Raw genomic sequence first — 115,343 nt, forward strand, 5'->3', positions numbered from 1 at the left:
CCGGATAAATTAGGGTAGGAATACCATAGGACTTAATTTGAAATCGGATGAAAAGTCATGTATGTAAGTTTACCGTTGTTTTATTTCTTCTCAGTTATACGGCCTGCCTGTCGGCACAGATAAACGGGAAGATACTGGATGCAAAGACCGGGCAACCTCTGTCCGGAGCGAATATTTATTCGGATAAGGGGGTGGGCATTACCATGTCTGATGAAAAAGGTGAGTTCATCATTAAAGACGGAGAACCTCTGCAGGGGATTGATACAATCTGTATTTCTTTTGTGGGCTATCTGACCAAACGCTTTCCTGTAAGGGATTTATTGAAAAAGAAAAACTCTATCTCATTGGAAGAGGCGCCGATTGAATTGGGGGAAGTAACTGCTTATGGAGTCAGGAAGTTCTATTTGCGTGTGCCGTATACGCAAATATCTTCAATGCCGGTACCTTTATATTCGTTTGCAATGGTCTCATGCAGAAATAAATTATACGTTACGGGTGGAGACCGGTCGCAGGTGAAGCCTCCTACCGACTATGATCTGACGGGTTCCGGTGGATTGCCAACTGGATTTGTGTACGAAAAATATAGTGGTAAAATCTATGTTTATGATATTCCTTCAAATACCTGGACTGTTACCAATCAAAGGCTGAGAGAGCGTGCTTATCATTCGGCGCTTTATGATAATGGAAGAATTTATGTGATGGGCGGAAAACGTTTCTCGACCAACCGAAAAATGGAATTCCTCGACGAGACAGTGGAGATTTATGATCTGGCCAGCGACACTTTGTTGACAGATCCGGTGAATCCGCATCAGGCGGCTTCTGCTGCCGCATTTGCCTATGATGGGAAGTTGATAGTCATGGGAGGGTCTATATATCGGGCTGAGAGCGGATGGCAGAGGTACTCTGATAAAATACACATGCTTGATCTCAGGAATGGTGCCTGGTATGAAGTGGGGAAGATGCCTTTAGGAATGGAAACAGATGGTATATTGGTGGGGCATACTATACTTTTGTTTGGTGGATACCGGGGAAAGGCATTATCGACAATACAGACTTATGATTTAGCCACGGGTGCCTGGAAAAGTAAAGGGAATTTATGGTTTCCGATATGTAAGGCAGGGATAGCTCGTGGTGGGGATAAGGTTTATATTCTGGAGAACGGTGTGATGCAGGTTTATAATCTTCGTACCAATGAGGTAAAAGCTTATCAGATTGATTTGAATTTAAGGGCAAGCGGGCTGTATTGTACGGAGAACAAGTTGATTATTGTAGGAGGATGCACTGAGGATATGGATGGCAAGCTGGGAGATGCAGGTGTTTACGAGGTGCAATTGTCTGATTTTGAACGTACGGAGTTACATCTGATAAACCGGGAAAAATAGAGGGGAAAGTTTACAAAAGTCCCGCCCACTCCTGGTTGGTTAGTGTGGGGAGCTGATCTGTTTCTGTGATGAAAGTTTCCGCCAGTTTTCGTTTTTCCTCTTGTAGCTGTATGATTTTCTCTTCTATGCTTCCTTGCGTGATGAAACGGTAAGCAATTACTTGTTTGTCTTGTCCGATACGGTGCGCGCGGGCAATGGCCTGTGCTTCGGCTGCCGGGTTCCACCAGGGATCGATGATGAACACATAGTCTGCTTGTGTCAGGTTGAGGCCCACTCCTCCGGCTTTTAGTGAGATAAGGAAAGCTTGTATCCTGGGGTCACGGCTAAAGCGTGCAATCTCTTCCGGGCGATTGGTAGAAGAGCCTGTTAGAAGAGCATAATCCCATTGACGTTTACGAAACTCATCGGCCACCAACTCCAGATGTTTGACGAAAGAAGAAAAGATCAGTACCTTATGGCCTTCGCTCCGGAGTGTTTCGAAGGTCTCTATAATTAGGTTTAGTTTACCGGATTCACCGATGAAACCGGGTAAAATCATCTGCGGATGGCAGGCGAGTTGCCTTAAACGGAGAATCCCGTTGAGTATTATGAGCGGTTGCTGACCCTTCTCTACGGTCTGTTCCAGCAGAATGTTCCGGAGACTGTTCTTTTCATGTTGGTAGAGCTCGTTCTGTTTCTTTGCCATGTCGCAATAAATCACTTCTTCGGTTAATGACGGTAGTTCCGGAGCTACTTCCTGCTTGCTTCTGCGTAGTATAAATGGGGAAATGAGTTGTCGTAGACGAAACTTCATCCGTTCGTCACCTTGACGGATGGCGTTGATGAACTGTTTGCTGAACGCTGTCTCGTTTCCTAAAAGTTCAGGCTGTAGAAAATGAAACTGTGCCCAAAGATCCTTCAGGGAATTCTCAATAGGAGTTCCTGTCAGAATTAGCCTGTGTTTACTTTGTAATTGTATCGCTGAACGGAATGTAAGTGATTCGCTGTTTTTTATGTTTTGACTTTCATCGAGAACTATGTACTCAAACTTATATTGGGATAAAGTCGCAATATTATTGCGCATCGTGCCATAAGTGGTAAAGACCAGATGATATTGGTCGAAGTGCTTTGACAAGCGATTGATTTCATTGGTGGAGTTTCCGTTATATTCCGTCATTGACAGGCTGGTAAAACGGGATGCTTCCCGTTTCCAGTTATGCAAAAGCGAGGTAGGCACAACAATAAGGGTGGCATGCAGGCGTGGTGTCTGGCTTTTCTTTTGATTTAGTACAGCACATTGCAAGTCGTTTTGTCCGCTTCGGGAGGCGTTGGGGGCTTCGGTTTTTACCGGAAAAAGTGATAACTGCCCCTTTTCATCGAAGAAAGCTTCCTTTTGCACAGGAGAGCCTTGAGTGTTTTCTTTCTCTTCCAGGCTGTTTGTTTCCTGATTTGTTGAGGCGGCTGTTCCCGGTTTGTAGATGTATTGTAAAAGTGTAAGGGTTTGCAAGGTCTTTCCAAGGCCCATATCATCGGCCAGACATCCTCCGAATTTTTCGAGGTATAGGTTTGCCATCCATGAGAAACCTTTCTGCTGATAGGGGCGAAGATTGGCCTTGAGCCCTGCAGGTACAGGGATTGGTTTCTCCAATCGGACGCCGGTTGCTATACCTGGACCTTTTTCCAGGATCGATTTTATTACACCCACAAAAGGACGCTTCAGTCGGATGTTCTTACCTGATTCTTTACCTATCTCAAGCAGATTGGCGTATTTGGTGAACCATTCTTCGGGGAGGAGGATAATGCGTCCGTCAGAGAGGGGATATTCCCTGTTGTTGTCCAGTATATTTTTGCGGAATCGGCTGAAGGGAATTTTCTGATTGTCTATGACGACATTGATATGTAATTCGAACCAGTCGGGGCCATCTTCGTAATCCTGTTCTATCCGGATATCCGGAAGATAGTATGGCTTCTTGTGCGTATCACTTGATAAGATAAACTTTTCCAGTAGCATTTCCCGGTGACGGCTGACCCACTCGGTAATGTTTTTTTCGGGAGCGATAGGCGATAGTTTGAAATGGGAATCACTGACACATTGTAATCCGGCTTTTTGAAGCAGACGGATTGCCTGTTTCTCGGCAGCTGAGTTACGTTGGAAATAGTGGATGACAGTTTGTCCATTCTCTTGCCCCCGGAAGATGATTTTCTTGATTCCATCGGAACCATGAGGTGAAAAAGTCCGGTCTCCATAACGAAAATCAAGCCGTAACAAAGTATCATTATAGATTGTATCTTCAAGGTAGAGATAAGCATCACACGGACGTCTTTCTCTGATCACTTTGACTCCTTGAATATTGATTTCATGGTAATACGCAAGGGGAATCATGATATTGTCTATGTATTTTTCAGTCAATGAAGCGTCCACGCTGATACGTTCTTTCTTGGTGAAAGGCAGTAAGCGTGAAGCTTCAATATGGGGGACAGTAAATAAATCCATACCCAGCAATAAGGTGGCAGGATTGGAGGTGAGGACAGTGACAGGTTTTTGTTCCATCAGTGAAACCGGCAGGTCGTCATAGTAGCATTGCAGTTGATAGCTGAAATATTCCTCGGTTACTTTAAAAGAGAAATGGGCTTCTAAATCGTGGGGATGGACACGGTATGCATGGTGTTCATAGAGTTGCTTGCTTCCACTTGGTTTCTGATAAAACGGAAGTTGCCTGGTGCGTATCAGTTCTAACATCTCCAACAGTTTCTTCTCTATGAAAGGACGGATTTGTTCTTTAAGTTTGTTATTGTCCTCGGCCAGTTTGCGGAGGAATTTAGGGACTGTTTTTTCACGGGAATAGACTCCCATCAGATATTTTTCAGTATAATGAGAAGCAATGTCAATGGCTTTTTGTTCTGCTTCATTCATTTTTTTGATCGCATCGGGAGAGGCATGGAAAGCTTGTTCGATCACTTCCAACGTGTTGTCAGGGGTTCGGCTGACAGTGTAGGGGATGAGTAATATCCCCAGAACAGGGTGCTCTACGAGTACAATGACAACTTGGTTGGTGGAAAGTGCTTTTTTCATTCTGTCCGGTTTGGAAGGTCAAAGATACGGGATTTTATGTAATTTTGCGGTATGATGGAGGAAAACAAACGAGTCTTATTGGGAATGAGCGGTGGTACGGATAGCTCTGTGGCTGCCATGCTATTACTTGAAGCCGGTTATGAAGTAACGGGAGTTACCTTTCGTTTCTATGAGTTTAATGATTCTACGGAATACTTGGAAGATGCCCGTGCATTAGCAACTCGCTTAGGTATCGAACATATCACTTATGATGCGCGCGAGATTTTCCGGAAGAAAATTGTTGATTACTTTATCGATGAATATATGGCCGGACATACTCCGGTCCCCTGTACTCTTTGCAACAACTGGTTAAAATGGCCTTTGTTGGCCAAGATTGCCGATGAAATGGGTATTTTCTATTTAGCTACCGGTCATTATGTGAGAAAGAAATGGATGGACGGAAGCTATTATATTACGCTTGCCGCAGATCCGGATAAAGACCAGTCATTTTTTCTGTGGGGATTAAAACAGGATATTTTGCAACGTATGTTGCTTCCGATGGGTGAGATGACTAAACCTGAAGCACGTGCTTATGCTGCCGGAAGAGGTTTTGAGAAAGTTTCAAAAAAGAAAGATAGCATCGGGGTTTGTTTCTGTCCACTTGATTACCGTAGTTTTCTGAAAAAGCATCTTTGCGATGCGGGAGGCGACAGGAGCAATAAAATAATCCGGGAAGTGGGCAAAGGCAGATTCCTCGATGAAAGCGGCAATTTTATTGCCTGGCATGAGGGATATCCTTTTTATACCATAGGGCAACGCAGGGGGTTAGGCATCCAACTGAACCGTGCTGTTTTTGTAAAGGAGATCCATCCTGAAACCAATGAAGTGATATTGGCTCCTTTAAAGTCCCTTGAAAAGTCAGAGATGTGGTTGAAAGACTGGAATATAATCAACGAATCCCGTCTGCTGGGCTATGATGATATTATTGTGAGAATACGTTATAGGAAACAGGAAAACCATTGTTCTGTCACAATCACTCCGGAGGGATTATTACATATACAACTACACGAACCTTTGTCCGCCATTGCAGAAGGACAAGCAGCCGCTTTTTATAAGGATGGTTTGCTGTTGGGAGGAGGGATTATAACGATGAATGATGAACGATGAATAGTATGCGGATAGCACACAGCCCATTCATCGTTCATCGTTTATCGATTATCGTTCATTGTTTATTCAAAGCAATCATTTCTTCAATGTAGTCTCTTGTATTGCTGAGTCTCGGTACTTTATGCTGACCACCTAATTTCCCTTTTTGAGCTAACCAGTCATGGAAAAGTCCTTTGCGTGCGACAATCACTTCCAATGGTTGGAGAGCGATATCTTTCCATCGTTTTGCTTCGTAGTCGGAGTTTACTTCTTTCAGTGTAGTATCCAGTACCGCCGCAAATCTTTCGATGGAATCGGGCATTTTGGCAAACTCAATAAGCCATTGATGACGGCATTTGGCATTTTCATCCATAAATACGGGGGCAGCGGAATATTCGCTGACTTGAGCACCAGTTTCAGCACATGCTTTGGCAAGCCCTTTTTCTGCATTATCTACGATCAGTTCTTCACCAAAAGCATTGATGAAGTGCTTGGTACGTCCTGTAATGACGAACTTATACGGATTCTTTCTGGTGAATTTCACAGTATCCCCGATCATGTACCGCCATAATCCGCAGGAAGTGGAGATCACCATAGCATAATTTTTATTTAGCTCTACTTCTTCAAGGCAATAGGTGCGGGGATTCTCTTTTTCCACATCCTCCAAAGGAATAAATTCGTAGAAAATACCATAGTCAATCATCAATAACATAGATGGGTCGGAGAAATCGTTTTGTGTCCCGAAATAGCCTTCCGATGCATTGTAGGTTTCGACATAATGCATTTTAGAAGAATGAATGACTTGCTTATATTGTTCACGGTAAGGGGTAAAAGCGACACCTCCGTGGAAGAATACTTCCAGATTGGGCCATACTTCTTCCAAGGTCTGCTTGCCTGTTTTTTCAAGAATACGTTTGATTAAGACCAACATCCAGGAAGGAACACCCGAAAGATTGGTTACATCTACCGGTATGGTGCTGTTGGCAATAGCTTCAATTTTGGTTTCCCATTCGTCCATTAATGCTATTTGCTTGCTTGGCACACGTATCAGGTTGATCAGCGGACTTACATTCTGGATCAATATGGCTGAAAGGTCACCTACCAAACTATGGTTGGAGTTCAGGTTCGGACTATGGCTGCCTCCCAGAATCAGTCCTTTACCGGAAAAAAAACGGCTGTCGGGATTCATGCGGAAGTAGATTGCGGCCGCGTCTTTTCCTCCCCGGTAATGAATATCCTGCAAGGCCTCTTTGCTAACCGGAAGAAACTTGCTTTTATCGTTTGTGGTGCCCGAGGATTTTGCAAACCAGCGTATTTCTGAAGGCCACAATAGGTTTTGTTCGCCTGCACGGAGACGTTCCACATAGGGCTTTACTTCTTCGTAGGTTTGTATGGGGAGTCGGTTTTTAAAGTCTTCGTAATTGCGGATAGATTTATAATCATACTTCTTTCCCCATTCAGTATTTTCTGCCTGTTTTACGAGACGGGTCAATACCCGGTGCTGTATATCTCCGGCTTGTGTATCATAAAGATCTATGGCTTTTAAACGGGAATCAAATACTTTGCTTATAATCTTTGTAATATTCATTGCTCTTTAACATATAATGTTTAGTCGTGCAAAAATAGCCTTAATTATCTTTTTTTTCTATCTTTACGACGGAAATAATAGTTAAAAGTGAAGATATGTCATGCTTTTGCAGACAGATGAGTAACTTTTTTCTTTTAAATACGTAATATTCAATAAAAAAAGAGCAGCAATGAAGATCGGAATTCTTACATCCGGAGGAGATTGCCCCGGCATAAACGCTACGATTCGCGGGGTGTGTAAAACGGCCATTAATCATTATGGAATGGAAGTTGTGGGGATTCACAGTGGTTTTCAGGGATTGCTGACGAAAGAGGTAGAATCGTTTACTGAAAAATCCTTGTCCGGATTGCTAAACCTGGGTGGTACTATGTTGGGAACTTCACGCGAGAAGCCGTTCCGTAAGCAAGGTATTATTTCGGATGTGGATAAACCGGCGCTGATACAACGTAATATTGCTGAATTGGGACTTGATTGCGTGGTGTGTATCGGTGGAAATGGTACGCAAAAGACTGCCGCAAAATTTGCAGCGATGGGAATTAATATCGTTTCTGTTCCTAAGACGATCGATAATGATATCTGGGGTACGGATATCTCTTTCGGATTCGATTCGGCAGTGAGCATTGCTACAGATGCTATCGACCGGCTTCACTCTACGGCAAGCTCTCACAAGCGGGTGATGGTAATCGAAGTGATGGGGCATAAAGCAGGATGGATTGCTCTATACTCGGGTATGGCAGGAGGAGGAGATGTAATCCTGGTTCCGGAGATACCTTATAATATAAAAAATATAGGGGATACAATTTTAAATCGTTTAAAAAAGGGGAAACCTTATTCGATTGTGGTCGTTGCCGAAGGTATCCAAACTGATGGGCGTAAGCGTGCTGCCGAATACATCGCCCAGGAAATTGAATATGAGACAGGTATTGAGACGCGTGAAACGGTGCTTGGCTATATTCAGCGCGGTGGCTCACCTACACCTTTCGACCGTAACTTATCTACCCGAATGGGAGGGCATGCAACGGAGCTGATTGCTAATGGGCAGTTTGGACGTATGATTGCATTGAAAGGTGATGAAATATCTTCCGTTGCATTAGAAGAAGTGGCCGGAAAGTTGAAATTAGTGACTGAAGAACATGACCTTGTTGTACAAGGGCGCAGGATGGGAATATGCTTCGGATAATAATCGGAGGTGTTTAGATTATATACTGATATTTTCAGTTGATGTTATTTTATCAACTTGCGGAGATTCCTCTGTCTGGTTTATTTCAGGATCGTCGGGTGTATCTTCTGTGGAGATATTATTCTGTACTTTGGCTTCTTGTACACCTGCCATGAACTCAGGATCCCCTTTGATTTTTTTGAGGGCCATCTGTGCGGCATTCTGTTGTGATTCCTTTTTGGAGTATCCTGTACCGGATCCTCCGAGTATGCCTTCAATCCGGACTTCTGTCTGAAACACGGGATTATTCTCTTTGTCAAGGAACTGTTCTATTAATTCGAAAGAAACTTCCATCTTGTTTTTCTGGCTCCATTCAATCAGCTTAGACTTGAAGTTCACCTCTTTGCGTGAGAGTTTGTCCAGATCTATATAGGGCTCGATGATTTTCTTCTGCATAAACTGTTTGCAACATTCATATCCCCGGTCAAGATAAATGGCTCCAATAAAAGCTTCGAACGCATTCCCATACATATAGCTGTTGTGGGAAGAAGAACGTGTAGAATATTTGATAAGTTTGTCCAGGCCTATTTCGACAGCCAGTTTATTTAATGTTTCACGCTGAACTATTTTAGAACGGGTGTTTGTCAGGAATCCCTCTCTTTTACCTTCGAAATGTTGATAGACAATATCCCCTACGATGGCGTCAAGAATGGCGTCACCAAGGAATTCCAAGCGTTCGTTGTTCAACGGACGTCCTTTCTCCGAACGTACAGCTGTCGATTTATGCAGGAGAGCCTGCTCGTATAGCCGGATGTTGCGTGGATAGAATCCAAGTATGCGATAAAAACAAAAATAAGACTCTCTATCCTTACAGAACAGGAGCCTTATCTTATCTATTTTATTACGTAACACGACTTTATTCAGCGTATTTCTTGAAGATTACACAAGCATTGTGACCACCAAATCCGAATGTATTCGAAAGGGCAACGTTAACTTCACGTTTCTGTGCTTTGTTGAACGTGAAATTAAGGTTATAGTCGATGTTCTCGTCGTTATCACCTTCGGCATGATTGATAGTCGGAGGAACGATGCCGTTCTTGATGGCAAGGATACTTGCAATAGACTCTACCGCACCGGCAGCACCCAACAAGTGACCTGTCATTGATTTGGTTGAACTGATATTCAACTCAAAAGCATGTTCGCCAAATACTTCCTTGATTGCTTTGGCTTCCGATATATCACCCACCGGAGTGGATGTACCGTGAACGTTGATGTAATCCACTTCTTTAGGATCCATTTCTGCATCTTCCAGGGCATTCATCATCACCAGTTTTGCACCAAGTCCTTCCGGATGAGATGCTGTCAGGTGGTGAGCATCAGCAGACATACCTACACCGGCTACTTCTGCATATATTTTTGCGCCACGGGCTTTTGCATGTTCAAGTTCTTCAAGAATCAGGCATCCTCCACCTTCACCCATTACAAAACCGTCACGGCTCGCGCTGAACGGACGAGATGCTGATTGTGGTTCGTCGTTACGAGTTGACAATGCATGCATAGCGTTGAAACCTCCTACACCGGCTGCTGCGATAGCGGCTTCCGAACCACCGGATACAATCACGTTTGCCTTACCCAGACGGATCAGGTTGAATGCATCGGCGATGGCGTTAGTAGAAGTTGCACATGCAGAACAAGTTGCGTAGTTCGGGCCGTGGAAACCATACATAATAGAAATCTGTCCGGCAGCAATATCTGAAATCATCTTAGGGATGAAGAACGGATTATACTTAGGACCGTTTTCTTTGTGAAGGGCATAATTGCTTGTTTCCTCCTCAAATGTACGTATACCACCGATACCGGCACCAAAAATAACGCCGATTCTGTTTAAATCCTCATTTTCGATATCAAGACCCGAGTCTGCAACCGCTTCTTTGGCAACGGCAACGGCATACTGTGTGTACAAGTCCATTTTACGTGCCTCTTTGCGGTCGATATATTGAGTTACATCGAAGCCTTTCACTTCACATGCAAATTGAGTCTTGAATTGCGATGCATCGAAATGAGTAATAGGTCCTGCTCCACTAACCCCGTTCACGAGGTTTTCCCAAAATTCCGGGACAGTATTGCCAACAGGAGTAATGGCGCCCAGACCTGTTACTACAACTCTCTTTAATTCCATACTGATGAAATCGAATTACTTAGCGTGTTCTTCGATGTAAGCTACAGCATCCTGTACTGTGCCAATCTTTTCAGCTTGGTCATCAGGAATAGAGATACCGAATTCTTTTTCGAATTCCATGATAAGTTCTACAGTGTCAAGAGAATCAGCTCCCAGGTCGTTAGTGAAGCTTGCTGTTTCTGTAACTTCTGATTCTTCTACGCCCAATTTATCGACGATAATCGCTTTCACTCTTGATGCAATTTCAGACATAACTTTAAGTTTTTAATTAATAATTAGTTTTATTTCTTTAAATTTGCGGTGCAAAGGAATAAATATTTATCGTCCTGCGCAAATTTTTGATTAAATAAATGCAATCTTTTGCACATTTTTCACTGTTTTGTGCACTAAAAGGTCTGATTATGGAGAAAAACATCGCTATTTTTGCTTCCGGCTCTGGTACAAATGCTGAAAACATTATCCGGTATTTCGAGGGAAATGATTCAGTCAGGGTAAAATTAGTTCTTTCTAACAGGAAGGACGCGTATGTTTTGGAGCGTGCACATCGTTTAGGAGTGCCCTGTAGGGCTTTTCCGAAGTCTGATTGGGAAATAGCGGAATCCATCTTGGATTTGCTGCGTGAACATCAGATTGACCTGATAGTGTTAGCCGGCTTCTTGTTGCGTATACCGGATGCACTTTTGCATGCTTATCCTAATAAAATTATAAATATTCATCCGGCTCTTTTACCTAAGTTTGGGGGAAAGGGGATGTATGGCGATCGGGTGCATGAGGCGGTGGTAATGGCAGGAGAGTCCGAAAGTGGTATTACTATACATTATATAGACGAGCATTACGATGAGGGAAGTATCATTTTTCAAGCTAAATGTTCAGTACTTCCCGGAGATACCCCTGCGGAAGTGGCTAAAAAAGTTCATGCGTTGGAATATGAATGGTTTCCCAGGATCATAGAACAAACCGTAAATACCTTCTTGTAGAGCTGGTTTTCTGAGGAAATGTTTTATAGTATCGTATGAGGTTGTGTCGAAACTCTTTTCACCACAGCCTCATGCAATGTTTAATATCCTCTTATTGAGGATCGGCATTATCAGGGTTAAATAGTAAATCAACCGATATTAATCTTATATGCTCCTTCTTCTCTCCTTAATGGGTAATCTCCCCGGAGTTGTTCAAATAGCTTCGGATGGGTCTTTAGTGTATCGCTGTCCCGTCGGGGATCGTAAATTTGCAGGGAGGCCGCTTCATAAGTTGTTGCGGAAATTATTTTGTTTTCCGGTTCCGGAGGAACAATCTGATAGCCGGCTTCAATCCGGAAGAACCGGCATAAGGCTTCAAGTGACATTCGGGTTGCGTTTGCTTTTCCGTCTGCGGAATATCCGGCGATGTGAGGAGTGCCTATAATTACTTTCTCTAATAATTTAAGATTGATATCCGGTTCATGTTCCCATACATCAATGACAGCATCGGACAAGGTACCTGACTGAAGAGCATCGAGCAGTGCCTCTGTTTCGATAACTTCACCGCGTGAGGTGTTCATGACTATCGCCCCCTTTTTCAGTGAACGGAAGAAGTGCTTGTCTGCCAAATGATAAGTTTTATATTTTCCCTCCTTATATAAAGGTACATGAAATGTGATTATGTCACACTCTTTGGCTATATTCTCTAAAGTAGTGAACATTGTGCTTTCTTCTTTTTCTGCTCTGGGAAGATCGTTCAGCATTACTCGCATTCCTAATTTTCGGGCTACATCAGCTACTTTGCTTCCTACATTTCCTACGCCTACGATGCCAATGGTCATTTGATGCAACTTCATTGCATGGGTTTGTTGTAAAATGAACAGGGCAGATTGGATATATTGTGCAACGGATGCCGAATTACATCCCGGGGCATTGGTCCATGTGATACCTGCTTCCCGGCAATAGGCTGTGTCGATATGATCGAATCCTATTGTAGCGGTTGCGATAAATTTTACTTTGCTTCCGGTAAGCAGTGAACGGTTACAATGCGTACGTGTGCGGATAATTAATGCATCGGCATCATGTATCAGTTCCGGGGTGAAATCTTTTCCCGGAGCATATACTACTTCATCGGCTATTTGCTCAATAGCCTCTTTGATGTAAGGTATTTTGTTGTCTACAATAACTTTCATGATTGATCAGGGGTTTGCATGCAAAGGTAGGAAATAAAAAGCAGGAAAGATTGGCTATATGGAAAATATTGCATAGATTTGCCCGGTAATGCGCATTACGATAAGTTTGAACTTAGACAATTTATATCAATAATGAAGTGTATCCACATTATTACTCCGGTAAAAGATTCTATTGAGTTGACGTTGCAAACAGCTGAGGCTATTTTAAAATCAGATTTCACCGTTCCTTTTCATTATACTATTTATAATGATTTCAGCACCGATGAAAACACGAAACGACTGAAAGAAGCATCCCTGGCGATGGGATTTGAGTTAATTAATCTGTCCGAGATCACTTCTCATCCTTCTCCCAATTATTTGCTGGTGCTTCAGATGGCACAAGAAAAGGCTGTTGCCGCTGAAGCAGGCTTGCTGATCGTTGAATCTGATGTGATTGTGAAAAAACACACTTTGCAGGCTCTTTTTGATGGTGCGCAGTCCAGACAAAACTGTGGAATAGCTGCTGCTGTGACAGTAGATGAGAACGAGGTAATTAATTATCCCTATTTATATGCGAAAGGCAAAGAAAATCAGGTGTTTCCGGAAAAGAAACATCTTAGTTTCTGCTGTTCTTTGCTGACAACCGACTTTCTGCGTGCTTTTGATTTTCATTCTTTGAATCCGGAAAAGAACTGGTTTGATGTAACTATTTCCCATCAAGCACTTGAAAAAGGTTTTGTCAATTATCTGTTTACTACTTTGACTGTATGGCATCGCCCGCATAGTAGTCGTCCATGGAAACAGTTGAAATATACGAATCCGCTTAAATATTACTGGTTGAAGTTCACTAAAGGATTGGATAAAATTTGATGGTATGGCAAAGCCGTTAGTATCTGTAGTTATTCCTGTATATAATATGGAGGAGTTTCTGGAGGAGACACTGGATTCTGTCCTGTCTTCTGATTATCCGAACTTTGAGGTGATTGTGATGGATGATGGTTCGAAAGACCGTTCTCTTGAAATTGCCGAAAGCTATAAGTCCCGGTATGAAAATGTAAGGGTTTACACACAAGCAAATAGTGGCGTTGCTACGGCTCGTAATCATGCTATTTCTAAAGCAGGCGGAGTATATATCTTGCCGGTCGATGCTGATAATCGTATTAGTAAAGAATTGATTCATTCTGCTGTAGATATACTGGAGTCGGATCCGGAAGTAAAAGTGGTCTGTCCACGTGCCGAGTTTTTCGGAGACCGTTCGGGCGAATGGGTATTACCACCTTTCTCGCTATCATTGCTTGCTCGTAAAAATATGATGGATACTTGTGCTGTTTACCGTAAGTCCGAATGGGAAAGAATTGGAGGATACTGTGCGGAGATCGTGGCTCGTGAAGATTGGGAATTTTGGATCTCAATGTTAAAGGATGGAGGAAAGGTTGTAAAGTTGCCGGAAATAGGTTTGTTTTATCGGGTGCGCGAACAGTCTAAACGTGTTACTGACCGTTTGCTAAAAAAGCATGTGATTGACGTTCTAAATAGACGACATCCTGATTTCTTTGAGCGGGAATTGGGAGGGCCGTTACGTTATCAGCGTTCCTGGTCAAGGTTAATCAATCGGATTTCCCGAATAATCCACCCTCGGAGAGTCTTCGTTGGAGATGATTTTCAGGACTTATCTTCTTTTGTACGTGTATTACCTGTGCATTTTGAGAATGGAGGAACGTTGATATATGAAGGAAGAAATAAATTGAAAGAGTTTGAAATACATGGTAGAAAGTTGATAGTGAAGTCATATCAGCTTCCTCACCTGATTAATCGAATTGTTTATAATTCTTTTCGTGCCTCTAAAGCCCGCCGTTCTTATCAATACGCACAGATGCTGCGTAAAGCAGGTATTGGTTCTCCTGCTCCTGTTGGATTTTATTCTACGGGAACATGGTTGTTGTTTGGCCGTAGCTACTTTGTGAGCCTAAAGTCCGAATGTCCTTATACGTATCGTAATCTGTTAGAGGAGACTTTTACCGGTGACAAAGAAAAGGTGTTACGTGCTATAGCCCGTACCACAGCAGCTTTACACGAAAACGGTTTTCTACATAAAGATTACTCGGGAGGGAATATTCTTTTTAGGGAAACGGATAAAGGCATTGAAGTGGAAATCATTGATTTAAACCGCATGCGTTTTGGTAAAGTCGACATAGAAACCGGTTGTAAGAACTTTGAGCGCTTGCCCGGAACACACGAGATGTTTGTTATCTTGGCAGATGAATATGCCAAAGTGAGGGGATTCGATGCCGATAGATGTCTGGAACTGATTGAGAAGAGTCATTTATGACGCATTGATTGAGACAACCCTTTGCCTAAGATTATGGTGGGCAGTATATACCAACGTCTGAAGTGGAAACATAATTTGATTATAATGATCCATTTATATATGATATAGAATAAAAAATTGGAATGCTTTTTATATACATATAATTTTGAAATAAACCTTTCTTTGTAAGCCAACGTATAAACTTTTGTAGATTCACCTTGGAGGTGTAAAAATCTATAGGTTGGCAGAACCGTTGACTGATAGTTGTGATAAGATAATCTTGTACAGATATCATACTCTTCATAATAGAGGAATATATTAGTATCAAAGCCTTTGATTTTGAAGAAGACTTCTGAAGGAAACATCATAAATGCTCCGTTGATCCATGAAGCATGTATAGGAAACTGGTATACTTTCTTTTTTCGTTTGGGGTAGCGGGCGGGACATAATCTTTCCGGGATGTCGTTTCCTAAAATCTCATATAGAATACCGATTGGATGATTGAATGAGGGTACTGCCTTCAGGTGTTTGTTGTATTGCTGTGGTGTAATGCATCCTGTTTGAGGATTTTCTTTCAAGTAACTGCATAATGGGCTAATGCAGTCCTCTAATAGCTCAGTGTCATTGTTTAGAAAGCAGAGGTATTTCCCTTGGGCTATGTTTGCGCCAACCATATTCCCTGCCCCGAAACCACTGTTTATTTTGTTGCGTATAATAGTAATTTCCTGACCGGAAAGATTTTCAGTAAGGTGTTGATAGTCTGTTTCCTGGCTGGCATTGTCGACAACTATTATTTCGTAAGTGCCATTAGGCAGGTATTTGTGTATACTGTTAATGCAGTTTAGGGTTAATCGGGAGGTATTATAATTCAGGATGATAATTGATACTTTCATAGTGGTATGGGGTTTATTTAATTATTATTGGGGTTATATATCTATCGAAATCCAGCTTTCCGGAAGTATGTGGGGTGTCTTCTTGACGTTTGACCAGCGTGAAGGTGCGATAACAGTTTTATCCTTATAGGCATTTAGCCATGCTCCCCACCAACTGAAACTGCTGTTGGCTATTATATTATGACGACAGAGGCTCATCAACATCATGTCCTGCCAACTGTCAGGGCCCTTATTCCAAGATATATATTGATGGGGTAAATGATGTACCTTCAAATGTGCTTTCGTCCATTCCACATCATCAGAAAAGATATGGAAGAATGCTTTCGGTTCTTTTTGTAGTATGATTGAGATTGCCTTTTGATAGTATTCTTCTGTGCATATATTTCCATATTTTATTTTGTTTTTAGCTGATGTATAATCTCCTCTTCGGATATGAATTGATACGCTCGAACGTTGTTCTTTAATTATCTTTGCCCATTCTTTTGTTCTGAAATTGGCATTTTCTGTGTTGAAAGAAAAAATATCTCTTATGGTATCTGAAGATTCTTTGAAGAAGAGTTCAGATTGAAAGAATCCTTTGTAATATACTAATGGCCATCTCTTGTGTTGTGTGTATTTATGAATGGATAATTCTTCTTCGGATTTTTCTCGTATAATCGAAAAGAATGCATACACAATTACTCTTTTAAGCCATTTATGGGCAGATATTGTTTGGGGACGGATCGAAAATACATCTTCCAGTTCATATCCGTTATGTAATTTATATTTCTTCATTTCAGACATATCTATCCGAAGCTCCGGAAATATTGTTTTCATTTGTATATAGAAGGCGTAAATGAACATTTGATTCCCTAATCCGCCTGTCATTCGTACTAATTTCATCATTCTTTGATTTTGATATGTTTTTTTAAACGTACGTTTAAAAAACATCATATTTTAACCTGCCATTTATTTTTATATGTTGTGAAATATGGATTATATTGTATGAGGTGTAAAAGGCTTATTAAAGGTTTGTTTAATCTTTATCTCCGGTTTTCTTAATAAAAAACTGTAATTAGTTTTTTCAAGTAGAAAATAAGTCTTATTTTTGTTTCATTAAACGTACGTTTAATGAAACAAAAATGAAGCTGAAAGACGTTTAGCTTAACTGCTTAATGATATGAATGATAGTCTTTTATATAAACTTTCCAGTGGCAAGCCTCCTAAGTTTATTTATTTTATAAGTAATACTTTGAAGATGCTTATTCCGAATGCTTTTTATCGGTATAAGTTGAAAAGTACATTGGCTCAATTACAGTATCGTTCGGATAAAGACTATATCGAAGAGAGGGTGAATTATTATAATAAGCTGTCTTCTCCTTCTTCTTTGCCGGAAAAGTCTTTTATAAAGAATGAATTTCGGTATTTGATCTTTTTAGGAACTCTTGCGGACAATAAAAAATCTCTTTTTCATACCGCATATTTTTTTGATACCAGGGAATATACCCGTTGGTTTAAACAATCTCTTCGGTGGGGATATTGCCCGGGCGATGTATATTTCACTCCGGAATTCCCGTCTATTGTGAAAAGCCGTTTACTGACCGATTCCAATGATAACTCTGTTGTTATGAAACTGGATAAGTTCAGGCATTTTATGTTTGTAAATGATACAATGCCTTTTTCTTCTAAAAAGGATATGGTTATCTTCAGAGGGAAAATACGACGAAGCCGTACCCGTAAATTATTTTTAGAGATGTATATGGGCCATCCGATGTGTGACTGTGGAGTCGTTGGTAAGGATGAGGGAGTACCGGACGCATGGATGACTCCTAAAAAAACGATTCGTCAGCATTTGGATTATAAGTTCATAATGGCATTGGAGGGGAATGATGTTGCATCAAATCTGAAATGGGTAATGTCTTCTAACTCGATAGCAGTGATGCCGCGTCCCACTTGCGAAACTTGGTTTATGGAAGGGAAATTGATTCCTAACTATCATTATATTGAGATTAAACCCGATTTTACGGATTTGGAGGAACGGTTGAAGTATTACATCGAACATCCGGAAGAGGCTCAACAAATCATAGAGCATGCTCATGAATATGTGGCTCAGTTCAGAAATCCTCGTCGTGAAAAGTTAATATCGCTGTTGGTTCTGGATAAATATTTTCGGATGACAGGTCAAAATATTGAAGATTGATAAAACTCTATTCTCCTATGATACATATAGCATGTAATATTGACTCTAATTTTACGGTACACTGTGCAGTAACTTTGGTTTCACTGTTCGAAAATAACCGTGAATCTGAGTTTTGTATCCATATTGTGGCCTCTACACTGCCTTCTGAAGATAAGGAAGTACTAAAAACAATAGCAGGTCGTTATGGTAATGAAGTACGCTTTTACTTTCCTCCGGAAGACTTGTTGCATAATTTTTCTATCAAGAAGTTTGGTAAGCGCATTTCTATGGCCACTTATTACCGTTGTATGTTCTCGGCCATTTTACCGGAAGAGGTGGATAAAGTGCTTTATCTGGATTGTGATATTGTTATTCTTGGAGATATATCAGAGTATTGGAATACAGATATGAGTAATTATTCGGTTGCTTGTGTCGAAGATATCGGCAGTAATGAAGATGAACGTTATGATATCTTGAAATATGATAAATCATTCTCTTATTTTAATGCGGGAGTACTACTTATCAATTTGCGCTATTGGCGTGAGCATAAAATAGATGAACAATGTGAACAGTATTTTTTACGATATCCCGAGCGTATCCGCTTTAATGACCAGGATCTTTTGAATGCTGTTCTGCATGAATCTAAACTTTTTGTTCCCTTAAAATGGAATATGCAGGATGGTTTCTACCGTTATGGGGCGGATAAAGGAGTGAAAGATAAGAAGCAATTGCATCAACAATTGCTCCATCCTGTTATCCTGCATTATACTAATAAAAAACCCTGGAATTATGATAGCATGCATCCTTTGAAAGGGGAATACTTTAAGTATCTGGATATGACTCCCTGGAAAGGCAAACGACCTTTATCTACTTTTAAAGCTCGTTTGTCTTGGTGGTTGAAGTTGCTTCCTTATGCAATGCGGTTCCGTAAGCCCAAGTATATGAAGCTGTAAATACATTGATCAAAGCATTTGCTATCTGTTGCGTCTTTTTTGTACAATTTTCCGGTACATAATCATTCCAATTGTATATAGCTTGAAATGATTATATATGCAGTATCGTCTGATCGCTTTTGATAATCCGATGTCTTTCAGACTGAGATAGTCATAATGGTGACAAATCTCCATTGTAGCTGCAATTATTTGGTCATTAAGGGGGGAAGGCCTCATGATGATGATATGATTGATTAAGTGGAATGCTTTTTTTAGTAGTTTTAATGGCTTTTCCGATACAGCTTGTTGCTGTTTGACAAATTGGTATTGATCGTGCAGGGCCTGAACTAACTGAAACTCTTTTATTGGATTAAATGTTGTATTTGTGAGACTGCCTGAACGGATCCTATAATGATATTTAGGTGCTTGTATCAATACGGTTTTGTTAGCTCTATAAAATATCTTGTAACTGAGAGCAGCATCTTCAAAACTTTTTCCTACAGGAAAGCGGAGGTTATTGAATAGTTCCCGTTTATATAACTTTTCCCAAACATAGTTTCGTATAATCTTATCTTTGATGAGAGCCATCATGGCATCTTTGTGGTTAAATGTGATTATCTCTTTAGATTCAAAAACAGCTTTTGTCTTGGTTCCATATTCTATATAGTGTGCACAGGCAGATATGTCCGCCTGATACTTATTTAGAAGATTATAAAGCGTTTCGTACATATCATTTTCAATCCAATCATCACTATCCACGAAACCTATTAAATCACCGGATGCAATGTCAAGACCCGCATTACGAGCGTCACTTAATCCTCCGTTCTTTTTGTGTATGACTTTGATTCTTGTATCCAATTTAGCAAACTTATCACAAATAGCAGGGGACTCATCTGTCGAGCCGTCATCAACGATGATTACTTCTAAGTGAGTATATGTCTGGTCTAAGACCGATTGAATGCATTGGCTTAAAAAGGGGGCTACATTATATACCGGAATAATAATACTTATTAATGGAGACTCATCGATTTTTTTCATCATTAAGTAGTTTATTTAGTTAAGTCTAGGATCATTTTTACATATATGGATGCAAATATAGTATAATAGTAGTACATACGTGCTCTTTTAACCTAAAAAATGTAAATGTAATCCGTTTGTTGTCTTGCCTATACATACTTTTGTATATGATAAAGAGAAGAATTTTATTTTTTCATAGTGAGTTTCCTGCTGGAGGAGCTGAAAGAGTTACAATGGATATTGCCGATTTTGTAGCTCAATATGGCTATGAAACATATGTTATTACACATCAGATTAACAGTGGAAGTTATTCCAATATTAAGGTTATTGAGTTTCAAGGTGGAGGCGATGTTGACAGTCAGGAGAATGCTGACTTTATCATTCATACTCTCAACTCGTTGAAAATTGATATCTTTATTCTGCCTATTTGTCTTTTAAGCAGGTTGGATTTTATTAAAAGTAAAGTTGATAGTAAATTGATCTTTGCTTGTCACAGCACTCCTTTCTGGGAAATAACAGCCCGTCTACATAGGAGAAGGGGTAGAGCGCGTGGTTCTTTCTTTAAAATGTTGGAATGGGGGGTATTAACTTATCCAAAGATAGTATGGTTAAAGAAATATGACTCTTTTTTTATTAATCAATATAAGTTTGTTTATGATCAAGTTGATGCTTTTACTGTTTTGTGTGAGGAATATAAACAAATACTGCTTAATAAAATGGGAGTATCACTTGATGAGCAGAAAGTACATGTTATATATAATTCTGAGAGACAATGTCCGAATGTTAATTTGAATAAGAAAAAGCAGATTCTCTTTGTTGGGCGTATGAGTTATTATGATAAGCGGGTTGACCGTTTGTTGGATATTTGGGGAATGATATATAAAAAAGTACCGGATTGGGAATTGATTTTAGTAGGAGGTGGAAAAGAACTTCCTCTACTTCAAGCAAAAAGTCAAAAGATGAAACTTCAACGAATACGTTTTGCGGGACATAGCGATCATGTCGATGATTTCTATCGTGATGCTTCCGTATTATGTTTGACTTCAGCTTTTGAGGGATGGCCACTATGTTTGACGGAGGCTCAGGCGAATGGTGTCGTACCTGTAGCTTTTGATTGTGTAGCCGGGATACGCCAGATTTTGTCGCCTTCAGGCGTTAATGGGTGCCTTGTACCTTCTTTTAGTTTACATAAATATGCTGAGATGTTATTGTCTCTGTTGATGGATTCGGAAAAGTTACAAAAGATGCGGAATAACGTGATTTTGAAATCAAAAGAGTACTCTCCTGAAATTGTCGGACAAAAATGGCTCGGTTTGTTCGAATCATTGTTATAATCTCTTTTGTATGAATACCTTTTTAGGAGAATATAAGTTTAAACTTTTCTCTTCTTGGGAATCAGTTTGCGATAAAGTGTCATTCCTATTTTATATATTCTGAAATGATGATAAATGAAATATCGTTTGATGGTTCTTGACACTCCGATATCTTGTGGTTTTAGATAATCATATTGGTGCATAATCTCTAATGTTTTGTCAATGACCTCATTGTTGAGTGTTGAGGAGGGGAGTATAATCGTGTGATTGATTAAGTGGATGCTTTTTTTTATAATCATTACAGGTTTGTCATTGATTAGTTGACGTTTTTTCATGAATTGGTATTGTTCGTGTATGGCTTGCACATATTGTATTCCTTTGAGAGGGCTGAACGAAGAATTAGTAGTGCTTCCCAAACGAATTCTGTAGTGATATTTAGGTTTATATTTTAATACTGTTTTGTTGGATCTATCAAATATCTTATAACTTAGGGATATGTCCTCAAAAACTTGTCCAATAGGGAAATATAATCCGGTAAATAGGTCACGTTTATATAATTTTTCTACGACATAATTTTTTATAATCTTATCTTCGGACAATGTTTTCATAACATCTGCATGGTTGAAAGTCATTATTTCCTCTTTCGATCTGTAGACAGTTGGTCTGCCATCCTCATATTCCAGATAATGTGTGCAGGCAGATATATCTGCTCCGTATTGACTGATTAGATTATAAAGTGTCTCATACATATCGTTATCAATCCAATCATCACTATCCACAAAACCGATATATTCTCCGGATGCTGTGTCTAAACCGATATTGCGGGCAGCACTTTGTCCACCATTCTTTTTGTGTATCACTTTCACGCGAGCGTCTAAGGCTGCAAAATGGTCACAAATAGCAGGTGAATGGTCTGTGGAACCATCATCTACAACAATAATCTCCAGGTTAGTATATGTCTGATCCAAAATTGATTGCAGGCATTGATGTAAATATGCCTCTACATTGTATACAGGCACAATAATGCTAATAAGGGGGAGTGTTCCCGATTTTTCCATTTTTATTTAGGTTTAGTAATATGCTATTGTCTTTGTACGTTGCAAAGATAACATATTGTTTTTGTTTTTCTGAATATATATTTGATAGCTTTATGGGATGCGTGGTTGTTTTTGCAGTATAAAAAGAGAGCATCTGCTTAATTCGCCACTGACTTTCTACTCTCTGAATAGTAACTTGCTGAATATTTTCTGTTATCTTTGCAACTTAATCATTTAATAGTAAGTAATGAAGGAATTTTTTCAACTTATGCGGCGTTTTGTGCCGCCTTACAAGAAGTATGTAATATGGGCGTTGATACTAAATTTATTCTCGGCCATTCTGAATATATTTTCTTTTTCTTTGATAGCCCCCATTCTACAGATATTATTTAAGGTTGATAAAGATGTATATGAGTTTATCCCATGGGATACTGCTTCAATTAGTACAAAGGACCTTCTGATAAATAATTTCTATTATTATGTTTCAGATATGATCCAGATCAACGGCGCTTCTTTTACTCTGATGTTGTTAGGACTCTTTTTAGTGGTAATGACTTTCTTTAAAACATTCTGCTATTTCGCTTCGTCAGCCGTGATGATTCCTTTGCGTACCGGTGTGGTACGGGATATTCGAGTGATGGTCTATGATAAAGTGATTCGTTTGCCACTTGGATTCTTCTCGGAGGAGCGAAAAGGAGATATCATAGCCCGTATGAGCGGGGACGTGGGAGAAATAGAGAACTCGGTTACCAGTTCATTGGATATGTTGGTAAAGAATCCGATCTTGATAATCGCTTATTTTACTACGCTGCTTGTAATCAGTTGGCAACTAACCCTTTTCACTTTATTGGTTGTACCATTGATGGGGTGGGTGATGGGTACGGTAGGCAAAAAACTTAAACGTCAATCCCTTGAAGCTCAGGCAAAGTGGAGCGATACGATGTCGCAACTGGAAGAAACATTAGGAGGACTTCGTATCATTAAGGCTTTCATTGCTGAAAATAAGATGATGAATCGTTTCCTGAAATGCAGTAACGAGTTTCGGGAGGCAACCAATAAAGTGGCGACCCGTCAGGCATTAGCCCATCCGATGAGTGAGTTTTTAGGTACGACCATGATTGTAATTGTGCTTTGGTTTGGCGGTTCACTGATTTTGAGCAGTCATTCTTCTATTGATGCTTCTACTTTTATGGTATATCTGACTATCCTTTATAGCGTAATCAATCCTTTGAAGGAATTTTCAAAAGCCGGGTATAATATTCCTAAAGGTTTGGCTTCGATGGAGCGTGTGGATAAGATTCTGAAAGCGGAAAATAAGATTGTGGAGATTCCTGAACCGAAGCCGCTGAATGGGTTAAAAGAGAAAGTAGAATTTAGGGATATTTCTTTCAGCTATGATGGAAAGAAAGAAGTGCTTCAACATATTAACCTCACTGTACCTAAAGGTAAGACCGTTGCTTTGGTTGGACAGTCCGGTTCAGGGAAATCTACGTTGGTAGATTTGTTGCCCCGTTATCACGATGTACAGGAAGGAGCGATTACTATTGACGGAGTCAGCATTAAAGACGTTCGCATCTCCGACTTGCGCAGCCTGATCGGGAATGTCAATCAGGAAGCCATCTTGTTTAACGATACTTTCTTTAATAATATAGCTTTTGGTGTAGAAAATGCTACGATGGAGCAAGTGATTGAGGCTGCCAAGATTGCCAATGCTCACGATTTTATCATGGAGAAAGAAGACGGCTATCATACGAATATAGGTGACCGAGGCAGTAAACTTTCCGGAGGCCAGCGTCAGCGTATCAGTATAGCACGGGCTATCTTGAAGAATCCTCCGATTTTGATTCTTGACGAGGCTACTTCTGCTTTAGACACTGAGTCGGAACGGTTGGTACAGGAGGCATTGGAGCGTTTAATGAAAACACGTACCACCATTGCTATTGCCCACCGTCTCTCTACCATCAAGAACGCAGATGAAATATGTGTACTATATGAAGGAGAAATAGTAGAACGTGGAAAACACGAAGAATTATTGGCTAAGAACGGTTATTATAAACGACTGAATGACATGCAGTCGCTGTAGGCATGGCAGAGAGATAGTGAACTCCCTCACTTTTTAATAATAACTTTTTTGCTAAGGCGGGTAGGGCAAGGTGGATTTGCCCTACCGGGGTTATAGCTAATTCGATATCAGAAGAAAGAATCTTTGAGGCGGTTGAACGTTATCATGTTTGAAAGAAATTTTTTCGGTAGTATTCCTTTCGGGATTTATTTGTTATTGGGGGTGATACGATACAATCCTTATTTCCTTCCGAAGTCTGCCGGGATTTCTCCCCATTGCTTGGTTTCCCACTTCAATATTGGGGTGGAATATTTATTTTCTTTAAGCCATTTTTCTGCACGTTCTATCAATCCGAACAATTTTTCTGTTTCAGCGGTCCGGGGAAGTTTTGTCTTGCATTTTTTTTGTTTTACCCAGCTGATTGCATTTGCGCTATCGCTATAGATAGGCATGTCGAATCCTTTCTGTTTCAGTAAAGCGAGTCCATGTACCAATGCCAGAAATTCGCCAATATTGTTAGTCCCCTTCATCGGGCCGAAATGAAAAATCTCTTGTCGGCTTGCGACGTGAACGCCACGGTACTCCATAGGTCCAGGATTACCACTGCATGCTGCGTCTACTGCAAGGCTGTTTTCAATGACCGCTGCCGGGAGTGTGTCTGGGGGGGTAGGGGAATCAGCTGTTTTCTTCTTAGCATTCTTGCCGATATAAGCATAAGGTGATGAAGCAAAAGCACGTTCTGCTTCCTCCCGGTTATCGAAAGATTTATATTTGGCACTATCATATCCTTTCACCTGCAGCTGACATTCGGTCCAGGATGTATAAATGCCGGGAGTTACTCCATCCCATACAACGTAATATTTTTGTTTGGCCATACTTGGTGTTTTCAGCTTATTGGGCAGTAAAGGTACGAATATATTCTATTACCGAACAACTTTCGTTTATAGGTTGTTTTAATTTCAAAGAACCAATGTAAAAAAGAAAGGAGTATTTTTATGAAAAAATCCTTCGAAGAGGCCCTCAAGCATAGAAGGACCTATTATTCGATAACAAATCAGTCTCCGGTTTCTGATGAGGAGATAGAGCGGATTGTCAATCTTGCTGTAACCCATGTGCCCTCTGCATTTAACTCTCAGTCCACTCGTGTAATGCTGTTGTTGGGTGAGAATCACAAGAAACTATGGCATATTGTAAAAGAAACATTGCGAAAGATTGTTCCACCGGAAGTTTTTAAAACGACTGAAGCTAAAATTGATAATTCTTTTGCCAGTGGTTATGGAACTGTTTTATTCTTTGAAGACCAGTCGGTTGTGAAGGGGCTCCAGAATGCTTTCAGTAGTTATAAAGATAATTTTCCGGGGTGGTCGTTGCAAACGTCTGCGATGCATCAGTTGGCGGTTTGGACAATGTTGGAAGATGCCGGTTTTGGAGCTTCCCTGCAACATTATAATCCACTAATTGACGAAGAAGTGCGTCATACCTGGCACCTACCGGAAGAGTGGCACTTGATTGCCGAAATGCCGTTTGGACTTCCTGTGCAAGGACCGGGTGATAAGGATTTTAAAGATCTGGATTCCAGAGTGAAGGTCTTTAAATAAGGTATATTCATTTAACCTGAAGGATTAATATCGTTTTATCTTTGGTAAGAACTTACTGAGTAGCGTTACATGGCTTTGTCTGCAATGTGTTATGATTAAGTTTGTTATGAAGAAGAACAGTGCCCTTATTCCGGCCCGGGTAGCTGTGCCCATGGGCCCGCATACCCGGGCTCATGGGCACAGGTATACGGGCTCATGGGTCTGCGTACCCGGGCTGGGATAAAGAAAGAAGCATAAACAGAAAAGGTATTAAGGAAAATAAAATGGTATAATAGGCGAATATAGATAAGGAACTAATGGTATGCTATTGGGAATCAGTGGTGTATTTCGAGTTTTACTTAAAAAAAGAGGGTGGAAGATGGAAGATAGAGGTGGAAGATAAATGCCTTGAAAATGCGATCTTCCACCTCTTTAATTTATTGATAACCATCTGCTAATGTTCCGAAAGGTGGAAGATGGAAGATCGAAATGCATTTTTTGTATGAGGGGTACGTATAGGATTGTTTTTATTTTCATGCTTGCATGCGAAAAGTTACCATCCGGGTTATTGGTTGTTCTATTAATAAATATCTATCTTTGCACCAAAATGCCGTTTGCTTATGATTCGTATATTTCTGACCGGCTATATGGGGGCCGGGAAAACTACGTTAGGAAAAGCTCTCGCACGAGAACTACATGTCCCATTTATCGATCTGGATTGGTATATTGAAGAACGTTTTCACAAGGCGGTCGGAGAATTATTTACCGAGCGGGGAGAGTCCGGCTTTAGGGAACTTGAAAAGAGCATGTTACATGAGGTTGGTGAATTTGAAGATGTGGTAATCTCTACAGGGGGAGGAGCGCCTTGCTTTTTCGACAACATGGAGTATATGAACCGGGTTGGTACTACTGTTTTTTTGGATGTAGACCCCAAAGTGCTGTTTCGTCGGTTACGGGTTGCCAAGCAGCAGCGCCCCATACTGCAAGGAAAGGAAGATGACGAACTGTTTGATTTTATAATACAGGCGCTTGAAAAACGTTCATCTTTTTATCGTCAGGCTAAATATATTTTCTGTGCTGACGAATTGGAGGATCGCAAGCAGATTGAAACTTCCGTGGAACAATTGCGCAAACTTCTGGATTTGCACATAGTAAGCTAAACTCTAAGAAAACTTATTTTCTGATTCGGCAATCATTCTTTTTCTTCTCTATTTTTTGTTCAGTCGACCAATATTACTATCTTGCAGTCGCTGTGAGGTTTTGTGCCTTCCGGTATCTTACAACCCAAATAAAACGATCAGACAATTATGGAAACTTTAAAAGAGAAATTCGAAGCCTTATCCCGTCAAGTCCGGGCATCCGGGAAACCTGCCGCCGCATGGTTCCCTCAGTTTACACCTGCTACATTGCTGAATGCCGAAAACTGGTGGGAAGCACTTGCTGTATGTGAGTACGCATTGGATACACAGGAAGATGAAACGCTCACAGCTGACTTTTTTGAACAGATATTCAGTGCATACGATTGTAATGTAGAGGTGGATCTTAATGAAGAAGAGTATGCTTATTGGTGGGAGAAGGTGATAAGTATATGCGATCGTGTAGCTGTATTTAACGGTGCCGGTTGGTCGCAGAAAGGTGCGCAATATTCAGAAGCCCGTTATGGGACACGTGATCTCAGTCTCTTATTTCCTTATTATGAGAAGGCGGCAGCTATGGGAAGTCCGGAAGCTGAGGCAACCGTTGCCTATTGGCGTTATATGGGCTTCTATTGTGAACAGGATAAAGCGGAAGGAGAGCGCCGCTTTGAGGCTCTGTCTTCACCCGAGGCTGTGTTATGGGGAAAATACTACCGGGCCTATGCCGAACAACACACCGGTAGTAAAGAGAAAGCTTTGCTTATGCGGAAAGAACTGCTTGGTGAACTCCCTGAAGGACACCGTCTGCGTGCTCATGTTTATGCCGCTATGGGCGATGCACTGGACGTAGAAGAAGGAAATGTGGCCGAAGAGGCAGCATGCTATGAGAAGTCTCTTGAACTTGTTCCTAATTTATATTCTCTCAAGAATCTGGCTACGCTCTATTTCCGTTATCCGGAACTTGGTAAAAAGAAAGAGCTGGCGTTTGAGTTATGGGAGAAAGCCTGGCATGCCGGTGTATGGTCTGCAGCCAATTTCCTGGGGTATAATTATCAGGAAGAAGAGTGGCTTGACATGCCTAAAGCCATTGAATGGTTGGAGAAGGGAATGCTTTACTGCGAATCGTATTGCGCCTATGAATTAGCTTTGATTTACCTTTATAATGATGAGTATAAAAATGTAGAACGTGGTTTGATGTGCCTGCAGCGTTGCATTGACGATAATTATGTAGAGGCTTTTGAGACTCTTGCTAATATTTACTTTAACGGTGAATTGGTGGAAGAAGATATCCAACGTGCACGGCAGTTGCTGGAGAAAGCTATTGAATTGGGGTCCGGTAATGCGGCCTACCGTATCGGTTGGATGTATGAACGCGGATTACTTTCCGAAGATCCGGATTACCTGAAAGCCATGGAGTATTATGAGAAGGCGGCATCTATGAATAATGCTGACGGATACTCCCGGGCGGCTCTTTATCTGGCTAACGGATACGCCGGTGTTACGGATGCTGAGAAGTCAAAAGCCTATTATGAAAAGGCTGCGGGGTTAGGTTCATGCTTTGCATTGGTAGAGTTAGGATTCTTATATGAAAATGGAGATGTGGTAGAACAGAATTATGGGAAAGCTTTCGAATTGTTTCAGAAAGCCGCTGAGGAGGAGTACCCTTATGCGATGTATCGTGTAGGTCTTTATTTGGACAGAGGAATCATCGGTGAACCACAACCCGTAGAGGCATTCGCTTGGTATGAAAAGGCGGCCGGAAGGGGAGACGGAGATGCAATCTTTGCTCTCGGACGTTGCTATAAGAATGGGATTGGTACGGAAGAGAATCCGGATAAGGCTCTCGAATGGTTTGCTAAAGGGGCGGAGAACAACGAACCGCGTTGCCTTACGGAGTTAGGACTGGCTTATGAATATGGCAGTGGGGTAGAAGAGAACCCGCATCAGGCAGTTGAATATATGACCAAAGCGGCCGAACAAGATTATGGCTACGCTCAGTTTAAGATGGGAGATTACTATTTCTTTGGTTATGGCGCTTGTCCGGAAGATAATAAACAGGCTGTGGAGTGGTATGAGAAGGCGGTCGCCAATGATATTCCCTTAGCTATGCTGCGCATGGGTGAGTACTATCTCTATGACTATGACAAACTGAATGAATCGGAGAAGGCTTTCAACTACTTTAAAAAAGCTGCTGAGTCAGAATGTTATAACGAAGGGCTGGGAATCTGCTACGAGATGGGAATCGGGGTGGAGGACAATGAAACCGAGGCGTTTAAATATTACACGTTAGCTGCGGACAGTGGAAATGTCATGAGTATGTACCGCACCGGATTGTGTTATTACAATGGAGTCGGTGTAAAACAGAATTATGCAGAAGCCTACCGTTGGTTTAATGATGCTGCCGGAAATGAGAATGTGGCTTCTTACTATTATTTAGGCAAAATGCTGATGTACGGTGAAGGTTGTGTGCCCGATGCGGAAACAGGTATTCAATGGCTGATGAAGGCTGCAGAGCATAACAGTGATAAAGCACAGTTCGAATTGGGTAATGCTTATCTGATGGGAAACGGAGTAGAGGAAAATGATGAGATTGCCATGGAGTGGTTTGAGAAGGCTGCTGAGAATGGAAATGAGAAAGCCTTGAAGATTACAGGAAGAAGACAACGCTAAAGTAAAATGGAAAAAGAAGGTAATAATCTGTTTCAGGTCAATCTAAAAGGGATGATTGCCCTGTTATCAGAACATATTTATAGTAACCCGAATACCTTTGTCAGGGAGTTGTTGCAGAATTGTGTAGATGCTATTACCGCACTTCATAATATCGACGAAAGTTATGCCGGGCGTATTGATGTTTTTCTGAAAGAGGACGGTTCGGTGGTCTTTCAGGACAATGGGATCGGCTTGAAAGAAGAGGAAGTCCATCGTTTTCTTACGGTTATTGGTGAAAGCTCGAAGAGAGATACCCCCGATGCAGACGATTTTATCGGTCGGTTCGGCATAGGCTTGCTGTCTTGTTTCGTGGTGACCAATGAAATTAGGGTAGAGAGCCGGTCGGCAATGGGAGGAAGCCCCGTCTGCTGGTGTGGAAAGGTGGATGGCACTTATCAGACCACTTTTCCCGAAGAAGAGTGGGCGATAGGTTCAAGGGTCGTGTTGTGCCCCAAAAGTGAGTGGACTCATTTGTTTGAGTATGAAGTGTTCAAGAAAATACTGATCAGTTATGGAGAGGTGTTGCCTTACCCGATTTATCTGCATCGTGGAGAGGAAGAAGAACTGGTTAATACCCCGTCACCGGTCTGGCTCAATCCGAAAGCTACCCGAAAAGAGTTATTGGACTATGGGACGAAGGTTTTTCAGTCGTCTGCTCTTGATGTCTTTCGTATCCGTACAGAGAGCGGGCGGGTAGAAGGCGTACTCTACGTATTGCCTTATCGTACACAATTTTCTGTACGTAACTCGCATAAGGTGTATTTGAAGCGGATGTTGTTGAGTGAAGATGATTGTAACCTTTTGCCCTCATGGGCATTCTTCATTCGATGTTTGGTAAATGCCGACGGGCTTCTTTCTACTGCGTCGCGCGAGTCGTTTGTCAGCAATGATTTATTGAAAGATGCCCGCAAAGAGATCGGGGTTACTATTAAGGAGTATCTTCGAGGATTGGTGCAGAACAATCGATCGGTGTTTGACAAAATACTGGATGTCCATCATTTCCATATTAAAGCCATAGCTTCGGAAGATAATGAACTGCTACGTTTGTTTATGGATTACCTGCCCTTTGAAACGAACAGGGGAATACGAAGTTTCGGGAGCATCCGTTCGGCGGGGAATACCATTGGCTATACACGTAATCTGGAAGACTTCAGGCAAGTACGGAGAATAGCCGGTGCACAAGGCCGGTTGGTGATCAATGCTGCCTATACATTTGATGAAACGCTGTTAAAGAAGTATGCCCGTCTTAATCAGGAACTGACTTTGGAGGAGATCTCACCCGCTCGTCTGTTGGAGCAGTTTGCTGAAGTGGAAGGTAACAAAGAACACCGGGCCTTTGAGGCAAAAGCCAGTGAGCTGTTGAAACGTTTTGGCTGTATCTGCCGCTTGAAACATTTTACACCGGTGGATACTCCGGTTATATTTGTGGCCGAAGAGAAAGAAGAGAACAGCAAAGTCGCCAATAATCCGTTGGCAGCAGTACTGGGTTCGGTAAATGCTAAAAAACGCTTACCGCCTACATTGACTTTCAATGCCGATAACGAGATGGTACAGACATTACTGCAAATTCAAGGAGACAATAAACTGTTTCAGCATGTAGTGTGCATTCTTTATGTACAATCGCTGTTACAAGGCAAATATCCTGTAAACAGTGAGGAAATGGAACTTTTCAATCACTCTCTTTCTGAACTGATGACTACTAAAATGAATGATTTTATAAACTTCCTCAATTAAACAAAAGTATGAAATACACACTTGAGATACAAAAGCTACTGTTGCAGGCACAAAATGATAACCTGCATCCCCGTGAGAAAGCCAATCTACTGAAAGAGGCTGTTCGCATTGCAGATGAGAATGAAGATATACAATGGGCTGTAGAGATGAGGCTGGACCTTATCTATGAATTGAATCTCCTCTCGGCAGATGCTGAAGAGATCGCGGTGTTCTCTAAAATCCTGGACAACTATGAAAACCATAAGGATTTGATTAATGAGGATGATATCTTATGGAAATACAAATGGATATGGTCTTGTACCTTTGATCTTCCCAGTATACCGATGGAGCAGGTGGAAGCGGTAGGTGAAGATTATAAAACCCGTATTTTGCGCAATGGTTATTCATTGCGTACATATTATCACCGGTTGTCTGTGGAATACACTAAAATGAGGGAATATACGAAAGCCAAAGATTACATAGATAAGATGCTGGCGGAAAAGATGGATGACCTGACTTGTGAAGCTTGTGAGCTGAACTTCATGTTGGATTATTATCTTGAAACTGGACAGTTTGAAGAGGCCTATAATCGTGCGCAACCTTTAATTTCCAAGCAAATTTCTTGTTACGAAGCCAATCTGAGAGCTTATCTGAAATTGGCATATTATGCTTATAAAGCCGGGAAGCCGGAGATAGCGGCGGATATGCGTGCACGGGCCGAAGAAGCTTTGGCGGGAAGAGAAAAAGATGAATATCTGCTTCTTTATCTTGGGCTATTCATTGCTTATTATTTTATGACTGATCCGGACAGAGGCTGGGAGTATGTAGAACGTTGTATCCCATGGAGTCTGAATACTAATATGCAGAAAAGATACCGTTTCTCGTGTGATATGGTGGAGGCTCTAAACTACGAGCAGCGTGAAGAGGTCAGTCTGGCTTTACCGGAGGATTTTCCACTTTACCGGGTTGACGGAGTATATTCTGTGGCTGCGCTACGTAATTATTTTTATAGACAAGCGGATGAATTGGCAGGCTTGTATGATGCGCGTAACGGAAATAGCGGATATCAGGAACGATTATTTAATATCAATTTAATTGGCAACCTGTAGATTAATACGTATTTTTGCCGTCCAATTATTTATTAAAAACAACTGAATAACAGAAAAATGAGAAAGTGGCGTATTGAAGATTCTGAAGAACTTTACAACATCACAGGTTGGGGGACTTCATACTTTGGTATTAATGACAAAGGTCATGTTGTTGTTACACCGCGAAAAGATGGCGTAGCCGTCGATTTGAAAGAATTGGTCGACGAGTTGCAGTTGCGTGATGTGGCGGCTCCTATGCTGGTGCGTTTTCCGGATATTCTGGACAACCGTATTGAAAAGACTGCCTATTGTTTTAAACAGGCATCCGAAGAGTATGGATACAAAGCCCAGAATTTTATCATCTATCCGATTAAAGTGAATCAGATGCGCCCGGTTGTTGAAGAAATTATCAGCCATGGCAAGAAATTTAATTTGGGCCTTGAAGCCGGTTCCAAGCCCGAACTGCATGCAGTGATTGCTGTCAATACGGATTCTGACTCTCTTATTATCTGCAACGGCTATAAAGACGAAAGCTATATTGAGCTTGCTTTGCTGGCACAGAAGATGGGTAAACGTATCTTTCTGGTAGTTGAAAAGATGAATGAGTTGAAGCTGATTGCCCGCATGGCAAAGCAGCTGAATGTACAGCCTAATATTGGTATCCGTATCAAATTGGCTTCTTCAGGAAGCGGAAAGTGGGAAGAGTCAGGAGGAGATGCCAGTAAGTTCGGACTGACTTCCAGTGAGTTGCTTGAGGCACTTGACTTTCTGGAAAGTAAAGGCATGAAGGATTGTCTGAAACTGATACACTTCCATATCGGAAGTCAGGTGACAAAGATACGCCGTATCAAGACAGCATTGCGTGAAGCTTCTCAGTTCTATGTGCAGCTCCATGCGATGGGTTTCAAAGTGGAATTTGTTGATATTGGCGGTGGTCTTGGAGTTGATTATGACGGCACCCGTTCGTCAAGTAGTGAGAGTAGTGTCAATTACTCTATTCAGGAGTATGTCAACGACTCTATTTCCACGTTAGTGGATGCCAGTGACAAAAACGGTATTCCCCATCCCAATATTATCACTGAGAGTGGCAGGGCTCTGACTGCACACCACTCTGTCTTGATTTTTGAGGTACTTGAGACGGCTACTTTGCCGGAATGGGATGATGAAGAGGAGATTGCTCCGGATGCGCATGAACTGGTACAGGAACTTTATGGCATTTGGGATACATTGAATCAGAACAAGATGCTTGAAGCATGGCATGATGCCCAGCAGATACGTGAAGAGGCACTCGATCTGTTCAGCCATGGTATCGTAGACCTGAAGACACGTGCTCAGATAGAACGTCTTTACTGGTCTATTACTCGTGAAATCAATCAAATTGCCGGTGGACTGAAACATGCTCCCGATGAATTCCGCGGATTGTCTAAATTGTTGGCTGATAAATATTTCTGTAACTTCTCACTTTTTCAGTCGCTTCCGGATTCTTGGGCGATCGACCAGATATTTCCGATTATGCCCATTCAGCGTTTGGATGAAAAACCGGACCGCTCGGCTACCTTGCAGGACATTACCTGTGATTCCGATGGAAAGATAGCCAATTTTATCTCTACCCGGAATGTAGCACATTATATGCCGGTACATAGCCTGAAGCAGAAAGAGCCTTACTATGTAGCGGTCTTTTTGGTAGGGGCTTATCAGGAAATCCTGGGAGATATGCATAATCTGTTTGGAGACACGAATGCGGTGCATGTTTCTGTCAATGAGAAGGGGTATAATATCGAACAGATTATTGACGGGGAAACGGTCGCAGAAGTGCTCGATTACGTGCAATATAACCCGAAAAAGCTGGTTCGTACTCTTGAAACATGGGTAACAAAATCTGTAAAAGAAGGGAAGATTTCTGTAGAAGAAGGAAAAGAGTTCCTTTCCAATTATCGTTCGGGCTTGTACGGATACACATACCTTGAATAAATAAAAAGAACTATCATTTTATAAATGACGAGCTACAAGTTACGAATACTGCACATGATATCAGTCTCGTTTCTTGTAGCTCGTGGCTTGTAACCTGATGGAGTATAAATCGTAATTTGTAAATAGAAAGAATATGAAGGAAAAACTGACAGTCATTAAAGTTGGTGGCAAAATCGTAGAAGAAGAAGCTACATTGAAGCAGTTACTGGATGATTTTGCTGCCATTGAAGGGCATAAGGTACTTGTTCATGGAGGGGGACGTTCGGCTACAAAGATAGCTGCTTTACTGGGGATTGACAGTAAAATGGTCAATGGACGCCGTATAACCGATGCGGAGACACTGAAGGTTGTGACAATGGTCTATGGTGGGTTGGTAAACAAGAATATTGTAGCCGGATTGCAAGCCCGTGGGGTCAATGCCCTGGGGCTGACCGGAGCGGATATGAATGTAATCCGTTCGATGAAGCGCCCCGTAAAAGAGGTCGATTATGGATTTGTCGGGGATGTAGAGCAGGTAGATGCCACATTGCTTTCTGATTTGATTCATAAAGGAGTGGTTCCGGTGATGGCACCGTTGACGCATGACGGACAGGGGAATATGCTGAATACGAATGCAGATACCATTGCCGGAGAAACGGCGAAGGCTCTTTCTGCTATTTTTGATGTGACTTTGGTTTATTGTTTCGAAAAGAAAGGCGTGCTTCGTGATGAAAATGATGATGAGAGTGTCATCCCCCAAATTAATCATGCTGAGTTTCAACGCTACATTGCCGAGGGGGTTATTCAGGGAGGCATGATACCGAAACTTGAGAATTCTTTTGAAGCAATAAATGCAGGTGTGTCTGAGGTGATAATAACCTTAGCGTCAGCCATTCACAAAGGTGGAGGAACCCGGATAAAAAAATAATTCAAAAAAAAGAGGAATACATCTGTAACTTTTCACCAACTCACCCGTCAACTTAATAGAGATGCAAGAAATCAGCTTCCGAGACGACATATTGCCATTGAAAGATAAACTCTTTCGTTTGGCACTCCGAATCACCTTCGACAGGGCCGAAGCAGAGGATGTTGTTCAGGATACGATGATTAGAGTGTGGAATAAACGTGAAGAGTGGACACAGTTCGGATCTATTGAGGCTTATTGCCTGACTGTGGCGAAGAATCTGGCCATAGACCGAAGCCAAAAGAAAGAAGCTCAAAATGTGGAACTCACACCGGAAATGGAGGAAGAATCCGAAGCATCCGGTCCTTATGATCAGTTGATTAATAAGGAACGAATGTCAATCATCCATCGTCTGATTAACGAACTTCCTGAGAAGCAACGGCTTATTATGCAGTTGAGAGATATAGAAGGGGAAAGCTATAAAGAAATAGCGAAAATCTTGAATCTGACAGAGGAACAGGTAAAAGTGAATCTTTTCAGAGCAAGACAAAAGGTAAAACAAAGGTATTTAGAGATTGATGAATATGGATTATAAGTATATAGAACAGCTTTTAGAGCGATACTGGCAATGTGAGACTTCTTTGGAAGAGGAATCGGAATTGCGGTCTTTCTTTTCGGAGGAAGAGGTACCCGCTCATTTGCTCCGTTACAAGGACTTGTTTGTTTATCAGGCAGTTCAACAGGAAGCAGGGCTGGGAGAAGACTTTGATGAACGTATTCTGGCTCAGGTAGAGGCACCTGTAGTAAAAGCAAAACGTCTGACGATGGTTGGAAGGTTTATGCCTTTGTTTAAGGCTGCCGCCGTGATTGCGTTGATTTTGTCATTGGGCAATGTAGCGCAACATACATTCTTTGCCGATGAGGCTTTGGATTATAATTATGATGCTTATAAGGACACATACGATGATCCCGAAGTGGCTTACAAACAAGTTTCTTCTGCTTTGATGATGGTGTCTGAAGGTATAAATAAATCACAGGATCAAATCGCCGGAGATAGTGTGAAGGTTGAATCGATTCGAGTGATGAAGGAATAAAATAATGAAGAGCGTTCTTTTAATGTGCTGGATGGCATTGCTGTCTGTGGCTGTTTCGGCCCAGGACTTTGCTTCACGTTTTATGGCTGAACATAAGGCGGATTCTAATCTGACTTGTGTTACGATCAGTCCGAAAATGATGGAGGAGATAATGAAGAGCGATGCTGAGAAAGATAAAGAGGTGCTGGATATGATCTCTAATCTCAAGAGTATGCAGGTGCTTACTTCCGATGTGGAAGGAAAAAAGTATTTTGATGCAGCTTTGAAGGTGGTTGAGAAGAATACCGGAAGGTTTGAATCGTTTCTTTCTTTTAAGGATAAATCTGAGAATTGTCAGATTATGGTTCGTAAAAAGAAGGATACAATTGTTGAACTGGTGATGCTAATGCACGAAAAGAATCATTTTGCTGTAATAAACTTTACCGGAAATATGAGTCCGGAGTTTATTGCACAGATAAAGAGACATTTTCATTTGCTTTAAACATATAATATAGTTAGTGTGCTTAATTAAAACAACTTTTTGATTTGAGGCTGTGAAGTTTCAATTCTCTCAATTTCAATAAAAAACTAACTAAATAAATGGGCTACCGCGTGATGCAGTAGCCCTTTTATGTTTATGCTACGTCGTCTTCATAGAGCGAAGTTAAACTAAGAGAGAGTTTCTATATTTAAAGTTTTCGTAATCCTCTTTTTGAAAAGTTTATTTGCGGATTACCTTTGTATGCCACACTTCCACTTCCACTGACACCTCCTGTCAGGTTTTCAGTAGCATGACATTTTATGCTGCCCGAACCACTGATATGTGCATTGACATCTTCTGTCTTTAAATCTATGGCATTAATATCTCCCGAACCTGCAATACGATACTCGGCTTTGCCCGATTTGCCGTTCAGCAATACATTTCCCGAACCTGAAATATTTGCTTCTGTGCATGGTACATCGATTTTTTTCAAATTGATGTTTCCTGAACCGTAAATATGCGTTGACAATTTTGTACAAGAGAAATTGGTTCCATTGATGTTCCCCGATCCGTAAATGCATATTTCTAAATCGTCGTTGCTCTCCATTCCATTTGTAAAGGTCGTGTTTCCTGAGCCATATATGGATAAATGGTTTAATGATGGAGAAGATACTCTGATTTCCAGTTTTCCGCTATTGCGGATGGAGCTATTCTTTTTAAATTTAACCACCAGTGTTTTTCCTTCAACAGTGGTTTCCAATAACTGGACGATGTTGTCGGGACCATAAATCTGTACAGTGGGAGTTCCTTGCTTTTGTGTATAAACAATATCCGAACTGCTCATTGATTTAATTTTGCTGAAAGAACCGACTCTTATGTCTTTAGTGATATAGTTTGAACTTCCACTCACCTGCTTTGTCTGTGAACAGGCCCCAATGATTAATAACAGCATGGAAATTGTAAGGCATGATAATAATTGTTTTTTCATGGTCTTGTGATTATTGTATCAGATATTCTTAATAGTTCCCACTCCTTTTTTATTGAGTGATTTTATGGTAGGATTACCTTTATACTTAATGCTTCCCACTCCTCGTACAGCTGCATTGATAGATTCTACTGCGTTGCAGGTAATATCTCCTACACCCTGTGAACTGGCTTCTACTATATTGGCCTGCAGGTTTCCGGCTTCTATATTGCCTACCCCTTTAGAGTGAAGAGTAGCTGCCTGAACTGTTCCTTCAAGTTTTACATTTCCTACACCCATTGATTGCACATTTAAGCTACTGCAGATTAGTGATTTAATTTTTATATCACCTACTCCTTTGCTTTCCACATAGAGGTTGTCGGTAGTCAAACCGTTATCAATATGTACATCACCTACTCCTTTGAAGGAAATACTGTTTAAAGTTGGAGATGTAATTGTTATCTTCATCTTTTTGAAGTTGCGTACCTTTTTCGATTTATCGATGCTTAACAATAAGGTACTATCTTTTACAGCTACCTGTATTAACGCCACAATGTTATCCGGCCCATAGATTTGTACGTCTGTTTTTCCATCTGCGGATTGTGTGTAATAGATGTCACCTACGGTCCCCGCGTCAATTTTGTTGAACTCCTTCACTTTATAATCTCTCGTGATGAGTTTCTTACTGGGTTGAATACCTTCACCCATATATACGCAACTGCTCAATAACCCTGCTGTTAACAGTAATGTTGACAACATTTTAAAGATTGTTTTCATTTTATTTCGTTTTTAGAGGTTTCTATTAGTTTAGACGTAGGTTGAGTAGGAAAAGTTGCATCTATCTTTCTTTTTTCTGCAAAATAATCCGTTTATTTGTATTTATAATTAAGAACAACATTGGATAAGATTATTGAAGATAAGGAGTTAGGACGTCTGATCGTACGTGATAATGTGCGTGCCAAGAGACTCGTTTTTCGTACAAAAGCTGATGCGATCTATGTTAGTATACCTCCGGGAGTTACGATGAAGGAGGTAAAGGAGGCGATAGAGAAATTACGTTCCAGATTGTTGGATTCCAGGCAGAAGTTGATACGTCCTCTGATTGACCTGAACTATCGGATCGAGACAGAATACTTCAAGTTATCATTGGTTAGTGGTAAGAGGGAGAAATTCTTGGCTCATTCCGAATTGGGAGAAATGCGGATTATTTGTCCCCCGACGGCCGATTTTACAGATTCTAATTTACAGGACTGGCTTCGAAAAGTGATTGAAGAAGCTTTGCGACGGAATGCAAAGATTATCTTGCCTCCCCGGTTGTATATGCTTTCGGAGCGGTATGGGTTGCCTTACAAAAGTGTTCAGATAAATTCAAGTCGTGGACGATGGGGAAGCTGCTCTTCTCACAAAAAGATAAATCTCTCTTATTTTCTTGTATTATTGCCAAAGCATTTGATAGATTATGTTCTTTTGCACGAACTTTGCCATACTTGTGAGATGAATCATGGAGATCGCTTTTGGGACTTGCTAAATGGGCTTACCGATGGGAAAGCTTTAGAGCTGCGCGAAGAGTTGAAAAAATATAAGACTGAGATTTGACATTGCAATCACAAAACAGATGTTGTAAGAATCCTTTCCACCAAAGATTACACTGATTGTTACAGATTGATTGCCGGCATTGATAATCGGTTTTGGGCTTTTTCATCTGTGCGAATCGGAATAATTCTGTAGTGTCTTTTGATATCTCCCTTTACAGTCTTTTATACCCTATGCGGTCAGGAAAAAAACGTCTTTCTATTTTTGTGGTAGCTGTTTGATACCGTCAATATCCTTTTCAAAACGGTAAGTACCACCTTTTTCACTCAGATCAAATGCGGCTACTGTTTCAGTCTGATTATTTACAATCATCAGTGCACTTTGCTCTGCGAAGCGTCCGACTTCGATAGCAGTAGGCTCTTCTTTAATCTGTTTATTCATGATCAAGCTGTCATTGACAAACAGTGAGATCGAATCACCCACGAAGCCTTTTGTCAGCTGAATGGAGTACGTTTCACTAAAGTGACGGACAGCTTCTTTTTTCCGTTGCAATCTCAGACTCATATATACAAAGATGACTACGACAAATATGACGGCAAATGCTAAAATGCCGTTTCCTACCATAAATTGCTTGTTAGTGTTAAGACGATGTGCCATAATACTATATTCTTTAATATTCGGGGTAAAGATAGCAAATCTTTTTGTATCTCATTTGTTTTTGTGTAAGTATAAAAGTTACAAAAAAATAATGAGATCTCTGAATTCTAATGCTTTTGTGTTGTATAACATATCAGTTTACATTGTTCGAGCAGAATAAATTATCTTTCTTTGTATCGTGATAGTTCAGCATAGCTATCTATAATTAAAAACCTTTATTGATACGTATGAAAATAACTTTTGGACAACAAACGACCAAAGTAAAGCAATTGGCTGACAAGATTAGCTTTGATATCTCGATGGGAGTATATAAATCGGGAGATTCACTGCCATCGATCAATCAACTTAGCCATGCGTATGAGGTTTCCCGAGATACTGTATTTAAAGCTTTTCTTGATTTAAAAGAGAGAGGAATTATCGATTCTACTCCCGGGAAAGGGTATTATGTGGTTGGAAGATTGAAAAATGTACTTCTTCTACTTGATGAATATTCACCTTTTAAATATGCACTTTATAATAGTTTTGTAAAGCGTTTGTCTATCCGTTATAAAGTCGACCTATTGTTTCATCAGTACAATGAACGTTTGTTCAATACCATCATTCGTGAATCGTTGGGACGATACAATAAATATATTGTGATGAACTTCGATAACGAAAAGCTGTCTCCTAATCTTTATAAGATAAATCCATCCAAACTTCTTCTTCTTGATTTCGGTAAATTTGAGAAAGAGGAGTTCTCTTATGTTTGTCAGGACTTTGATCAAGGATTCTATAATGCGCTACTTCAACTGGCAGATCGATTGAAGAAATATCAAAAACTCGTTTTCGTGTTAGTGAATGATAGCATGCATCCCCGGAGTAGCCGTGACTTTTTTGAGAAATTCTGTGCCGATCAACATCTTGGTTGTGAGGTAGTGAGTGATATTGAAGGACTTCAGGTTCGCAAAGGAGAAGTATATATAGCGATTCGTCAAATAGACGTGGTGAGTATTATTAAGAAAAGTCGTATTGAGGGTTTACAATGTGGAGTTGATTTTGGCTTAATAGGGTATAATGACACACCTGCTTATGAAGTGATAGATCAGGGAATAACTGCATTAAGTGTAGATTGGGAGAAAATGGGTGATAAGGCTGCCGAATTTGTTCTGCAGGGAAAAGCCATACAAGATTACCTGCCTACGGAAGTCAGGCTGAGAGCTTCTTTATAAAAGAGTTTTTCAGAATTGTGTGTCAGCACAGGTCAGCATGGAAGAATTGTCTAATGAATTTAATAATATAGTATGAAAAAGTATCCGAAAATCGGGATTCGTCCCACCATCGATGGACGCCAGGGTGGTGTTCGCGAAAGCCTTGAAGAAAAAACAATGAATCTGGCAAAAGCTGTTGCCGAGTTGATTACTTCTAATCTCAGAAATGGCGATGGAACTCCTGTGGAGTGTGTGATTGCAGATGGAACTATCGGACGTGTTGCCGAAAGTGCTGCTTGTGCAGAAAAGTTTGAACGTGAAGGGGTAGGAGCTACTATTACTGTCACCTCATGCTGGTGTTATGGGGCTGAGACAATGGATATGAATCCATATTATCCGAAAGCTGTTTGGGGATTCAATGGGACGGAGCGTCCGGGAGCGGTGTATCTGGCTGCTGTGCTGGCAGGGCATGCACAGAAGGGATTGCCTGCATTTGGTATTTACGGTCGCGATGTACAAGACTTGAATGATAACTCTATTCCTGCGGATGTGGCAGAAAAAATTCTGCGTTTTGCCCGTGCTGCCCAGGCTGTAGCTACGATGCGTGGGAAGTCTTACCTTTCTATGGGTAGTGTTTCTATGGGTATTGCCGGTTCTATTGTAAATCCGGACTTCTTCCAGGAATATTTGGGTATGCGTAATGAGTCGGTCGATTTGACAGAGATAATTCGCCGCATGGCCGAAGGCATTTATGATAAGGAAGAATATGCCAAAGCGATGGCTTGGACTGAGAAATATTGCAAAAAGAATGAAGGGCATGATTTCAATGTGCCTGAAAAGACAAAGACACGTGCACAGAAAGATGAAGACTGGGAGTTCATTGTCAAGATGACTATCATCATGCGCGATTTGATGCAGGGTAATCCGAAGCTAAAAGAACTTGGATTTAAGGAAGAGGCTTTAGGACACAATGCCATTGCAGCGGGTTTCCAAGGACAGCGTCAATGGACGGATTTCTATCCGAATGGTGATTTCTCGGAAGCATTGCTCAATACTTCATTCGACTGGAATGGTATTCGTGAAGCATATGTAGTGGCCACTGAGAATGATGCTTGTAATGGTGTAGCTATGCTGTTCGGTCATCTGTTGACGAATCGTGCACAGATTTTCTCGGATGTACGTACTTATTGGAGTCCGGAGGCTGTGAAACGTGTTACGGGTAAGGAACTGACAGGTATGGCTGCTAATGGTATTATTCATTTGATTAATTCGGGAGCAACAACCCTTGACGGAACAGGGCAGCAAACGGATGTCAATGGAGAACCTACCATGAAACCTTGTTGGGAGGTTACGGAAGGAGAAGTTGAGAAATGTCTGGAAGCTACTACTTGGTATCCCGCCAATCGTGATTATTTCCGTGGAGGAGGTTTCTCTTCTAATTTCCTTTCGAAAGGAGGTATGCCCGTAACTATGATGCGACTGAACCTGATTAAAGGTCTTGGACCAGTGCTGCAGATAGCCGAAGGCTGGACAGTAGAGATTGATCCGGAAATTCATAAATTACTTGATGAACGTACGGACCGTACATGGCCTACTACTTGGTTTGTTCCTCGTTTATGTGATAAACCTGCCTTTAAAGATGTATACTCCGTGATGAATAACTGGGGAGCTAACCATGGTGCAATCAGTTACGGGCATATTGGTCAGGATGTGATTACACTGGCTTCCATGCTTCGTATTCCGGTTTGCATGCACAATGTGGAGGATGATCAGATTTTCCGTCCGGCGGCCTGGAATGCCTTCGGTATGGATAAAGAGGGAGCCGACTACAGAGCTTGTACTACTTATGGTCCTATTTATAAGTAACCTTTAGAAGAACGCAATATGATCAATCGATTTATATTAAACGAAGTTTCTTACTTCGGTCCGGGAGCACGTGAAGTGCTCCCTAAGGAAATCTCACGTTTGGGACTACACAAAGCATTTGTCGCAACCGATAAAGATTTGATAAAATTCGGAGTGGCGGACAAAGTGCTTAAGGTGCTGGATGCTGCTAAGATTCCTTATGTGATATTCAGTGAAATTAAGCCGAATCCTACAGTATCGAATGTAAAAGCCGGTGTGGAAGCATTTGCGGCATCCGGTGCGGACTTTATCCTGGCGATTGGCGGTGGCTCTTCTATGGATACGGCAAAGGCAATTGGGATTATTACTAATAATCCGGAATTCAGTGATGTCGTTTCATTGGAAGGCGTGGCGGATACCAAGAAGAAATCCGTACCTATTATTGCATTGCCTACTACTGCCGGAACGGCAGCAGAAGTAACTATCAACTATGTGATTACAGACGAACAGAACCAAAAAAAGATGGTTTGTGTGGATCCGAATGATATTCCGGCTATAGCGATAGTAGATGCCGAGCTGATGTATACACTTCCTAAAAGCCTGACTGCAGCTACGGGACTTGATGCACTGACACACGCTATTGAAGGGTTGATAACCAAAGGTGCATGGGAGATGAGCGATATGTTCGAAATTAAAGCTATTGAAATGATCAACCGTTATCTGGTGACTGCCGTTGAAGAACCGTCAAATGCGGAGGCACGTAATGGTATGGCAGTAGCCCAGTATATTGCCGGTATGGCTTTTTCGAATGTCGGTTTAGGAGTCGTTCATGGTATGGCACATCCGTTGGGGGCTATTTTTGATATTCCTCATGGCGTAGCCAATGCGTTGTTATTACCTATTGTTATGGAGTTCAATGCTCCGGCTGCTCTTGACAAATATGTAGAGATAGCTAAGGCTATGAACGTGTATTCTGCAGGTATGGCTAAAGAAGAGGCAGCTAAAGCAGCCGTAGATGCTGTAAAAGCATTATCTTTGAAGGTCAATATTCCACAACACTTGTCCGATTTGGGCATTCAGGAAAAGGATCTTGATCGTCTTGCTACAGCTGCGTTTGCTGATGTCTGTACGCCGGGTAATCCACGGGAAGTAACAAAAGAAATTATTCTTGATTTATATAAGAAAGCATTATGATAACTAATGAACATATCGAGCAGTATCTTGCTCAGGCACATCGCTATGGCGATGCTAAATTAATGTTGTGCAGCAGCGGTAACCTTTCATGGAGAATCGGTGAAGAAGCACTTGTTTCCGGAACGGGTTCTTGGGTACCGAACCTGCAGAAAGAAAAAGTATCTGTTTGCAATATTTCTACGGGTATACCCCAGAATGGAGTAAAACCTTCTATGGAAAGTACTTTTCATTTGGGAATCCTTCGTGAACGTCCGGATGTAAATGTAGTTCTGCATTTTCAATCGGAATATGCTACAGCTGTTTCCTGTATGAGAAACAAACCGTCAAATTTCAATGTAACTGCTGAGGTACCTTGCCATGTCGGTAAAGAGATTCCTATCATTCCTTACTATCGTCCGGGTTCGCCTGAACTGGCTGAAGCTGTTGTGGAAGCGATGAAAGAGCATAACTCTGTATTGCTGACCAATCATGGACAGGTGGTGTGTGGTAAAGATTTTGATCAGGTGTACGAACGGGCCACTTTCTTTGAAATGGCTTGCCGGATTATCGTTCAATCCGGAGGAGATTATTCGGTCCTGACTCCGGAAGAGATTGATGATCTGGAAATATATGTGTTAGGAAAGAAAACAAAATAGAAATAATGACGACCAGCTTATGAGTACTTACTTAGCAGCTGACTTTGGTGGAGGTAGCGGCCGTATTATGGCCGGTACCCTCACTGAAGGTAAGCTAAAACTGGAAGAGGTATATCGTTTTGGTAATCGGCAAATTAGACTCGGAAACCATGTCTATTGGGATTTTCTTTCTCTCTTCGAAGAAATGAAAAACGGACTTCGTGTCGCTGCCCGAAAAGGCTATCTGGTGAAAAGTATCGCTATAGATACTTGGGGAGTCGATTTTGGGCTGATTGACAAAGATGGTAATCTGTTGGGGAATCCGGTTTGTTACCGTGATTCTCGTACTAATGGTATGCCTGAGCGGGTGTTTAAGCAGATTGATCAAGCTGCCCATTATGCAGAAACAGGTATCCAAGTGATGCCTATCAATACTCTGTTTCAACTATATAGTATGAAGCAGAACAACGATGTACAACTCCGGGTAGCTGATAAACTATTATTTATGCCTGATTTGTTCAGCTATTTCCTTACAGGAACAGCGAATAATGAATATTGTATTGCTTCTACTTCTGAGTTACTTGATGCTTGTCAGCGCAACTGGTCGGATAACTTGATTAGTGAATTAGGATTACCCCGACATCTTTTTGGTGACATTGTGCTTCCTGGGACTATTTGCGGTAAACTGAAACAAGAAATTGCGGATGAAACCGGTTTAGGCTGTATTGATGTCGTTGCTGTCGGTTCACATGACACAGCCAGTGCTGTATTTGCTGTTCCTTCCAATGAACCGGATCGGGCTTATCTTAGTTCGGGAACCTGGTCCTTGCTCGGAACAGAGATTGACCAACCGATTTTGACGGAGGAAGCACGTTTGGGAGGATTCACGAATGAGGGTGGCATACAAGGCAAGATACGCTTCTTGCAGAATATAACCGGGCTTTGGATTTTACAACGTTTGATGGCTGAGTGGAAAGAACGGGGCGAAGAAACCAGTTATGATCGTGTGATAGCCGAAGCAACGTTATCAGATATCCGTTCGGTAATCGATGTAGATGATTCCTCTTTTTGCAATCCGGACTGTATGGAAGAGTCGATTGCTGAGTATTGTCATAAGCATCATTTGAGAGTGCCGGTTTCTCAAGGAGAGTTTGTTCGTTGTGTCATTGAATCATTGGCACACCGTTATAAATTAGGAGTTGAACAGATGAATCGCTGTCTGCCGGTACCGGTTAAACAGCTCCATATTATCGGAGGAGGCTGCCAGAATCGTTTGCTAAACCAACTTACTGCAAATGCTTTAGGCATTCCGGTATATGCAGGTCCGGTGGAAGCGACTGCTATCGGCAATATCTTAGTACAAGCGAAAGCTCAAGGTGAAATAGATACTTGGGAAGAGCTAAAAGAAATTATCATAAACAGTGTAAAACCTCAGGTATATTATCCTGAATAACCCGACAACCCATGAAAAACACCAACCGTTCCATTCTTCATAAAGATGGAGTTAGTTATATCCTGCCATTTATTTTAGTGACTTCTTGTTTTGCCTTATGGGGGTTCGCTAATGATATTACCAATCCAATGGTAAAGGCCTTCTCGAAAATATTTCGTATGAGTGTCACCGACGGGGCATTGGTACAGGTCGCTTTTTACGGAGGCTATTTTGCAATGGCCTTCCCTGCTGCAATGTTTATTCGTAAATACTCTTATAAAGCCGGTATCCTGCTGGGACTGGGGCTATATGCTTTGGGTGCCTTGCTGTTTTTCCCGGCAAAGATGACAGGCGATTATTACCCTTTCCTGCTCGCTTATTTTATTTTGACGTGTGGACTCTCGTTTCTGGAAACAAGTGCTAACCCTTATATATTATCGATGGGTACAGAAGAGACAGCGACGCGACGATTGAATCTGGCGCAGTCGTTTAATCCAATGGGATCATTATTGGGTATGTATGTAGCCATGAATTTCATTCAGGCGCGTCTGAATCCCATGGATACGGTAGAACGCAGCCAATTGTCTCCGTCTGAGTTTGAGGTATTGAAAGAGTCGGATTTGTCCGTGTTGATTGCCCCTTACCTGATTATAGGATTAGTGATTCTTGCCATGCTTTTTCTGATACGTGCCGTTAAAATGCCTAAGAATGGTGATAAGAATCATAATATTGATTTTATACCAACGCTAAAGCGTATTTTTAAAGTTCATCATTATAGAGAAGGAGTCATAGCGCAATTCTTTTATGTGGGTGCACAGATTATGTGTTGGACTTTTGTTATCCAATATGGAACACGCTTGTTTATGTCGCAGGGAATGGAGGAGAAGGCTGCTGAAGTGCTTTCTCAGGAATATAATATAATTGCTATGATTATTTTTTGCATAAGCCGTTTCGTGTGTACATTTATTCTTCGCTACCTGAATCCGGGGATGCTTCTCAAGATTCTTGCGATTGCGGGTGGTGCTTTTACGTTAGGTGTGATTTTTTTGCAAAACATATGGGGATTGTATTGTTTAGTAGCTGTTTCGGCTTGTATGTCACTAATGTTTCCCACGATTTATGGTATTGCTCTTCGTGGTTTGGGTGATGATGCCAAGTTTGGGGCTGCCGGTTTGATTATGGCAATTCTGGGAGGTTCTATCTTGCCACCATTACAGGCTTGTATTATTGACCAACATACATTGTTGGGTATGCCTGCTGTAAACTTGTCTTTTATACTTCCTTTTATCTGTTTCGTAGTGATTATCATTTATGGACATCGTACTTGTGCACGTGTGAAGAAGATAAAAGCAGCACGAAAGTAATATGGAGAATCGGATGCGGCGTTTGACGATTCTTCTGAGTAACTGTTTTCTTCTGCTTGTGTCATTAGTTTCTTGCGGGAAAGTGCCATTAGCGGAAGAAGCAGTGTTTTCTATACCGGTGGATACGGCATTTATGAGGCTTCGTCAATGGGAGTGGTATTGTCAGAAACGGGCTGACAGTTGCCTGACAGAGAATAATTATCAGGGAGCTTTATCTTGGCTGGATTCCGCTCGTATCCAAGTGGAACATTACGGACGTCCTTATTATATATTGGCACGCGGGGACGTATATTATTCCACCCATCAATATGATTCTGCCCGTCGTTATTTTAGTATGGCAGCCCATTCCATTCATCCGCATATTGCTATCGAAGCTTGGAGGAAACTTGCAGAACTGGAACTTATGGAAGGAAATGAGAAGCAAGTGTTCTATTCTACGCAGAAGGCAGATGCGCTTTTCCGGGTGGAGATAGGCCATGTGCAGAGTGATAACAGTGAAGCTCTATATCAGGAAGAGAGGTTGAAAAACGAGTTAAACCAATTGAAGATTGCCAAACAGAATCGGGAAATTGCTATGTTAACTTTGAGCCTTTGTCTGATTATACTGATTGCTTTGTTTATTTTCTACCGGCAAAATAAGATAAAGCGTGAAAAAGAGCGTCTGCTTCTTGAAGAGAAAGCCAAGTTGGAGCAAGAGAACCAAATACTGAAACAAACTGAAGAGTTAAGTGCTTTGAGAGAAAAAGAGGCGGTTTTGCGAGAGTCTTTGTTCCGTAAGGTCGATGTTTTGCGTAAAATACCCTCCCTCAATGAAGAAGAGCAGGAGAGTGGTGAACATCGCATAGCTTTGTCGGAAAGAGAGTGGGAGGAAATTCGTCAGACGGTGGATAATGCTTATGATGGGTTTTCACAACGGTTGCTTGCACGCTTTCCTTTGTTGACCTTAAAAGATATTTATTTCTGTTGTCTGGTGAAGATCAATGTCAGTATAAAGGACCTTTCCGATATTTATTGTATTAGTCGTACCTCGGTTAGTAAAAAGAAATTTCGCATCAAGCGAGAGAAGCTTGGAGCAGAGGATTCGGACTCTTTAGATGACTTTTTGCGTGGTTTTTAGTTCTCGGAAACTTGTTTGTCCATGCTATTTTAAGAGGTGGTTTATGTAATATCTTGATATGTAGTATGATAGCATATCCATTTTTGAAGTGCTTTGTCTATATCCCTTTTTGTTTTTCCTGTGCCCGATGGTTAATTTTGCAATATCAAAACTTTAAAAATGTACATGATATGTTGAATCGACTGAACTATTTCATTATGTCGGCAGGGCTACTTGTTTTAGTAGCATGTTCGTCTAATTCCGGAAAACAGGTAGAGGTGGCAAATACTCCTTTTGTTTACGATGGATTAAAAGAGTATCCGGTAAAAGAGTTGAAACTGTCCGATCTGGCAGTTAGTGATTATGTGGCATTAAAAGACAATGAAAATTCATTGTTGGGTAGGTTACCGACAAATCCTTGTATACAGGTCACTGAAGACCGGATTTATATTCAGGATGAAGAGCAGCAGGCTATATTTATTTTTGACCGTCAGGGAAATCCATTATTGCAAATGCGTCATAAAGGAGGCGGCCCTCAGGAATGGGCATCTCTGAACTCTTTCTATGTGGACAGTCCTAACAAAGAAATTATAGTGTTGGACCGCGCTAAAAAGTTTATAGTTTATGATTTGAATGGGAAATTTAAACGAAGCTTCCCGACACCCGGTTGCTCTTGGAAGTTTGCTAACTTGAATGATAAGGCTGTATTGGTATATTGTCCTTTTACAAAGCGTAATAACGGAGAGGCAGTTTGCATCCTTTCTAAAAAAGATGGCAAAAAGTTGCATGTGTGTCCTATTACGATAGATAATTTTGTGTGGGATAGCGAGGGGCGTATTGGCTATGAACCATTGAAGCCTGCTTATGGTGGGATTTTATTTTCAGATTTATCATTGAAAGGCGTGTATTTTATTGATGCTGAAACATATGAAGTAAAACAGGTTATTGATGAAGTGACAGAATATAAATTTGAAAATGCAGAGTTCGTTAAGCTACATCCGGCGATCGATGCTAAAGACTATACTTTGTATACTACGCTCGGTACGAAATGGTTGACTCCGGATATGCCAATGAACTATTATTATTTCGATAAGAAGGAGCAGAAAATGTATACTTTGAAAAATGAAACCGGATGGGCTGTTTTAAAAGATGTCTGCAATGTACAGAGAACCCGTACAACAAATACTCCAGGTATCGGCATTGGTTATTATTGGCCTTCTACTATGAAAGGAGAGTCGATGCAAGCTGAAAAAGAGCAGTTTGACCCTCGTTTCCGGGCAATAATGGACTCTATACCTGAAGAAGGTAACCCTGTATTACAAATTATGAACTTCAATAAATGATGAAGCTGTTCCGCAAGATATTGATTATTTGTCTTCTTGGGAAGTTAATGGCTTGTTCGCCATTAGCTTCCGGGGAGATAAATGATGTTTGGGGGCATAAGCAAGTGGCTACGGTTGAAATGGCAGGTTCTGATAGCGTTTGGGTCTGCCACTTGTCTATGTTGAAGGATACGGTTACTGTACCTCTTAGTCATTTTGTCGAGGAACTGGAAATGGTCATACTTGATAATCGGGATGCTGCATTGGTCTCTCCTTCCAAAACAATTATTGGCAAACAGTATATTTTAGTATATAAAATGGGGCATGTCCCTTTCAAACTTTTTACTAAAAGCGGGACCTATTTGAGGGATATCGGTTCCTTTGGTCAAGGTGCGGGTGAATATGGCTTAGTTTACGATGCACAGATGGATGAGGAGAATAACCGGCTTTATGTGTTATGTTGGCAGGCCGACCATATCTTGGTATTCGATTTACAGGGAAATATACTTCAACCGATTCGATTGGCGCATTGGTCACCTAAAGGGATATTTCATGTAGAAACGGAACGAGGACGAGTGCATGTTTGTGCTCTTTCTTTTAATCGTGACTTTGTAGGTGATAGGCATTCGCCTATGATTTGGACGCAAAGTTTGGATGGCAAGATTATAAAAGAACTTCCGGCAGGGTATTTGGCCGTGAATGATTATGGAAATGAAATCAAATCTCTGAATAATGGGACGGTGATGGACATCGGTTTCTGGTTTGGAGGGCAATATCGTAACGATTCATTATATCACTATAATAACCACGAGTTTAGGCTCGTTCCACGTTTTACGCTTGATTATGGAGGACATGAGTTGACCCCACACAGCTTCGGAGAGTTGCCGAATCACTTCTGGGGAGAAATATCATATCCTGTAAGGCTAAGTCCACATTCGTCAACTACCACTCCTCCGGAATATTATATGGTTGATAAACATACTTTACGAGGCGCTTTTGTTGAAATATACAATGATTTCTTAGGTGGCATTCCTGCTGACTGGTTCTTTTCATCTCATGACGGATATTATGTTTGGAATGTTGAACCTGCACGATTGAAGCAAATGGTTGAGGAGCGTTTGTCTTCAGGTGAGATTATCTCGGATTCGGATCGAAGAAAGCTGACCGAACTGCTTGGGAGTATTAAAGAAAACGATAACAATTATATTTTCTATGGTCGATTGAAATGTAGATAGTTCCTGTTTTTTTCTTATCATTTCTTTTTTTTCTCTAATATTTTGTAGTCGAACAGATTATTTATATCTTTGCACCCGAAACGGATGAAAGGTGGAGGGGCGATTAAGCTCCTTTTTTTGTTCTTAATAGTTAATCAATGATAGAAAAAAGAACTGTTTGTCAGATTGTTGAAGAGTGGCTGGAGGGAAAAGACTATTTTCTGGTAGAAGTGACCGTCAGCCCTGATGACAAAATTGTGGTCGAAATTGACCATGCAGAAGGGGTTTGGATTGAAGACTGTGTGGAGCTGAGTCGCTTCATTGAGTCGAAACTGAACCGTGAAGAGGAAGATTATGAGCTGGAAGTAGGTTCTGCCGGAATCGGACAGCCATTTAAAGTATTGCAACAGTACTATAACCACATCGGCCTGGAGGTGGAAGTACTGACTAAAGGCGGACGCAAACTGAGCGGGGTCTTGAAAGATGCCGATGAAGAAAAGTTTGTTGTGACCGTACAAAAGAAAGTAAAACCCGAAGGAGCCAAACGTCCTCAGTTGGTAGAAGAGGATGAAACCTTCACCTATGATGATATAAAATATACTAAATACTTAATTAGTTTTAAATAATTATGGCCAAGAAAGAAGAAACAATCAGCTTGATTGATACATTTTCGGAATTTAAGGAACTGAAGAATATTGATAGAACCACGATGGTAAGCGTGCTTGAAGAGTCGTTCCGTAGTGTGATCGCGAAAATGTTTGGCACTGATGAAAATTACGACGTAATTGTGAACCCGGATAAGGGTGACTTTGAAATATGGCGTAACCGTGAGGTAGTGGCAGACGAGGATTTGACTAACCCGAATATGCAAATTTCGTTGACTGAAGCACAAAAAATCGATGCTTCTTACGAAGTGGGTGAAGAAGTAACCGATGAAGTGATTTTCGCTAAGTTCGGTCGCCGTGCTATTTTGAATCTTCGTCAGACCCTGGCTTCTAAAATTCTTGAGCTTGAAAAGGACAGTATTTATAATAAATACATTGATAAAGTAGGTACTATCATCAACGCAGAAGTATACCAGATCTGGAAAAAAGAGATGTTGCTGCTTGACGATGAAGGAAACGAGTTATTGTTGCCGAAAACAGAGCAGATACCAAGCGATTTTTATCGTAAAGGAGAAACTGCCCGTGCAGTGGTGGCACGCGTGGACAACAAAAACAACAATCCGAAGATTATCCTCTCGCGTACTTCTCCGGTTTTCCTGCAGCGCTTGTTCGAGATGGAAGTACCTGAAATAAACGATGGCTTGATTACCATCAAAAAGATTGCCCGTATTCCCGGTGAACGTGCTAAGATTGCGGTAGAATCTTATGATGACAGAATTGATCCCGTAGGAGCCTGTGTAGGTGTAAAGGGAAGTCGTATTCATGGCATCGTACGTGAACTTCGCAATGAAAACATTGATGTGATTAATTATACATCAAATATTTCATTGTTTATCCAGCGTGCTTTAAGCCCGGCCAAAATCTCTTCTATTCGGTTGAATGAAGAAGAACGTAAAGCTGAGGTATTCCTGAAACCGGAAGAGGTATCGTTGGCTATTGGTAAAGGCGGTTTGAATATCAAACTGGCCAGTATGTTGACTGAGTACACTATCGACGTGTTCCGTGAGTTGGATGAAAACGCGCAGGATGAAGACATTTATCTGGATGAATTCAGAGATGAAATCGACGGATGGGTGATTGATGCTATTAAAGCAATTGGCATTGATACGGCTAAGTCCGTATTGACTGCACCTCGCGAAATGCTGATTGAAAAAACGGATCTGGAAGAAGAGACGGTGGACGAGGTATTACGCATTTTGAAATCGGAGTTTGAAGATAATGAATAATAGATCAATGCGATGATGTGCCGATATGCCAATAAACAGAAAGGGCGTATAGGAATTGGCACATTGGCATATTGAACGATTATCAAATTATTCTTTCTCCATTATTCTTTAAATTAAAGTATGACGATAAGGTTAAACAAAGTTACAAGAGATTTAAATGTAGGAATCGCGACGGTAGTTGAGTTCTTGCAAAAGAAGGGGTATACCGTTGAGGCAAACCCGAATACGAAAATTACCGAGGAGCAGTATGCAATGCTCGTGAAAGAGTTCAGCACAGATAAGAACCTTAGACTTGAATCGGAACGTTTCATTCAGGAACGTCAAAACAAAGATCGCAACAAGGCATCTGTTTCTATCGATGGTTATGATAAAAAAGAGCCGGAGAAAACTGTTGCTGATGATGTGATTAAGACGGTCATTCCGGAGGATGTACGTCCGAAGTTTAAACCTGTCGGAAAAATAGATTTAGATAAACTGAACCGGAGAACTGAAAAAGAGCCGGTGAAAGAAGAACCGAAACCACAACCTGTAGTAGCTACTGAAGAAAAGAAGGTGGCGGAAGAGGTTAAGCCTGTTGTCAACGAAGTGAAAAAAGAAGAAGTCGCTACGGCTCCTGTTGCTTCGGAATCGAAACCGGTGAAAGAAGAACCGAAACCGGTGGTGGTTGAAAAGCCTGCAGAAACAGAGAAGAAAGTGGTTGAGGAAGTCAAGAAAGAAGAACCCAAAGTCGTGGTATCTCCAGAAAAAACAGAGAAGAAAGAAGAGAAACCGGTAGCAGAAGCACCGGCTACTCCAGTAGAGAAGGAAGAGGAGGGCGTATTTAAGATTCGTCCGACTGAGTTTGTATCTAAGATTAATGTTATCGGACAGATTGACCTGGCTGCATTGAATCAGTCGACTCGTCCGAAGAAAAAATCGAAAGAAGAAAAACGGAAAGAGCGTGAAGAAAAGGAAAAACTTCGTCAGGATCAGAAGAAACAGATGAAGGAAGCCATCATCAAGGAAATCCGTAAAGAAGATAATAAACAAGCTAAAGTAGCCGGTAAAGAAAATCTTGATCCCAACGGTAAGAAGAAACGTAACCGCATCAACAACAATAAAGAAAAAGTAGATGTGAACAACGTTGCTTCTAACTTTGCGCACCCCACTCCAAACAGTGAGCGTACCAATAATAACCGTGGAGGAAATCAGCAAGGTGGCGGCGGACAAAACAGAAACCGTAACAACAATAATAAAGATCGCTTTAAGAAGCCTGTAGTGAAGCAGGAAGTGAGCGAAGAAGATGTAGCAAAGCAGGTAAAAGAAACTTTGGCTCGTCTGACAAGTAAAGGTAAGAACAAAGGAGCCAAATATCGCAAGGAGAAACGTGATTTGGTATCGAACCGTATGCAGGAACTGGAAGATCAGGAGATGGCAGAAAGCAAGGTACTGAAATTGACAGAATTCGTGACTGCCAATGAATTGGCCAGTATGATGAATGTATCTGTTAATCAGGTTATCGGAACTTGTATGAGTATAGGTATGATGGTTTCTATCAACCAGCGTCTGGATGCGGAAACAATCAATCTTGTTGCTGAAGAATTCGGATTTAAGACCGAATATGTCAGTGCGGAGGTAGCTCAGGCCATTGTTGAAGAGGAAGATGCTCCGGAAGATCTGGAACACCGTGCTCCGATTGTTACAGTAATGGGTCACGTAGACCACGGTAAAACTTCATTGCTTGACTATATCCGTAAGGCAAATGTAATTGCGGGTGAAGCCGGAGGTATCACACAGCATATCGGTGCATATCACGTTACATTGGAGGACGGGCGTAAGATTACATTCCTTGATACTCCGGGACACGAAGCGTTTACTGCAATGCGTGCCCGTGGTGCGAAGGTAACGGATATCGCGATTATTATCGTAGCTGCCGATGATGATGTAATGCCTCAAACTAAGGAAGCTATCAATCATGCTGCGGCTGCGGGTGTTCCTATAGTATTTGCTATTAATAAGATTGATAAACCCCATGCTAATCCGGAGAAAATTAAAGAGACACTGGCTCAGATGAATTATCTCGTAGAAGAGTGGGGGGGTAAATACCAGTCGCAGGATATTTCGGCCAAGAAAGGTCTTGGAGTACCCGAACTGATGGAGAAAGTCCTTTTGGAGGCAGAAATGCTCGATTTGAAGGCAAATCCGAACCGCAATGCTACGGGTTCAATTATTGAATCAACTCTGGACAAGGGACGTGGATATGTTGCTACTGTATTGGTTTCCAATGGTACGCTGAAGGTAGGTGATATTGTGCTTGCCGGAACAAGTTATGGCCGTGTAAAGGCTATGTTCAATGAACGTAATCAACGCGTAACACAAGCTGGACCTTCGGAACCGGTATTGATTCTCGGTTTAAATGGGGCTCCTGCCGCAGGTGATACATTCCATGTGATTGAGACTGATCAAGAGGCCCGTGAAATTGCCAATAAGCGTGAACAATTGCAGCGTGAACAGGGATTGCGTACTCAGAAGCTGTTGACTCTCGATGAAGTGGGACGTCGTATTGCTTTGGGTAACTTCCAGGAACTGAACGTAATTGTGAAAGGTGATGTGGACGGCTCTATCGAAGCATTGAGTGATTCGTTGATCAAGTTGTCTACCGAACAGATTCAGGTTAATGTGATCCACAAGGCTGTAGGTCAGATTTCAGAATCGGATGTGACATTGGCAGCTGCTTCAGATGCTATTATCATTGGATTCCAGGTGCGTCCGTCAGCTTCAGCGCGCAAGTTTGCCGAGCAGGAAGGAGTAGATATACGTTTGTATTCTGTAATTTACGCTGCTATCGAAGAGGTGAAGGCTGCTATGGAAGGTATGCTTGCTCCGGAAGTGAAAGAGGTGGTGACTGCTACTATCGAAGTGCGTGAGGTATTCCACATTACTAAGGTGGGTACTGTGGCCGGTGCCGTTGTGAAAGAAGGCAAGGTGAAACGTTCGGATAAGGCTCGTCTGATCCGTGATGGTATCGTAATCTTCTCAGGTTCTATTAATGCCTTGAAGCGCTTTAAAGATGATGTGAAGGAAGTAGGTACAAACTTTGAATGTGGTATCAGCCTTGTCAACTACAACGATTTGAAGGTAGGGGATATGATTGAAACTTACGAAGAAGTAGAAGTGAAGCAAACTTTATAATTCTCACGAAACTGAAAATATACGGAGGCACAGAGTGATTACAACTCCGTGTCTCCGTTTTCGTTTTACATAGAATGACTACCATAGATATTATCATACTGATTGCCCTTGGAGCCGGTGTTATTATCGGATTTATGAAAGGCTTTATCCGGCAGCTTGCCTCCATACTTGGATTGATTGTGGGGTTGCTGGCAGCAAAAGCTTTGTATACTTCACTGGCTGTAAAGCTATGTCCTACAGTGACAGATTCCATGACTGTGGCACAGATATTAGCATTTGTCATTATTTGGATAGCTGTACCATTAATCTTTACGTTAGTGGCTTCAGTGTTGACAAAGGCGATGGAGGCAGTTTCGCTTGGCTGGCTGAATCGTTTGCTTGGAGCCGGACTTGGAGCCTTGAAATATCTTTTACTGGTGAGTCTGGTTGTCTGTGTCATTCAATTCATAGATACAGATAGCCAGTTGATTAGTCAAACAAAGAAGGAGGAATCCTTGTTATATTATCCTATGGAAAGGTTTGCGGGAATGTTCTTTCCCGCAGCAAAAGAGGTTACACAACAATATATACTCAAATAAAAATGATGCAACAAGAAGAACCCAATAAATATGTAAAAGAACTCACGCAGGAGAAGTACAAATATGGCTTCACTACGGAGGTACATACAGATATCATAGAGAAGGGACTCAATGAAGACGTAGTGCGGCTTATCTCGTCTAAAAAGAACGAGCCGGACTGGTTGTTGGAATTCCGTCTGAAAGCCTATCGTCATTGGCTGACACTGGAGATGCCTACCTGGGCACACTTGCGTATACCTGAGATTGACTATCAGGCCATTTCGTATTATGCCGACCCTACAAAGAAGAAAGAAGGTCCGAAGAGTATGGATGAAGTTGATCCGGAACTAATAAAGACATTCAATAAACTGGGTATTCCTTTGGAAGAGCAAATGGCACTGAGCGGTATGGCTGTGGATGCAGTGATGGATTCAGTATCTGTGAAAACGACCTTTAAGGAAACACTGATGGAGAAAGGTATTATCTTTTGCTCGTTCAGTGAAGCAGTGCGTGAACATCCCGACCTGGTGAAGAAGTATCTTGGATCTGTAGTAGGTTATCGGGATAACTTTTTTGCAGCATTAAATTCCGCGGTATTTTCAGACGGTTCTTTCGTTTATATTCCTAAAGGGGTACGTTGTCCGATGGAACTTTCCACATACTTCCGTATCAACGCAGCCAATACCGGGCAGTTCGAACGTACATTAATCGTAGCAGATGACGATAGCTATGTTTCCTATCTGGAAGGTTGTACCGCACCAATGCGGGACGAGAATCAATTACATGCCGCTATTGTCGAGATTGTGGTACACGATCGTGCAGAAGTAAAATACAGTACCGTTCAGAATTGGTATCCGGGTGATGCCGAAGGTAAAGGTGGAGTATACAATTTTGTGACGAAACGTGGTAATTGTAAAGGAGTAGATAGCAAACTCTCGTGGACTCAGGTTGAGACGGGATCAGCCATTACCTGGAAATACCCTTCTTGCATTCTCTCAGGTGATAATTCTACCGCTGAATTTTATTCGGTAGCAGTGACAAACAATTACCAACAGGCAGATACAGGAACTAAAATGATTCATTTAGGTAAGAATACCCGTAGTACGATTGTCAGTAAAGGTATATCTGCCGGAAAAAGTGAGAACTCTTACCGTGGGCTGGTTCGTGTAGCCGAAAAGGCGGATAATGCCCGTAATTATAGCCAGTGTGATTCATTGTTGCTGGGTGATAAGTGTGGTGCACATACTTTCCCCTACATGGATATCCATAACGAAACAGCAGTTGTTGAACATGAAGCAACTACCAGTAAGATTAGTGAAGATCAGATATTCTATTGTAATCAGCGTGGCATTTCCACTGAAGATGCCATTGGGCTGATTGTAAACGGCTATGCAAAGGAGGTACTTAATAAACTTCCGATGGAATTTGCTGTAGAAGCTCAGAAGTTGCTTACGATCTCTCTTGAAGGTAGTGTAGGATAATGGGGTGCAAACGAATTGGTTGGTTATTAATATTCCTGCTTTATGTAGGTATAGCGTTTGCACAGAATCTGGATGATCAGGAGAGAAGATGGGCAATCAGTGGCTCTTGGGGAGGAGACTGGCCGATAGTAACAAAGAACACACTTTCGGGAAAAGCTGTTTCTACAGGCCATATACATACTTTATTGCTGGAGTATTATATCCCTTATACCCGTTTCTCTTTGAAGGGCGGTTATACAGGTGAAGAGATAAAACTGAATCCCGGTATTTCTGCCTCACTGAGCAATTTGGAAGTGGGAGGGCGATACTATTTCCTGCCACAACGTTTTGTGATTCAGCCTTACGGGGGACTCTCCACAGCATGGAATCTGTCTCCACGTCGACAATACGGCATAACCAGTGGCAGTTACTACGATCCTTCAAGGCAGGAATTTCGTAAAGACTACGATTGCCGATATCAGGTAAAAGAACCGCTATTCACTATCTCTCCGGTGATAGGGGCCGATATATATTTTCTTTCGTGTCTTGCTTTCACCCTGGAGTATAATTTCCGGATGGGCATTGCCGGAAGAATGAATGGAGAAGTAGAGAAGACTAATTCCCGGGGGACCGGGATAGTGCGTAGTAGCGGGATGCGGCAGACATTAAGCGTAGGAGTGAAAGTGAATTTTCCTTTTACTATTACGCAGACAGACGGCAACTCCATACTGCAATTGTTGGACGAAGTTATTTTTGGAGAAGAATAGATAATGAAATAATTGATAAGATCATGTTAGAGATAAAAGACCTGCATGCCAGCATTAACGGCAAAGAGATATTGAAAGGCATCAACTTGACGGTGAATCCGGGCGAAGTACATGCCATTATGGGACCCAATGGTTCAGGTAAGAGTACGCTTTCTTCTGTTTTGGTAGGTAATCCTGCTTTTGAAGTGACGAAAGGGAGTATTACATTCTACGGTAAGAACCTTTTGGAATTAAGTCCTGAAGACCGTAGCCACGAAGGTATCTTCCTTAGTTTTCAGTATCCGGTAGAGATTCCGGGTGTGAGCATGGTTAACTTTATGCGTGCTGCTGTCAATGAACAGCGTAAATACAAAGGTTTGCCTGCTCTGACAGCCAGTGAGTTCCTGAAGCTGATGCGTGAAAAGCGTGCAGTAGTTGAGTTGGATAACAAATTGGCAAACCGCTCGGTAAATGAAGGCTTCTCGGGTGGAGAGAAAAAACGTAACGAGATTTTTCAGATGGCTATGCTCGAACCCCGTCTTAGCATTCTGGACGAGACGGACTCCGGACTCGATATCGATGCGCTTCGTATTGTAGCCGAAGGAGTAAACAAATTGAAGACACCCGATACCAGTTGTATTGTCATCACTCACTACCAGCGTTTGTTGGATTACATAAAGCCGGATATCGTACATGTGCTCTATAAGGGACGTATTGTGAAGACAGCAGGTCCGGAGCTCGCCCTTGAGCTGGAAGAAAAAGGATACGATTGGATTAAGAAGGAATTAGGAGAATGAGTGTGATTATGAATGTAGAACAGCAATACATAGATCTTTTTGCTCAGTGTGAAGCGATGATCTGTCGTCATAGTGCCGAGCCCATGAATGCTCCCCGGGCGGCAGCTTTTGCTGATTTCGAGCGTCAGGGATTTCCTATGCGGAAGCAGGAAAAGTACAAATACACGGATGTCAGTAAATTCTTTGAGCCGGATTACGGCTTGAACCTGAATCGTCTACCCATTCCGGTGAATCCTTATGAGGTGTTTAAATGCGATGTTCCGAATATGAGTACCTCATTGTTTTTTGTGGTGAACGATGCATTCTACAATCAGGCACTTCCTAAGTCCGGATTACCTGAGGGAGTTATTTTCGGCGGTCTGAGAGAAATGGCTGAGCAACATCCGGAACTTGTAAAAAAGTATTATGGTAAGTTGGCAGATACTTCGAAGGATGCAGTAACGGCCTTTAATACAGCTTTTACTCAAGACGGAGTACTGATGTATGTCCCGAAGAATGTGGTTGTTGATAAACCCATCCAGTTGGTTAATATACTTCGTGCAGATGTCAATTTCATGGTAAACCGACGTGTGCTGATTATCCTTGAAGAGGGAGCTCAGGCCCGTTTGCTGGTTTGTGATCATGCCATGGATAATGTGAACTTTCTGGCAACGCAAGTCATTGAAGTGTTTGCGGAAGAAAATTCTGTTTTCGATCTTTACGAACTGGAAGAGACCCATACCAGCACAGTGCGTTTCAGCAATCTATATGTGAAGCAGGGAGCGAATAGCAATGTACTGCTCAATGGGATGACACTTCACAACGGGACAACCCGTAATACGACAGAGGTTACCCTTGCCGGTGAAGGTGCCGAGATTAATCTTTGTGGCATGGCCATTGCCGATAAGAACCAACATGTGGACAATAATACTTCGATAGATCATGCTGTGCCGAATTGTACCAGTAATGAGTTATTCAAGTATGTACTTGATGATCAGTCAGTGGGTGCCTTTGCCGGATTGGTACTTGTACGTCCGGATGCACAACATACCAGTTCTCAGCAGACAAACCGTAACCTCTGTGCCACTCGTGATGCCCGTATGTATACTCAGCCACAATTGGAGATATATGCCGACGATGTAAAATGCTCCCATGGAGCTACAGTAGGTCAATTGGACGAAAATGCTCTCTTCTACATGCGTGCTCGTGGTATTGCAGAGAAGGAAGCCCGTTTGCTGTTGATGTTTGCTTTTGTCAACGAGGTGATTGATACCATTCGTTTGGAGGCATTGAAAGATCGCCTGCATTTGTTGGTTGAAAAACGTTTCCGTGGTGAACTGAATAAGTGCCAGGGGTGTTCTATTTGCAAATAATCAGTGATAAAATGAATATTCAGAAGATACGTGAAGACTTTCCCATACTCGGCCGTACGGTATATGGCAAGCCTTTGGTTTATTTAGATAACGGAGCGACTACTCAGAAGCCGCGCTTGGTGATTGACTCGATTGTAGATGAATATTACTCGGTCAATGCGAATGTACACCGTGGGGTTCATTTCCTGTCTCAACAGGCAACAGAACTGCATGAGGCCTCACGCGAGACTGTGCGTCAGTTCATTAATGCACGTAGTACTCGTGAAGTCATTTTCACTCGCGGCACTACAGAGAGCATTAATTTAATTGTTTCCAGTTTTGGTGAAGAGTTCATGCAAGAGGGGGATGAAGTGATTATTTCAGTGATGGAACACCATAGTAACATCGTACCTTGGCAGTTGCTGGCAGCCCATAAAGGGATTGCGATTAAAGTCATTCCGATGAATGATAAAGGTGAGCTGTTACTTGATGAATATGAAAAGCTTTTTTCTGAGCGTACTAAGATCGTCAGTGTAACTCAAGTATCCAATGTATTGGGAACAATCAATCCGGTAAAAGAGATGATTGCCACAGCACATGCCCATGGAGTACCTGTTATGATAGACGGTGCTCAGTCCATTCCTCATATGAAGGTGGATGTACAGGAACTGGATGCTGATTTTTTTGTTTTTTCGGGTCATAAGGTATATGGACCGACCGGAATCGGTGTCCTGTATGGAAAGGAAGATTGGCTTGAGCGTCTTCCGCCTTATCAGGGTGGGGGAGAGATGATTCAGTCCGTTTCTTTTGAGAAAACCGTTTTTGGTGAATTGCCTTTTAAGTTTGAGGCTGGAACTCCCGATTATATTGCTACTACCGGACTTGCCAAGGCTTTGGATTATGTCACAGGCATTGGTTTAGATCATATAGCTGACCACGAACATGAGCTTACCATCTATGCTATGCAGCGATTGAAAGAGATCCCGGGTATGCGTATCTTTGGTGAGGCTGCACATAAAAGTAGCGTAGTTTCTTTCTTGGTAGGTGACATACATCATCTGGATATGGGGACTCTGCTCGATCGGCTGGGTATTGCCGTTCGTACCGGTCATCATTGTGCAGAACCATTAATGCACCGTTTGGGTATTGAAGGTACAGTTCGTGCATCTTTTGCTATGTACAATACAAAAGAAGAAATTGATGACCTTGTAGCCGGCATCGAGCGGGTTAGTAAGATGTTCTAAGCCAGTGTGTGTATTCTGACAAATATTAAAGTGTCGTGAAAGTAATGGGTTTTCACGACACTTTTTTTATAATATCCGAGTGTTGAAATTATATTGATAAAAGGCGAGTCTTCGAGTATATCATTAGATGTTAAGTGGATAAAGTTTCATTTCCGAATGTAGCTTTTGAGAATATACAAATAATAAATAGCCGGTTCCTTGTAACTTTTCGCCTCTTTTTGCGTCTAATAATAATATAAACCTTATAAACGGAAAAGAATATGTTATTAGCAACCACTCCGATAATCGAAGGAAAACGAATAACCACTTATTATGGCATTGTGTCAGGAGAAACCATTATAGGTGCCAATGTTTTCCGTGACTTTTTTGCCAGTATTCGTGATATAGTAGGCGGACGTTCCGGTTCGTATGAGGAAGTGCTTCGTGAGGCAAAGGATACTGCTCTGAAAGAAATGTCTGAGCAGGCTCGCCAAATGGGTGCTAACGCTGTAATTGGCGTTGATTTGGATTATGAAACCGTTGGAGGAAGTGGCAGTATGCTGATGGTGACTGCAAGTGGAACAGCCGTATTTTTGGAATGATAGAGAAATCATAAAAGGTACGTTTAGAAATGCAGATGTTCCGAACTTTCAGAACATCTGCATTGATTATGTCTTCTACCTATTGTTAACGACTCTTACTAATTTCCATTTTATCAATATCGGGTGCCCATCCGTTAGAGTTATATAGGCGTATTGTATTATAACCCTTATGAAGTTTTACTTTGACAGTTGTTATTGCTGCTTGGTCCCATGCTCCGGAGCAAAGGCCGGATTGCTTGTATTCTGATTCATTGACAGCAATTTGTATATCACGTTTGTCTCCTGAAAAATAAGTTATCTTAAGTTGATACTCTCCTCCTTTACTCACATATACCTTTCTGAATTCAGCCCAGTTAGATGGTGAGTTCCCAAGTCTTTTCATTATATAATCTCCAGATGCTCCTGCTTTATATGCAAAATGAGCCATTTGTTTGTTGTCTGGTAAATACTCTTGCATGAAAGCATATTCAGCCTCATAACATATTCGGTCGTGGCGTTTACTACCTTCAAGTTTTATTAAGGCCGTTCCGTGTGCAGGAACTAAGGTTTCATAATATTCGGTGAATGTTCCTGTTTCTTGATGATTCCACAAGTCTCTGACTTGTACCTTGCCTGATAAATATAGTTTGTCGAAGTCAACTCTTATTTTTTTTATTACATTACTTCTATTATATAAAGCGACAGCGCGTAGCTTGCCTTCGCGTTTTTGAATAGTTTTTGATAGGATTAAATAGTCTTTTCCCCGTTCTATAACTTCAGCTTGCATCCCCAAGGAGTCTTGATTTAATGCGATTACCTCTTGATTGGTAATGATCGATAATGTTTTCTCTGGAATTGTCCGAAGATCGCATCCTATCATTAATGGAGAGGACATGATAGCCCATATTCCGAAATGGGTTTTTTCCTCGTCTTCACTGAGACCTCGTCCGACTTCAAGTATATCCATGTCATTATAATGTCCCAGACTTACGTAAGGTGACAGGTAGAGATTCTTTTCAATGATTTGGTCAATCGTCTTAAATCGAGGATTAATGTCAGTGTGGATACGCCAGGAACCTGCCAATCGGGTAGCCCAGGTACCAGGGAATTGCCATCGGCATATATTATATCGGACATCAGTTCGGCCTGTCCGGTTGATCGCTTTGTAAATGTCTGTATAGCGTTGTTGCTCACTTTGTCCGGTGGCTTCACCACCACACCAGTCAATTTTAATAAAATCATATCCCCAATCTTGGAAAAAGGTCTTACAGTCTATATCATCATGTTGCCAGAGTCCTACTCCAACGCCAAGTGTATCTGCATCATAGATAGAGCCGCAAGTATTACTACCTGCGTCCGAATATATACCTGCTTTTAATCCCTTAGAATGGATATAGTCAGCTAGTGCTTTCATTCCATTCGGGAATTTCTTTTTATTGGTAAACAGGTAACCATTTGAGTCCCGTCCTCCGAAATATCCGTCATCAATGTTCACATATTTGTATCCGGCATCCTTCAGACCGCGGGTAACCATAGCATCAGCTGTTTCTTGAATCAGTTTCTCGTTGATATGAACTCGGAATGTGTTCCATGAGCTCCATCCCATCATGGGAGTATTTGTGTTTTGTGCCGTGACAGTCGTGAAAAAACTTGCCCATAACAGAAGGCAACAGTAAGTAACTTTTTTTTTCTCATAAGGCGTTGTTATTATAAGATAAATAGCCTGTATATTCCTGTTAATTAGGTATATACAGGCTAATTTGTGTCATTCGGATGGATGAATTACCACCCAGGGTTTTGAACCAAATTCGAATTTACATTTAGATAGTCCTGTTTGATCGGACTCAGATATTGTTCGTCTCTGAAGATAAAAGGTTGAGCATCCAAACGTGCATTCTTATAGTATTCTTCATTAGTTGTACCGTAAGAGTTCAAGCCGATCATGCCATTCTCCATACCGCTCCATTCTTTCTGGGCGATTAGCCAGCGACGATAATCATATGACATATGTCCTTCGAACATTAGTTCTACTGTTCTTTCACGGTGTATTGCTTTGCGGAGTTTGTCACCGATTGGAAGCCCTTTGTATGAAACTTCTATGTTAGGAATACCAGCTCTCTGGCGAATCAGATTGAAGTACGTCAATGCATCTCCTTCCAGTGTACCATTGTATTCAAAGTAAGCTTCTGCATAATCCAAATACAATTCTCCTAAACGGATAATAGGAAAGGGAAAAGCTACTAAAGAGTTACTGGTACCACTTACGAATGTTTCAGGATGAGCCAGTTTTGCAATAGCATATGATCCGTATAACTGGTCACTTCCTGCATCGCGTGTTCCATTCTGTTCTTTGAAGCGCATTTTGAGATTGATTGTATCACCGTTGATTAAATAGTCGCCACGGTTAAAGCCAATAGACCCATAGAAACGAGGTTCACGATTGCGATGAATCTGAGCAACAGAATCGCCTTCGGCTACATTGAAACGGTGTGTATAATCAAATTCAGGATCTTCATCCATCGGGAGTCCGTTCTTAGTCAGATACATATCAGCGCTGAAAGCTGTTGCTCCTAAAGCCCCGTAAGGAGCTCCCGAAGAGGTGCTGATACCTTTGGGAATCACATGTGTCTGAATGGAGTTTCCGTCAGCCCATGTCTCTTTCCAGCCACTATACCCCCAAATCAGTTCTTTATTCCAGGCGTCGACCACAAGATTGCGTGCATTGGCGATGGCTTGGTTGAATGCTGGTAAATTACCTTTTTTGGTGTATTTATAAAGTTCCGCTCCGGCTTGATGTGCCATGTCGATAGCCTTTTTGCATTCGTCCATAGCTATTTTCCATTTATTTTTGTCATAGGCCAGGTTCATAAGCAACTGTCCGTCCTTGTTCTTGAAATTGTCATACATTTCTGCGTTTCCATTGAATTGTGGACTGGCGGCATACAAGTACATTCTTGCTTTTAGTGCTTGGGCAATCACTTTTGTAGCGCGGCCGTAATTAGAGGCTTTTACTGTCATGGGCAAATCGACAGAAGCATTGTCAAACATTTGTGCAATCCGATTTACACATTCATCATAGGGCACACGTGGCTTAAATAGCTCTTCTTTGGGAGCATTAAGTGGGATTGCCTCGTCAAGTATGACGATAGGTCCGTAGTTCTGTAATAACAGGTAGTGATAATAAGCTATTAGAAATTTCACTTCTCCTTTCCAAAGTACTTTCTTGGCTGCAAGGTCAGCTTCTGAAATTTGAGATGGCTTTACAGCATCAATATTATCCAGGAATGTATAGCATTGGCGGATACCGTTATATGAGCTTTGCCAAACGTCGATGACTGGGTCGGCCGAATTATACAATCCTTGCTGCATCTTCATAAAGGTGAACCATGTGGTAGTCCAGTGTGCTGATCCGACAGTTTCAGGAGTTGTACACCAACTGAAATTTTGGCGGAAGTTCAGATAATTGGGTATGAAAGAGTAGCATGCGAAAACAAAATTTTCAGCAGTCTGTTCGTTCTTAAACGCATCGGCTAAGATAGGAGTGTCATCTGGTACAATATCCAGATAATCACAAGAGTGCAAACTAGTTCCGATTAGTAAAGCTACGATTATATTTTTTAGTTTCATAATTATTTAGATTTTTAAAAAGTGAACTGTAAACCGATGGAACCCATGATTTGAGTCGGATATTTTAATCCGTTTGAGGTGTAGAGTTCCGGATCCCATAATTTAAATTTAGAGAATGTCAGTAGATTCTGACCACTGATATAAGCACGTAAGAATTTGTAAGAGTATCCTAATTCTACATTTTTAAGTCGAATATACGAACCGTCTCTCAACCAGTAAGTAGAGTTGGGATTGTTATTGTTGTTCTTTCCGTTTGTCAGTCTTGGATACATCGCTTCGGAGTTCGGATTTGCTTCTGTCCAACGATTGTCGGCCACAAACTGCATAACTCCGTAAGATTCTCCTCCAAAAGGATGGATGTCGCTTAACATGATACTTCTTTTGCCTACACCTTGGAAGAAGATAGAAGCATCCCATTTCTTATATTGGATACTGACTCCGAGACCATAGCTGATCTGAGGTAATTCTGGGTTTCCGATATAGGTTTGGTCATTTCCATCGATTTTTCCGTCATTATTGAGATCCGCATATTTGATATCTCCGGGTTGTACCACTCCCGTCAATATTTGTTTGGGACTGTTGTCAATTTCTTCTTGATCTTTGAAAAGCCCTAATGCAATGTAACCTTTATACTGGTTCAGTGGACGCCCTACTTGGGACATATATGAGAATTCATAATCTGGTTCATCAATTTCTACATATTGGTTTTTTGCGTAAGTGAAGGTACCTTTGGCTGAGATCATGAAATCTTTGTTGACAGCGTGATTGTAGTCCAATGACATATCAACACCTTGGTTACGTACTTTTCCTAAATTACCATAAGGACGGAGATCTCCGGTTATACCACTTTCCGCAGGGATTGTATTACGTCTAAGGAAGATATCTTTGCGGTCTTCTCTAAAAAAATCTACGTTGAGGCTTAATTTGTTGAATAACCCCAGATCGAATCCAACATTATATTTCTTTCCGATTTCCCATGTCACTTTTTCTGCTCCGTAAGTAGTAATAGTAGCTCCATTCGAAGACGTTTGCCATTGGTCACCAAATACGAATCCGGCTCCACTCAAGTCTACTTTCGTGAGGTATGGGAAACGGTTGGAACCAATATCTGCATTACCTACCAATCCATAAGAAGCACGAATTTTTAAGTTGGAAATGACTTTAGTCAATGGTTCAAAGAATTGTTCGTTAGAAATAAGATATCCGACAGCAAGTGAGGGGAAGAATCCGTAACGGCTCCCTTTTTCGAAGTTTTCACTACCGTTGTATCCGAAATTGAACTCAGCCAGGTAACGTCCGTCGTAAGCGTAGGTTAAGCGACCCGCTAAACCTTGATTGCGTTTTGGCAATGTATTGTAATAGTTGTTGTCTGGATTGTTTAGGTTGTATTCACGTTGAAGATACACTAACATTGCTCCGACGTCATGTTTATCATCAAATGTATGTTGATAATTTAATGTAGCCTGTAGGTTCATTAAACGATCTCCTGTGGTTGATGTAGATGTTTCAAGTGCCGTACGCCCTTTACTGATAGAATTATAATCATAGATATAACTTCCGTCTTCTTGCTGCTGAGGATTCTGCAATTCGTAGAAGTAGGGTGAGAAGGAGCGATTTACAGTGGTCTTTGACCAGTTCTTAAAAGATACCAGTGCTTTGAAATTCAATCCTTTAGTTATGAAATCAAGCTTTTGCTCCAGTTCGAAAGCGGTATTAATGCTGTATGCGCTTTGTTTAGAACTTCCTTGAACCATACTTGCATAAGGGTTACGATAAATACTGAATCCTCCGGCTCCGATAGGACCGCCTGATTTATTTCCAAATATGGTATGGTCTTCATTGTTAATATTAGGATATACAGGTGCAAAATACATGGAAGGTGCTTCCATTACATACTTATACAGGTCGTCCATACTTGTTGACGGACCATTATAGTTGACAATCTGTGAGTTTATTCTCACATTTACTTTAGTGCTTGAAGTTAGCCATGCTCCTACATTGCTTTGGAATGAGTAGCGAAGATTCTGTATGTTATTGTCGAATGTGTTATTAGGATCTTTTTTCAGCATACCGTTATCGTTATTGATAGAAGCGCTGATGAAATAATCTACTTTCTTTGTACCACCCATTACATTCAGATTGGCCGATTGGTTCATAGAATAATCTTTGAACATATAGTCGAACCAGTCAACGTTGGGATATACATATTGATTTCTGTTTTCAAGTGTTCCTTGTATCTTATCAGCGGAGAAAGCAGGTGTCCCATCCGGGTTACGTGTCAGGATGGCCTCATTTCTCAGTTGCATAGCTGTCACAGCATCGGCTAACTTGAGTGTACGTGTCGGTGCAGTGAATGTATTATCGATGCGTACATTGATACGTGCTCTTTCGAGGTCTTTACCGGATCGGGTAGTGATCAGAATTACGCCATTGGCACCACGGGCACCGTAAAGGGCTGTAGCCGAAGCATCTTTTAGTATCGAGAAGTTTTCGATAGCTTCAGAAGGAATAGCATTCATGTCGCCTGCTGAAACTTCTACACCGTCGATAAAAATCAACGGATCAGTTGTTCCACTGAAAGTTGCGGCACCACGTATCCAGAAGTTTGCTCCGTCTGCACCCGGTTCACCCGTGCGCTGCATGGAAATGACACCTGCGATACGTCCGGCGAATGATGTACTAAGGTTACTGGAGGGTACTCGAAGCTCTGCTGGTTTGATGGATTGTACGGCACCTACTACACTGGCTTTCTTCTGTGTACCGAAGCCCACCACTACTACTTCTTCTAATGCCTGTGCATCGGGAGTTAGTTTGAAAACAACTATTTTTTTCCCTTTTAGCTGAATTTCAACGGGAGTATATCCGATAAAAGAGGCAATCAAAGTGCTGTTTTCGGGAGCCATCAGTGTAAAGTTTCCTTCAATGTTGGTTACAGCTCCCAGCGAGTTATTGCCTTTTATTGTAACATTGGCTCCCGGAACTCCTTCACCGTTTTCATCAAGAACCTGGCCAGTGATTTTTGTTTTTTTTTCCTGTTGCGGTGTTTCGGTCGGTGCCTTTGTGATTGTAATCTGCCGATCGTTGATGGTATACTTCAATCCGACCTCCTTTGACAGGATATTCAAAATAGATTCTACGTTCTGCTTATCTATCGAAACCGATACTTTCTTTTGTAGTATCGGTAATAGGTCCTTGGAGTACAAAACGACAAATTCACTGTTCTTTTCGACGTATTCCAGCACTTCTTTTACAGTTTTATCGGCTGCGTGGAGTGTGAAAACAGTTTGTTGAGCATAAGTCTTTGCTGCATGAACCGGAGTAGTGATACTCGGTATAAGTAAAAAAATACTAATTAATAAAAAAAAGGACGTAATCCTCCCTGCCTTATGACAAGGAATTGCTTTCTTTTTCATACATTTACATTGATTTTAGTTAATCATTAAAGTTTGTGATTTAATAAAAAGTCATTAGAGTCGGATAATATGGGCGTATTATCCGATTTTCTTTTTTTATCTGTTTTCTTTCTACATAATGGTGTGTTTTTTTAAGGTTAAACATTGGTTACTTAAAACTTGTATTATTCTATATAGATTACATTGTTTTTCATTGTATATTCAGCAGGTAAAATAGACAGAATCGACTTCATTACCTGATTTAAATCATCATTTAAATAGAGCTTACCAAACATTTGCTCGTTTTCTACAGCAGCATCGCATCGGATATTCTGACCATAATAATCTTGTAACCGTTGCAAAACTTGCTTTAGACTTTCTCCTTGTAGAGTCCATATTCCGTCAATCCAGCTGATATAATCACGGGCATCTACTTTCGCTTTACCTGTTATGCCTGCCTGGCTGAGTTCTACCTTTTCATTAGGCGCCATCTTGATATGGCGGTTCTGCTGATCTTTCACATTTACCGAACCTTCTACCAGTACAACAGTAGCCTTTTCTTGACCTTTATAGGCTGATATGTTGAAAGATGTGCCCAATACGCTTACCTCAAATCCGGAGGTATTCACAATAAAAGGTTTCGAAGCATCATGGGTTACTTTCAGATATACTTCTCCTTCCACATAAATTTCTCTGTACTTTCCTTCAAATGTACGAGGGTAAATGACTTTACTTCCGGAGTTAATCCATATCTTGCTGTTATCGGCCAAAACAATTTGTGAACGTTTGCCCTTAGGGACGATAATCTGGTTGTATGCCTCTTTGCTGTCATCCTCTGTAAGTTTATTGGAGTTGACTTGTACTTGTCCGGTAGCAGAATAAGTGACTTGGGCATTATTATCCAATTCTATTTTCTTCTGGTCCGAAACAACCAGTGTAACCTCTTTTATATCTTGAGGTATTTCTGTTTGCAGGCTTTGCGCTATCTTATTTAAGTCGTGCCTTTCTTCATCATTCATCAAAAGAAAGCAAGTAATCCCTATTAACATAGCTACAGATGCAGCTGCCAATGAATACCTCATGATGCTGAACCATTGTATGGACTTGCCGCTTTTCTTGATGTGGCTGACAGATGTACTGTCGGCATTTATTTTGTTTTGTACCTTTTCCCATATATCCGTTTCCTCTGTTTCTGGGGGAAAACATTGGTTCCAAAGAAAGTCGAGTTTATCATATTCGGCTTGTTCCTCCGGAGATGCGAATGATTTCTTTTCCGGATGATCACCATCCTTATTCAGGAAGGAAGCAAATAATTTAAACTTATTCTTTCTCATTACTTTAATAGGGTTACATAAATAAAGACGCAACTTCTTTAAGAATCTCCTATTCCAATTCTATTTTTTTTAAATTATTTTCTGATTTATTTTTTCAAGCCGCTCGAGATGATCTCTAATGCTTTGGCAACGTGTGCATTAATGGTCTTTACAGAGATATTCAGCATATCGGCTATTTCTTTATAGGGTAGGCGTTCTATCTTGGCAAGAGCGAAGACTACCTTGCATTTGGGAGGAAGTGTTTGAATGAGGCTGTTGATTTGGGCTATCTCTTCCTTGCTGATCATCTGTTCGTCGGGAGTTTGCAGATTTCCGATTATCTGGAAGCTGTCTATTTCTTCCCAGGAGGTTATTTCATTTGAATTTTCCGCTTTTCGCAGATACGAGATGGCTTTGTTGTGAGTTAAAGTAAGCAACCAGGCTTTTATATTCTTGATCTCTTCTATTTCTTCCCGGTGCCTCCATACATCCAGAAAGACATCGCTGACTACTTCTTCGGCAGTTTCTTTGGTTCGTACGAAACACTGTGCATAGTAGAACAAGTCTTTCGAGTAGCTATTCACAAAATGACGGAAAGAAGCTTCTTCTCCTTTCTTTATCTTGCTGATATATTCGATGTCGTTGTTCATATATAGAGTAATGGTTGCTATATGTGTGCTGCAAAAATATAAAATATAAACTTCTTTTCTTAATATTTATTACATTCTTTCGTTCTTCAATTTAATAATATGTGGTATTTAAAGGTTGGATTAACTTTTCCTGCTTTTATTTGCATGCTTTGTGTTAACCATAAATGAAAGGCGGGATACTGTCAAAGTGCCCCGCCTTTTGCATCTGTGTTTTGTGGGTTGATAGTAATAAGTTTATTCTGCCATCAGTTCTATTACCCGGCTATGGGTCTGTGAAGTAGTAAATGCATTCAATCCTATTTTCATCAGATAGTCACCGGAGAAAGTTTTTTCGTTACCCGGCAGATTCGATTTCCGGCCCGGCATTAGATTAATTTCTTTCACCCGGTACATTTTTCCGGCATCAAGTCCCTGGAGCTTAATCGGGAGCAGTTTCTCGCCAAAGCGGGGATGGATATCATATGCGAAGAGAACAGCTTTCGAAGCATCCGGTGCGGCATACATAATCGCCATGTGATTGCTTTCATATGGAGAGATGAGGCGGTATTGATCACCATCCAGTATGACAGGCTTCAGGCGCTTATAATTTGCCACGGCTTCCTGGCAATAAGTCAGTTCGTCCGCTTTCATATCTTTCAGGCCGATGTCGAATCCCAATTTACACATGCTGGCAACATCGGTACGGAACTTTACACTCGTCCTGCTGTTCCAACTTGTAACATGGGCACACATGGCTTTGGAAGGGAAGAATTGTGAAAAACCCCACTGGATGAACAAACGCTCTATCGGATCGGTATTGTCCGAACACCAAAACTCTGTGAAGTATTTCAGTGCTTCGTAGTCGCAACGTGCACCACCGCCGGAACATAGCATCATCGGAACATTGGGGTATTTTTCTTTGACCCGTTTCAATACATTATATATGCCGCGTACATGATTGATATAGAGTTGTCCTTGTTTGTCTTTCAGATAGGGAGAATAGATATTGGTGATGGGGCTATTGCAATCCCACTTAAAGAAAGCTACATCAGGGTTTTCCGTCATAATCTTATCGACTACGCCGAATACGAAATCCTGTACTTTGGGGTTGCTCAGGTCGAGTACCAATTGATTGCGGTAATAATAAGTTTCACGGTTCGGATAATGGATTGCCCAGTCGGGATGTGCTTCGAACAGATCACTTTGAGGATTCACCATCTCCGGTTCTATCCAGATACCGAATTTGACACCGGCTTCTTTCGCTTTCTCTACTAATGCAGGGATACCTCCGGGAAGTTTGCTTTTCATTGCTTCCCAATCGCCCAGGCCGGCATGATCGTCGTTGCGTGGATGTTTATTCCCAAACCAGCCATCGTCGAGCAGAAACATATCTACACCCAGATGTTTGGCTTCTTTCATCAATTTACCCAATAACTCTTCATCGAAAGTGAAATAAGTGTTCTCCCAATTATTGAGGAGAGTCATCCGGTCTCCCTGGCCATCTTTCAGTTGGTAGTTGCGTGCCCAGTTGTGTAAATTGCGGCTGGCTTCTCCCGTACCGTTGTTACTCAGGGTAAAGATAAATTCCGGGGTAGTGAATATCTCGTTTGCTTTTAATTGATAATCCGAAGCATACGGGTTGATGGCAGGGATTACCCGCAAGTTCCCCTCGTTGTCTACCTCAAAAGTAAACTGGAAGTTGCCTGTCCAGCCAATGGTACCCAACATTACTTGTCCCTGATGTTCTTGTGCAGGCTGTTCCAGTCCGAGTTCGAAGAAAGGTTGCATGTGCATGGCTGCGCGGCTTCCTAATTTTGTATCGAGAATTTTTTTGCCCGGTTGCAGCTGTTGTGTACTCATCTGTACCTCTTTGGCCCAGTCACTGCTGAATTCGGTGAGATAATATTTTTGGTTTGCGAAATAAAGCATCGTTGAAGCATAACGCCATAGAGTGACCGGTTTCTTCTGTTGATGCGTGATCTCACTCCATGTCTTGATTACATTTTGTTTAGGATAAGATACATAGTGCAACGTCACATCTACCGGATACTGGTCGTCTTTCATCCGGATGATGGTCTCTGTCCCGCCTTCTACTGTTTTCTGTTCCGAGGACACATAACGCAGGATGGTACTGGGGTTACCGTCGTTGTTTGTAATGGCTACAGCCGGTTCGAAATAGTCTTCCCCACCGGATCCCGGATATACTTCCCATCCGCGGGATCGCCCTGAAAGGTGGCTCAGGTCCCGGTCATTTAATAGTTTGTCACCCAGATAAGCCTGATATAGGCGTCCGTTCGGGGCGACCTCTAAAATAAGGTCTGTCCGTTCTGTCGAGATGCGAATCTGCTTCGATTCTTGTGCACTTACATGGAGGCAGGCTGTAAGAACCAATAGTGTTGCAAGTAATTTTTTCATGGTATTATTATTGATGTTATAAAATATGCATTGTGCATGCAAAGTAAAGGAAACTTCGCTATATTCACAAATGAAACGAAAGGAAACAAACGGGAATCCATACTTCTGTTTGTTAAGTGGTTTTCCGGCAAGTAGTGCAACTTTCAGGGCAGATTCCTTTATTGCGGGAATTATCGTTCCGCTACTTTGTTTTTGCATAACATAAAATTGTGTAATTTTGGAGAGCTAAAAATAAAGGAGGATGAAAACAAGTCTGAAACTAATTCCGGGAGCTATGCTTGTGCTTCTTTTTCTGATTACCGCCTGCAATCTCTACAGGCGACCGATTCCCGATGAGATGATAGGAGAGCATAGGATTCACCGTGCTGACGGCTTCATGACCCAGGACTATCGTTTAGCGATTAATCCGGTCAATGATTCGGTATATGATATTAAGTTGTGGGAGAAGAAGAGCTCCTCAAGAAAGCCGGAGCAGATATATTATGATGGATTACGTTTCCATTACCGGGATACTGTGCATATTTCCACGAAACGCGTCACGAGCGGTACGGAAACTTATCGGGTAAATAAAAGACGGGTAACACGAGATAAGAATCCTCGTACGTGGTACACTATTCGGCTGAGCAGTGGCGGATTTGTAATGTCTGATTCATTGATAGAGCGGCAAGGCGTTTCCGACGAGCAACATCGGAAGTGGCTTTACAAACAGTATGGCAAATTGACTTTCCGCGAAGGGAAAATTGTTTTTCTGAACAGTCGTTGTCCGGCGTTTTATTTAAAGAAGCAGGATAGATGAAGCGTTTTGTATCTGCTCCCATTTTTCGGGGCTGGAAGAAGCAAAAGGCAAAAATATTTGGTTATCTCGTTTAGATTCAATACTTTTAGGCTTTCGTTAAACCTTTAAATATTGTACGTCTATGGATAGCATCCTTTTCTGGCTTGTTCCGCTTGCCTCTGTTCTGGCTCTCTGTTTTGCGCTCTATTTTCATAAGCAAATGATGAAAGAGAGCGAAGGTACTCCGCAAATGATTAAGATTGCCGCTGCTGTACGTCGGGGCGCTATGTCTTATCTGAAGCAACAGTATAAGATTGTTGGCTGGGTCTTTCTGGGACTCGTGATTCTGTTCTCTGTAATGGCTTATGGTTTTCAGGTACAGAATGCCTGGGTACCGATAGCTTTTCTGACCGGGGGCTTTTTCTCCGGACTTTCGGGTTTTCTGGGAATGAAAACTGCCACTTATGCTTCGGCACGTACTGCTAACGCTGCGCGTACGTCACTGAATGCCGGACTTAGGATTGCCTTCCGAAGTGGGGCTGTGATGGGACTGGTGGTAGTAGGGTTGGGGTTGCTCGACATCTCTTTCTGGTATTTGTTGCTTAACTGGGCGATTCCCGCTGATGCACTGACACCTACCCATAAACTCTGTATCATTACCACTACGATGCTCACTTTCGGTATGGGTGCCAGTACACAGGCGCTCTTTGCCCGTGTAGGCGGGGGAATTTATACAAAGGCCGCTGATGTGGGAGCCGATCTTGTAGGTAAAGTTGAGGCCGGCATTCCGGAAGACGATCCGCGTAATCCTGCTACCATTGCCGATAATGTAGGTGATAATGTAGGCGATGTGGCAGGTATGGGTGCCGACTTGTATGAATCTTATTGTGGTTCTATTCTGGCAACGGCTGCTTTGGGTGCTGCCGCCTTTATTCATACGGGTGATACGGTGATGCAGTTTAAAGCTGTGATTGCCCCGATGCTGATTGCTGCTATCGGTATCATTCTTTCCATTATCGGTATTTTCTCTGTCCGCACCAAGGAGAATGCCACCATGAAGGATCTGCTTGGTTCGTTGGCTTGGGGAACAAATCTGAGCTCGGCTTTGATTGTAGTGGCTACTTTTTTCATCCTATGGCTCTTGCGACTGGACAACTGGATGTGGATTTCGTGTGCGGTAGTTGTAGGGCTGGTTGTGGGTATTGTCATCGGTCGTTCGACGGAATATTATACTTCTCAATCCTATCGTCCTACTCAGAAGTTGAGTGAAAGCGGTAAAACCGGCCCCGCCACAGTTATTATTTCAGGTATCGGACTTGGTATGTTATCTACGGCTATTCCGGTGGTTGCGGTGGTGATCGGCATCATTGCCTCCTATTTGCTGGCTTCCGGTTTCGACTTCGACAATGTAGGAATGGGGCTTTATGGCATCGGTATCGCTGCTGTCGGTATGCTTTCTACATTGGGTATCACGCTTGCTACGGATGCTTATGGCCCGATAGCAGATAATGCCGGTGGCAATGCAGAAATGTCCGCTTTGGGTAAAGAGGTCCGTAAACGTACCGATGCGCTCGATTCGCTGGGAAATACAACGGCGGCTACCGGAAAAGGGTTTGCCATTGGTTCGGCAGCTCTGACAGGATTGGCATTGCTGGCATCTTATATCGAGGAGATCCGTATCGGACTGACCCGTTTGGGTAATCTGGAACTGACCTTCCCGAATGGAGATACCATTACTACGGCTAATGCCACATTTGTAGACTTCATGAATTACTATGAAGTAAACCTGATGAATCCGAAAGTACTTTCCGGTATGTTCCTCGGTTCGATGATGGCATTCCTGTTTTGTGGACTGACTATGAATGCAGTCGGTCGTGCGGCCGGACACATGGTAGATGAAGTACGACGTCAGTTCCGCGAGATGAAAGGTATCCTGACCGGAGAGACCGAACCGGATTACGAGCGTTGCGTCGCTATCTCTACGAAAGGGGCACAACGTGAAATGGTGGTTCCTTCTCTGATTGCCATCGTTGCGCCGATTCTTACCGGGCTGATATTTGGTGTCCCCGGTGTATTAGGCTTGCTGATTGGCGGATTGAGCAGTGGGTTTGTACTTGCCATTTTCATGGCCAATGCCGGCGGAGCATGGGATAATGCGAAGAAATATGTGGAAGAAGGGAACTTTGGCGGTAAAGGCAGCGAGGTACACAAAGCTACAGTGGTGGGTGATACTGTCGGTGATCCGTTTAAAGATACGTCCGGTCCGAGCCTGAATATCCTGATTAAACTGATGAGCATGGTTGCTATCGTCATGGCGGGATTGACTGTTGCCTGGAGCCTGTTCTGAGTTCTAAAAAAGACCGTTTTATCCTTCTCCTACAGAAAATGTGTTTCGATCTTCCATCTTCCACCTTTTAATGACCAATTGCTTGTATTATTGTGTGTTAACAAGGTGGAAGATGCGTTTTTAAGGCCGTTTATCTTCCACCTCTATCTTCCATCTTCCACCCTCTTTCAGGGAGGTTGGTTTAATGTTAAATATCTGGGAGTTAGATAGATGAAACTGCTTTTCTATGGATAAATGTCAGTAATAGCATTTTGCTTTCCTTCATACCTTTAGCGATTATGGTTTGAAGTTTATCCCGGCCCTTGTACCCGGGCTGGTGAGCCCGCATACCTGTGCCCATGGGCCCGCATACCCGGGCTTATGAGCCCGGGTATGCGGGCCGGGATAAAGTTATGGTAACAGATGCTTGTTCTCTTATTCTTAATGTGTTATAGATGCTATGACGGATGCTTGCTTTCTTCTTAATCTTTTTGCAGAAAAGGTAGATACTCCTATTCCGGATAGTAAGATGAGATTCGGTTTGTTCTGTTGTTCATTTCCGTTTAATTGATTACATTTGCCATGTTAAATAAAAGAAACGATGCTCTTACCCTGGTTAAACGAAGAACTGATAGAAGCCGGTTGTGATGAAGCCGGACGTGGTTGTCTGGCGGGTGCGGTTTATGCCGCTGCTGTGATCCTGCCCAAAGATTTTGAGAACGAGTTGTTGAATGACTCCAAGCAGTTGTCCGAGAAACAACGTTATGCTTTGCGCGAAGTGATTGAACGGGAAGCCATCGCTTGGGCAGTCGGCATTGTTTCACCCGAAGAGATTGATAAGATAAACATCCTGAATGCTTCGTTTCTTGCCATGCACCGGGCAGTAGATGGGCTAAAAACCCGTCCTCAGCATCTGCTGATCGATGGAAACCGTTTCAGGAAATATCCCGATATTCCCCACACCACCGTCGTAAAGGGAGACGGCAAGTATCTTTCGATAGCTGCCGCCTCTATTCTTGCAAAAACGTATCGTGACGACTATATGAATGGGCTGCATCAGGAATTTCCATGTTACGGCTGGGACCATAACAAGGGGTATCCGACGAAAAAACACCGTGCGGCTATTGCCGAAAACGGTGTTACTCCTTATCATCGTATGACCTTCAACCTGTTAGGCGATGGACAGCTGGAGTTGTTTCCTAAATAGACAATCTTTTATCAGAACCACTTTATTTTCCTGAAGATAACAAAAGAAAGAGTCGACAGGAGTACGGATATCAGAATAATCAGCATGAAGGCATGAGGCATCTCTTCCAGGTGTATATCCACATTCATGCCATAAAAACTGGCTATTAACGTGGGGATCATCAATGTGATGGAAAGGCTTGTCATGCGTTTCATGATGGCGTTCACATTGTTTGAAATGATAGACGCAAAGGCATCCATCGTCCCTGTGAGAATATCGCTGTAAATGTTGACCGTATTGAACGCCTGCTTCAGTTCAATGATAACGTCTTCCACCAACTCTTCATCCAGAAAGTCGGTATCTTGAAAGATGGTTTTCAGTTTACCGATCATCACTTCGTTGCCGCGGATGGAGGTGTTGAAGTAGACCAGTGTCTTCTGCAACTTCATTAAGCGTAGCAAATCTTCGTTACGGATGCTGCGTTCCAATTCCTTCTCGGCAGCGGTGATGTCAATATTTATCTGTTTCAGGTACTTCAGGAACCAGACTGCCGAGGAATAAATCAGGCGGAAAATCAGATCGAGTTTGTTGCGCACTTCGATTCCTTTCCGGCGGGTATGCTCGATGAAATCCGGAATCATATCCGTCTGATGGTAACATACCGAAACAATGATTTCATTGTTGGTGATGATGCCGATGGGGACGGTGATGTAGGGGAGGCTGCTTTGAGTGTTCTGTACCGGTATGCGCAGAATGGTCAGCAGCCAGTTACCTTCGGTTTCCGTTCGCGGGCGTTCATCGGTATCGGCTATATCGTTTAAAAAAGATTCAGGGACTTTCAGCGTTTCGGTCAGGAATTTAAAATCACTGCTGTCCGGGCACACTACGTTGACCCAGCTGTTCGGAAGCCATTGTGCTTTTTCCACAAAGCCGGCTTCACAATAAAGATATGTTCTCATCTTAATTGCCTCCTTTCGTTTGTTGATGTCCGAGCAGAGGCATTACCGCAGAATGACTCTGTTCGTGTTAGTTAATACTGTTGCACGTTCGCGGGTTTGAATCGTCCATATTCTGTTTTTTATTTTTAAAGCGGCGCAAAAGTAAGGAAATCATTTCAAATCCACCGCATTTTTTCTTCCTTTTTGTCTGATAGGGAGATAGCTTAACATAGATTAAACGTGTTCGTAATTAACTTTTTTGTACCTTTGCACCCGAAAATCAGAACGACAATTAAATTTTAGAATATTATGAGTAAGAAAGCCCTTTTAATGATTCTTGATGGTTGGGGATTAGGCGACCACGGGAAAGATGACGTAATCTTCAACACTGCTACTCCGTACTGGGATTATCTGATGGAGACCTATCCTCACTCTCAGTTGCAGGCCAGCGGTGAAAACGTAGGTTTGCCCGACGGACAGATGGGTAACTCAGAAGTGGGTCACCTCAATATCGGTGCAGGACGTGTAGTTTATCAGGATTTGGTAAAGATCAACCTCTCTTGCCGTGATAACAGCATCCTGAAGAATCCAGAAATCGTTTCAGCTTTCTCTTATGCAAAAGAAAATGGAAAGAATATCCATTTCATGGGATTGACTTCAGATGGCGGTGTGCACAGTTCTCTGGATCACCTGTTCAAACTTTGTGATATTGCTAAAGAATATAATATTGAGAATACTTTCGTTCATTGCTTTATGGACGGACGTGACACAGACCCGAAAAGCGGTAAAGGCTTTATCGAACAGTTGGAAGCACACTGTGCCAAGTCTACCGGTAAAGTAGCTTCTATTATCGGACGTTACTATGCCATGGACCGTGATAAACGTTGGGAACGTGTGAAAGAGGCATACGACCTGTTGGTAAACGGTATCGGTAAGAAAGCTGCTGACATGGTGCAAGCTATGCAGGAGTCTTACGATGAAGGTGTAACGGATGAGTTCATCAAACCGATTGTGAATGCCAATGTAGACGGTACCATTAAGGAAGGCGATGTCGTTATTTTCTTCAATTACCGTAATGACCGTGCTAAGGAACTGACAGTCGTTTTGACGCAACAGGATATGCCGGAGGCGGGTATGCACACTATTCCCGGGTTGCAGTATTACTGTATGACTCCGTACGACGCTTCGTTCAAAGGTGTACACATTCTCTTCGACAAGGAAAATGTTGCTAACACACTTGGAGAATACTTGGCTGCTAAAGGAATGAAACAGCTTCACATTGCCGAAACAGAGAAATATGCTCACGTAACATTCTTCTTTAACGGCGGTCGCGAAACTCCGTACGATAACGAGGACCGTATCTTGGTTCCGTCTCCGAAAGTTGCCACTTACGACTTGAAACCGGAGATGAGTGCCTATGAAGTAAAAGATAAATTGGTGGCTGCCATCAACGAGAATAAATACGATTTTATCGTTGTGAATTATGCAAATGGTGACATGGTAGGCCATACCGGTATCTACGAAGCCATTGAGAAAGCGGTAGTTGCGGTAGATGCTTGCGTGAAAGATACCATTGAAGCTGCCAAAGCTCAGGGTTACGAGGCTATCATCATTGCTGACCACGGTAATGCTGACCACGCTCTGAATGAAGACGGTACTCCCAATACGGCTCACTCTTTGAATCCTGTACCCTGTGTATATGTGACAGAAAACAAAGATGCAAAGGTAGCAGACGGACGTTTGGCAGATGTGGCTCCTACTATCCTGAAGATTATGGGATTGGAAGCTCCTGCTGAAATGAACGGTCAAGTTTTAATTAAGTAAAAGCCTGATAAACAGATAGGAGGGCGGAGTTCTACTCCGCCTTTTTTATAGGATAGAATTATGATTCAGATAGATGATGTTGTTGTAAGCCTGGATGTGCTTCGCGAAAAGTTTATATGCAACCTGGATGCCTGCAAAGGTGAATGTTGCATTGAAGGAGATGCCGGGGCCCCGGTAGAACTGGAGGAAGTGGAGAAACTGGAGGAAGTGCTTTCGGTCGTTTGGGACGAATTGTCACCCGAGGCGCGTGCCGTGATAGACAAGCAGGGAGTGGTGTATACCGATCCGGATGGCGATCTGGTGACTTCCATTGTGAACGGAAAGGACTGTGTGTTTACCTGTTATGACGAGAAAGGATATTGTTATTGTGCCATCGAGAAAGCATACCGGGAGGGAAAAGTAAATTTCTATAAACCGGTCTCTTGCCATCTGTATCCCATACGGGTAGGTAATTATGGACCTTATAAGGCGGTAAACTACCATCGGTGGGATGTGTGTAAGGCTGCTGTATTGTTGGGCCGGAAAGAGAATGTGCCTGTCTACCGTTTCCTGAAAGAACCGTTGATTCGCAAGTTTGGTCAGGAGTGGTATGATGAACTGGAAATTGTGGTAAAAGAGTTACAGGATAGAGGGATGATATGAACAGACAAGTAAAGAAGATACTCAAGATCAGTGGCATCACATTGGGCTCTGTACTCTTGGTGCTGCTTGTAGCCATTGCTTTCGTGATTAATTTTATCGTAACTCCGAAGAAACTGACTCCGGTCGTGCTGGATGCTGCCAATCAGACTCTGAATGCACACTTGGATATGGAAAGCGTAGAATTGACTTTCTTTTCGACTTTCCCACAATTTGGACTGAAAGTTAAGAACGGCTCTCTGGTGTCCAGAACTTTGAATGATAGTAATTGGTGTAAAACCGATTCATTGCTTTCTTTCAAAGAGTGTGTGCTGACTGTAAACCCGGTGGCATATTTGACGGAGAATCGTATTATCGTTCATAATCTCTCTTTGGACGAAGTATCAGTGTATGCCTACCGGGACAAGGCCGGACAGGCAAACTGGGAAGTGACCCGTGCTTCGGCAGATACGATTCCGGAGGATACTGTGTCTGCTGACTTTAATAGCGAAATTGATATCCGGAATATCGAACTTAAACATGCCAATCTCATTTTCGATGACCGGAATACGGATATCTATTCGCGGATAGATGATGCTAATCTGAAGTTGAGACTTTCATTGACAAAAGGTGTTTCTACCCTGGGACTGAAGTTCGACAATAAGAATATACTTTTCTGGCAACAGGGAGAATTGCTGGTCAATAAGATAGCTACTTCTCTTCGGACGGATATTACGGTGGATCGTCAGACTGCTGTCTGGAAACTGAAAGATACGGAGCTTAATGTAAATGGGATTCAATTGGATGTGAACGGGGCATTCCGTCGGGATACTGTGGCAAAAACGATCGGTATGGATCTGGAATATGGCTTGCATGCTCCATCTATGGAGACAGTACTTCGAATGATTCCGAAAGCATATGTGAAAGACAGTAAAGTATCGGCCAAAGGGGAGGTTACTGTCAGTGGCAGGGTGAGAGGTGTGTATGGTGACAAAAAGTTACCGGCTGTGTCATTGAAGATCGGTATTAAAGAGGCTTCGGCACAATACAAGGGTTTGCCGTATGGCATTGATGAGGTGACGGCGGATTTTGATGCGTATGTCGATCTGATGCGTCATCAGCCTTCTTATCTGAATCTGAAAATCTTCCACTTTAAGGGGGCGCATACCGAAGTACTGGCCGATGCGAAAGTAGACGACTTGTTGAATGATCCGTTGATCACTTTTCATACCAAGTCGACCGTTGACCTGGATGCACTTGCCAAAACCTTTCCGTTACAGGAAAGTGTGACGATCCGGGGTAAACTGGATGCGGATATGGGAATGAAGTGTCGTCTTTCTACTTTGAAGAAGCAGGACATCGGACGTATGAAGTTGGGAGGCAAGCTCGAACTGAATGATTTCGAATTGAAAGATACTGCTAAAGATTTCAACTTCCTGGGTAATGCGACTTTCCGTTTCCGTGATAACGAGACTCTGCAGGCTCAGGTGGATATCCGGAAGCTGGTGTTGAGAAGCCGTTTGCTTTCTTCTGATATTGAACGGTTGGTTGCCAACGTAACTTCTACTAATCCGCAGGATACTACCCGTATCGTTTCTTTGCAGTGCGATATGGAAGTAAGTAAACTTCATGCTTCGATGGGAGATTCGATAAAGTTATACAGTGCCCGTGCTAAGGCCCAAGCGGCTTTGGAACCTCAGGAAGCGGATGTAACAAAGCCGGCGGTTGATTTCTCGCTTCGTGCCGATTCGCTTTTCTTCAGTGCGGCGGAGACTCGTATGGCTATGAATGTGGCCGGCATCAAGATGAAAGCTGAGAAATTGAATGACTCTTTGTGGGTGCCTAAGGGAATCGTTGGTTTCGACCGTTTGCGTTTCCGTACACCGGAGTTCGGATTGCCCATCCGTATGGCAAAGACAGCGGTAACAGTCGATGGGCCGAAAATCAGGCTGAAGAATGCTTCTGTCCGTATCGGACGTTCTGACATGACGGCTACCGGTGATATGGAGGGCGTTTACAGGGCTATGACGAAAGGCGAGAAGCTGACAGCGCATCTGTCTCTTACTTCCAATCTGATAGATTGCAATCAATTAATTAATTCATTGTCTTTCCCTCAGGACACTACGGAAGTGCTTACCGACAGTGTACCTTCGGAGATGAAGTTATTCGTGATTCCCCGAAACATAGATTTTGAACTGCAGACAGATTTGAAAAAGGTAGTTTTTGAAAAAATGCTCTTTGAAAATGTGCATGGTGCGGTGGATATTAAAAATCAGGCCATACATCTGGAAGACCTTTCGATGCGCGCTCTCGATGCGGATATGAAAGCGGTAATGGTTTATAAGGCCAGTAGCCCGCGTGGTGGATATGCCGGTTTCGATTTCAAAATCCGGAATATCAATATTGCAAAGCTGGTTGATTTCGTGCCTTCACTCGACACGATAGTGCCCATGCTCCGTTCTTTTAAAGGGCGTGTTATGTTTGATGTGGCAGCCGATGCCCGCTTGGATTCGGCTATGAATATCCGTATCCCGACTTTGCGTTCGGCTATTCATATCAAAGGGGACAGTCTGGTTCTGATGGATGGAGAAACCTTTGCTGAGATTTCGAAGATGTTGATGTTTAAGAATAAGAAGGAAAATGTATTCGACAGTATTTCTGTCAATGTGACGGTACATGACGGTAATGTGACCGTTTATCCGTTCCTCGTAGAGATAGACCGTTATAAAGCGGCTATTGGCGGTGAACAAGGACTGGATATGAATTTTAATTATCATATTTCCATTCTTAAATCGCCATTGCCGTTTAAAGCCGGAGTAAATATTACGGGTAATCTGGATAAAATGAAATTCCGCATTGGCAAGGCTAAGTATAAAGATGCGGTTACCCCCGCTGCAGTGCATCGGGTGGACAGTACCCGTGTGAATATGGGTAACGAGATTGTTAACCGCTTCCGGAGAGTAATTACCGGACGAAGGCCCAGATAAAAAGATAATCAAAGAAAAGCGCCGGTCCGAAGGATTTTCCTTCAGTACCGGCGCTTCTTCGTTGTAAGATGTGAGGTTGGTGTTTATATTACGAATTATGCATCGATATTTGCATACGTTGCATTCTCTTCTATGAATTCGCGGCGTGGTCCTACATCTTCACCCATTAACATGGAAAAGATATAATCGGCTTCTGCTGCGTTGTCAATATTAACTTGTTTCAGCATACGGTTTTCAGGGTCCATGGTTGTTTCCCACAACTGTTGGGCGTTCATTTCACCCAAACCTTTGTAACGTTGTGTATGAATTGCATTTTCCGAACCGCCACCGTAAGTGTCGATAAACTTCTGGCGTTGTGCATCTGTCCAGCAATACTCTTCTACTTTACCTTTTTTGCAGAGATAGAGTGGGGGAGTTGCGATATAGAGATACCCATTCTGTATGATTTGCGGCATATACCGGAAGAAGAAGGTCATGATCAGTGTGTCGATGTGTGAACCATCGACGTCGGCATCGGTCATGATGATGATCTTGTGATAGCGCAACTTATCGATATTGGCAGCCTTACTGTCTTCTTCAGTGCCGATGGTAACGCCTAAGGCGGTGTAGATATTGCGTATTTCTTCACTCTCAAGAGCTTTGTGATACATTGCTTTCTCTACGTTCAGAATCTTACCGCGTAGTGGAAGGATGGCTTGGAATGCACGGTTACGGCCTTGTTTGGCTGTACCGCCTGCTGAATCTCCCTCGACGAGGAACAATTCGCACTTTTGCGGGTCTTTATCCGAACAGTCAGCCAGTTTTCCCGGTAGCCCGCCTCCTGACATGGGGGATTTGCGTTGAACCATTTCACGTGCTTTACGTGCAGCGTGGCGGGCAGTGGCAGCCAGAATCACCTTGTCTACAATGGCTTTTGCTTCTTTCGGGTGTTCTTCCAGATAATAGTTCAGTACTTCACCTACAGCCTGGTCGACAGCACCCATCACTTCGTTGTTTCCCAACTTGGTTTTAGTCTGTCCTTCAAATTGAGGTTCAGCAACTTTTACAGAGATCACGGCTGTAAGTCCTTCACGGAAGTCATCACCGGAGATTTCTATTTTGACCTTTTCCAGCATTTTGCTGTCTTCTGCATACTTTTTCAGTGTACGGGTCAAGGCACGGCGGAAACCTGCCAGATGCGTACCGCCTTCTATTGTATTGATATTATTGACATACGAGTGGATATTCTCAGAGAATCCGGTATTATACATGATAGCTACCTCGATGGGGATGTTCTGCTTCTCCGTGTTCAAATAGATCACATCGTTAATCAAGTGTTCGCGTGACGATTCTATGAAGCGTACGAACTCTCTTAAACCTTCTTCCGAGTAGAAAGTTTCGTGTTTGAAGCTACCGTCTTCGTTTATTACACGTCGGTCTGTCAGTGAGATGCGTAATCCCGCATTCAAGTAAGCCAGCTCACGTAAGCGTGAGGCTAGAATCTTGTAGTCATAGACTGTTTCGGTAAAGATACTGTCGTCAGGCCAGAATTGTTGTTTGGTTCCTGTATGGTCGGCTGTTCCTACTTCTTTGACTGCATAAAGGGGCTTGCCGATTTCGTATTCCTGCTGGTAGATTTTACCGTTACGGAATACCTGGGTGGTCATGTGGGTAGACAATGCATTTACACAAGACATACCGACACCGTGCAAACCTCCGGATACTTTATACGAGCCTTTATCGAATTTACCTCCGGCATGTAGCACAGTCATGGCAACTTCAAGGGCAGATTTCTGCTCTTTTTCGTGGAAATCTACGGGGATACCACGGCCATTGTCCTGTACGGTGATAGAGTTATCTTCGTTGATAGTTACTTCGATATGGTCGCAATAACCAGCCAATGCTTCGTCGATAGAGTTGTCGACAATTTCATATACCAAGTGATGAAGTCCCTTTACGCTGATGTCACCAATGTACATCGCAGGGCGTTTTCTAACTGCTTCAAGTCCTTCCAATACTTGGATACTATCTGCTGAATAAGACCCGTTATTGGTGGGATTCTGTTCTTCGCTCATAATTTGATTCCTAATTATAATAACAGAGCAAATATAGTGAAAATATCTGAGTTAGAGAAGAATGAAGAGTGAAAAAAGAAGAATTTAAAGTAAACCGGATGGGATGGTTTTAAACATGAAAAGCCGAACTAAAAAGTTCGGCTCTCAATATTGTATAGAGTCTGTTATAAGTCTTATTTCTTAAGCAAGCTTATTGATGTAAATAGCCAACTTAGATTTCAAGTTGTTAGCTTTATTCTTATGAATAACATTTGTTTTAGCTAACTTGTCTACCATCTTAGTGATGCTTGGGTACATAGCAGTTGCTTCTGCTTTGTCAGTAGTTGAACGAAGTTTTCTAACAGCATTTCTCATGGTTTTACCATAATATCTGTTGCGAAGTCTTCTGCTTTCTTCTTGTCTGATTCTCTTGATTGATGATTTATGATTTGCCATCTCGACTAATCTGTTTTAATTCGTTTATTTTTTTAATTGTAGCCCGTGGGGGAATCGAACCCCCCTTTCAAGAATGAAAATCTTGCGTCCTAACCGATAGACGAACGGGCCATCCTGTATTGAGCATTTCTGCTCTTTTTGTTTCGCTTTGCTTTCGTTCTGTATCGTTGTTTCCCGATTGCGAGTGCAAAGGTAGGCCTTTTTTTGAAACTACCAAACTATTTGCAGAAAAAAAATCTAATTATTTTTGATAGATATATTGTTTTTCTTTGTTTATTTATTGATAATCAGTGATATGTGTTCTTTTTGCGTTTTGTTCGGGATATGAACTTTTTTTTGAGATAGGAGTCTTTGATTGTCTATTCACACTTTTTTCGTAGCTTTGTTACCCGAAAGAAAAGTTAGAGATATGCTGCAAAAAACAGTTGGAATCGTTCTTCATATACTAAAGTATAACGATACTTCAAATATCGTTGAGATGTATACTGAGCTTTCAGGACGTGCATCTTTTCTGGTTGCTGTGCCACGCTCTAAGAAGGCTGCTGTCAAATCAGTACTATTCCAGCCGTTGGCGCTGATTGAGTTTGAGGCAGATTATCGGCCGAATACTTCGCTTTTCAGAATTAAGGAAGCTAAATCCTTTAGTCCGTTCGCCTCCATTCCTTATGATCCTTTTAAATCGGCTATAGCTCTTTTCCTTGCGGAATTTCTTTATCGTGCCATTCGCGAAGAGGCGGAGAACCGCCCATTGTTTGCCTATTTACAGCATTCTATCTTGTGGTTGGATGCTTGTAAGATTAGCTTTGCCAACTTTCATCTGGTGTTTCTGATGCGTCTTTCCCGCTTTCTGGGATTGTACCCCAATCTGGATGATTATCATACGGGTGACTATTTTGATATGTTGAATGCTAACTTTACTTCGGTTCGTCCTCAACTTCATTCTTGCTATATCCAGCCTGATGAAGCTGGGAGATTACTGCAATTGATGCGTATGAACTATGAAACAATGCACCTTTTCGGAATGAACCGTACGGAAAGGGCCCGATGCCTGGCTATTATTAATGAGTATTACCGGTTACATCTTCCTGATTTTCCTGTACTGAAATCATTGGATGTATTGAAGGAATTATTTGATTAGTATCTCTTGCCCATTTCTGTGTACTTCATTTGGCTTTGGTAATCCGTGTCTGTAAACAAGATACCCCCGGATGTAACTCTGTGTACATTCGGGGGTAGATTTCTTTTAAAAGAGAGTATAGCTATCGTGTAGCTTCTCTTATAAGCAGGATTTATACGTTGAGATTATCCCAACAACTCTTTTACTTTAGTTGAAATAGCGCGTCCTTCGGCCAATCCGGCAAGTTTCTTGGAGGCTACTCCCATTACCTTTCCCATATCTTTACCACTGGTAGCACCTACTTCAGCAATAATCTCTTTCAGTGCAGTTTCCAGTTCTTCGGCAGTCATTTGTTTCGGTAAATAGGTTTCCATGACTTGTACTTGTGCCAATTCTGCATCGGCTAAGTCCTGACGACCCTGTCCTATATATATTTCTGCAGCATCTTTACCTTGTTTTACCAGTTTTTGCACGATTTTCAGTGCATCTGCGTCTGTAAGGATGTCATTGGCTCCCGGAGCAGTTTTAGCTTCCAGAAAGAACTTCTTTACATTTCTAAGGGTTTCAAGGGCTACTTTATCTTTCGCTTTCATTGCGTTTTTAATGTCTTCGCTGACTCTTTCGAATAAATCCATGATGTTATGTTATATTATGATTTAACGATTTATGGTTTATAATTGGTAAATCCGGGTTAATGATCGATATATTTAGCTATTTATTAAAATGTGATAACTCCACTGTCATCTATAGCTTCTTCAGTAGCTATCTCTTCTTCCAATGCGGCTTTTGCTTTGATCTTACCCAAAGTCGTTTTGTCGCGAAGGTAAGTAGGAGAGTCTTCTACCATGGCGATGATATCATCATTGTCCAGATCTTCCGGATTGAAGAGATAGATATGACGGCGTTTCCGCAGGTTGCGTGTTCCGATGCCACTGGCACTTTCACCATATGCTTTACGAATGCGCTCTTTGTTCTTTTCCTTCTCTTCTTCCAGCTGCAACTGACGTTCTTCTTCTTCCTGGCTGCGTTTCTCGTGTAGGTCGTCCATACCTGGTACGTCTTCCACACCGAAACCGGTAGCAAGCACAGTGATCTTCACTTTCGTATCCAGTGAGGTATCCATAGCCACACCCCAGATCACTTCTACACCTTCGCGGAATTTGCTCATAAACTCGTGCACTTCATTCATTTCCTCCATCATCAGTTCGGAAGCAGGACAGAACGAAACATTCAGCATGACTTTCTTCGCATTGAAGATGTCATTGTTATTGAGTAACGGTGAATGGAGTGCGTCGTCGATTGCTTTGGTTACGCGGTTTTCTCCTTCACCGAATCCGGTACTCATGATGGCTACACCACCGTCTTTGAGGATTGTTTTCACATCAGCGAAGTCCAGGTTTACCGTACCCCGCATGGTGATGATTTCGGCAATACTTTTGGCTGCGATTGACAGTGTGTCATCTGCCTTGCCGAATGCGTTCATAAAGGTAAGGTCGGAATAAATTTCACGCAGGCGTTCGTTATTGATCACCAACAAAGCGTCTACATGTTGGGCAATGCGTTCTACTCCATCCAGAGCCTGGATAATTTTCTTTTCGCCTTCAAAGATAAAAGGGATGGTAACGATTCCGACAGTCAGGATATCCATCTCTTTAGCGATACGGGCGATGACGGGGGCTGCTCCGGTTCCGGTACCTCCGCCCATTCCGGCAGTGATAAATACCATCTTGGTACCATCATTCAGCAGGTTTTTTATGTCTTCGATGCTCTCTTCGGCAGCATCACGTGCACGCTCCGGACGGTTTCCGGCACCGAGTCCTTGCGTGATGGAACGTCCCAGTTGCAGTTTGACCGGTACAGGAGACTCAGCCAATGCCTGGTTGTCGGTATTGCAGAGAACGAATGTCACGTCGTGTATGCCTTCCCGGTACATGTGGTTGACGGCGTTACCTCCACCACCTCCTACACCAATCACTTTAATGATTTTCGGCGAATCTGTAGGGAAATCGAATTGTACTATCTCGTCCATATTATATTGTATTATGAATTATCACTTTATTTCATATCTTCATCGGAGAAAATCTCATTAGAAAGTTTGTCGAAAGTCGATTTAAACCAATTCGGTTTGTTTCTTCTTTCTTCTTCTCTTCTTTTTTTCTCCTCCAGTTTACGTTGCTTTTCTTCTTCTTTCCGTCTTTTTTCCTCTTCCTCTTTTTTCTTTTTGGCAGCACGTGCAGCGGCTTCCTGTTCTTTCAGGCTCTCATCTTCTTCAAACATATTCACCGGTTCGGGTTGAGGCTGAGGTTGTACATGCGGCTGGGGAGCAGGTGTCTCTTGCAGGCAACAGTTTTCATTGCCGGCAGCAAGCAGTCCGAATAAGGTGTTCTGTGTACCGTCTTTCTTCACAACATCTTCGTCTGCATGAATGGTGTTGCGTACGAATCGTGCGCTTCTCACCTTTTCTATCTTACTTCGTTTACGGAGAGCTTCGTCCAGGTTTTTCAGATTGGAGGCTCCTCCTGTAATGATAAGTCCGGCCAACAGTTTATCATCATACCCTGAAAGTTGAATCTGATTCCATACGTTTGCGATAATTTCTTCAGTACGCGCCTCGATGATATTGTTCAGTTTGCCGAGTTCTACGGTTCTACCTCCTTCTTCCAGTTGGCAGGTAGCAGGTTCTTCGCCTTCTTCCTCTTCGTAAAAGGCGTTACCATATCTGATTTTCAGGCGTTCGCCTTCTTCCTCTTCTATCTGAAGGGAAACGAGATCATGAGTAATACTGTTTCCTCCTAATGGCAGTACGGTAAGGAATCGGAGAATGTTATTCTTATAGATGGAAATAGTCGATGTGTCGGCTCCGAAATCAATCAGTGCACAGCCGGAGCGTCTCTCACTTTCCGTCAGCACTGCATCTGCAGTAACCAGCGGGGAGATCAATAAATCTGCTATTTCAATTTTGGCTTGTTCGAAACAGCGTTCCAGGTTTTTTTTGAGCGAAGCACGTGCCACAATGTTCAGAAAGCGTCCTTCAATATGGCTTCCTGCCACACCGACGGGATCTGCCTGGAGATTGTTTCCAATTTTGTATTCTTGCGGAGCAACGTCCAGTATATCCATATCGATCAGTGGTATCTCAAGATTTTCATCACAGATGGAGTCGACTAATTCCTGAGAGATAATGGTCTCCTCCTCAAGATCGCGACTAACTACGTTGCGTACCGTACGGAGCGATTGCCCCCCGATACCCACATAGATCTTGGCAATTGAGTTGTTGAGAGCACCCTCCAGCTTATTGATGATGGAGGTCAGGCTCTGTGCCGTTTTATCCAGATTGTAAATCACTCCTTTCCGGATGAATGAAGACGAATCCTCCCTGGCATAAGCTAATACCTGTATGCTTCCATCACTATTCTTCTTTCCGGCTATACCGGCTATTTTCGATGAACCCAGTTCAATAGCGGCGATAAAATCTGTTGTTGCCATATAAAATTCTATTTTATTCCCTTTTGTATTATAGACTCATCTCTTTAACACAAAGGTACGTTTAGCTGTTTACGAATTATTGTTTCTTTTTTGTGCAGATAATCTGATTACCGAATTCCAGGCTGATGCGTGAATATTTGTTCCATCCCACCTGGTTCAGCCCTTTTTCGTAAAAGGTCTTCAATCGTCCCAGTTTATCCTCAAAATGTTCTAACTTGCCCAGATAGATAATATGATTACCTACACGGGGAATCAATTCGATCTCTTTCCCGGGGAGCACGTTTATTTGCACAATCTGGGCTTCCCAGAACGGATTGTTTTGCAAAAATACACCAAACTTATATAAATCCTTCATTGCAAACGACTTTTCTACATTTCCGGTGACAATTGCCCGGTGTGCTACGCATTTTGCAGCGGGAGGCATCACTTTACCTTTGTTATCCAGATAGTAGTTTTCACCATTGTTGCTCATGATGCGGAGAATCGGTACACGTTGTGTCACTTCCACGCAAAGTTTGCCGCTTGGAGTTTTATAGCATTGTGCTTCATTGATCAGCGGATGCTTGTTCAACTCTTTTTCCAGCGTTTTGGTGTGAATGCGGTCCATTTTCTTTCCAACGGGATAAATGCCTTTCTTTTGCAGGATGGCAGCTACCTCGTTTTTAGTGACGAAACCGGCATTGAGCGTATCCTTTATTACTAATTCCATGTCGCGGCAGACCTGATGGGCAGGTTTGCTGTTGAATACTGTCACAGCTGCTACGAGATAGGCTATGAGAAGTAACATGACGATGGTCAGAAGGATTCTTTTTATCATGAGGAAATTTATTGTTTTGACGATTTACAAATTAATTGTCCGATGGAGTTATCCTTCGGGTCAATAGTTCACAAATATCCGGGACATAGCTATCTATGTCTCCTGCTCCCAACGTGATCAACACCTCGATATGCTTCGTTTTCAGCACATCGAGTATTTCCTCTTTCTTACACATGCTTTTTTCAATACCCGGACGTAGGTTATCATATATCAGTTGACTGGTTACCCCTGGAATAGGCTGTTCGCGCGCCGGATAGATATCTACCAGTATTACTTCGTCGAGTAGCGACAAGCTATCGGCAAAGTCTTTATAGAAGTCCCGTGTACGGGTATAGAGGTGTGGCTGAAAAACAGCGGTGATCTTTTTATCCCGGTAGAGTTCACGCATGGACATCACACTCTGTTTGATTTCGGAGGGATGATGAGCGTAGTCACTCAGGAACACGATCTGGTCGTTTTTGATCTTGAAGTCGAATCGACGGTCCACACCTCGGAAACTTGCCATTCCTTGTTTGATTTCTTCGGCGGTCACTCCATTGAGATAGGCAAGTGCCATGGCAGCGACTCCATTCTCTATATTGATACTTACGGGCACTCCCAGCTGAATGTTGTCGATGCGAATATCCGGTCCTATAAAATCGATGAAGATTTCTCCGTTTCCAATGCGAATGTTTTCAGCATGGAAGTCTCCTTTATCGCGTGAATAGGTGTAAATCTTGACACCCTCTTGCACTTTAGGCTGAAGAGAAATGCCTTCGCGGATGATCAGTGCCCCTCCCGGCTGGATTAATGTGGTATAGTGCTCAAAGCTTTCCAGATAAGCCTGTTCGGTTCCATAAATATCCAGATGATCCGGATCGGTTGCGGTAATGACAGACATATATGGAGACAGCCAGTGGAATGAACGGTCGAATTCGTCAGCTTCGATTACGGTATACGGACTGCTTGGAGAGAGTAACAGATTCGTTCCATAATTTTTGGAAATACCTCCCAAAAAGGCAGTGCAGCCTATATGCGAGTGATGAAGCAGATGGGCCGTCATCGTTGATGTAGTGGTTTTACCATGTGTACCGGCTACACAAAGCCCTTTACTGGAATGGGTGATGGTGCCTAATACTTGTGCACGTTTTTGTATTTCGAATCCGTTGTCACGGAAGTAGGTCAATTCGGTATGTTCCTGAGGTACGGCAGGAGTCAAAACGACCAGTGTCGTGGCCGGGTCTTTACAGGCATCCGGGATAAGATTGATATTTTCTTCGTAATGAATCTGTGCTCCTTCTTCTATAAGGTGTTGAGTCAGTTCACTGGGGGTACGGTCATAGCCTGCCACTACCTTCCCTTTAGAAAGGAAATAGCGTACGAGGGCACTCATTCCGATACCTCCTGCACCGACAAAATATACAGATTGAATAGTTTCTATGTTCATGGCTGTTGTGCTAATTTTATAACTTCTTTTGCTATCACGATGGCAGAATCCGGTAGGGCCAGGTGAGCGATGTTTTCACTAAGTTCTTTTAGTTTTCCGGAATCTGCTATGGTTTCTAATGCCACGGATAATAATTTCTCTTCCGCTTCTGCGTCCTTTACGTAGATGGCAGCTCGTTTGTTCACCAATGCCAATGCATTTTTGGTTTGGTGATCTTCTGCTACGTTGGGAGACGGAACCAGGATAACTGCTTTATTCAACAGGCAGAATTCGGAAATGGAGCCGGCACCTGCACGCGAAATAACCAAGTCGGCAGCAGCATAAGCGGCAGCCATATCTTTAATGAAGTCTGTCACATACAGATTAGGAATGTTTCCGGCAACTTTTACGGCTTCCGTTACTTGTTGGTGATAGATTTTTCCTGTTTGCCAGATGAATTGTACATTTTTAGTCTGACGAATCAACTGCAATCCGGCAATCAATGTATTATTGATTGTGCGGGCGCCCAGGCTTCCCCCCAGAATCAGAATGGTTTTCTTCTCCGGATCCAGTCCGAAAGAGCGAATAGCTTGTTTTTGTTCCGGCTTCTCCGTTAACAGATTCTGACGTACCGGGTTGCCTGTCATAATGATTTTGCTGCCCGGAAAGAATTTTTCCATCCCATCATATGCTACACAGATTTTCCGTGCTTTCTTTGCCAATAGTTTGTTGGTTACTCCGGCATATGAGTTTTGCTCCTGTATTAAGGTGGGTACACCCATCATTCCGGCCATTTTTAATGTCGGACCGCTTGCATATCCGCCTACTCCTACTGCTACCTGTGGACGGAACTGACGGATAATGCTGCGCGCTTTCCATTGGCTGCGTGCCAATTTCAGTAATACGGCAACATTTTTCCACAAATGTTTGCGATCGAATCCTGCTACGGGTAATCCGATGATCTGATAGCCTGCATCCGGTACTCGTTGCATCTCCATTCTTCCTTCGGCTCCTACAAACAGGATTTGTGCATCGGGACGTAATTCTTTTATGGCGTTTGCAATGGATACAGCCGGAAAAATATGTCCTCCGGTACCACCGCCACTGATGATGATCCTTAAAGTGTCATCCCGTCCCTCTTTATTATTTTCCTTATTCATATCACTCTTCGAATTTAGCATCACTGTTTAAGACTTCCGCTGTAGGCTCAGCTGCTGTTTGGGCTTCGCTTGCAACGGTTTCACTCCCTTCTTCTCCGGTAAGGAGGGGAGCGGGATTATCTTTTTTCTCTTCCAGATAAGCGGTATAACGGCTGACACTCAATATCATTCCGATATAGGCGCAGTTGATCAGGGTACTTGTACCTCCTTTACTGATTAGTGGTAAGGGCTGTCCTGTGACAGGAAACAAACCGACAGCTACCATCATGTTCAATATGGCTTGTGATACCAGCATCAAGGCGATTCCCATGACAAGGAATGCCGGAAATGTACGTTCACATTTCTGGGCGATTCGGCCTGTTCGAACCAACAGCCAGATGTAGAGAATAACCACAAAGGCTCCTCCTACCAGCCCCAACTCTTCAATGATAATGGCAAAAATGAAATCAGAGAATGCCTGACTCAGGAAATCGCGTTGAATTGAGTTTCCCGGAGCTTTACCTATCACGTTACTGGTAGCAATGGCTATACGTGCATGGGCTATCTGGGCATCTTTGTCAATATCGAACTTTGCAGCCGGTACTTCCTCTTTCTCAGTGAAGTTGGTGATACGGCTTTTCCAGGTATCAAAGCGGTGGAGGAACGGAATGTCGGTGTCTTTAGGTATGGCCAGCAGGAAGATTACTCCCAGACACCCAGCCAGTGCCAGTCCGCCTAATAACATAGCTAACTTTTTGAAGGCGACACGCCCGATGAACATCATCAATACTACGACCCCGAACAGCAGCATAGCTGTCGAAAGATTTTCCGGAGCAATGAGCATGCACACCAGTCCGGTCAGTATCATTATATATTTAAAGGCTTTCGGATTGGCTCCTTCATCATCCTGTTTTTTGGAAAGAATAAAGGAAACCGCAATGATTACTGCCATCTTGGCCAGTTCCGAAGGTTGAAACTGTAATCCCATAAAACTCATCCAGCGGGCGGCCCCATTTACACGGTCGCCTGTGATGACTCCCATCAATGTGACGAAAGCTAACAACACTACCGAAATGGGGTACAGGAAGACCGGGAACACCTGAAACCATTTATAAGGGATGTTGTGCATCAAAACCACCACGATTGCACCGATCATCAGGATGATGGAATGCTGTGTGATGGGTCCCCAGTGATCACCACTTTTATAAGTCAGTGTACTGGCAGCACTAAACACCTCTATAATAGAGATGAGGCAGAGGCAAAGGAAAATGATCCAGATTACCTTATCACCTTTGAATATGTTCTTTAATAAATCCACGGCTTTTAGTTTTTAGCTCTTAGGAGTCCTGCCTTTTTAAAGCTCAGAGACTCTTATTTCATAATTCTCTTACATACTTCTTAAATTGGTCACCACGGTCCTCATAACTCTTAAAAAGGTCGAATGAAGCACAGCACGGGCTTAACAATACCGTTTCACCTTTTTTTGCCAGTTTGTAGGCTGCTTCTACAGCATCCTTCATACCGGTTTGTACTTCTGCTACGGGAAGTCCCAGGCGATCGAAGAACTCATGGAGTTTTTCGTTGTGCAATCCAAGGTAAACCAATGCCGAGCATTTTTCCCGAACCAGCTCCTCTATTTCCGTATAATCATTCCCTTTATCTTTACCCCCGAGGATCAACACTGTTTTGGTGGTCATACTTTGCAGAGCGTACCAGCAAGAGTTGACGTTGGTTGCTTTGGAGTCGTTGATAAAATCAATCCCCCGTACACGTGCTACTTTTTCCAAACGGTGCTCTACTCCTTGAAAATCGCTGAGCGCCCTTCGTATATTCTCTTTGGTAATGCCGGCCAGATTTGCAGAAATCCCGGCAGCTAAAGAGTTATAAAGGTTATGTTGTCCCGTCAAAGCCAATTGTTCCTGCTCCATGTTGAAGGCAATTGGTGCGGTAATCACTACTTCATGGTCTTCTACATAAGCGATAGACCCTTCTTCTTTAATTGCCGAGAATGGATACAGATGGGCACAGATGCCGTGTTTATCCAGTTCACGTTTGATGATAGGGTCATCATTCCAGAAGATAAAAGCGTCTTCTGATGTCTGGTTCTGTGTAATACGGAATTTTGCGTTGATATAGTTCTGCATGCAGTGATCGTATCGGTCCAGATGGTCTGGTGTGATATTCATCAGCACGGCGATATCCGCACGGAACTTATACATATTATCCAGCTGGAATGAACTCAGTTCAATTACATAATAGTCATGCTCCTCTTCCGCTACTTGTAATGCCAGGCTCTTACCAATGTTGCCGGCAAGTCCCACATTTAATCCGGCACTTTTAAAGATGTGATAGATAAGTGAGGTCGTAGTTGTTTTTCCGTTCGAACCGGTGATACAGATCATCTTTGCATCAGTGTATCTGCCGGCAAATTCTATTTCAGAGATAATGGGCGTACCCTGCTCTTTCAATTTCAGAATTAGGGGGGCGTCATTAGGAATTCCGGGGCTCTTCACCACTTCATCTGCATTCAGAATCCGTTCTTCTGTGTGCTGGCCTTCCTCCCAGGCAATGCCATGGCTGTCAAGGAGAGTTTTATACTTATCCTTGATGGCAGACATATCCGATACAAAAGTATCGAATCCTTTTACTTTTGCCAGAACGGCTGCTCCCGCACCGCTTTCACCGGCTCCTAATACTACAATTCTTTTCATGATTTTTAGTTATGGTTTATCAACCGGAGTTTTGTGTACGGTTGGTAAATCCTTTGTCTCTATGCTACAAGTTTGAGGTTCATACTCAGTGATCGGCAGCAGGCACTTGTAGCTTGTAGCCTGTTACCTGTCACTTTGGGTTATCTTATCTTTAGTGTTATAATCGTAATGGCTGCCAACACGATGGTTACAATCCAGAAGCGGACTGTAATCTTGGATTCGTGAAACAGTTGATCCGGTTTTGTAAATTTCACACTGCATCCCGGTTCCACCAGGCTCATCGAAGTGCGGAAATGGTCATGTATCGGTGCCCGTTTGAAAAGACGTTGTTTTACCCCTTTTCTTTTGCCTGCTTTATAATAGAAGCGTTGCAGGAGTACTGACAGGTTCTCAACCAGGAATATACCACAGAGAATCGGAATCAGCAATTCTTTGTGAATAATAATAGCAAATACTGCGATGATTCCTCCAATGGTCAGGCTGCCTGTATCACCCATGAATACCTGTGCCGGATAAGCATTGTACCATAAGAAACCGATTAATGCGCCGATAAAGGCACATATAAAAATTACCAATTCTTCACTTCCCGGAATATACATGATATTCAGGTAACCGGCGAATTCAATATGGCTCGATACATAGGCCAGTATACCCAGTGTCAGTCCGATGATGGCTGAATTGCCTGCTGCCATACCATCCATACCATCATTCAGATTGGCACCGTTGGATACGGCTGTTACGACGAAGATAGTGATAATGACAAACAAAATCCATCCGGCCGTTTGGGCATGTTCTCCCATGAAGCCCACAAGGTCTGCATAGTCCAGGTTGTTGCTTTTGAAAAATGGAATCGTGGTCTGGGTTGATTTCAGGTCGTGGGTACCATGTATCACTTCGATTTCGTTTTCTGATTTCTGAATCTCTATATTCTCGCGGATTACTACATTAGGGCTCAGATATAGAGTCAGTCCGACAATCAGCCCGAGTCCCACTTGTCCGATGATTTTGAATTTGCCATGGAGGCCTTCTTTATCTTTCTTGAATATCTTGATATAGTCGTCCGCAAACCCCAAAGATCCCAGCCATACAGTAGTTATCAACATCAATATCATATAGATGTTATGCAGTTTTCCCAGTAATAAACAGGGAATCAGAATTGCTACAATAATGATCACACCTCCCATACTGGGTACGCCTACTTTATTAACCCCAAACGGATCGATCTTAGCGTCACGCTGCGTTTCGGTGATTTGTTTCCGTTTCAGCAGATTGATGAATTTGTCTCCCCAGATACTGGAAATGAGTAGCGCCAGGATGACAGCCATCAATGCCCGGAACGAGGTGTACCCAAACATTCCGGCACCCGGAAAGTTGAGTTTATGTAGCCATTCAAACAAGTAGTATAACATAACTTTATTTACAATGAGACGATTTATGGTTTACGATTGAAGGAATCAGGCATTTGGCATCGGAATTACTTCAATCATTGTCCGTTAAATAGTCAATGAAAAAATCTCTTTTAAAACCTCTTTATCATCAAAGTGATGTTTCACTCCTTTGATTTCCTGATAATTCTCGTGTCCTTTTCCGGCAACCAGAATCACATCTCCTTTTTCAGCAAGCATGCAAGCTGTGCGTATAGCTTCCTTACGGTCTGCAATGCTCAGTGTTTTTTTCTTGTCTTCGTTGTCCAGTCCGGCCAACATGTCGTTGATGATGTCCTGTGGCTCTTCGAATCGTGGATTGTCTGAGGTGATGATAACCCGGTCGCTTCCCTTGGCTGCTTCTTTTGCCATGATGGGACGTTTGCCTTTATCCCGGTTGCCACCGGCACCGACTACAGTAATCACTTTGCCCTTTCCTTCAAGCACTCCATGTATGGCGTTCAAGACGTTGACCAAAGCATCCGGTGTGTGTGCATAGTCTACGATCGCTGTATATCCTTGCGGAGAGCGTATGGCATCGAAACGTCCGGCAACAGGATGCAACGTACTAAGTGCAACCAATACCTCCTCTTCCTTCTTACCCAGTAAAACGGCGGCGCCGAATACGGCCAATAAATTCGAAGCATTGAATCTTCCTATAAACTGCACTGCGAGCTCATGGTTGTTGAAGTCAAGAAGCATTCCCTCAAAATGTGACTCCAGTACTTTCCCTTTGAAGTCACTCAGGCTGCGGAGAGAATACGTGTATACTTTCGACTTCGTATTCTGCGTCATCACGAGTCCGTTTTTGTCGTCCAGATTGGTGAGGCTGAAAGAACTTTTAGGCAGTTCATCGAAGAATTTCTTTTTTGCTTTCAGATAATTCTCTACTGTTTTATGGTAGTCCAGATGATCGCGTGTCAGGTTCGTAAAGATGCCGCCGGCGAACTTCAGTCCGCTGATTCTTTTTTGCGCGATGGAGTGCGAACTTACTTCCATGAAAGCATATTTGCAGCCTTCGTCTGCCATACGTCCCAAAAGACGGTTCAGCGTAATCGGGTCAGGAGTAGTGTGTTCGGTAGGGATGGCTTCATCGTCTATATAATTGCATACCGTAGAGATAAGCCCCACTTTGTAACCGAAATACCGGAATGTATTATATAATAAGGTGGCAATCGTCGTCTTTCCATTTGTACCGGTGACACCCACCAGTTCCATTTTCGAAGTCGGGTCTCCATAGAAAGCCGTAGCTACTTTACCAACAGCATCTTCACTATCGGTTACCTGAATGTAGGTAATTTCTTCGTTTAGTTCTGCAGGTAACTCTTCGCAGAGAATGGCTATGGCCCCTTTCTCAATTGCTGCCGGGATATAGGCATGTCCGTCGGTTTGTGTACCGCGCATGGCCATAAACAAATGGCCGGACCCTACCTGTCTGGAGTCGATGTCAACTCCGGTTATTTCGATATCCTGATTTCCGGTTATTTTTACCGGATGGATAGATGTTAGAATCTCTTTTAATTTCATACCTTAATCTATAATAATCAATTCAGATGGATACTGATGGTTTGTCCTTTCTTTATTGTAGTACCCTGGGGCAACGATTGGCTTCTCACTTTGCCAACTCCCGACAGAGCCACTTTCAATCCTTTGCTTTCCAGCAGGTAAACAGCATCTTTGGCTCCCATGCCGATAACGCTGGGTACAAAGTTCCGTAATTGTTCCTTTCCCTGCAGGATCACTGCTTTGGGAGCTGCCTGTGCATGTCCCCAAACTTCTTTATTCTTTTTAGTTTTAAACTCTGCCTGAGTCTGAATATTCAATCCTTCCAATACTTGTCTGGCCTCTGTCATTTCGCCTGCTTTAACATCGGGAATCACTACCGTATTGGTATCGATTGCGTTCCGAATGTCCAAACGTAGGTCTTTGGCATACACTCTTTCGGCAATTTTGCTGAAAACGCTACCGGCCATCAAGCCTCCGGAGGCAGGAGGATTTGGCTTTTGTATGGAAACGATACAGCTATACTTTGGAGCTTCTGAGGGAAAGTATCCGCAGAAACTGACCAGATAGTTCACTCCTCCCGATGTATATCCGGCAGCACCTTGTGAGATCTGCGCCGTACCCGTCTTACCCGAAACGGCAAATTGTTTGGAGCCTGCCGGGGCTGCCAGACCTTCATGCACAACCTTATAAAGAATCTCCTGTATTTGTTTCAGGGTCCGTTCCGAACAGATTCTCGGATTGATAATTTCTGTCGGATATTCTTTCACTATTTCACCATTTTTTATGGCTGCTTTCACAAATTTGGGACGCACCATAACACCGTTATTGGCAATGGCATTGTAGAAAGTAAGGATATTCATCGGTGGTACCTGGGTCTCATAGCCGATGCTCATCCACGGCAGAGTAGTTTTTGCAAAGTAACGCTCTTTCGGACCTTTGATATTAGGCTTACCTTCTCCGGCTATTTGCAATTGGAGAGGCTGATCGATACTCATTCGTTTCAGTCCGTCGACAAACTTTTGCGGGTTACTACCATAATATTTATCAATAATGCTGGATGTACCCACATTTGAAGATACTTCCAGTATTTGTGTAACTGTCAATGGACCATATCCGCCTTTGCGCCAATTCCAATCTTTCATGGGACGACCGTACATCATCTTGACACCATTGCCTGTGTCTATTACATCTTCCGGTGTGATTTTACCGTCTTCAAGTGCCACCATGATAGAAGCTGTCTTAAAGGTAGAACCCGGCTCGAGCATATCACTGATGGCATTGTTTCTCATTTCATAATAGTTGCCGTCTCCGGCTTTCATCATGTTTACGATGGCTTTAACCTCTCCGGTCGCTACTTCCATCAATACGGCTACTCCTACTTTGGCATTCAGCTCTTTCAGTTTATCGGTCAGGGCCTTTTCACAAATATCCTGCATGCCTACATCAATCGTAGAAAGAAGGTCACAACCATCTACCGGAGGAATATCTACAATATTCAGGTATTTATTCATCACTTTTTGCCGGTGGGTAATCCCGTCATGCCCCTTCAGTATGGAGTCAAAAGCTAACTCTATGCCATTCTTGGCACCTTGGGCGGTGTCAGCATATAAGTCCCCCAGTGTGCGGGCTGCAAGTGAACCAAAAGGTTTTTTTCTTTGGTTATAAGCTAACTCGTGGAAACCGCCTTTGTATTTATTCAGGTTGAATACCGGCAGGCGTTTGGCTTCTTTATATTGGATGTATGAAATACGTTTTGGATAAATCAGATAGTTGCGACTTCCCTGTTTCCGTCCTTTTTTAAGGTGCGCTTTAAATTCCGAAGCACTTTTATCAGGGAATATCTTATGGAGTCCTGCACATATTTCGTCCAGATGATTCATCAGCATGGTGTCCTTCTTTACTCCACCGGCTTTGAAATCCATATAAATGCGATATTCCGGCAGCGAACTGGCCATTAGTTTGCCGTCGGAAGAGATGATGTTTCCGCGGTTGGGCTTTACCGTTACATTCTCTTTGACGAAACGGTCGGCCACATCCTGCCAATATTGACGTTCGGCAAACATCGTGATGCCTGCTTTGACAACAATGGCTACTCCAATCAATCCCATCAGCAGGATGACGAAGAAGTAACGGGTCATTATATTTTTCTTGTTTACAGCCATCTTTTATTTCGTTCTGATTAAATAAGGTGGATTGGTCGATGTCTGCAAATCACTTTCTTTGGTGGATATATAGTCCTCTATTCGTGACTGGCGGCTTTTTTCCATCAGTTCCGAACTTCGGGTCAGTGCATCGTATTTGATGTCAATCAGCTCTTTTTTCAACTTGTCTATTTCGATTTGCTGTTGCTGGCTTGCGTAACGATTATGAATGTAGAAAATGACAAGCACCATAATCAGTACCAGCAATTTAGTCTGGCGGCGAAAAAAATCCGTTGCCAGAATATCACCTCCCAGAATACTTTTCAGGGAATTGCTTTTCTTCTTTTTTGCTTCTTTATCTTCCATTTCACTTCTCTTATTTCACTCTGTTCTCTTACTTCTTTTCGGCTATTCTCAGTTTGGCACTGCGTGAACGCGGATTGCGTGCTATCTCTTCTTCATCGGGCACAATTACTTTGTTGTTTACCAGGCGGAAGGGAGTTTGCAGGTTGCCGAAAAAGTCCTGCGTTGTTTTACCTTCTACATTACCGGTTTTCATGATGTTTTTCACCATGCGATCTTCCAAAGAGTGATAGGTGATTACCACCAGCCGTCCTCCTGGCTTCAATGCTTCTGTTGCTGCCATCAGCATTTCCTTCAGTGCTTCCATTTCCTGGTTTACTTCAATGCGGAGTGCCTGAAATACCTTTGCCAATTCTTTCTTTTCGCGTTCGCGTCCGAAAAGCGGTTTCACTACTTCAAGAAATTCACCGATCGTTTCTATTTTCTGTCCGCTGCGTGCTTTGACTATGACGGAAGCCAGTTTGCGGCTGTTTTTCAGTTCACCATATAGGTAAAAAATATCTGCCAGGCGTTCTTCTTCGTATGTATTTACCACATCGGCCGCTGTGATGCCTGCACGCTTATTCATGCGCATATCCAGTTTTCCGTCAAAGCGGAAAGAGAATCCCCGTTCACTGTCATCGAAGTGATGTGAAGATACTCCCAGATCAGCCAATATGGAATCTACTCCTTCAATATCGTGGTAGCGCAGAAAATTATGCAAATAACGGAAATTGCTCCGTACAAAAGTGAAGTGCGGGTCGTTTACAATGTTACGTTCGGCATCCTCGTCCTGATCGAAACCCAACAGGCGTCCGCCGTTTCCAAGACGCGAAAGTATTTCGCGGGAATGTCCTCCCCCGCCGAAGGTAACGTCTACATACGTCCCGTCCGGGGTAATGTTCATGGCATCTACGCTTTCCTTCAGCAGTACCGGTACATGATATGTTGTTTCTTCTTCTTTCATTTTACCTCTTTGTTCGTTGTTCACCGTTCTTCTTTCATAATTTCCTCCAGGGCTGCACCAAATGCATCGGGGGGCATAAAGGGCATTTCCGTACGTTCCTTAGCCCATATTTCTATCTTGCTGTCTACACCGATAAAGCGCACGTCGCTTTGTATGCCGGCTATTTGCAGATAGCGTTTGGGTATTAATATCCGCCCGTTTCCGTCTATCGTGATAATTTCTACATCACTGACGAATTGGCGGAAGATAAGTTGGTGGTTAGCGTTCCATTTATTTAGTCGTTGCCGGAGTTCATTCAGCTCTTCATTCCAGACTTCTTCCGGATAGAGTACCAAGCAGTCTTGAAATACGTCTTTGCGCATGATGAGCTTGTCTTCAGAACCGGCTTGTAGCTGCCGTCTGAATTGGGCGGGGATAAAAACTCTTCCTTTCGCGTCCGCCTTAGCTTCAATATTGCCTAAAAAACGTATCATTTCACCTTATTATAATAAGCGACCGTAAAAGTAGGTATTTCCCCACAATTCCCCACAATTTTCCACCAAAAACTTTCGGAGAAGTTTTCAACCGATTGTTAATTGCTTATTCGTCTGATAATGAATTATGTTCGGAGATGCTTTGCTGGTGGGGGATAGAGTCGGTTGTATCCTTCCCGGAGCCGTTTTGTGGCTTTGTGGGCTTCCGTCCGTATTTTAGTTGCAGACTGACAAAATCGGTTTTCCTCACGTTGTTCAGGAAAGTCGGGGCGGCTTTGAAGCAAATGCGGGATACCCATACTTTGTTGGCGGTACATTCTTCCGGTTTATCCACCGCTTCACTGGTGATGCTGGGATAAAAATTGCCCAATCCATCGATAGAAACGGTGCGGCCTTCCTTCAAGTGGGCGGCAATAATGTCCGATAGTTGAGTAAGTGCAGAGAGTACGTCTCCGTTTTGAAGAGAACTTCTTTCTGCGAGCTGATTAGCAATCTGTACACTGTTTACAGGCTTTTTCTGTAAAGCTCGTGTTGTGGCATAATATCGTTCTTTGACGACACCTTTACTTTTGTCTACTTTCTTGGTAACTGCGTAGTTGATGGACATTAGTACTTCGTTTTTTTTATGTGTATACTTTCTCTGTCTTTCTCTTATTGTGTTAATCTATAACATCTATATCTAATGATTAAAAACATCCGGATGTTTATGGATAAAACATCCGGGTCTTTTATAGAATAACATCCGGATGTTCTATATTAATACATCCGGATGTTTTTAATCATAAATTTTAAGCAAAGATATGCTAAAGTGAGAATATTAGCAAGGAAATACGGGACGTTTCTTTGTTTTATGTTTCAAATGGTGCGAAAGAAAAGGAGCAGGAAAAGAGAATCTCTCTTCCTGCTCCTTGATACACAACTAAAAATCTGCACTAAAATGATTTATTGAAATCGACAATGTATGTGGCCTATTGTCTAAAGTCTTTCAGTTCTTCCTGTAGACGCTGGCGAGTGAAAAAGATGCGGCTTTTTACTGTTCCGAGCGGCAGGTCCAGTTTCTCGGCTATTTCTCGGTATTTGAATCCGGAAACATGCATGGAGAAAGGTACTTTATATTCTTTGGGTAATGAATTGACAATGCGGTGCATTTCTTTCAAGTCATAACGGCTTTCGGTGCTGTCGAATCCGGACTCTTGCGGAAGGCTCAGGTGATAGAGGTTATCGGTCTGATCTACAAAAGTCTGATCGCGTACCACTTTACGGTAGTTGTTAATGAAGATGTTGCGCATGATAGTGTACATCCATCCTTTAAAGTTAGTGTCGGGAGTATATTTATCTTCGTTATCTAACGCTTTAAGAGAGGTTTCCTGCAACAAATCGTTTGCTTCTTCACGGTCGGTTGTTAGTTTGTATGCAAAGCGAAGTAGTTCTTCCTGAACTCCAATTAAATCTTTTCTGAAGCTTAAACTTTTCATAACGTTGCTTTTTAAATTGTGAATATTCGTTGTTTTTCGATGATGCAAGTTTACGGCATTTTTTTAATTGTGATGGGGGAAATTTAGGCTTAAAACAGGGCGAAAACTGTCAAATGATAGTTTTTAGGTGTATTTTGATAGTTTTTGGGTGTTTTTGAGACAAGAGGTTTTCTATCTTTGCGTCGGTTTAAATATGAATGGGCATGAGGAGAAATACTATACATAGGATTTGGCTTGCATGGATGTTGCTGATGACATTCATGCCCTTGTCCGTCGTGAAGGTTTTTCATAATCATTGCGATGAAACATCGGCAACCTGCACAAATACGCAGCCCGGGAAAACACATCACGCATGTGACACCTGTCCCATTTGCCAATTCATGCTTTCTCCATTCATCGAGACGTCTCCTGCTCTTTTGACTTATATACCTTTCTATATAAGATGGGAGACCGGAACTTTTCAGGATAAGAAGCTTGCTACTGCTTTTTATCCGCATTATCTTCGCGGACCTCCTTCCAATTTTCGTCATATCGTATAATTTTTCGGGCAGATATCTGTTGTTTGCCCGTTTATCAGTTTTATCTAACTAAAACGATTAAGTATGCGTATCGGATTTATTTCGGGTATGCTGGGTGGATTGTGTTTAACCTCCACCTTGCATGCCCAGGAGCCCGATTCACTGAAAGCTGTGTCCTTATCCGAAGTGGTGGTGACGGAGAGTTACCGACATCTGAAGAATAAGAATTCGACATGGCATATGGAGGTGGTAGGGAAGGAGTTTTTGCGTGAACACTTCACTGGCAATTTGATACAGACTCTTGGAACGATTCCGGGAATACATTCGATGGATGTCGGTTCGGGCTTTTCTAAGCCGATGATCCGGGGAATGGGATTCAACCGGATTTCGGTTGTAGAGAATGGAATCAAGCAAGAGGGACAACAGTGGGGAGCCGATCATGGGCTGGAACTGGATGCATTCAATGCAGGACAGGTGACTATCCGTAAAGGACCTGCTTCACTGCTCTATGGCAGTGATGCTATGGGAGGTGCTATTGAATTGGCTCCATTACCATTACCCACCAGTAACCAGTTGTTTGGTGAAGCGGACTTGCTGGGAAAATCTGTAAACGGAACGTTGGGAGGCTCGCTGATGCTTGGAATAAAGAAAGACGCCTGGTATACCTGGGCGAGATATTCGGAGCAGCATTTTGGCGATTATCGTATTCCGGCAGATACCATTGTGTATCTTACCCAACGGATGCCTGTCTATCACCGGAAACTGAAAAACACGGCAGGTTTTGAGCGAGATGTCAGTTGGACAGCCGGTTTCAGGTATGGACGATACAAGTCTTCCTATTCAGTAAGTAATGTTTTTCAGAAAACCGGTTTCTTTCCCGGAGCACACGGTATTCCTGATATATCGCGTTTGCAGGATGACGGGAGCAGCCGCAATATAGAACTACCTTACAGTCAGGTGAACCATCTGAAGGTATCTGCCCAGCAGAGCTTCTTGTGGGATCGATCGGCATTGATATGGGATATCGGCTATCAGAAGAATCATCGTGAGGAATGGAGCCGGTTTCATACCCATTATGATACTCAGCCTGTTCCGGAGAAGGATCCTGACAAAGAGTTGGCTTTTATATTGAATACTTATAGTTCGGCTGTTAAGTTGAAGTTGTTTGGAGCTGCTTCGTGGCAACATATAGCAGGTTGGGATATACAGTATCAGAGGAATACCATTTCCGGATATTCATTTCTTTTGCCTGCTTACCGGAGATTCACCACAGGGGCTTTCTGGATGACAACTTACCGTCCGAGTCCTGCTTTGTCAGTCAGTGGGGGCTTTCGCTATGATTACGGAAAGATAGATGCATCTGCTTATACTGATCCTTATCTTGCGGTTTATCTGCGGGAGCAGGGATATGATGATGATTTTATCCGGAAATATGAGTGGCGTAGCTATGCTGTCCATCGCCATTTTGGTGACTATTCCGGTTCGCTGGGAGTGGTGTGGACCCCTTCCGGAGGACACATGCTTCAAGTGAATATCGGGCATAGTTTCCGCTTGCCGGGGGCCAATGAACTGGCATCGAACGGTGTTCATCACGGCACTTTCCGTCATGAACAGGGAGATGCGGCTCTTTCGTCCGAGCGTGGTTGGCAACTGGATGTCTCGTATACCTATGAGAATGGTCCGTTATCGGTCAATTTCTCGCCATTTATCAGTTGGTTCAGCAATTACATCTTTCTTCGGCCTACCGGAGAATGGTCGGTGTTGCCCCATGCCGGACAGATTTACCGTTATACCGGTGCGGAAGCGTTGTTTGCGGGTGGTGAGGTGACAGTGGGAATTGACTTTTTACGTCATTTCAACTATCGTATCAGTGGAGAATATGTCTATACTTATAATTGTGACGAACATATTCCTCTGAGTTTTTCCCCTCCGGCTTCCCTTCGCAATACGCTGACGTGGAGGTATAAAAACTTCAGTATTTATGGTGAGGTACAGCACATTGCCGCACAACACCGGGTAGCACGGAATGAGGATCCTACTCCCGGAGCGCAGTTACTGAATGCCGGGATATCCGCCAATCTCCGAATGGGAGGTGTATTAGCAGAAATTACTTTATCGGGTCGGAATTTATCCGATACCGGATATCTTAATCACCTTAGTTTTTACCGGAAAGTTGAAATCCCGGAACCGGGACGTAACTTTCAGATTTTAATTAAAGTACCATTTAAAAGTTTATTAAAATGAAAACCAGAATTTATTTATCAATAATCGGCCTGATGGCTTTTTCTTTCTTGTTTGTGTCCTGTTCAAAAGATGACGAAGGCGATACGGTAAAGCCCGTTATTAATCTGTTGGAACCTGAAGAAGGTGCAGTGTTGAAGATCGGAGATGCTAACGGAGTGCATTTTGAGATGGATATAGCTGATAACGAAGCAATTGCTTCCTATAAGATTAATATTCATAATAATTTTGACGGCCATTCGCATACCAGAGCTTCAGAAGGAGGAACAACCAAACCTTTTGCTTTTGAGAGAACATATACGGATAAGGCAGGCCAAAAACAGGCGCGTGTACATAACCATGACATTAAGATACCGGCAGATGCCACTCCGGGAAATTATCATCTGATGGTATACTGTTTGGACCGGTCTGGTAATGAAACTTACGTAGCACGTAATATCGTATTAAGTACGACAGGCGGTGTAGAGAGTGAGCATCACCATGATTAAGTGGAATACCTGAACCTGAATATGGACAGGGCCATACCGACGGATGGGAAGTTTAAACTCCCGTCTTCGGGCATGGCCTTCTTTTGTGTATTGTTCTTTATCGCTTGATTATTAGCACTCTTTCTTCTCTTTTTTCTTCTCCATTTTCTCATAAATCGCCTTCTTTTTCTTTTTTTGATAGGACAAAATCTGCATTTTCTACCGATTTATTGCGATTAATAAAAAAGAACAGTTAATTTTGCGCAATCATTTCATCTAAAAAGAATGGCTGACGACTCTTTATTTTTAATAGATATTGATAAGATACTTCAGACGAAAGCTCCGAAGCACTCCAAGTACATACCAAAGTTTGTCGTCTCCTATCTGAAGAGAATCGTTCATCAGGAGGAACTAAACGTTTTTCTGCGCGACTCAAAAGATAAAGTGGGAGTGGATTTTCTGGAGGCTTGTCTTGAGTTTCTGGATGCAAAGCTGGATGTGAAAGGACTGGAAAATATTCCGAAAGATGGTTTATATACGTTTGTGTCCAATCATCCGTTGGGAGGACAGGACGGAGTTTCTCTCGGGTATATTTTGGGACGCCGTTTTGACGGGAAGGTGAAGTATCTGGTAAATGATTTGTTGATGAATCTTCGCGGATTGGCACCCTTGTGTATTCCTATTAATAAAACGGGCAAGCAGGCCAAAGATTTTCCGAAGATGGTAGAAGCCGGATTCAAGTCGGATGACCAACTCATTATGTTTCCTGCGGGACTCTGTTCCCGGCGTCGGAATGGAGTGATCCGGGACCCTGACTGGAAGAAAACATTTATCGTAAAAAGTGTCCAGTTCCAGCGTGATGTGGTTCCTGTCCATTTTGAGGGTCGTAATTCTGATTTCTTTTATAATTTGGCTAATGTCTGCAAGACACTGGGGATCAAATTCAATATTGCTATGCTTTATTTGGCAGACGAGATGCTGAAAAATCGTCATAAAACATTTACTGTCACTTTCGGTAAACCCATTCCATGGCAGACTTTCGATAAATCGAAAACTCCGGCAGAGTGGGCACAGTATGTGAAAGATATCGTGTATAAACTGTAACAGATTAAGGAACAACTACTAACAAAGTATATGGAAGAAGTTATTGAACCGGTAAGCAAGGAGCTGATTAAAGCTGAGTTGACTGAAGACAAGCGGCTACGTATGACCAATAAGAGTAATAACCAGATATATATTATTACTTATCAGGATTCTCCCAATATTATGCGGGAGATCGGGCGTTTGCGTGAGATTGCTTTTCGGGCAGCAGGAGGCGGTACGGGATTATCGATGGATATCGATGAGTATGACACCATGGAGAATCCGTATAAACAATTGATTGTCTGGAATCCTGAAGCAGAAGAAATTCTGGGAGGTTATCGGTACATTCTGGGGACAGACGTACGTTTTGACGAGCATGGTGCGCCGGTTCTCGCTACTTCACACATGTTTAATTTCTCGGATAAATTTGTGAAGGAGTTCCTGCCTACGACTATTGAACTTGGACGTTCGTTCGTTACGTTGGAATATCAGTCAACCCGTGCCGGAAGCAAGGGATTATTTGCCTTGGATAATTTGTGGGACGGATTGGGAGCATTGACAGTAGTTATGCCGAATGTGAAATATTTCTTTGGTAAAGTAACCATGTATCCCAGTTATCACCGTCAGGGGAGAGACATGATTCTGTATTTCCTGAAGAAACATTTTGGGGATAAAGACGGACTCATTACCCCGATGAAACCGCTTGAGATGGAAACAGAAGAGGCGGAACTGGCGAGAATCTTCTGCAAAGATTCATTTAAAGATGATTATCGGATACTGAACGGTGAGATCCGTAAGCTTGGCTTTAATATCCCCCCTCTGGTAAATGCTTATATGAGTCTGAGCCCGACTATGCGTATGTTTGGCACGGCTATTAATTATGGATTTGGAGATGTGGAGGAAACCGGTATCCTGATTGCTGTAGACGAAATTCTTGAAGAAAAGCGCATGCGTCACATCGAATCGTTTGTTAAGAACGATCCGGAAGACTGCCAGATAACTTCCGGTGTAAATAAAGTTTTCACTCCGAAAGTGGTTACACCGCAGGAAGACTGTTCCCGTTAATTTTACGATAAAGATCCAGGGCAAAGACATCGGTCATGCCCGAAATATAATCAAGCACCGCCTGTACTCTTTCGTAGAGTGCAGGCGCTTTTATATTATATTGCCCTGATACGCGGTTAATAAGCAGCTGTGAATAGGCTTTCTCCGGCGAAGTGACAGCATCTATCATTAATTCAAGGAGCGTGTTGATGACCCGGAAACCTGCTAACTCAATGTCCAGTACGTCCCGTGAACGGTAAATCTTCTTAAACGATACTTCCGAGCAATGTTTGTATGCTTTTTCCGGACGCTCCGAGATGTGCTTGATAAGAGGTCCTTCAAATGTGCCGGAAAGGATTTCGGTTTCGTTATCTAAGAATGCCCGGGTACATTCCTTGATCAGCAGGCCAATGACAGAAGAACGGAGGTAGGCTATCTGTTCGTTTGTGTCGTTGACAATGTTGAACGTTTTACGAATACGTGATTGGCGTTCCTCTGTGAAATAAGCCAGAAGCAGCTCCTTAGTCTCTTCCGTAGTCAGGATTTTCAACTTGTGGGCATCCTCGATATCCATCATTTGGTAACAGATGTCATCGGCTGCTTCTACGAGGTAAACTAATGGATGGCGTACGTATTTTAATGGCTGATCACTAATCTGGATAAGTCCCAGTTCCGTTGCGATGCGGCGGAATCCTTCTTCTTCGGTCGTGAAAAAACCGAACTTGGACTTGTTTCCTGCAAGGCTCGATGAAAAAGGATATTTGACAATAGAAGCCAGGGTAGAATAAGTTAGTACGAATCCCCCTTTCCGGCGTCCTTCAAACTGGTGTGTCAATAAGCGGAAAGCGTTGGCATTTCCTTCAAAATGTGTCAAATCATCCCATTCCATCGGTGAAAGCTGATCTTGCAGCCGTGTTCCTTTACCTTCCGAGAAGAAAGTGGAAATCGCTTTTTCGCCGGAGTGTCCAAAGGGAGGGTTACCCAAATCGTGTGCCAGGCAGGCGGCAGAAACAATAGAGCCTATCTCCGGCAGAAAAGAGTCTTGTAATTGGGGTTGCCGTGTGAGGATCGCTTTTGATACATCATTGCCCAAAGAGCGTCCCACGCAAGATACTTCAAGACTATGCGTCAATCGGTTGTGAACAAATATACTGCCCGGGAGCGGAAAAACCTGTGTTTTGTTCTGTAACCTTCTGAAAGGGGCAGAAAAAACAAGGCGGTCGTAGTCCCGCTGAAATTCCGAACGGTTTTCCTGACGCTCCTCGTGAAACTCTTCCATGCCGAAACGTTTAGCTGAAATCAATCTTTTCCAGTCCATCATGATCTTTACAATTGGGTATTTGCACATTATTTAACTGCAAAAGTATGAATTTTAGGCTCAAATTGCGTATTTTCGCCCGTTAAATAGTAAACATACTGAATATGAACGTACAAGTAATCAATAAATCGAAGCATCCGCTTCCGGCATATGCAACCGAACTTTCTGCAGGAATGGACATCCGCGCTAATATTTCCGAACCGATTTCTTTAGATCCGATGCAACGGTGTCTGGTTCCTACAGGACTGTTTATCGCTCTTCCACAGGGATTTGAAGCGCAAATTCGTCCTCGGAGCGGACTGGCTTTGAAGAAAGGGATTACTGTCTTGAATTCTCCCGGAACAATTGATGCCGATTATCGTGGGGAGATTTGTATTATCCTGGTGAATCTTTCGGCTGAGACGTTTGTCATTGAAGATGGGGAACGTATTGCACAGATGGTGATTGCACGTCATGAGCAGGCGATGTGGCAAGAAGTAGAGATCTTGGACGAAACGGAACGGGGTGCAGGTGGCTTCGGGCATACCGGAAGAGGATAGAAGTTCGATTGAATCAATAATTGTAGTAAAATGAAGATAGATAAATTGCTTTTCGGAGTGCTGTTGCTTCTGTTTGCCTCCTGTGGTTCATCCCGTAAGGTGGAGAAACCGTCAGGGCAAGCTGCCGTTCAGGAGATAAAACTCGCTCCGGAGCAGCAACGTAAATATGACTATTTCTTTCTTGAAGCATCGCGTCTGAAAGTGAAAAAGGAGTATACGGCCGCCTTCGACCTGTTACAACATTGTTTGGCTATTAATCCAACCGGTTCGGCAGCTCTATACGAGATTTCCCAGTATTATCTTTTTCTTAAACAAGTGCCGCAGGGGCAGGAAGCATTGGAGAAAGCAGTTGCTTATGCTCCTGATAATTATTGGTATAGTCAGGCATTGGCCAGTCTGTACCAACAGCAGGATCAGAAAGAAAAAGCGATCGGAATACTCGAAAAGATGGCGACACGTTTTCCCGCTAAACAAGATCCGTTGTTCAACCTGCTCGATTTATATAATCAGAAGGAAGACTATGGCAAAGTTATTTCTACCCTAAACCGTATAGAGGAAAAAATGGGGAAGAATGAGCAGATTACAATGGAGAAGTTTCGTATCTATCTGCAAATGAAGGATGACAAAAAGGCTTTTGAAGAAATAGAGAGTCTGGTCAATGAGTATCCGATGGACTACCGCTATCAGGTGATTCTGGGCGATGTCTATATGCAGAATGGCAAGAAGCAGGAAGCTTATGATACTTATAAGAAAGTACTTGCCGCAGAACCGGACAATCCGATGGCATTGTTTTCATTGGCTTCGTATTACGAGCAGACCGGACAGAAAGAACTGTTTGAACAACAGATGGATACTTTGCTACTGAACCGGAAAGTTCCTTCGGATACAAAGGTGAATGTGATGAGGCAGTTTATCGTCCAGAGCGAACAGGAGGGAAAAGACAGTACACAGGTTATCGGACTGTTTGACCGGATGATGCAAATGGATATGGACGACGCGCAAATTCCGATGCTTTATGCACAGTATCTACTATCCAAAGGGATGGAGGCACAGTCTATTCCGGTATTGGAACAAGTAGTACAGATAGATCCTACCAATAAAGCTGCACGCATGACTTTATTAGGTTCCGCCATCCGAAAGAATGATTATGAACAGGTGATTAAGATCTGTGAGCCGGGGATTGAAGCAACTCCGGATGCCTTGGAGTTTTATTTTTATCTGGCTATTGCATATAATCAGGCCGAACGTTGGGACGATGTACTGGAAGTCAGCCTGAAAGCACTGGAACATGTCACTCCGGAGAGTGACAAGCAAATGGTCTCCGATTTCTATACAATTACGGGTGATGTATATCATACCAAAAAGTTGATGAAGGAGGCGTATGCAGCGTATGATTCGGCTTTGGTATACAATCCGTCCAATATCGGTGCACTAAATAATTATGCTTATTATTTATCGGTAGAGCGCA

95 protein-coding genes and 1 tRNA gene (2 of these 96 only partly in view) are annotated in these 115,343 nt (G+C 42.5%); 55 read left to right on the forward strand and 41 right to left on the reverse strand.

Annotated features, from left to right (window positions below; translation table 11 throughout):
• Together QK890_RS14825 and QK890_RS14830 are read left to right on the forward strand one after the other, a co-directional pair.
• A protein-coding gene (locus QK890_RS14825) for a hypothetical protein (protein WP_032540446.1) crosses the window boundary here: on the forward strand, positions 1-18 show its 3' end. 534 nt of this gene lie to the left of the window's left edge; 18 of the gene's 552 nt are visible here — the last part of the coding sequence; the start codon falls outside the window, past its left edge; it ends in the stop codon at positions 16-18.
• Between the two features lie 29 nt (positions 19-47).
• Complete coding sequence (locus QK890_RS14830) at positions 48-1,382, forward strand: carboxypeptidase-like regulatory domain-containing protein (RefSeq protein ID WP_032540422.1); 1,335 nt, start codon at positions 48-50, stop codon at positions 1,380-1,382.
• 10 nt (positions 1,383-1,392) lie between these two features.
• Here QK890_RS14830 and QK890_RS14835 read toward each other — a convergent pair whose 3' ends face one another.
• On the reverse strand, positions 1,393-4,434 hold the full coding sequence (locus tag QK890_RS14835) for a DEAD/DEAH box helicase (protein WP_032540421.1): 3,042 nt from the start codon (positions 4,432-4,434) through the stop codon (positions 1,393-1,395).
• A gap of 54 nt (positions 4,435-4,488) precedes the next feature.
• Here QK890_RS14835 and mnmA point away from each other — a divergent pair, with 54 nt between their 5' ends.
• Positions 4,489-5,580, forward strand: coding sequence for a tRNA 2-thiouridine(34) synthase MnmA (gene mnmA, locus QK890_RS14840; protein ID WP_005812267.1), 1,092 nt, complete (start codon positions 4,489-4,491; stop codon positions 5,578-5,580).
• Positions 5,581-5,635: 55 nt separating this feature from the next.
• Here the strand turns inward: mnmA and QK890_RS14845 are convergent, their stop codons facing one another.
• Entirely contained in the window at positions 5,636-7,147 is a 1,512-nt protein-coding gene (locus QK890_RS14845) for a GH3 auxin-responsive promoter family protein (protein WP_005779518.1), read from the reverse strand.
• A 169-nt stretch (positions 7,148-7,316) separates the two neighbouring features.
• Here QK890_RS14845 and QK890_RS14850 point away from each other — a divergent pair, with 169 nt between their 5' ends.
• Complete coding sequence (locus tag QK890_RS14850; protein WP_005779516.1) at positions 7,317-8,327, forward strand: ATP-dependent 6-phosphofructokinase; 1,011 nt, start codon at positions 7,317-7,319, stop codon at positions 8,325-8,327.
• An 18-nt stretch (positions 8,328-8,345) separates the two neighbouring features.
• Here QK890_RS14850 and rnc read toward each other — a convergent pair whose 3' ends face one another.
• Genes rnc through QK890_RS14865 form a run of 3 tightly spaced genes read right to left on the reverse strand, consistent with a single transcriptional unit; the run spans position 8,346 to position 10,737 of the window.
• Complete coding sequence (gene rnc / locus QK890_RS14855; protein WP_032530639.1) at positions 8,346-9,218, reverse strand: ribonuclease III; 873 nt, start codon at positions 9,216-9,218, stop codon at positions 8,346-8,348.
• Positions 9,219-9,222: 4 nt separating this feature from the next.
• Complete coding sequence (gene fabF / locus QK890_RS14860) at positions 9,223-10,485, reverse strand: beta-ketoacyl-ACP synthase II (protein ID WP_005779512.1); 1,263 nt, start codon at positions 10,483-10,485, stop codon at positions 9,223-9,225.
• Between the two features lie 15 nt (positions 10,486-10,500).
• A complete protein-coding gene (locus tag QK890_RS14865; RefSeq protein WP_005779510.1) occupies positions 10,501-10,737 on the reverse strand; it encodes an acyl carrier protein in 237 nt (78 codons plus the stop codon).
• Between the two features lie 98 nt (positions 10,738-10,835).
• Here QK890_RS14865 and purN point away from each other — a divergent pair, with 98 nt between their 5' ends.
• Positions 10,836-11,462, forward strand: coding sequence for a phosphoribosylglycinamide formyltransferase (gene purN, locus QK890_RS14870; protein ID WP_032530640.1), 627 nt, complete (start codon positions 10,836-10,838; stop codon positions 11,460-11,462).
• Between the two features lie 128 nt (positions 11,463-11,590).
• Here the strand turns inward: purN and pdxB are convergent, their stop codons facing one another.
• Complete coding sequence (pdxB, locus tag QK890_RS14875) at positions 11,591-12,634, reverse strand: 4-phosphoerythronate dehydrogenase PdxB (protein WP_220575787.1); 1,044 nt, start codon at positions 12,632-12,634, stop codon at positions 11,591-11,593.
• A gap of 132 nt (positions 12,635-12,766) precedes the next feature.
• Here pdxB and QK890_RS14880 point away from each other — a divergent pair, with 132 nt between their 5' ends.
• Both QK890_RS14880 and QK890_RS14885 read left to right on the forward strand, forming a co-directional pair.
• A complete protein-coding gene (locus QK890_RS14880) occupies positions 12,767-13,483 on the forward strand; it encodes a glycosyltransferase family 2 protein (RefSeq protein ID WP_032538286.1) in 717 nt (238 codons plus the stop codon).
• Positions 13,484-13,487: 4 nt separating this feature from the next.
• Positions 13,488-14,942 (forward strand): glycosyltransferase, encoded by a 1,455-nt coding sequence (locus tag QK890_RS14885; RefSeq protein WP_080715596.1) that lies wholly within the window; start codon positions 13,488-13,490, stop codon positions 14,940-14,942.
• Here QK890_RS14885 and QK890_RS14890 read toward each other — a convergent pair.
• Together QK890_RS14890 and QK890_RS14895 are read right to left on the reverse strand one after the other, a co-directional pair.
• Positions 14,933-15,814 (reverse strand): glycosyltransferase family 2 protein, encoded by an 882-nt coding sequence (locus tag QK890_RS14890; RefSeq protein ID WP_032540418.1) that lies wholly within the window; start codon positions 15,812-15,814, stop codon positions 14,933-14,935. The genes QK890_RS14885 and QK890_RS14890 overlap by 10 nt on opposite strands.
• 33 nt (positions 15,815-15,847) lie before the next feature.
• Positions 15,848-16,747: an alpha-1,2-fucosyltransferase gene (locus QK890_RS14895; RefSeq protein WP_330221649.1), complete on the reverse strand. Its 900-nt coding sequence runs from the start codon at positions 16,745-16,747 to the stop codon at positions 15,848-15,850.
• A 226-nt stretch (positions 16,748-16,973) separates the two neighbouring features.
• Between QK890_RS14895 and QK890_RS14900 the strand changes: the two genes are divergently transcribed.
• Both QK890_RS14900 and QK890_RS14905 read left to right on the forward strand, forming a co-directional pair.
• Entirely contained in the window at positions 16,974-17,993 is a 1,020-nt protein-coding gene (locus tag QK890_RS14900) for a glycosyl transferase family 90 (RefSeq protein ID WP_186993231.1), read from the forward strand.
• A gap of 17 nt (positions 17,994-18,010) precedes the next feature.
• Positions 18,011-18,925 carry a glycosyltransferase family 8 protein gene (locus QK890_RS14905; RefSeq protein ID WP_005822680.1) on the forward strand — a complete coding sequence of 305 codons (915 nt, stop codon included), beginning with the start codon at positions 18,011-18,013 and terminating at the stop codon, positions 18,923-18,925.
• A gap of 21 nt (positions 18,926-18,946) precedes the next feature.
• On the opposite strand, the gene QK890_RS14910 is transcribed toward QK890_RS14905, so the two are convergent.
• Complete coding sequence (locus tag QK890_RS14910) at positions 18,947-19,945, reverse strand: glycosyltransferase (protein WP_122296273.1); 999 nt, start codon at positions 19,943-19,945, stop codon at positions 18,947-18,949.
• Between the two features lie 143 nt (positions 19,946-20,088).
• Here QK890_RS14910 and QK890_RS14915 point away from each other — a divergent pair, with 143 nt between their 5' ends.
• A complete protein-coding gene (locus QK890_RS14915; RefSeq protein ID WP_022011203.1) occupies positions 20,089-21,255 on the forward strand; it encodes a glycosyltransferase in 1,167 nt (388 codons plus the stop codon).
• Positions 21,256-21,293: 38 nt separating this feature from the next.
• Here the strand turns inward: QK890_RS14915 and QK890_RS14920 are convergent, their stop codons facing one another.
• Entirely contained in the window at positions 21,294-22,292 is a 999-nt protein-coding gene (locus tag QK890_RS14920) for a glycosyltransferase (RefSeq protein ID WP_122296271.1), read from the reverse strand.
• 226 nt (positions 22,293-22,518) lie between these two features.
• Between QK890_RS14920 and QK890_RS14925 the strand changes: the two genes are divergently transcribed.
• Complete coding sequence (locus tag QK890_RS14925) at positions 22,519-24,354, forward strand: ABC transporter ATP-binding protein (protein ID WP_005779396.1); 1,836 nt, start codon at positions 22,519-22,521, stop codon at positions 24,352-24,354.
• 218 nt (positions 24,355-24,572) lie between these two features.
• Here the strand turns inward: QK890_RS14925 and QK890_RS14930 are convergent, their stop codons facing one another.
• Positions 24,573-25,208, reverse strand: coding sequence for a viroplasmin family protein (locus tag QK890_RS14930; protein WP_005779394.1), 636 nt, complete (start codon positions 25,206-25,208; stop codon positions 24,573-24,575).
• A 120-nt stretch (positions 25,209-25,328) separates the two neighbouring features.
• On the opposite strand from QK890_RS14930, the gene QK890_RS14935 reads away from it, so the two are divergent.
• The 10 genes from QK890_RS14935 to QK890_RS14980 all read left to right on the forward strand — a co-directional run bounded on the left by QK890_RS14935 (position 25,329) and on the right by QK890_RS14980 (position 36,985).
• On the forward strand, positions 25,329-25,931 hold the full coding sequence (locus QK890_RS14935; protein ID WP_367627436.1) for a nitroreductase family protein: 603 nt from the start codon (positions 25,329-25,331) through the stop codon (positions 25,929-25,931).
• Positions 25,932-26,530: 599 nt separating this feature from the next.
• Positions 26,531-27,070 carry a shikimate kinase gene (locus tag QK890_RS14940; protein WP_005812227.1) on the forward strand — a complete coding sequence of 180 codons (540 nt, stop codon included), beginning with the start codon at positions 26,531-26,533 and terminating at the stop codon, positions 27,068-27,070.
• Between the two features lie 147 nt (positions 27,071-27,217).
• The gene (locus tag QK890_RS14945; protein WP_032540416.1) at positions 27,218-29,716 is read left to right on the forward strand and encodes a tetratricopeptide repeat protein; all 2,499 of its coding nucleotides are present in this window, start codon (positions 27,218-27,220) and stop codon (positions 29,714-29,716) included.
• A gap of 6 nt (positions 29,717-29,722) precedes the next feature.
• Entirely contained in the window at positions 29,723-31,489 is a 1,767-nt protein-coding gene (locus tag QK890_RS14950; RefSeq protein ID WP_032540415.1) for an HSP90 family protein, read from the forward strand.
• 8 nt (positions 31,490-31,497) lie between these two features.
• Complete coding sequence (locus QK890_RS14955) at positions 31,498-32,577, forward strand: hypothetical protein (RefSeq protein WP_005812223.1); 1,080 nt, start codon at positions 31,498-31,500, stop codon at positions 32,575-32,577.
• 57 nt (positions 32,578-32,634) lie between these two features.
• Positions 32,635-34,527, forward strand: coding sequence for a biosynthetic arginine decarboxylase (gene speA, locus QK890_RS14960; protein WP_005779381.1), 1,893 nt, complete (start codon positions 32,635-32,637; stop codon positions 34,525-34,527).
• 133 nt (positions 34,528-34,660) lie between these two features.
• Positions 34,661-35,434 (forward strand): acetylglutamate kinase, encoded by a 774-nt coding sequence (argB, locus tag QK890_RS14965; RefSeq protein WP_032531031.1) that lies wholly within the window; start codon positions 34,661-34,663, stop codon positions 35,432-35,434.
• 61 nt (positions 35,435-35,495) lie between these two features.
• Positions 35,496-36,005, forward strand: coding sequence for an RNA polymerase sigma factor (locus QK890_RS14970; protein ID WP_005779377.1), 510 nt, complete (start codon positions 35,496-35,498; stop codon positions 36,003-36,005).
• Positions 35,995-36,504, forward strand: a complete 510-nt coding sequence (locus tag QK890_RS14975) for a hypothetical protein (protein ID WP_005779375.1) — start codon at positions 35,995-35,997, stop codon at positions 36,502-36,504. Before QK890_RS14970 ends, QK890_RS14975 begins: the two co-directional genes overlap by 11 nt.
• Before the next feature lie 4 nt (positions 36,505-36,508).
• Positions 36,509-36,985: a DUF4252 domain-containing protein gene (locus QK890_RS14980; RefSeq protein WP_005779373.1), complete on the forward strand. Its 477-nt coding sequence runs from the start codon at positions 36,509-36,511 to the stop codon at positions 36,983-36,985.
• Between the two features lie 187 nt (positions 36,986-37,172).
• On the opposite strand, the gene QK890_RS14985 is transcribed toward QK890_RS14980, so the two are convergent.
• Complete coding sequence (locus QK890_RS14985; protein ID WP_005812215.1) at positions 37,173-37,952, reverse strand: head GIN domain-containing protein; 780 nt, start codon at positions 37,950-37,952, stop codon at positions 37,173-37,175.
• Between the two features lie 18 nt (positions 37,953-37,970).
• A complete protein-coding gene (locus QK890_RS14990) occupies positions 37,971-38,705 on the reverse strand; it encodes a head GIN domain-containing protein (RefSeq protein ID WP_005812213.1) in 735 nt (244 codons plus the stop codon).
• Between the two features lie 120 nt (positions 38,706-38,825).
• Between QK890_RS14990 and QK890_RS14995 the strand changes: the two genes are divergently transcribed.
• Positions 38,826-39,524, forward strand: a complete 699-nt coding sequence (locus QK890_RS14995; protein WP_005812209.1) for a SprT family zinc-dependent metalloprotease — start codon at positions 38,826-38,828, stop codon at positions 39,522-39,524.
• A gap of 195 nt (positions 39,525-39,719) precedes the next feature.
• Here the strand turns inward: QK890_RS14995 and QK890_RS15000 are convergent, their stop codons facing one another.
• Positions 39,720-40,118, reverse strand: a complete 399-nt coding sequence (locus QK890_RS15000; RefSeq protein ID WP_122142622.1) for a hypothetical protein — start codon at positions 40,116-40,118, stop codon at positions 39,720-39,722.
• 227 nt (positions 40,119-40,345) lie between these two features.
• Between QK890_RS15000 and QK890_RS15005 the strand changes: the two genes are divergently transcribed.
• From QK890_RS15005 to QK890_RS15095, 19 genes are all read left to right on the forward strand, one after another.
• On the forward strand, positions 40,346-41,326 hold the full coding sequence (locus QK890_RS15005; RefSeq protein ID WP_022011220.1) for a GntR family transcriptional regulator: 981 nt from the start codon (positions 40,346-40,348) through the stop codon (positions 41,324-41,326).
• Between the two features lie 72 nt (positions 41,327-41,398).
• Positions 41,399-43,171 (forward strand): L-fucose isomerase, encoded by a 1,773-nt coding sequence (gene fucI / locus QK890_RS15010; RefSeq protein WP_005822718.1) that lies wholly within the window; start codon positions 41,399-41,401, stop codon positions 43,169-43,171.
• Between the two features lie 18 nt (positions 43,172-43,189).
• A complete protein-coding gene (fucO, locus tag QK890_RS15015; protein WP_032540414.1) occupies positions 43,190-44,344 on the forward strand; it encodes a lactaldehyde reductase in 1,155 nt (384 codons plus the stop codon).
• Positions 44,341-44,979 (forward strand): class II aldolase/adducin family protein, encoded by a 639-nt coding sequence (locus tag QK890_RS15020; RefSeq protein ID WP_005812195.1) that lies wholly within the window; start codon positions 44,341-44,343, stop codon positions 44,977-44,979. Before fucO ends, QK890_RS15020 begins: the two co-directional genes overlap by 4 nt.
• Before the next feature lie 19 nt (positions 44,980-44,998).
• Positions 44,999-46,411: a rhamnulokinase family protein gene (locus QK890_RS15025; RefSeq protein ID WP_032540412.1), complete on the forward strand. Its 1,413-nt coding sequence runs from the start codon at positions 44,999-45,001 to the stop codon at positions 46,409-46,411.
• A gap of 11 nt (positions 46,412-46,422) precedes the next feature.
• The gene (gene fucP / locus QK890_RS15030) at positions 46,423-47,754 is read left to right on the forward strand and encodes an L-fucose:H+ symporter permease (protein ID WP_005812191.1); all 1,332 of its coding nucleotides are present in this window, start codon (positions 46,423-46,425) and stop codon (positions 47,752-47,754) included.
• Between the two features lies 1 nt (position 47,755).
• Entirely contained in the window at positions 47,756-48,871 is a 1,116-nt protein-coding gene (locus QK890_RS15035; RefSeq protein WP_229080799.1) for a hypothetical protein, read from the forward strand.
• Between the two features lie 170 nt (positions 48,872-49,041).
• Positions 49,042-50,193, forward strand: coding sequence for a 6-bladed beta-propeller (locus QK890_RS15040; protein ID WP_005812186.1), 1,152 nt, complete (start codon positions 49,042-49,044; stop codon positions 50,191-50,193).
• Positions 50,193-51,407 carry a 6-bladed beta-propeller gene (locus QK890_RS15045; protein ID WP_032531119.1) on the forward strand — a complete coding sequence of 405 codons (1,215 nt, stop codon included), beginning with the start codon at positions 50,193-50,195 and terminating at the stop codon, positions 51,405-51,407. The genes QK890_RS15040 and QK890_RS15045 overlap by 1 nt, the downstream gene beginning before the upstream one ends.
• A 137-nt stretch (positions 51,408-51,544) precedes the next feature.
• Positions 51,545-52,012: a ribosome assembly cofactor RimP gene (gene rimP / locus QK890_RS15050; protein WP_005779347.1), complete on the forward strand. Its 468-nt coding sequence runs from the start codon at positions 51,545-51,547 to the stop codon at positions 52,010-52,012.
• A gap of 2 nt (positions 52,013-52,014) precedes the next feature.
• Positions 52,015-53,277 (forward strand): transcription termination factor NusA, encoded by a 1,263-nt coding sequence (gene nusA / locus QK890_RS15055; protein WP_005812181.1) that lies wholly within the window; start codon positions 52,015-52,017, stop codon positions 53,275-53,277.
• A 120-nt stretch (positions 53,278-53,397) separates the two neighbouring features.
• Positions 53,398-56,448, forward strand: a complete 3,051-nt coding sequence (infB, locus tag QK890_RS15060; protein ID WP_005779343.1) for a translation initiation factor IF-2 — start codon at positions 53,398-53,400, stop codon at positions 56,446-56,448.
• A 74-nt stretch (positions 56,449-56,522) separates the two neighbouring features.
• Positions 56,523-57,026: a CvpA family protein gene (locus QK890_RS15065; RefSeq protein ID WP_005812179.1), complete on the forward strand. Its 504-nt coding sequence runs from the start codon at positions 56,523-56,525 to the stop codon at positions 57,024-57,026.
• Between the two features lie 5 nt (positions 57,027-57,031).
• Positions 57,032-58,486 carry a Fe-S cluster assembly protein SufB gene (sufB, locus tag QK890_RS15070; protein ID WP_005779339.1) on the forward strand — a complete coding sequence of 485 codons (1,455 nt, stop codon included), beginning with the start codon at positions 57,032-57,034 and terminating at the stop codon, positions 58,484-58,486.
• Positions 58,486-59,232, forward strand: a complete 747-nt coding sequence (locus QK890_RS15075; RefSeq protein ID WP_005812177.1) for a hypothetical protein — start codon at positions 58,486-58,488, stop codon at positions 59,230-59,232. The genes sufB and QK890_RS15075 overlap by 1 nt, the downstream gene beginning before the upstream one ends.
• A gap of 23 nt (positions 59,233-59,255) precedes the next feature.
• On the forward strand, positions 59,256-60,008 hold the full coding sequence (sufC, locus tag QK890_RS15080) for a Fe-S cluster assembly ATPase SufC (RefSeq protein WP_005779335.1): 753 nt from the start codon (positions 59,256-59,258) through the stop codon (positions 60,006-60,008).
• Positions 60,009-60,016: 8 nt separating this feature from the next.
• Positions 60,017-61,360: a Fe-S cluster assembly protein SufD gene (gene sufD / locus QK890_RS15085; RefSeq protein ID WP_032540444.1), complete on the forward strand. Its 1,344-nt coding sequence runs from the start codon at positions 60,017-60,019 to the stop codon at positions 61,358-61,360.
• An 11-nt stretch (positions 61,361-61,371) separates the two neighbouring features.
• On the forward strand, positions 61,372-62,583 hold the full coding sequence (locus QK890_RS15090) for a cysteine desulfurase (protein ID WP_032540442.1): 1,212 nt from the start codon (positions 61,372-61,374) through the stop codon (positions 62,581-62,583).
• Between the two features lie 260 nt (positions 62,584-62,843).
• The gene (locus QK890_RS15095; protein ID WP_005779329.1) at positions 62,844-63,164 is read left to right on the forward strand and encodes a heavy metal-binding domain-containing protein; all 321 of its coding nucleotides are present in this window, start codon (positions 62,844-62,846) and stop codon (positions 63,162-63,164) included.
• 85 nt (positions 63,165-63,249) lie between these two features.
• On the opposite strand, the gene QK890_RS15100 is transcribed toward QK890_RS15095, so the two are convergent.
• The 6 genes from QK890_RS15100 to QK890_RS15125 all read right to left on the reverse strand — a co-directional run bounded on the left by QK890_RS15100 (position 63,250) and on the right by QK890_RS15125 (position 74,519).
• Positions 63,250-64,851, reverse strand: coding sequence for an alpha-galactosidase (locus QK890_RS15100; RefSeq protein ID WP_367627447.1), 1,602 nt, complete (start codon positions 64,849-64,851; stop codon positions 63,250-63,252).
• Positions 64,852-64,925: 74 nt separating this feature from the next.
• Entirely contained in the window at positions 64,926-66,770 is a 1,845-nt protein-coding gene (locus tag QK890_RS15105; protein ID WP_005812170.1) for a RagB/SusD family nutrient uptake outer membrane protein, read from the reverse strand.
• A 14-nt stretch (positions 66,771-66,784) separates the two neighbouring features.
• Positions 66,785-70,183 carry a SusC/RagA family TonB-linked outer membrane protein gene (locus QK890_RS15110; RefSeq protein ID WP_005779315.1) on the reverse strand — a complete coding sequence of 1,133 codons (3,399 nt, stop codon included), beginning with the start codon at positions 70,181-70,183 and terminating at the stop codon, positions 66,785-66,787.
• Between the two features lie 164 nt (positions 70,184-70,347).
• On the reverse strand, positions 70,348-71,496 hold the full coding sequence (locus QK890_RS15115; RefSeq protein ID WP_032540410.1) for a FecR family protein: 1,149 nt from the start codon (positions 71,494-71,496) through the stop codon (positions 70,348-70,350).
• An 86-nt stretch (positions 71,497-71,582) separates the two neighbouring features.
• Positions 71,583-72,125 (reverse strand): RNA polymerase sigma-70 factor, encoded by a 543-nt coding sequence (locus QK890_RS15120; protein WP_005779311.1) that lies wholly within the window; start codon positions 72,123-72,125, stop codon positions 71,583-71,585.
• A 234-nt stretch (positions 72,126-72,359) separates the two neighbouring features.
• On the reverse strand, positions 72,360-74,519 hold the full coding sequence (locus tag QK890_RS15125) for an alpha-galactosidase (RefSeq protein WP_032540441.1): 2,160 nt from the start codon (positions 74,517-74,519) through the stop codon (positions 72,360-72,362).
• Between the two features lie 241 nt (positions 74,520-74,760).
• On the opposite strand from QK890_RS15125, the gene QK890_RS15130 reads away from it, so the two are divergent.
• From QK890_RS15130 to QK890_RS15140, 3 genes are all read left to right on the forward strand, one after another.
• Entirely contained in the window at positions 74,761-75,315 is a 555-nt protein-coding gene (locus tag QK890_RS15130; protein ID WP_149922694.1) for a hypothetical protein, read from the forward strand.
• 121 nt (positions 75,316-75,436) lie between these two features.
• A complete protein-coding gene (locus QK890_RS15135; RefSeq protein ID WP_005779303.1) occupies positions 75,437-77,641 on the forward strand; it encodes a sodium-translocating pyrophosphatase in 2,205 nt (734 codons plus the stop codon).
• A 580-nt stretch (positions 77,642-78,221) separates the two neighbouring features.
• Complete coding sequence (locus tag QK890_RS15140; RefSeq protein ID WP_005779299.1) at positions 78,222-78,827, forward strand: ribonuclease HII; 606 nt, start codon at positions 78,222-78,224, stop codon at positions 78,825-78,827.
• An 11-nt stretch (positions 78,828-78,838) separates the two neighbouring features.
• Here QK890_RS15140 and QK890_RS15145 read toward each other — a convergent pair whose 3' ends face one another.
• Positions 78,839-79,765 carry a magnesium transporter CorA family protein gene (locus QK890_RS15145; RefSeq protein ID WP_032542926.1) on the reverse strand — a complete coding sequence of 309 codons (927 nt, stop codon included), beginning with the start codon at positions 79,763-79,765 and terminating at the stop codon, positions 78,839-78,841.
• 288 nt (positions 79,766-80,053) lie between these two features.
• Here QK890_RS15145 and gpmI point away from each other — a divergent pair, with 288 nt between their 5' ends.
• Genes gpmI through QK890_RS15160 form a run of 3 tightly spaced genes read left to right on the forward strand, consistent with a single transcriptional unit; the run spans position 80,054 to position 85,173 of the window.
• Positions 80,054-81,568: a 2,3-bisphosphoglycerate-independent phosphoglycerate mutase gene (gpmI, locus tag QK890_RS15150; RefSeq protein ID WP_005779296.1), complete on the forward strand. Its 1,515-nt coding sequence runs from the start codon at positions 80,054-80,056 to the stop codon at positions 81,566-81,568.
• 60 nt (positions 81,569-81,628) lie between these two features.
• The gene (locus tag QK890_RS15155) at positions 81,629-82,210 is read left to right on the forward strand and encodes a DUF3109 family protein (protein ID WP_250708319.1); all 582 of its coding nucleotides are present in this window, start codon (positions 81,629-81,631) and stop codon (positions 82,208-82,210) included.
• Positions 82,207-85,173: an AsmA family protein gene (locus tag QK890_RS15160; RefSeq protein WP_032531039.1), complete on the forward strand. Its 2,967-nt coding sequence runs from the start codon at positions 82,207-82,209 to the stop codon at positions 85,171-85,173. Before QK890_RS15155 ends, QK890_RS15160 begins: the two co-directional genes overlap by 4 nt.
• 95 nt (positions 85,174-85,268) lie before the next feature.
• On the opposite strand, the gene gyrB is transcribed toward QK890_RS15160, so the two are convergent.
• The 3 genes from gyrB to QK890_RS15175 form a co-directional block, all read right to left on the reverse strand.
• Positions 85,269-87,227 carry a DNA topoisomerase (ATP-hydrolyzing) subunit B gene (gene gyrB / locus QK890_RS15165; protein ID WP_005779291.1) on the reverse strand — a complete coding sequence of 653 codons (1,959 nt, stop codon included), beginning with the start codon at positions 87,225-87,227 and terminating at the stop codon, positions 85,269-85,271.
• Between the two features lie 180 nt (positions 87,228-87,407).
• Positions 87,408-87,662, reverse strand: coding sequence for a 30S ribosomal protein S20 (rpsT, locus tag QK890_RS15170; protein WP_005779290.1), 255 nt, complete (start codon positions 87,660-87,662; stop codon positions 87,408-87,410).
• A 39-nt stretch (positions 87,663-87,701) separates the two neighbouring features.
• Positions 87,702-87,773: transfer RNA gene (locus QK890_RS15175), tRNA-Glu, on the reverse strand.
• A gap of 298 nt (positions 87,774-88,071) precedes the next feature.
• Here QK890_RS15175 and recO point away from each other — a divergent pair.
• On the forward strand, positions 88,072-88,800 hold the full coding sequence (gene recO / locus QK890_RS15180; RefSeq protein ID WP_005779289.1) for a DNA repair protein RecO: 729 nt from the start codon (positions 88,072-88,074) through the stop codon (positions 88,798-88,800).
• Between the two features lie 164 nt (positions 88,801-88,964).
• Here the strand turns inward: recO and QK890_RS15185 are convergent, their stop codons facing one another.
• The 16 genes from QK890_RS15185 to QK890_RS15260 all read right to left on the reverse strand — a co-directional run bounded on the left by QK890_RS15185 (position 88,965) and on the right by QK890_RS15260 (position 106,665).
• Entirely contained in the window at positions 88,965-89,414 is a 450-nt protein-coding gene (locus QK890_RS15185) for a GatB/YqeY domain-containing protein (RefSeq protein ID WP_005779288.1), read from the reverse strand.
• Positions 89,415-89,497: 83 nt separating this feature from the next.
• Positions 89,498-90,808 carry a cell division protein FtsZ gene (gene ftsZ / locus QK890_RS15190; RefSeq protein WP_005779287.1) on the reverse strand — a complete coding sequence of 437 codons (1,311 nt, stop codon included), beginning with the start codon at positions 90,806-90,808 and terminating at the stop codon, positions 89,498-89,500.
• Between the two features lie 26 nt (positions 90,809-90,834).
• Positions 90,835-92,265: a cell division protein FtsA gene (gene ftsA / locus QK890_RS15195; RefSeq protein WP_005822778.1), complete on the reverse strand. Its 1,431-nt coding sequence runs from the start codon at positions 92,263-92,265 to the stop codon at positions 90,835-90,837.
• A gap of 76 nt (positions 92,266-92,341) precedes the next feature.
• The gene (locus QK890_RS15200) at positions 92,342-93,082 is read right to left on the reverse strand and encodes a cell division protein FtsQ/DivIB (protein ID WP_032540406.1); all 741 of its coding nucleotides are present in this window, start codon (positions 93,080-93,082) and stop codon (positions 92,342-92,344) included.
• A gap of 31 nt (positions 93,083-93,113) precedes the next feature.
• Complete coding sequence (gene murC, locus QK890_RS15205) at positions 93,114-94,508, reverse strand: UDP-N-acetylmuramate--L-alanine ligase (RefSeq protein ID WP_032540405.1); 1,395 nt, start codon at positions 94,506-94,508, stop codon at positions 93,114-93,116.
• Positions 94,505-95,647 (reverse strand): undecaprenyldiphospho-muramoylpentapeptide beta-N-acetylglucosaminyltransferase, encoded by a 1,143-nt coding sequence (gene murG / locus QK890_RS15210; RefSeq protein ID WP_032531122.1) that lies wholly within the window; start codon positions 95,645-95,647, stop codon positions 94,505-94,507. The genes murC and murG overlap by 4 nt, the downstream gene beginning before the upstream one ends.
• A gap of 1 nt (position 95,648) precedes the next feature.
• Entirely contained in the window at positions 95,649-96,944 is a 1,296-nt protein-coding gene (locus QK890_RS15215) for an FtsW/RodA/SpoVE family cell cycle protein (protein ID WP_005779278.1), read from the reverse strand.
• 58 nt (positions 96,945-97,002) lie between these two features.
• Positions 97,003-98,337, reverse strand: coding sequence for a UDP-N-acetylmuramoyl-L-alanine--D-glutamate ligase (murD, locus tag QK890_RS15220; RefSeq protein WP_032540404.1), 1,335 nt, complete (start codon positions 98,335-98,337; stop codon positions 97,003-97,005).
• Between the two features lie 140 nt (positions 98,338-98,477).
• Positions 98,478-99,746: a phospho-N-acetylmuramoyl-pentapeptide-transferase gene (mraY, locus tag QK890_RS15225; RefSeq protein ID WP_005779275.1), complete on the reverse strand. Its 1,269-nt coding sequence runs from the start codon at positions 99,744-99,746 to the stop codon at positions 98,478-98,480.
• Between the two features lie 84 nt (positions 99,747-99,830).
• Positions 99,831-101,288 carry a UDP-N-acetylmuramoyl-L-alanyl-D-glutamate--2,6-diaminopimelate ligase gene (locus tag QK890_RS15230; RefSeq protein ID WP_022012504.1) on the reverse strand — a complete coding sequence of 486 codons (1,458 nt, stop codon included), beginning with the start codon at positions 101,286-101,288 and terminating at the stop codon, positions 99,831-99,833.
• A 17-nt stretch (positions 101,289-101,305) separates the two neighbouring features.
• The gene (locus QK890_RS15235; protein WP_032531123.1) at positions 101,306-103,405 is read right to left on the reverse strand and encodes a penicillin-binding protein; all 2,100 of its coding nucleotides are present in this window, start codon (positions 103,403-103,405) and stop codon (positions 101,306-101,308) included.
• A gap of 27 nt (positions 103,406-103,432) precedes the next feature.
• Positions 103,433-103,774 (reverse strand): FtsL-like putative cell division protein, encoded by a 342-nt coding sequence (locus tag QK890_RS15240; RefSeq protein WP_005779267.1) that lies wholly within the window; start codon positions 103,772-103,774, stop codon positions 103,433-103,435.
• Positions 103,775-103,802: 28 nt separating this feature from the next.
• Positions 103,803-104,717 carry a 16S rRNA (cytosine(1402)-N(4))-methyltransferase RsmH gene (gene rsmH, locus QK890_RS15245; protein ID WP_005812144.1) on the reverse strand — a complete coding sequence of 305 codons (915 nt, stop codon included), beginning with the start codon at positions 104,715-104,717 and terminating at the stop codon, positions 103,803-103,805.
• 20 nt (positions 104,718-104,737) lie between these two features.
• Positions 104,738-105,190 carry a division/cell wall cluster transcriptional repressor MraZ gene (gene mraZ / locus QK890_RS15250; RefSeq protein ID WP_005812142.1) on the reverse strand — a complete coding sequence of 151 codons (453 nt, stop codon included), beginning with the start codon at positions 105,188-105,190 and terminating at the stop codon, positions 104,738-104,740.
• Positions 105,191-105,296: 106 nt separating this feature from the next.
• Entirely contained in the window at positions 105,297-105,797 is a 501-nt protein-coding gene (locus QK890_RS15255) for an HU family DNA-binding protein (protein ID WP_005812140.1), read from the reverse strand.
• Between the two features lie 361 nt (positions 105,798-106,158).
• Complete coding sequence (locus QK890_RS15260) at positions 106,159-106,665, reverse strand: RNA polymerase sigma factor (RefSeq protein ID WP_005779258.1); 507 nt, start codon at positions 106,663-106,665, stop codon at positions 106,159-106,161.
• Positions 106,666-106,868: 203 nt separating this feature from the next.
• On the opposite strand from QK890_RS15260, the gene QK890_RS15265 reads away from it, so the two are divergent.
• From QK890_RS15265 to QK890_RS15285, 5 genes are all read left to right on the forward strand, one after another.
• Complete coding sequence (locus QK890_RS15265) at positions 106,869-107,204, forward strand: hypothetical protein (protein ID WP_227559914.1); 336 nt, start codon at positions 106,869-106,871, stop codon at positions 107,202-107,204.
• Between the two features lie 63 nt (positions 107,205-107,267).
• Positions 107,268-109,427, forward strand: a complete 2,160-nt coding sequence (locus QK890_RS15270) for a TonB-dependent receptor (protein ID WP_367627437.1) — start codon at positions 107,268-107,270, stop codon at positions 109,425-109,427.
• The gene (locus QK890_RS15275) at positions 109,424-109,912 is read left to right on the forward strand and encodes a DUF4625 domain-containing protein (RefSeq protein WP_005812125.1); all 489 of its coding nucleotides are present in this window, start codon (positions 109,424-109,426) and stop codon (positions 109,910-109,912) included. The genes QK890_RS15270 and QK890_RS15275 overlap by 4 nt, the downstream gene beginning before the upstream one ends.
• Before the next feature lie 264 nt (positions 109,913-110,176).
• Positions 110,177-110,995, forward strand: a complete 819-nt coding sequence (locus QK890_RS15280) for a 1-acyl-sn-glycerol-3-phosphate acyltransferase (RefSeq protein WP_005812123.1) — start codon at positions 110,177-110,179, stop codon at positions 110,993-110,995.
• 30 nt (positions 110,996-111,025) lie between these two features.
• Positions 111,026-112,039: a GNAT family N-acetyltransferase gene (locus tag QK890_RS15285; RefSeq protein ID WP_005822786.1), complete on the forward strand. Its 1,014-nt coding sequence runs from the start codon at positions 111,026-111,028 to the stop codon at positions 112,037-112,039.
• On the opposite strand, the gene QK890_RS15290 is transcribed toward QK890_RS15285, so the two are convergent.
• Complete coding sequence (locus tag QK890_RS15290) at positions 112,011-113,339, reverse strand: deoxyguanosinetriphosphate triphosphohydrolase (RefSeq protein ID WP_032531048.1); 1,329 nt, start codon at positions 113,337-113,339, stop codon at positions 112,011-112,013. The two genes, QK890_RS15285 and QK890_RS15290, sit on opposite strands and share 29 nt — an antisense overlap.
• A 101-nt stretch (positions 113,340-113,440) precedes the next feature.
• Here QK890_RS15290 and dut point away from each other — a divergent pair, with 101 nt between their 5' ends.
• On the forward strand, positions 113,441-113,875 hold the full coding sequence (dut, locus tag QK890_RS15295) for a dUTP diphosphatase (protein WP_032541624.1): 435 nt from the start codon (positions 113,441-113,443) through the stop codon (positions 113,873-113,875).
• 30 nt (positions 113,876-113,905) lie between these two features.
• Positions 113,906-115,343 carry the 5' portion of a tetratricopeptide repeat protein gene (locus tag QK890_RS15300; RefSeq protein WP_367627438.1) on the forward strand. The gene runs 320 nt beyond the window's last position, so 1,438 of the gene's 1,758 nt are visible here — the first part of the coding sequence; its start codon is at positions 113,906-113,908; the stop codon falls past the right edge of the window.

This window comes from Bacteroides sp. NGMCC 1.200775 (genome assembly GCF_040798045.1).
Taxonomy (GTDB): domain Bacteria; phylum Bacteroidota; class Bacteroidia; order Bacteroidales; family Bacteroidaceae; genus Bacteroides; species Bacteroides hominis.

Bases quoted from the DNA above. Each gene is read 5' to 3' on its own strand.
- QK890_RS14830 (WP_032540422.1), top strand. From the start codon at position 48: ATGAAAAGTCATGTATGTAAGTTTACCGTTGTTTTATTTCTTCTCAGT.
- QK890_RS14835 (WP_032540421.1), bottom strand. From the start codon at position 4,434: ATGAAAAAAGCACTTTCCACCAACCAAGTTGTCATTGTACTCGTAGAG.
- mnmA (WP_005812267.1), top strand. From the start codon at position 4,489: ATGGAGGAAAACAAACGAGTCTTATTGGGAATGAGCGGTGGTACGGAT.
- QK890_RS14845 (WP_005779518.1), bottom strand. From the start codon at position 7,147: ATGAATATTACAAAGATTATAAGCAAAGTATTTGATTCCCGTTTAAAA.
- QK890_RS14850 (WP_005779516.1), top strand. From the start codon at position 7,317: ATGAAGATCGGAATTCTTACATCCGGAGGAGATTGCCCCGGCATAAAC.
- fabF (WP_005779512.1), bottom strand. From the start codon at position 10,485: ATGGAATTAAAGAGAGTTGTAGTAACAGGTCTGGGCGCCATTACTCCT.
- QK890_RS14865 (WP_005779510.1), bottom strand. From the start codon at position 10,737: ATGTCTGAAATTGCATCAAGAGTGAAAGCGATTATCGTCGATAAATTG.
- purN (WP_032530640.1), top strand. From the start codon at position 10,836: ATGCAATCTTTTGCACATTTTTCACTGTTTTGTGCACTAAAAGGTCTG.
- pdxB (WP_220575787.1), bottom strand. From the start codon at position 12,634: ATGAAAGTTATTGTAGACAACAAAATACCTTACATCAAAGAGGCTATT.
- QK890_RS14880 (WP_032538286.1), top strand. From the start codon at position 12,767: ATGAAGTGTATCCACATTATTACTCCGGTAAAAGATTCTATTGAGTTG.
- QK890_RS14885 (WP_080715596.1), top strand. From the start codon at position 13,488: ATGGCAAAGCCGTTAGTATCTGTAGTTATTCCTGTATATAATATGGAG.
- QK890_RS14890 (WP_032540418.1), bottom strand. From the start codon at position 15,814: ATGAAAGTATCAATTATCATCCTGAATTATAATACCTCCCGATTAACC.
- QK890_RS14895 (WP_330221649.1), bottom strand. From the start codon at position 16,747: ATGATGTTTTTTAAACGTACGTTTAAAAAAACATATCAAAATCAAAGA.
- QK890_RS14900 (WP_186993231.1), top strand. From the start codon at position 16,974: ATGAATGATAGTCTTTTATATAAACTTTCCAGTGGCAAGCCTCCTAAG.
- QK890_RS14905 (WP_005822680.1), top strand. From the start codon at position 18,011: ATGATACATATAGCATGTAATATTGACTCTAATTTTACGGTACACTGT.
- QK890_RS14910 (WP_122296273.1), bottom strand. From the start codon at position 19,945: ATGATGAAAAAAATCGATGAGTCTCCATTAATAAGTATTATTATTCCG.
- QK890_RS14915 (WP_022011203.1), top strand. From the start codon at position 20,089: ATGATAAAGAGAAGAATTTTATTTTTTCATAGTGAGTTTCCTGCTGGA.
- QK890_RS14920 (WP_122296271.1), bottom strand. From the start codon at position 22,292: ATGGAAAAATCGGGAACACTCCCCCTTATTAGCATTATTGTGCCTGTA.
- QK890_RS14925 (WP_005779396.1), top strand. From the start codon at position 22,519: ATGAAGGAATTTTTTCAACTTATGCGGCGTTTTGTGCCGCCTTACAAG.
- QK890_RS14930 (WP_005779394.1), bottom strand. From the start codon at position 25,208: ATGGCCAAACAAAAATATTACGTTGTATGGGATGGAGTAACTCCCGGC.
- QK890_RS14935 (WP_367627436.1), top strand. From the start codon at position 25,329: ATGAAAAAATCCTTCGAAGAGGCCCTCAAGCATAGAAGGACCTATTAT.
- QK890_RS14940 (WP_005812227.1), top strand. From the start codon at position 26,531: ATGATTCGTATATTTCTGACCGGCTATATGGGGGCCGGGAAAACTACG.
- QK890_RS14945 (WP_032540416.1), top strand. From the start codon at position 27,218: ATGGAAACTTTAAAAGAGAAATTCGAAGCCTTATCCCGTCAAGTCCGG.
- QK890_RS14950 (WP_032540415.1), top strand. From the start codon at position 29,723: ATGGAAAAAGAAGGTAATAATCTGTTTCAGGTCAATCTAAAAGGGATG.
- QK890_RS14955 (WP_005812223.1), top strand. From the start codon at position 31,498: ATGAAATACACACTTGAGATACAAAAGCTACTGTTGCAGGCACAAAAT.
- speA (WP_005779381.1), top strand. From the start codon at position 32,635: ATGAGAAAGTGGCGTATTGAAGATTCTGAAGAACTTTACAACATCACA.
- argB (WP_032531031.1), top strand. From the start codon at position 34,661: ATGAAGGAAAAACTGACAGTCATTAAAGTTGGTGGCAAAATCGTAGAA.
- QK890_RS14970 (WP_005779377.1), top strand. From the start codon at position 35,496: ATGCAAGAAATCAGCTTCCGAGACGACATATTGCCATTGAAAGATAAA.
- QK890_RS14975 (WP_005779375.1), top strand. From the start codon at position 35,995: ATGGATTATAAGTATATAGAACAGCTTTTAGAGCGATACTGGCAATGT.
- QK890_RS14980 (WP_005779373.1), top strand. From the start codon at position 36,509: ATGAAGAGCGTTCTTTTAATGTGCTGGATGGCATTGCTGTCTGTGGCT.
- QK890_RS14985 (WP_005812215.1), bottom strand. From the start codon at position 37,952: ATGAAAAAACAATTATTATCATGCCTTACAATTTCCATGCTGTTATTA.
- QK890_RS14990 (WP_005812213.1), bottom strand. From the start codon at position 38,705: ATGAAAACAATCTTTAAAATGTTGTCAACATTACTGTTAACAGCAGGG.
- QK890_RS15000 (WP_122142622.1), bottom strand. From the start codon at position 40,118: ATGGCACATCGTCTTAACACTAACAAGCAATTTATGGTAGGAAACGGC.
- QK890_RS15005 (WP_022011220.1), top strand. From the start codon at position 40,346: ATGAAAATAACTTTTGGACAACAAACGACCAAAGTAAAGCAATTGGCT.
- fucI (WP_005822718.1), top strand. From the start codon at position 41,399: ATGAAAAAGTATCCGAAAATCGGGATTCGTCCCACCATCGATGGACGC.
- fucO (WP_032540414.1), top strand. From the start codon at position 43,190: ATGATCAATCGATTTATATTAAACGAAGTTTCTTACTTCGGTCCGGGA.
- QK890_RS15020 (WP_005812195.1), top strand. From the start codon at position 44,341: ATGATAACTAATGAACATATCGAGCAGTATCTTGCTCAGGCACATCGC.
- QK890_RS15025 (WP_032540412.1), top strand. From the start codon at position 44,999: ATGAGTACTTACTTAGCAGCTGACTTTGGTGGAGGTAGCGGCCGTATT.
- fucP (WP_005812191.1), top strand. From the start codon at position 46,423: ATGAAAAACACCAACCGTTCCATTCTTCATAAAGATGGAGTTAGTTAT.
- QK890_RS15035 (WP_229080799.1), top strand. From the start codon at position 47,756: ATGGAGAATCGGATGCGGCGTTTGACGATTCTTCTGAGTAACTGTTTT.
- QK890_RS15040 (WP_005812186.1), top strand. From the start codon at position 49,042: ATGTTGAATCGACTGAACTATTTCATTATGTCGGCAGGGCTACTTGTT.
- QK890_RS15045 (WP_032531119.1), top strand. From the start codon at position 50,193: ATGAAGCTGTTCCGCAAGATATTGATTATTTGTCTTCTTGGGAAGTTA.
- rimP (WP_005779347.1), top strand. From the start codon at position 51,545: ATGATAGAAAAAAGAACTGTTTGTCAGATTGTTGAAGAGTGGCTGGAG.
- nusA (WP_005812181.1), top strand. From the start codon at position 52,015: ATGGCCAAGAAAGAAGAAACAATCAGCTTGATTGATACATTTTCGGAA.
- infB (WP_005779343.1), top strand. From the start codon at position 53,398: ATGACGATAAGGTTAAACAAAGTTACAAGAGATTTAAATGTAGGAATC.
- QK890_RS15065 (WP_005812179.1), top strand. From the start codon at position 56,523: ATGACTACCATAGATATTATCATACTGATTGCCCTTGGAGCCGGTGTT.
- sufB (WP_005779339.1), top strand. From the start codon at position 57,032: ATGCAACAAGAAGAACCCAATAAATATGTAAAAGAACTCACGCAGGAG.
- QK890_RS15075 (WP_005812177.1), top strand. From the start codon at position 58,486: ATGGGGTGCAAACGAATTGGTTGGTTATTAATATTCCTGCTTTATGTA.
- sufC (WP_005779335.1), top strand. From the start codon at position 59,256: ATGTTAGAGATAAAAGACCTGCATGCCAGCATTAACGGCAAAGAGATA.
- sufD (WP_032540444.1), top strand. From the start codon at position 60,017: ATGAATGTAGAACAGCAATACATAGATCTTTTTGCTCAGTGTGAAGCG.
- QK890_RS15090 (WP_032540442.1), top strand. From the start codon at position 61,372: ATGAATATTCAGAAGATACGTGAAGACTTTCCCATACTCGGCCGTACG.
- QK890_RS15095 (WP_005779329.1), top strand. From the start codon at position 62,844: ATGTTATTAGCAACCACTCCGATAATCGAAGGAAAACGAATAACCACT.
- QK890_RS15105 (WP_005812170.1), bottom strand. From the start codon at position 66,770: ATGAAACTAAAAAATATAATCGTAGCTTTACTAATCGGAACTAGTTTG.
- QK890_RS15110 (WP_005779315.1), bottom strand. From the start codon at position 70,183: ATGAAAAAGAAAGCAATTCCTTGTCATAAGGCAGGGAGGATTACGTCC.
- QK890_RS15115 (WP_032540410.1), bottom strand. From the start codon at position 71,496: ATGAGAAAGAATAAGTTTAAATTATTTGCTTCCTTCCTGAATAAGGAT.
- QK890_RS15120 (WP_005779311.1), bottom strand. From the start codon at position 72,125: ATGAACAACGACATCGAATATATCAGCAAGATAAAGAAAGGAGAAGAA.
- QK890_RS15125 (WP_032540441.1), bottom strand. From the start codon at position 74,519: ATGAAAAAATTACTTGCAACACTATTGGTTCTTACAGCCTGCCTCCAT.
- QK890_RS15130 (WP_149922694.1), top strand. From the start codon at position 74,761: ATGAAAACAAGTCTGAAACTAATTCCGGGAGCTATGCTTGTGCTTCTT.
- QK890_RS15135 (WP_005779303.1), top strand. From the start codon at position 75,437: ATGGATAGCATCCTTTTCTGGCTTGTTCCGCTTGCCTCTGTTCTGGCT.
- QK890_RS15140 (WP_005779299.1), top strand. From the start codon at position 78,222: ATGCTCTTACCCTGGTTAAACGAAGAACTGATAGAAGCCGGTTGTGAT.
- QK890_RS15145 (WP_032542926.1), bottom strand. From the start codon at position 79,765: ATGAGAACATATCTTTATTGTGAAGCCGGCTTTGTGGAAAAAGCACAA.
- gpmI (WP_005779296.1), top strand. From the start codon at position 80,054: ATGAGTAAGAAAGCCCTTTTAATGATTCTTGATGGTTGGGGATTAGGC.
- QK890_RS15155 (WP_250708319.1), top strand. From the start codon at position 81,629: ATGATTCAGATAGATGATGTTGTTGTAAGCCTGGATGTGCTTCGCGAA.
- QK890_RS15160 (WP_032531039.1), top strand. From the start codon at position 82,207: ATGAACAGACAAGTAAAGAAGATACTCAAGATCAGTGGCATCACATTG.
- gyrB (WP_005779291.1), bottom strand. From the start codon at position 87,227: ATGAGCGAAGAACAGAATCCCACCAATAACGGGTCTTATTCAGCAGAT.
- rpsT (WP_005779290.1), bottom strand. From the start codon at position 87,662: ATGGCAAATCATAAATCATCAATCAAGAGAATCAGACAAGAAGAAAGC.
- recO (WP_005779289.1), top strand. From the start codon at position 88,072: ATGCTGCAAAAAACAGTTGGAATCGTTCTTCATATACTAAAGTATAAC.
- QK890_RS15185 (WP_005779288.1), bottom strand. From the start codon at position 89,414: ATGGATTTATTCGAAAGAGTCAGCGAAGACATTAAAAACGCAATGAAA.
- ftsZ (WP_005779287.1), bottom strand. From the start codon at position 90,808: ATGGACGAGATAGTACAATTCGATTTCCCTACAGATTCGCCGAAAATC.
- ftsA (WP_005822778.1), bottom strand. From the start codon at position 92,265: ATGGCAACAACAGATTTTATCGCCGCTATTGAACTGGGTTCATCGAAA.
- QK890_RS15200 (WP_032540406.1), bottom strand. From the start codon at position 93,082: ATGATAAAAAGAATCCTTCTGACCATCGTCATGTTACTTCTCATAGCC.
- murC (WP_032540405.1), bottom strand. From the start codon at position 94,508: ATGAACATAGAAACTATTCAATCTGTATATTTTGTCGGTGCAGGAGGT.
- murG (WP_032531122.1), bottom strand. From the start codon at position 95,647: ATGAATAAGGAAAATAATAAAGAGGGACGGGATGACACTTTAAGGATC.
- murD (WP_032540404.1), bottom strand. From the start codon at position 98,337: ATGAAAAGAATTGTAGTATTAGGAGCCGGTGAAAGCGGTGCGGGAGCA.
- mraY (WP_005779275.1), bottom strand. From the start codon at position 99,746: ATGTTATACTACTTGTTTGAATGGCTACATAAACTCAACTTTCCGGGT.
- QK890_RS15230 (WP_022012504.1), bottom strand. From the start codon at position 101,288: ATGAAATTAAAAGAGATTCTAACATCTATCCATCCGGTAAAAATAACC.
- QK890_RS15235 (WP_032531123.1), bottom strand. From the start codon at position 103,405: ATGACCCGTTACTTCTTCGTCATCCTGCTGATGGGATTGATTGGAGTA.
- QK890_RS15240 (WP_005779267.1), bottom strand. From the start codon at position 103,774: ATGGAAGATAAAGAAGCAAAAAAGAAGAAAAGCAATTCCCTGAAAAGT.
- rsmH (WP_005812144.1), bottom strand. From the start codon at position 104,717: ATGAAAGAAGAAGAAACAACATATCATGTACCGGTACTGCTGAAGGAA.
- mraZ (WP_005812142.1), bottom strand. From the start codon at position 105,190: ATGATACGTTTTTTAGGCAATATTGAAGCTAAGGCGGACGCGAAAGGA.
- QK890_RS15255 (WP_005812140.1), bottom strand. From the start codon at position 105,797: ATGTCCATCAACTACGCAGTTACCAAGAAAGTAGACAAAAGTAAAGGT.
- QK890_RS15260 (WP_005779258.1), bottom strand. From the start codon at position 106,665: ATGAAAAGTTTAAGCTTCAGAAAAGATTTAATTGGAGTTCAGGAAGAA.
- QK890_RS15265 (WP_227559914.1), top strand. From the start codon at position 106,869: ATGAGGAGAAATACTATACATAGGATTTGGCTTGCATGGATGTTGCTG.
- QK890_RS15270 (WP_367627437.1), top strand. From the start codon at position 107,268: ATGCGTATCGGATTTATTTCGGGTATGCTGGGTGGATTGTGTTTAACC.
- QK890_RS15275 (WP_005812125.1), top strand. From the start codon at position 109,424: ATGAAAACCAGAATTTATTTATCAATAATCGGCCTGATGGCTTTTTCT.
- QK890_RS15280 (WP_005812123.1), top strand. From the start codon at position 110,177: ATGGCTGACGACTCTTTATTTTTAATAGATATTGATAAGATACTTCAG.
- QK890_RS15285 (WP_005822786.1), top strand. From the start codon at position 111,026: ATGGAAGAAGTTATTGAACCGGTAAGCAAGGAGCTGATTAAAGCTGAG.
- QK890_RS15290 (WP_032531048.1), bottom strand. From the start codon at position 113,339: ATGATGGACTGGAAAAGATTGATTTCAGCTAAACGTTTCGGCATGGAA.
- dut (WP_032541624.1), top strand. From the start codon at position 113,441: ATGAACGTACAAGTAATCAATAAATCGAAGCATCCGCTTCCGGCATAT.